Source organism: Micromonospora sp. A200 (assembly GCF_029893845.1).
Lineage (GTDB): Bacteria > Actinomycetota > Actinomycetes > Mycobacteriales > Micromonosporaceae > Micromonospora > Micromonospora purpureochromogenes.
Map to the genome: position 1 here is coordinate 56978 of NZ_JARXXY010000015.1, position 110096 is coordinate 167073.

The 110096-nt window shown below is 71.7% G+C and carries 98 protein-coding genes, 3 tRNA genes and 4 pseudogenes (1 of these 105 cut by a window edge); 46 read left to right on the forward strand and 59 right to left on the reverse strand.

The genetic code is table 11. The features are described from left to right. A protein-coding gene (gene rpsD / locus M2302_RS16400) for a 30S ribosomal protein S4 (protein WP_280838766.1) crosses the window boundary here: on the forward strand, nt 1-608 show its 3' portion. It extends 4 nt beyond the left edge of the window; only the last 608 of its 612 coding nucleotides appear in the window; the start codon falls outside the window, past its left edge; its stop codon occupies nt 606-608. Continuing rightward, the gene (locus tag M2302_RS16405; RefSeq protein ID WP_280838767.1) at nt 605-766 is read left to right on the forward strand and encodes a hypothetical protein; all 162 of its coding nucleotides are present in this window, start codon (nt 605-607) and stop codon (nt 764-766) included. Before rpsD ends, M2302_RS16405 begins: the two co-directional genes overlap by 4 nt. A gap of 216 nt (nt 767-982) precedes the next feature. Here the strand turns inward: M2302_RS16405 and M2302_RS16410 are convergent. Beyond that, a pseudogene (locus tag M2302_RS16410) lies at nt 983-1428 on the reverse strand (amidohydrolase); the annotation flags it as partial. A gap of 247 nt (nt 1429-1675) precedes the next feature. Here M2302_RS16410 and M2302_RS16415 point away from each other — a divergent pair. Beyond that, a complete protein-coding gene (locus M2302_RS16415; RefSeq protein WP_280838768.1) occupies nt 1676-5251 on the forward strand; it encodes a S8 family serine peptidase in 3576 nt (1191 codons plus the stop codon). A gap of 60 nt (nt 5252-5311) precedes the next feature. Here the strand turns inward: M2302_RS16415 and ffh are convergent, their stop codons facing one another. Further along, nucleotides 5312-6868: a signal recognition particle protein gene (ffh, locus tag M2302_RS16420; protein WP_280838769.1), complete on the reverse strand. Its 1557-nt coding sequence runs from the start codon at nt 6866-6868 to the stop codon at nt 5312-5314. A gap of 142 nt (nt 6869-7010) precedes the next feature. Next, complete coding sequence (locus tag M2302_RS16425) at nt 7011-8468, reverse strand: sugar transferase (RefSeq protein WP_280838770.1); 1458 nt, start codon at nt 8466-8468, stop codon at nt 7011-7013. Nucleotides 8469-8886: 418 nt separating this feature from the next. Here M2302_RS16425 and M2302_RS16430 point away from each other — a divergent pair, with 418 nt between their 5' ends. Continuing rightward, a complete protein-coding gene (locus M2302_RS16430) occupies nt 8887-9453 on the forward strand; it encodes a hypothetical protein (RefSeq protein ID WP_280838771.1) in 567 nt (188 codons plus the stop codon). Nucleotides 9454-9677: 224 nt separating this feature from the next. Here M2302_RS16430 and M2302_RS16435 read toward each other — a convergent pair whose 3' ends face one another. After that, nucleotides 9678-11177, reverse strand: a complete 1500-nt coding sequence (locus M2302_RS16435; protein WP_280838772.1) for a polysaccharide biosynthesis tyrosine autokinase — start codon at nt 11175-11177, stop codon at nt 9678-9680. Nucleotides 11178-11504: 327 nt separating this feature from the next. Between M2302_RS16435 and M2302_RS16440 the strand changes: the two genes are divergently transcribed. From M2302_RS16440 to M2302_RS16470, 7 genes and pseudogenes are all read left to right on the forward strand, one after another. Continuing rightward, nucleotides 11505-12776: a glycosyltransferase family 4 protein gene (locus M2302_RS16440; RefSeq protein WP_280838773.1), complete on the forward strand. Its 1272-nt coding sequence runs from the start codon at nt 11505-11507 to the stop codon at nt 12774-12776. Next, nucleotides 12773-13801, forward strand: a complete 1029-nt coding sequence (gene gmd / locus M2302_RS16445) for a GDP-mannose 4,6-dehydratase (RefSeq protein WP_280838774.1) — start codon at nt 12773-12775, stop codon at nt 13799-13801. Before M2302_RS16440 ends, gmd begins: the two co-directional genes overlap by 4 nt. Further along, nucleotides 13798-14781 carry a GDP-L-fucose synthase gene (locus tag M2302_RS16450; protein ID WP_280838775.1) on the forward strand — a complete coding sequence of 328 codons (984 nt, stop codon included), beginning with the start codon at nt 13798-13800 and terminating at the stop codon, nt 14779-14781. Before gmd ends, M2302_RS16450 begins: the two co-directional genes overlap by 4 nt. Next, nucleotides 14771-15370 (forward strand): hypothetical protein, encoded by a 600-nt coding sequence (locus tag M2302_RS16455; protein WP_280838776.1) that lies wholly within the window; start codon nt 14771-14773, stop codon nt 15368-15370. The genes M2302_RS16450 and M2302_RS16455 overlap by 11 nt, the downstream gene beginning before the upstream one ends. Nucleotides 15371-15758: 388 nt before the next feature. Next, complete coding sequence (locus M2302_RS16460; protein ID WP_280838777.1) at nt 15759-16463, forward strand: glycosyltransferase; 705 nt, start codon at nt 15759-15761, stop codon at nt 16461-16463. 380 nt (nt 16464-16843) lie between these two features. Next, entirely contained in the window at nt 16844-17617 is a 774-nt protein-coding gene (locus M2302_RS16465; protein ID WP_280838778.1) for a glycosyltransferase, read from the forward strand. 376 nt (nt 17618-17993) lie between these two features. Further along, a pseudogene (locus M2302_RS16470) lies at nt 17994-18233 on the forward strand (IS1380 family transposase); the annotation flags it as partial. Nucleotides 18234-18419: 186 nt separating this feature from the next. Here M2302_RS16470 and M2302_RS16475 read toward each other — a convergent pair. The 5 genes from M2302_RS16475 to M2302_RS16495 all read right to left on the reverse strand — a co-directional run bounded on the left by M2302_RS16475 (nt 18420) and on the right by M2302_RS16495 (nt 23667). Beyond that, nucleotides 18420-19643 (reverse strand): hypothetical protein, encoded by a 1224-nt coding sequence (locus M2302_RS16475; RefSeq protein WP_280838779.1) that lies wholly within the window; start codon nt 19641-19643, stop codon nt 18420-18422. 331 nt (nt 19644-19974) lie between these two features. Next, a complete protein-coding gene (locus M2302_RS16480) occupies nt 19975-21117 on the reverse strand; it encodes a lipopolysaccharide biosynthesis protein (protein ID WP_280838780.1) in 1143 nt (380 codons plus the stop codon). Between the two features lie 216 nt (nt 21118-21333). Then, the gene (locus M2302_RS16485; protein ID WP_280838781.1) at nt 21334-22314 is read right to left on the reverse strand and encodes a hypothetical protein; all 981 of its coding nucleotides are present in this window, start codon (nt 22312-22314) and stop codon (nt 21334-21336) included. 913 nt (nt 22315-23227) lie between these two features. Then, on the reverse strand, nt 23228-23446 hold the full coding sequence (locus M2302_RS16490; protein ID WP_280838782.1) for a hypothetical protein: 219 nt from the start codon (nt 23444-23446) through the stop codon (nt 23228-23230). Nucleotides 23447-23481: 35 nt separating this feature from the next. Next, nucleotides 23482-23667 carry a hypothetical protein gene (locus M2302_RS16495; protein ID WP_280838783.1) on the reverse strand — a complete coding sequence of 62 codons (186 nt, stop codon included), beginning with the start codon at nt 23665-23667 and terminating at the stop codon, nt 23482-23484. Between the two features lie 47 nt (nt 23668-23714). Here M2302_RS16495 and M2302_RS16500 point away from each other — a divergent pair, with 47 nt between their 5' ends. From M2302_RS16500 to M2302_RS16525, 6 genes are all read left to right on the forward strand, one after another. Continuing rightward, nucleotides 23715-24197 carry a transposase gene (locus M2302_RS16500; RefSeq protein WP_280838784.1) on the forward strand — a complete coding sequence of 161 codons (483 nt, stop codon included), beginning with the start codon at nt 23715-23717 and terminating at the stop codon, nt 24195-24197. After that, nucleotides 24094-25350, forward strand: a complete 1257-nt coding sequence (locus M2302_RS16505) for a nucleotide sugar dehydrogenase (RefSeq protein ID WP_280838785.1) — start codon at nt 24094-24096, stop codon at nt 25348-25350. Before M2302_RS16500 ends, M2302_RS16505 begins: the two co-directional genes overlap by 104 nt. A gap of 507 nt (nt 25351-25857) precedes the next feature. Then, nucleotides 25858-26637 carry a transposase family protein gene (locus tag M2302_RS16510; protein WP_280838786.1) on the forward strand — a complete coding sequence of 260 codons (780 nt, stop codon included), beginning with the start codon at nt 25858-25860 and terminating at the stop codon, nt 26635-26637. Between the two features lie 373 nt (nt 26638-27010). After that, complete coding sequence (locus M2302_RS16515; protein ID WP_280838787.1) at nt 27011-28003, forward strand: LCP family protein; 993 nt, start codon at nt 27011-27013, stop codon at nt 28001-28003. An 835-nt stretch (nt 28004-28838) separates the two neighbouring features. Then, nucleotides 28839-29060, forward strand: a complete 222-nt coding sequence (locus tag M2302_RS16520) for a winged helix-turn-helix domain-containing protein (protein ID WP_280838788.1) — start codon at nt 28839-28841, stop codon at nt 29058-29060. Between the two features lie 895 nt (nt 29061-29955). Continuing rightward, nucleotides 29956-30192: a winged helix-turn-helix domain-containing protein gene (locus M2302_RS16525; protein WP_154943422.1), complete on the forward strand. Its 237-nt coding sequence runs from the start codon at nt 29956-29958 to the stop codon at nt 30190-30192. 261 nt (nt 30193-30453) lie between these two features. Here the strand turns inward: M2302_RS16525 and M2302_RS16530 are convergent, their stop codons facing one another. The 7 genes from M2302_RS16530 to ftsY all read right to left on the reverse strand — a co-directional run bounded on the left by M2302_RS16530 (nt 30454) and on the right by ftsY (nt 38698). Further along, nucleotides 30454-31110, reverse strand: a complete 657-nt coding sequence (locus tag M2302_RS16530; RefSeq protein WP_280838789.1) for a response regulator transcription factor — start codon at nt 31108-31110, stop codon at nt 30454-30456. Next, nucleotides 31107-32231 (reverse strand): histidine kinase, encoded by a 1125-nt coding sequence (locus tag M2302_RS16535; RefSeq protein WP_280838790.1) that lies wholly within the window; start codon nt 32229-32231, stop codon nt 31107-31109. Before M2302_RS16535 ends, M2302_RS16530 begins: the two co-directional genes overlap by 4 nt. 95 nt (nt 32232-32326) lie before the next feature. Next, nucleotides 32327-34645: a [protein-PII] uridylyltransferase gene (locus tag M2302_RS16540; protein ID WP_280838791.1), complete on the reverse strand. Its 2319-nt coding sequence runs from the start codon at nt 34643-34645 to the stop codon at nt 32327-32329. Between the two features lie 8 nt (nt 34646-34653). After that, a complete protein-coding gene (locus M2302_RS16545; RefSeq protein ID WP_170285500.1) occupies nt 34654-34992 on the reverse strand; it encodes a P-II family nitrogen regulator in 339 nt (112 codons plus the stop codon). A 25-nt stretch (nt 34993-35017) separates the two neighbouring features. Further along, complete coding sequence (locus M2302_RS16550; RefSeq protein WP_280838792.1) at nt 35018-36415, reverse strand: ammonium transporter; 1398 nt, start codon at nt 36413-36415, stop codon at nt 35018-35020. A gap of 230 nt (nt 36416-36645) precedes the next feature. Further along, nucleotides 36646-37509, reverse strand: a complete 864-nt coding sequence (locus M2302_RS16555; protein ID WP_179803565.1) for an aminoglycoside phosphotransferase family protein — start codon at nt 37507-37509, stop codon at nt 36646-36648. A gap of 7 nt (nt 37510-37516) precedes the next feature. After that, complete coding sequence (gene ftsY, locus M2302_RS16560) at nt 37517-38698, reverse strand: signal recognition particle-docking protein FtsY (protein WP_280838793.1); 1182 nt, start codon at nt 38696-38698, stop codon at nt 37517-37519. A 152-nt stretch (nt 38699-38850) separates the two neighbouring features. Here ftsY and M2302_RS16565 point away from each other — a divergent pair, with 152 nt between their 5' ends. From M2302_RS16565 to M2302_RS16585, 5 genes are all read left to right on the forward strand, one after another. Beyond that, nucleotides 38851-40563, forward strand: coding sequence for an alkaline phosphatase D family protein (locus tag M2302_RS16565; RefSeq protein WP_280838794.1), 1713 nt, complete (start codon nt 38851-38853; stop codon nt 40561-40563). 23 nt (nt 40564-40586) lie between these two features. Continuing rightward, complete coding sequence (locus M2302_RS16570; protein ID WP_246158765.1) at nt 40587-41024, forward strand: MarR family transcriptional regulator; 438 nt, start codon at nt 40587-40589, stop codon at nt 41022-41024. A 115-nt stretch (nt 41025-41139) separates the two neighbouring features. Continuing rightward, nucleotides 41140-42759, forward strand: coding sequence for an MDR family MFS transporter (locus tag M2302_RS16575; RefSeq protein ID WP_280838795.1), 1620 nt, complete (start codon nt 41140-41142; stop codon nt 42757-42759). 4 nt (nt 42760-42763) lie between these two features. Further along, entirely contained in the window at nt 42764-43255 is a 492-nt protein-coding gene (locus M2302_RS16580) for a universal stress protein (RefSeq protein ID WP_280838796.1), read from the forward strand. A 54-nt stretch (nt 43256-43309) separates the two neighbouring features. Continuing rightward, nucleotides 43310-43840 (forward strand): DinB family protein, encoded by a 531-nt coding sequence (locus tag M2302_RS16585; protein ID WP_280838797.1) that lies wholly within the window; start codon nt 43310-43312, stop codon nt 43838-43840. 23 nt (nt 43841-43863) lie between these two features. On the opposite strand, the gene M2302_RS16590 is transcribed toward M2302_RS16585, so the two are convergent. Next, complete coding sequence (locus M2302_RS16590; protein WP_280838798.1) at nt 43864-44847, reverse strand: helix-turn-helix domain-containing protein; 984 nt, start codon at nt 44845-44847, stop codon at nt 43864-43866. Between the two features lie 68 nt (nt 44848-44915). Between M2302_RS16590 and M2302_RS16595 the strand changes: the two genes are divergently transcribed. Beyond that, a complete protein-coding gene (locus M2302_RS16595; protein WP_280838799.1) occupies nt 44916-45866 on the forward strand; it encodes a superoxide dismutase in 951 nt (316 codons plus the stop codon). An 85-nt stretch (nt 45867-45951) separates the two neighbouring features. Here the strand turns inward: M2302_RS16595 and M2302_RS16600 are convergent, their stop codons facing one another. From M2302_RS16600 to M2302_RS16610, 3 genes are all read right to left on the reverse strand, one after another. Further along, on the reverse strand, nt 45952-46572 hold the full coding sequence (locus M2302_RS16600; RefSeq protein ID WP_280838800.1) for an HAD-IA family hydrolase: 621 nt from the start codon (nt 46570-46572) through the stop codon (nt 45952-45954). Then, nucleotides 46572-50183, reverse strand: a complete 3612-nt coding sequence (gene smc / locus M2302_RS16605) for a chromosome segregation protein SMC (RefSeq protein WP_280838801.1) — start codon at nt 50181-50183, stop codon at nt 46572-46574. The genes M2302_RS16600 and smc overlap by 1 nt, the downstream gene beginning before the upstream one ends. A 274-nt stretch (nt 50184-50457) precedes the next feature. Continuing rightward, complete coding sequence (locus tag M2302_RS16610; protein ID WP_007456482.1) at nt 50458-50652, reverse strand: hypothetical protein; 195 nt, start codon at nt 50650-50652, stop codon at nt 50458-50460. Nucleotides 50653-51010: 358 nt separating this feature from the next. On the opposite strand from M2302_RS16610, the gene M2302_RS16615 reads away from it, so the two are divergent. Both M2302_RS16615 and M2302_RS16620 read left to right on the forward strand, forming a co-directional pair. After that, nucleotides 51011-52186: a CAP domain-containing protein gene (locus tag M2302_RS16615; RefSeq protein WP_280838802.1), complete on the forward strand. Its 1176-nt coding sequence runs from the start codon at nt 51011-51013 to the stop codon at nt 52184-52186. Nucleotides 52187-52316: 130 nt separating this feature from the next. Beyond that, nucleotides 52317-53198 (forward strand): endo alpha-1,4 polygalactosaminidase, encoded by an 882-nt coding sequence (locus tag M2302_RS16620; protein WP_280838803.1) that lies wholly within the window; start codon nt 52317-52319, stop codon nt 53196-53198. A gap of 45 nt (nt 53199-53243) precedes the next feature. Here the strand turns inward: M2302_RS16620 and M2302_RS16625 are convergent, their stop codons facing one another. From M2302_RS16625 to rsmD, 9 genes are all read right to left on the reverse strand, one after another. Beyond that, nucleotides 53244-55448, reverse strand: coding sequence for an MMPL family transporter (locus M2302_RS16625; RefSeq protein WP_280838804.1), 2205 nt, complete (start codon nt 55446-55448; stop codon nt 53244-53246). Between the two features lie 227 nt (nt 55449-55675). After that, nucleotides 55676-56533 carry a bifunctional DNA-formamidopyrimidine glycosylase/DNA-(apurinic or apyrimidinic site) lyase gene (gene mutM, locus M2302_RS16630; RefSeq protein WP_280838805.1) on the reverse strand — a complete coding sequence of 286 codons (858 nt, stop codon included), beginning with the start codon at nt 56531-56533 and terminating at the stop codon, nt 55676-55678. Continuing rightward, nucleotides 56526-57341 (reverse strand): ribonuclease III, encoded by an 816-nt coding sequence (rnc, locus tag M2302_RS16635; RefSeq protein ID WP_280838806.1) that lies wholly within the window; start codon nt 57339-57341, stop codon nt 56526-56528. Before rnc ends, mutM begins: the two co-directional genes overlap by 8 nt. A 52-nt stretch (nt 57342-57393) precedes the next feature. Continuing rightward, on the reverse strand, nt 57394-58368 hold the full coding sequence (locus tag M2302_RS16640) for a phosphate acyltransferase PlsX (protein ID WP_280838807.1): 975 nt from the start codon (nt 58366-58368) through the stop codon (nt 57394-57396). Nucleotides 58369-58484: 116 nt separating this feature from the next. Beyond that, entirely contained in the window at nt 58485-58658 is a 174-nt protein-coding gene (rpmF, locus tag M2302_RS16645) for a 50S ribosomal protein L32 (RefSeq protein WP_088646032.1), read from the reverse strand. Between the two features lie 5 nt (nt 58659-58663). Beyond that, the gene (locus M2302_RS16650) at nt 58664-59227 is read right to left on the reverse strand and encodes a YceD family protein (protein WP_210777899.1); all 564 of its coding nucleotides are present in this window, start codon (nt 59225-59227) and stop codon (nt 58664-58666) included. Nucleotides 59228-59336: 109 nt separating this feature from the next. Next, nucleotides 59337-59834: a hypothetical protein gene (locus M2302_RS16655; RefSeq protein WP_154943401.1), complete on the reverse strand. Its 498-nt coding sequence runs from the start codon at nt 59832-59834 to the stop codon at nt 59337-59339. Between the two features lie 171 nt (nt 59835-60005). After that, complete coding sequence (gene coaD, locus M2302_RS16660) at nt 60006-60494, reverse strand: pantetheine-phosphate adenylyltransferase (protein ID WP_210777900.1); 489 nt, start codon at nt 60492-60494, stop codon at nt 60006-60008. Next, nucleotides 60491-61054 (reverse strand): 16S rRNA (guanine(966)-N(2))-methyltransferase RsmD, encoded by a 564-nt coding sequence (gene rsmD, locus M2302_RS16665; RefSeq protein ID WP_280838808.1) that lies wholly within the window; start codon nt 61052-61054, stop codon nt 60491-60493. Before rsmD ends, coaD begins: the two co-directional genes overlap by 4 nt. Before the next feature lie 316 nt (nt 61055-61370). Here rsmD and M2302_RS16670 point away from each other — a divergent pair, with 316 nt between their 5' ends. Both M2302_RS16670 and M2302_RS16675 read left to right on the forward strand, forming a co-directional pair. Continuing rightward, on the forward strand, nt 61371-62624 hold the full coding sequence (locus tag M2302_RS16670) for a cell wall anchor protein (protein WP_280838809.1): 1254 nt from the start codon (nt 61371-61373) through the stop codon (nt 62622-62624). Nucleotides 62625-62944: 320 nt separating this feature from the next. Then, nucleotides 62945-63889: a cell wall anchor protein gene (locus M2302_RS16675; protein WP_280838810.1), complete on the forward strand. Its 945-nt coding sequence runs from the start codon at nt 62945-62947 to the stop codon at nt 63887-63889. An 873-nt stretch (nt 63890-64762) separates the two neighbouring features. Here the strand turns inward: M2302_RS16675 and recG are convergent. Both recG and M2302_RS16685 read right to left on the reverse strand, forming a co-directional pair. Continuing rightward, complete coding sequence (gene recG, locus M2302_RS16680; RefSeq protein ID WP_280838811.1) at nt 64763-66964, reverse strand: ATP-dependent DNA helicase RecG; 2202 nt, start codon at nt 66962-66964, stop codon at nt 64763-64765. Next, nucleotides 66961-68586 (reverse strand): DAK2 domain-containing protein, encoded by a 1626-nt coding sequence (locus M2302_RS16685; protein WP_280838812.1) that lies wholly within the window; start codon nt 68584-68586, stop codon nt 66961-66963. The genes recG and M2302_RS16685 overlap by 4 nt, the downstream gene beginning before the upstream one ends. 215 nt (nt 68587-68801) lie before the next feature. On the opposite strand from M2302_RS16685, the gene rpmB reads away from it, so the two are divergent. Further along, on the forward strand, nt 68802-68993 hold the full coding sequence (gene rpmB / locus M2302_RS16690) for a 50S ribosomal protein L28 (RefSeq protein ID WP_088963534.1): 192 nt from the start codon (nt 68802-68804) through the stop codon (nt 68991-68993). Nucleotides 68994-69205: 212 nt separating this feature from the next. After that, on the forward strand, nt 69206-70462 hold the full coding sequence (locus tag M2302_RS16695; protein ID WP_280838813.1) for an ATP-grasp domain-containing protein: 1257 nt from the start codon (nt 69206-69208) through the stop codon (nt 70460-70462). 21 nt (nt 70463-70483) lie between these two features. Here the strand turns inward: M2302_RS16695 and M2302_RS16700 are convergent, their stop codons facing one another. Both M2302_RS16700 and M2302_RS16705 read right to left on the reverse strand, forming a co-directional pair. Then, nucleotides 70484-70945, reverse strand: a complete 462-nt coding sequence (locus M2302_RS16700; protein WP_280838814.1) for a GNAT family N-acetyltransferase — start codon at nt 70943-70945, stop codon at nt 70484-70486. A gap of 22 nt (nt 70946-70967) precedes the next feature. Beyond that, nucleotides 70968-71906: a thiamine-phosphate kinase gene (locus tag M2302_RS16705; RefSeq protein WP_280838815.1), complete on the reverse strand. Its 939-nt coding sequence runs from the start codon at nt 71904-71906 to the stop codon at nt 70968-70970. Between the two features lie 122 nt (nt 71907-72028). Between M2302_RS16705 and M2302_RS16710 the strand changes: the two genes are divergently transcribed. Further along, nucleotides 72029-72262, forward strand: coding sequence for an Lrp/AsnC ligand binding domain-containing protein (locus M2302_RS16710; RefSeq protein WP_013284547.1), 234 nt, complete (start codon nt 72029-72031; stop codon nt 72260-72262). Between the two features lie 9 nt (nt 72263-72271). Further along, entirely contained in the window at nt 72272-72925 is a 654-nt protein-coding gene (locus M2302_RS16715) for a DUF3515 family protein (protein WP_280838816.1), read from the forward strand. Between the two features lie 113 nt (nt 72926-73038). Here M2302_RS16715 and M2302_RS16720 read toward each other — a convergent pair whose 3' ends face one another. Together M2302_RS16720 and M2302_RS16725 are read right to left on the reverse strand one after the other, a co-directional pair. Beyond that, nucleotides 73039-74139: a D-alanine--D-alanine ligase family protein gene (locus M2302_RS16720; protein WP_280838817.1), complete on the reverse strand. Its 1101-nt coding sequence runs from the start codon at nt 74137-74139 to the stop codon at nt 73039-73041. Between the two features lie 151 nt (nt 74140-74290). Further along, nucleotides 74291-74524 carry a hypothetical protein gene (locus M2302_RS16725; RefSeq protein WP_088963539.1) on the reverse strand — a complete coding sequence of 78 codons (234 nt, stop codon included), beginning with the start codon at nt 74522-74524 and terminating at the stop codon, nt 74291-74293. A gap of 262 nt (nt 74525-74786) precedes the next feature. Between M2302_RS16725 and M2302_RS16730 the strand changes: the two genes are divergently transcribed. Together M2302_RS16730 and M2302_RS16735 are read left to right on the forward strand one after the other, a co-directional pair. Continuing rightward, nucleotides 74787-75632 carry a helix-turn-helix transcriptional regulator gene (locus tag M2302_RS16730; RefSeq protein ID WP_154943380.1) on the forward strand — a complete coding sequence of 282 codons (846 nt, stop codon included), beginning with the start codon at nt 74787-74789 and terminating at the stop codon, nt 75630-75632. A 4-nt stretch (nt 75633-75636) separates the two neighbouring features. Then, nucleotides 75637-75837: a DUF397 domain-containing protein gene (locus M2302_RS16735; protein ID WP_280838818.1), complete on the forward strand. Its 201-nt coding sequence runs from the start codon at nt 75637-75639 to the stop codon at nt 75835-75837. A gap of 101 nt (nt 75838-75938) precedes the next feature. Here M2302_RS16735 and M2302_RS16740 read toward each other — a convergent pair whose 3' ends face one another. From M2302_RS16740 to M2302_RS16760, 5 genes are all read right to left on the reverse strand, one after another. Further along, nucleotides 75939-76982: an ROK family protein gene (locus M2302_RS16740; RefSeq protein WP_280838819.1), complete on the reverse strand. Its 1044-nt coding sequence runs from the start codon at nt 76980-76982 to the stop codon at nt 75939-75941. Between the two features lie 105 nt (nt 76983-77087). After that, complete coding sequence (locus tag M2302_RS16745) at nt 77088-77879, reverse strand: putative protein N(5)-glutamine methyltransferase (RefSeq protein WP_280838820.1); 792 nt, start codon at nt 77877-77879, stop codon at nt 77088-77090. 138 nt (nt 77880-78017) lie between these two features. Then, entirely contained in the window at nt 78018-79160 is a 1143-nt protein-coding gene (locus tag M2302_RS16750) for a cystathionine gamma-lyase (RefSeq protein WP_280838821.1), read from the reverse strand. Then, complete coding sequence (locus M2302_RS16755; RefSeq protein WP_088963545.1) at nt 79157-80164, reverse strand: NAD(P)H-dependent glycerol-3-phosphate dehydrogenase; 1008 nt, start codon at nt 80162-80164, stop codon at nt 79157-79159. The genes M2302_RS16750 and M2302_RS16755 overlap by 4 nt, the downstream gene beginning before the upstream one ends. A gap of 64 nt (nt 80165-80228) precedes the next feature. After that, a complete protein-coding gene (locus tag M2302_RS16760) occupies nt 80229-80954 on the reverse strand; it encodes a lysophospholipid acyltransferase family protein (protein WP_280838822.1) in 726 nt (241 codons plus the stop codon). A 126-nt stretch (nt 80955-81080) separates the two neighbouring features. Between M2302_RS16760 and cofC the strand changes: the two are divergent. The 4 genes and pseudogenes from cofC to M2302_RS16780 form a co-directional block, all read left to right on the forward strand. Continuing rightward, nucleotides 81081-81692 (forward strand): annotated as a pseudogene (gene cofC, locus M2302_RS16765) (2-phospho-L-lactate guanylyltransferase); the annotation flags it as partial. 42 nt (nt 81693-81734) lie between these two features. After that, nucleotides 81735-81932: a cold-shock protein gene (locus M2302_RS16770; protein ID WP_231925491.1), complete on the forward strand. Its 198-nt coding sequence runs from the start codon at nt 81735-81737 to the stop codon at nt 81930-81932. Between the two features lie 54 nt (nt 81933-81986). Then, nucleotides 81987-84287, forward strand: coding sequence for an RNA degradosome polyphosphate kinase (locus M2302_RS16775; RefSeq protein WP_280838823.1), 2301 nt, complete (start codon nt 81987-81989; stop codon nt 84285-84287). A gap of 113 nt (nt 84288-84400) precedes the next feature. Further along, the gene (locus tag M2302_RS16780) at nt 84401-85285 is read left to right on the forward strand and encodes an NUDIX hydrolase (protein ID WP_280838824.1); all 885 of its coding nucleotides are present in this window, start codon (nt 84401-84403) and stop codon (nt 85283-85285) included. Nucleotides 85286-85308: 23 nt separating this feature from the next. Here the strand turns inward: M2302_RS16780 and M2302_RS16785 are convergent, their stop codons facing one another. The 4 genes from M2302_RS16785 to leuC form a co-directional block, all read right to left on the reverse strand. Further along, nucleotides 85309-87372 carry an endonuclease/exonuclease/phosphatase family protein gene (locus tag M2302_RS16785; RefSeq protein WP_280838825.1) on the reverse strand — a complete coding sequence of 688 codons (2064 nt, stop codon included), beginning with the start codon at nt 87370-87372 and terminating at the stop codon, nt 85309-85311. Between the two features lie 131 nt (nt 87373-87503). Next, nucleotides 87504-88139 carry an HU family DNA-binding protein gene (locus M2302_RS16790; protein ID WP_348529426.1) on the reverse strand — a complete coding sequence of 212 codons (636 nt, stop codon included), beginning with the start codon at nt 88137-88139 and terminating at the stop codon, nt 87504-87506. 172 nt (nt 88140-88311) lie between these two features. Then, nucleotides 88312-88899: a 3-isopropylmalate dehydratase small subunit gene (gene leuD, locus M2302_RS16795; protein WP_280838826.1), complete on the reverse strand. Its 588-nt coding sequence runs from the start codon at nt 88897-88899 to the stop codon at nt 88312-88314. Between the two features lie 15 nt (nt 88900-88914). Continuing rightward, entirely contained in the window at nt 88915-90357 is a 1443-nt protein-coding gene (gene leuC / locus M2302_RS16800; protein ID WP_280838827.1) for a 3-isopropylmalate dehydratase large subunit, read from the reverse strand. 49 nt (nt 90358-90406) lie between these two features. Between leuC and M2302_RS16805 the strand changes: the two genes are divergently transcribed. After that, complete coding sequence (locus M2302_RS16805) at nt 90407-91093, forward strand: IclR family transcriptional regulator (protein WP_088963553.1); 687 nt, start codon at nt 90407-90409, stop codon at nt 91091-91093. A 624-nt stretch (nt 91094-91717) separates the two neighbouring features. On the opposite strand, the gene M2302_RS16810 is transcribed toward M2302_RS16805, so the two are convergent. The 4 genes from M2302_RS16810 to M2302_RS16825 form a co-directional block, all read right to left on the reverse strand. Continuing rightward, nucleotides 91718-91790: transfer RNA gene (locus tag M2302_RS16810), tRNA-Glu, on the reverse strand. A gap of 166 nt (nt 91791-91956) precedes the next feature. Then, a tRNA-Glu gene (locus tag M2302_RS16815) sits at nt 91957-92029 on the reverse strand. Between the two features lie 137 nt (nt 92030-92166). Further along, nucleotides 92167-92238, reverse strand: a tRNA-Gln gene (locus M2302_RS16820). Between the two features lie 106 nt (nt 92239-92344). Beyond that, on the reverse strand, nt 92345-93148 hold the full coding sequence (locus tag M2302_RS16825) for a fumarylacetoacetate hydrolase family protein (RefSeq protein ID WP_154943356.1): 804 nt from the start codon (nt 93146-93148) through the stop codon (nt 92345-92347). Between the two features lie 166 nt (nt 93149-93314). Here M2302_RS16825 and M2302_RS16830 point away from each other — a divergent pair, with 166 nt between their 5' ends. Further along, nucleotides 93315-94793 (forward strand): hypothetical protein, encoded by a 1479-nt coding sequence (locus tag M2302_RS16830; protein WP_280838828.1) that lies wholly within the window; start codon nt 93315-93317, stop codon nt 94791-94793. A gap of 192 nt (nt 94794-94985) precedes the next feature. Beyond that, entirely contained in the window at nt 94986-95879 is an 894-nt protein-coding gene (locus M2302_RS16835) for a 3-methyladenine DNA glycosylase (RefSeq protein ID WP_280838829.1), read from the forward strand. 420 nt (nt 95880-96299) lie between these two features. Here M2302_RS16835 and M2302_RS16840 read toward each other — a convergent pair whose 3' ends face one another. Continuing rightward, nucleotides 96300-96491 carry a hypothetical protein gene (locus M2302_RS16840; RefSeq protein WP_280838830.1) on the reverse strand — a complete coding sequence of 64 codons (192 nt, stop codon included), beginning with the start codon at nt 96489-96491 and terminating at the stop codon, nt 96300-96302. 526 nt (nt 96492-97017) lie between these two features. Beyond that, nucleotides 97018-98412: a recombinase family protein gene (locus M2302_RS16845; RefSeq protein WP_280838831.1), complete on the reverse strand. Its 1395-nt coding sequence runs from the start codon at nt 98410-98412 to the stop codon at nt 97018-97020. Between the two features lie 43 nt (nt 98413-98455). Between M2302_RS16845 and M2302_RS16850 the strand changes: the two are divergent. After that, nucleotides 98456-98716, forward strand: a pseudogene (locus M2302_RS16850) (3-methyladenine DNA glycosylase); the annotation flags it as partial. 45 nt (nt 98717-98761) lie between these two features. On the opposite strand, the gene M2302_RS16855 reads toward M2302_RS16850, so the two are convergent. From M2302_RS16855 to M2302_RS16890, 8 genes are all read right to left on the reverse strand, one after another. Continuing rightward, nucleotides 98762-99136: a DUF4180 domain-containing protein gene (locus tag M2302_RS16855; RefSeq protein WP_280838832.1), complete on the reverse strand. Its 375-nt coding sequence runs from the start codon at nt 99134-99136 to the stop codon at nt 98762-98764. Nucleotides 99137-99184: 48 nt separating this feature from the next. Next, the gene (gene arfB / locus M2302_RS16860; RefSeq protein ID WP_280838833.1) at nt 99185-99610 is read right to left on the reverse strand and encodes an alternative ribosome rescue aminoacyl-tRNA hydrolase ArfB; all 426 of its coding nucleotides are present in this window, start codon (nt 99608-99610) and stop codon (nt 99185-99187) included. 9 nt (nt 99611-99619) lie between these two features. Continuing rightward, a complete protein-coding gene (locus M2302_RS16865) occupies nt 99620-99913 on the reverse strand; it encodes a hypothetical protein (RefSeq protein WP_280838834.1) in 294 nt (97 codons plus the stop codon). 122 nt (nt 99914-100035) lie between these two features. Next, nucleotides 100036-100899: a trypsin-like peptidase domain-containing protein gene (locus M2302_RS16870; RefSeq protein WP_280838835.1), complete on the reverse strand. Its 864-nt coding sequence runs from the start codon at nt 100897-100899 to the stop codon at nt 100036-100038. Between the two features lie 31 nt (nt 100900-100930). After that, nucleotides 100931-101890, reverse strand: coding sequence for a VWA domain-containing protein (locus tag M2302_RS16875; protein ID WP_280838836.1), 960 nt, complete (start codon nt 101888-101890; stop codon nt 100931-100933). Next, a complete protein-coding gene (locus M2302_RS16880; protein ID WP_280838837.1) occupies nt 101887-102891 on the reverse strand; it encodes a DUF58 domain-containing protein in 1005 nt (334 codons plus the stop codon). Before M2302_RS16880 ends, M2302_RS16875 begins: the two co-directional genes overlap by 4 nt. Beyond that, nucleotides 102888-103937 carry a MoxR family ATPase gene (locus M2302_RS16885; protein WP_280838838.1) on the reverse strand — a complete coding sequence of 350 codons (1050 nt, stop codon included), beginning with the start codon at nt 103935-103937 and terminating at the stop codon, nt 102888-102890. The genes M2302_RS16880 and M2302_RS16885 overlap by 4 nt, the downstream gene beginning before the upstream one ends. Nucleotides 103938-104116: 179 nt before the next feature. Further along, nucleotides 104117-104290 (reverse strand): hypothetical protein, encoded by a 174-nt coding sequence (locus M2302_RS16890; protein ID WP_280838839.1) that lies wholly within the window; start codon nt 104288-104290, stop codon nt 104117-104119. A 239-nt stretch (nt 104291-104529) separates the two neighbouring features. Between M2302_RS16890 and M2302_RS16895 the strand changes: the two genes are divergently transcribed. After that, on the forward strand, nt 104530-105513 hold the full coding sequence (locus M2302_RS16895; protein ID WP_280838840.1) for an endonuclease/exonuclease/phosphatase family protein: 984 nt from the start codon (nt 104530-104532) through the stop codon (nt 105511-105513). A 43-nt stretch (nt 105514-105556) separates the two neighbouring features. Here the strand turns inward: M2302_RS16895 and cimA are convergent, their stop codons facing one another. Continuing rightward, nucleotides 105557-107140: a citramalate synthase gene (gene cimA / locus M2302_RS16900; protein WP_280838841.1), complete on the reverse strand. Its 1584-nt coding sequence runs from the start codon at nt 107138-107140 to the stop codon at nt 105557-105559. Between the two features lie 366 nt (nt 107141-107506). On the opposite strand from cimA, the gene M2302_RS16905 reads away from it, so the two are divergent. The 4 genes from M2302_RS16905 (at nt 107507) to M2302_RS16920 (ending at nt 109944) form a co-directional block, all read left to right on the forward strand. Continuing rightward, the gene (locus tag M2302_RS16905) at nt 107507-108067 is read left to right on the forward strand and encodes a peroxiredoxin (RefSeq protein ID WP_280838842.1); all 561 of its coding nucleotides are present in this window, start codon (nt 107507-107509) and stop codon (nt 108065-108067) included. Between the two features lies 1 nt (nt 108068). After that, the gene (locus M2302_RS16910; RefSeq protein ID WP_154943340.1) at nt 108069-108599 is read left to right on the forward strand and encodes a carboxymuconolactone decarboxylase family protein; all 531 of its coding nucleotides are present in this window, start codon (nt 108069-108071) and stop codon (nt 108597-108599) included. A gap of 90 nt (nt 108600-108689) precedes the next feature. Continuing rightward, nucleotides 108690-109148, forward strand: coding sequence for a PRC-barrel domain-containing protein (locus tag M2302_RS16915; protein ID WP_280838843.1), 459 nt, complete (start codon nt 108690-108692; stop codon nt 109146-109148). A gap of 67 nt (nt 109149-109215) precedes the next feature. Further along, on the forward strand, nt 109216-109944 hold the full coding sequence (locus M2302_RS16920) for a tyrosine-protein phosphatase (RefSeq protein ID WP_280838844.1): 729 nt from the start codon (nt 109216-109218) through the stop codon (nt 109942-109944). The last annotated feature ends 152 nt before the right edge of the window (nt 109945-110096 follow it).

Here is a 110096-nt window from a genome sequence, read left to right on the forward strand (position 1 = left end):
CTGTCCGGACGACGGTACGTCCCTCGCCCACGGACGAGGTCCCGCTGCACCCGGCGTACGGCTACTTCTTGCGCCGCCAGCGGCACCCGATCGGCGTCCGCGGCGGGCCGCGGCGCGCCCCGCGCGGGTTCCACCTGAGCGACGCCGACCAGCGGCAGGTCCGGGCGGCGTACGAGCTGCGCATGCGGCAGTTGGCCCGCGCGGTGGTGACGGCCGGCCGGCAGCCGGGCGACGCGACGGAGAATCTGGTCGGGCAGTTGGAACAGCGGATCGACGCGCTGGTGCACCGGGCCGGTTTCGCGCCCTCGGTCGACGCGGCGCGGGATCTCGTCGCCCACAACACCTTCACCGTCGACGGTGGCAAGGTCAACCGGTCCTCGTACCTGGTCCAGCCGGGGCAGACCATCCAGGTGCGCCCGGACCGGCAGTGCCGCGCGCCGGTCGCCATCGCCGTGGCGGAGCACGCCGGGGGCGACGCGCCGCCGTACCTGGACGTCAGCTCGGAGCGGCTCACCGCGACCCTGACCCGGGAGCCGCAACGGCAGGAGGTGCCCGCGCTGCGGGACATCCCCCTCGCCGTCCACCCCGACGAGGAGGTCGCGCGATGAGCATGCCGATTCCGAACGACCGACGGGTGCCCAACTACCTGCGGCAGAGTGGCCGGCCGCACCTGACGCCGCGGCAGCGGCGCCGCGTCGAGCACAAGGAGGCGCGGCGGGAGAGCCTGCTGGGTCAGCGTCCACCGAAGCGGTCGCGGGGCCGGTGACCCGGGGCCGGGTGGCGGTAGCGGCCGCCGCCCGGCCGACCCGACGGACCCCGGGTGCCGGCGACGGAGGCCGGCCCCCACCCTTCGTGCCCTCACGCTTGTTCTTCGGCGACGTGCTCGCCTTGCGCCGGCCACCACCCGGGCAGGCTCCAGTAACGCCCCCGTCTGCTTCATCATCTTCTGCGCGTCGGCAGAGCGGTTGAGCAGGCGCAAGCCGCCGACCACCTCCACCCAGCCGTTGCCGGCGGCGGCCTGCGCCATCACCGTCGCGGCCACCTCCGCCGCGCCGACCTCCACGCCGATGTCGCGCAGGTAGACCTGCGGCGGGGCGACCTGCCGCCCGGCACGGGCCAGTCGCGGCAGATCCGGCTCGTCGTCGAGTTCCGGGTACGGGAACAGCCAGCCAGCGTCCCGGATGGCGAGCACCCCCGCGTCCCGATCGGTACGGGCCAGCTCGCGGGCCTCGTCGTGCGAGCTGATCGGGGCGCCGCCGGGAGCGATGCCGCTGTGGCAGCGCGCATCGACCAGGCCGGGCAGCACCAACCCGTCGTCCACGACGGCCTCCGCGTCGGGGCACCGGTTCGAAGGTGACCCGGTCGCCGACCGGCCACAGATCCCGAACCTCGTCGTCCGGCGGCCACGCCGCGGACCCGCCAGGGCATCCGTCCTCCGTCTCGACGTCAGAAGTGGTGCCGCGATCAATCTTCCCGTCTTCCCGAGTCCGGGTCACCCCAACAGCCCCGATTCCGCACGGTAGCCGGAAGAGCACGCTAAGAGACGAACAGTTGATTGACAGATTTATTTATTTAAGCATGCCTTGATGAAAAGATCCTTCGTCGCCAGGATGCTGCGAAAGCGCCCGCACCTCAGGGCTCGCACAGTTTCGCCTCACAAAGGAGCGTCGAGACAGTGGCATCACGACGATGGCGTACGGCAGCGGCCGGCCTGGCGGCCGGCCTCCTCCTCCCGATCGGCGCCGGCGCACCACCCGCCGCCGCCCGCCCCGATCAGACCCCCGAAAAGGCCGAAGCCGAGGCGGTGGCCGCGAAGGTCGACAAGAAGGTCACCAGCCGGCTGGCCAAGGACGGCAAGTCGAGTTTCTGGGTCTTCCTGGAAAGCAAGGCCAACCTCTCCGGCGCGGCCAAACTGCGCCACAAGGCCGACAAGGCCGCGCACGTCTACCGGATCAAGACCGAGCACGCCAACCGCAGTCAGGCCGGCCTGCGCTCGATGCTCGCCTCGCGGGGCGCCGACTTCACCCCCTTCTGGCTGGCCAACACGATCAAGGTGACCGGTGACGCCGACCTGCTCGGCGACATCGCTGTACGCTCCGACGTCGCCGAGATCCTCGCGGACGACCCGGTACACCTCCCCGAACCACTGCCCGGCGAGGTCGTCCCCAGCACCGACGCGGTGGAGTGGAACATCGACCGCATCGGCGCCCCCCGGGTGTGGAACGAGCTGGGCGTACGCGGTGAGGGCATCGTGGTGGCAAACATCGACAGCGGGGTGGACGCCACCCACCCGGCCGTTGCGGCCAGCTACCGGGGCCGCAACGGTGATGGATCGACCAACCACAACTACAACTGGTTCGACCCGGCCGACGTCTGCCCCACCGCGGCACCGTGCGACAACAACGACCACGGCACGCACACGATGGGCACGATGGTCGGCGCGGACGGCGCGAACGTGATCGGCGTGGCCCCCGGGGCGAAGTGGATCGCCGCCAAGGGCTGCGAGACCAACAGCTGCTCGCGGGCGTCGCTGCTCGCCGCCGGCCAGTGGATCGTCGCGCCCACCGACCTCACCGGCGCGAACCCTCGCCCCGACCTCGCCCCCGACGTCGTGAACAACTCCTGGGGCTCCAGCGCCTACGACCCGTGGTACACCGAGACCGTCTCGTCGTGGCTGGCCGCCGGCATCTTCCCGGCCTTCTCCAACGGCAACAGCGGCCCGAGCTGCAACACCTCCGGCAGCCCCGGGTCGTACACCATCAGCTACAGCTCCGGCGCGTTCGACGTGAACAACGCGATCGCGAGCTTCTCCAGCCGGGGCTCCGGCGAGAACGGCGACATCAAGCCGAACATCGCGGCGCCGGGCGCCAACGTCCGCTCGTCCGTGCCAGGCGGCTACGCGTCCTTCAGCGGTACCTCGATGGCCTCGCCGCACACCGCGGCGACTGTGGCGCTGATGTGGTCGGCCTCGCCGGCCATCCAGGGTGACATCACCGAGACCAGGCGCATCCTGGACGACACCGCCATCGACGTCAACGCCCTCACCTGCGGTGGGACGGTGGACGACAACAACGTCTTCGGCGAGGGTCGGCTCGACGCGTACGCGGCGGTCAACGCCACCCCCCGGGGCGCGCTCGGCGCGCTCGCCGGCCAGGTCACCTCGGGCGGGAACGCGCTGGCCGGGGCCAGCGTGACGGTCACCGGCCCGATGGGCCGGACCACCACCACCGCCGCCGACGGGTCGTACGGGTTCGACCGGTTGATGGTCGGCGACTACACCGTCTCGGTCAGCAAGTTCGGCTACCTGACGGCGACGAGGTCGGTGACGGTCACCGAGAACCAGTCCGTCGAGGCGGACATCACCGTCGAGCAGGCCCCGTCGGCCACGCTCAGCGGCACGGTGACCACTTCGGCCGGTCCGGCCGGCGGCGCGAGCGTCACCATCCTCGGCACCCCGCTGTCCGCGACCGCGGACGCGCAGGGTCGCTACCTGGTGAGGGTGCCGCACGGTCAGTACGACGTCCGTTTCGCCCACGCCTACCGCTGCGCCGACGTGGTGACCCGGCCGGCGACGGTCAACGCGGACACCGTCCTGGACGTCGGCATGCCCGACCGGGTGGACGCCTTCGGTTACGCCTGCGGCGGGGCCGGCGGTTCCTTCGTCGGCGGCACGGAGCTGATGCCGTTGACCGGGGACGACCGGGCCAGCGCCGTCACGCTGCCCTTCCGGGTGCCGCTCTACGGCGGGTCGTACCGGGACGCCTGGGTGAGCACCAACGGCGTGCTCGGCTTCGGCACCTCGTCGACCAGCCGCGCCAACACCGCCCTGCCGAACACCACCAACCCGGACCTCGCGCTCTTCCCGTTCTGGGACGACCTCTACGTGGAGGCCGACTCGGGCATCTACACCGCCGTCACCGGGGTCAAGCCGCACCGCTCCTTCGTGGTGGAGTGGCGCAACGTCTCCCTCTTCAGCGACCGCTCGACGCGACTGACCTTCAGCGCGGCCATCGGCGAGGACGGCTCGATCACCTACCGGTACCGGGACATCGCCGGCACCGGCCCGGGAACCGGCACCGGCGCGACGATCGGACTGGAGAACGTCGACGGCACTGTCGGGTTCGAGTACTCGTACAACACCGCGGCGGTCGCCGACGGCACCGTGATCGCGTTCCGCACCACCCGCAACGGCGTGCTGACCGGTGTGGTCACCGACGGCAACGACGGGCAACCGGTGGTCGGTGCGACGGTGACCGCCCGGGTGGGCGGGGCGACCGCGACGGAGACCACGGAGGCAGATGGCTCGTACCTGATCCAGGCCCCGGCCGGCGCAGTCGAGCTCAGCGTCGCGAAGGAGCATTACGAGAGCGCCAATGCCGCGGTCACGGTGGCGGCCGGCGGGGCGGAGGTCCGCTCGGCGGCGCTGCGCACCGCCCGGGTCGGCACCCCGGTCACCGAGCTGGCCGTCGTCGCCCCGGCGGCGCAGACCCGGGCCCGGGAGATCGGCCTGAGCAACACCGGGACGCTCGGTACCGAGTTCACGGTCACCGAGCTCAACGCCGACGGAGTGCCGCAGGACATCGGCTGGCTGAGCCTCTCCGGCGCCAGCGGCACGCTGGCCAGCGGCGGCCGACACACCGTCGGCGTGGCGGTCAGCACCGCCGGCCTGGCACCGGGGACCTACCACCGGGCCAAGGTGCGGGTCGCCTCGGCCAGCGGCCGCCAGCCCGTCCTGGTCATCCCGGTCACCCTGGTGGTGCCGAGCTACGCCCTGGCGATCAACGCGGGAGCGCAGGCGGGACGGACGGACGTGGAGGGCCAGACGTGGTCGCCCGACCAGCCGTGGGCCGCCGGCGGCGCGGGGTATCTGGGCAACTCCAACCGGCAGTCGACCAGCAGCCCGATCACCGGGACCAATGATCCGGCCCGCTTCGCCGATCTGCGGGAGGGGATGTACGAGTACCGCGTCGACGGGCTCGGTGACGGCGTCTACACCGTCGAGCTGGACTTCGCCGAGGTACGCCGACAGGCCCCCGACAAGCGGGTCTTCGACGTGCTGCTCGAAGGCCAGGAGGTGCTGCCGTCGCTCGACGTGGCCGGTGAGGTGGGCAGTCTCGCCGCACTCACCAGGTCGTACACCGTGCGGGTGACCGACGGCCAGCTCAACGTGCGGTTCGTGACGCACAAGGGCTACGGCCAGCCGATCCTGAACGCGCTGCGGGTGACGAACCGCCCGGACCTGGTGTCCTGATCAACCGGTGGCGTGGGGCCCGGCCGTACTCCGGTCGGGCCCCACGACTGCCGCCGCGCGTCAACGGGGGCGGTTGTCGCCCTTGCCGAGCTTGTTGAAGTCGATCTTCGGGAGCTTGAAGCCCGGCGGCAGGCCCTGGCCGCCGGCCAGGTCACCCGGGTCCAGCCCCGGCGGAAGCTGCGGCATGCCGCCCGGGAAGCCGCCCGGCAGCCCGGCGCCCGCCCCGGTACGCGGCCGACCGCCGCCCTTGGTGCCCTTGCGCTTGTTCTTCGGCGACTTGGTCGCCTTGCGCCGGCCCGCGCCGGGCAGGCCCATCATGCCGCCCATCTGCTTCATCATCTTCTGCGCGTCGGCGAAGCGGTTGAGCAGCTGGTTGACGTCCATCACGGTCATGCCCGAGCCGGTCGCGATGCGGGCCCGGCGGGAGCCGTTGATGATCTTCGGGTTGGTGCGCTCGGCCGGGGTCATCGACCGGATGATCGCGGTGACCCGGTCGAAGTGCTTGTCGTCCAGCTCGGCGAGCTGGTCCTTCATCTGCCCCATGCCGGGCATCATGGCCAGCACGTTGGCGATCGGGCCCATCCGGCGGACCGCGATGAGCTGGTCGAGGAAGTCCTCCAGGGTGAACTGCTCGCCGCCCATCAGCTTGGCGGTCATCTTCTCCTTCTGATCGGAGTCGAAGGCCTGCTCGGCCTGCTCGATCAGAGTGAGGACGTCGCCCATGCCGAGGATCCGGCTGGCCATCCGGTCGGGGTGGAAGACGTCGAAGTCCTCCAGCTTCTCGCCGGTGGAGGCGAAGAGGATCGGCTGCCCGGTGACCTCCCGGACGGAGAGCGCGGCGCCACCGCGGGCGTCGCCGTCGAGCTTCGACAGCACCACGCCAGTGATCCCGACGCCGTCGCGGAACGCCTCGGCGGTGCGGACCGCGTCCTGACCGACCATGGCGTCGACGACGAAGATGACCTCGTCCGGGTCGACCGCGTCACGGATGTCGGCGGCCTGCTGCATCATCTCGGCGTCGATGCCGAGGCGGCCGGCGGTGTCGACGATGACGATGTCCCGGGCGGCCCGCCGGGCGTGCTCGATCGAGGCGCGCGCGACCTGCACCGGGTCGCCGGTGCCGTTGCCGGGCTCCGGGGCGTACACCTCGACGCCGGCGCGGCCACCGAGCACCTGGAGCTGCCCGACGGCGTTGGGGCGCTGGAGGTCGGCGGCGACCAGCAGCGGCTGGTGACCCTGGGCCTTGAGCCAGCGGGCCAGCTTGCCGGCGAGGGTCGTCTTACCGGAACCCTGGAGGCCAGCCAGCATGATCACGGTCGGCGGCTGCTTGGCGAACTGGAGCCGCCGCCCCTCGCCGCCGAGGACGTTGACCAGCTCCTCGTTGACGATCTTGACGATCTGCTGCGCCGGGTTGAGCGCCTCGGAGACCTCCGCGCCGCGGGCGCGCTCCTTGAGGTTGGCGATGAAGCCCTTGACCACGGGCAGCGCGACGTCCGCCTCCAGCAACGCCATGCGGATCTCGCGCGCGGTGGCATCGATGTCGGCGTCGGTGAGCCGACCCTTGCCGCGGAGCTTGGTGAAGATCCCGGACAGGCGGTCACTCAAGGTGTCAAACACGCGAACATCCCGTTTGTCAGTGTTACGGCGGGCACAACGCGGCCGGGTGCAGGAACCGGCCACCGCAAGGGTAGCCCGCCGCCCGCACCCGCGCCCGCGCCGTGGCAGCCACCGATCCCCACGGCGACGCCGGGCTGCCCGGCTACCGGCCTCCGGCGACCAGGACCTCACGGATCGTCCGCAGCAGGATCTTGAAATCCAGCCACAGCGACCAGTTCTCGATGTAGTAGTTGTCGAAGCGCGCCCGATCGGAGATCGGGGTGTCGCCGCGCAGACCGCTGACCTGAGCCAGCCCGGTGAGACCGGCGGGGACGCGGTGACGCCACGAGTAGTGGCTGTGGGCGGCGGAGAACACCTCCACGAAGTGCGGCCGCTCCGGACGCGGGCCGACCAACGTCATGTCGCCCCGCAGGATGTTCCACAGCTGGGGCAGCTCGTCGAGCGACGTCCGCCGCAGGAAGCGCCCCACGGGCCCTACCCGGCTGTCGTTCGCCACCGACCAGGTGGTCTGCGACTCGGCCTCGCTGGCCGGACGCATGGAACGGAACTTCAGGACCTCGAAGAGCTTGCCGTGCCGACCCACCCGCTGCTGACGGAAGAGGACCCCGGGCCCGCCTTCGATCCGCACCGCCAAGGCACAGAGGGCAAGGACCGGAGCGAGCGCGAGGAGCGCCAGAGCGCTGAAGACGACATCGACCGATCGCTTGAGGCCCCACCGCCAGCCGCTCAACCGAGGCGGGCGGATCCGCATCACCGGGATCGCCCCGATGTGGTCCGGCCTCGCGGTCTGGGTCTGGAACTGGTGCATCCGCGGCACGACGAGGATGTCGTACGTGGTGACCATCGCCTGGCGGAGGAGCCCCGCAAACCGGCTGTCGGTGATGTTCGGATCGGCGATGAGCAGCACGTCAGCCTTGGCCCGCGCCATCGTCGCGGTGAGGTCGTCCAGGTCACCGAGGTGCGTCAGGTCGTGCACCGCGTGATCGGCGCGGTGCGGGTTGTCGACGTAACCCACGACCCGCAGCCCGTACTGGGGGTAGCGGGCCAGCACCTCGGCCAGGTCCGCCGCGACGGGGCCGCTGCCGACGAGGATGGTCGCGTGACCGACTATCCGTCGCCGGCGGCCCATCATGATCGTCCACATCGCAAGGCCTCGCCCGACGAGCAGCAGCACGACCATGACCGCGGCCGCGCGTAGCAGACTTCCGAAGTTGGCGAAGCTCTCGTGCCGAAGGGCCGCGATGAAGGCGACCAGCGCCGCTGCCACGAGGAAACGGCTGAGGATCACCGGCGCCTCGTCGAGGATCGACAGGTGCAGGCGGGATCGGTAGAGACCGCCGGAGGCCAGCAGGGCGATGGTCAGGAGACCCATGACCGTCAGGCCACGCCAGTGATCGGCGTTGAAGGGCACCGGAGCCAACATGAGGACGAGGTCCACGGGCAGTACGAGCATCCAGGCCCGGAGATAGCCGATCGTCGCCCGCTCGGGAGCTGTGGCCGGTGGCGGTTGGATGCCGTCTCCCCGTAGCCCGCCGGGTGGTATCCGCAGGTCGAGAGTCTCCGCATCGACCGCGCCCCGGCTCATCAGCACGGGAGGCATGAACACAGTCGTCGACAAGCTTGTCTGTCCAGAACCCACCTTGTGCGTCTCCCCCGCGAATGGCACGTCGATCCGCGGGCCTGAGCCACGCGTCATTGTGACGAGCGCCGCCGGGGACGTGCACGTTACTCCATATGCGAATCTCCCCGCATGCAGCGCTCGTGATCCTAACCCGGACAGGAGCCGCCGCCAGCAGCGAAAAGTCGGACCCCCGTGGGCTGTTCGGTGGACCGGTTATCCGCCCCGCAGGCGGATCTGGAACGAGTTTTCGATGCCGCGGTGAAATCCATTACGGACTGTGCTCATTCGACTACCCCGCGCGATAGATGCATGTGCCTGGCTTCACTCCCCGGCGGCTGCGGCCCGCACGGTAGGTATCCTTCTCCCTGCTGGCCGTGGCGATGGGGGAAGGTCTGCAATGGGGGGCATCATTCACGTGTGCACCGGGAACCAGGCCCGGTCACCAATTGCCCTGCGGCTGATGGAGGCCGGCCTCCGGGACCGATACGGCCGGGCAGCCGAATCGATCTTTGTGACGAGCGGCGGCACCCAGGGACCGCCCGACCGGCCGATGCAGCCCTTCGCCATTGCCGAACTCGAACGCCGCGGTTTGCCCGCGGACCATTTCGTCTCACAATTGCTCGACCTGGACGCGGTGGCACGCGCGCACCTCGTCCTCACCGCCACTCGCAAGCATCGTGACGAGGTTGTCGCCCAGGTGCCCAAGGCCCTCCCTTACACGTTCACCTGGCGAGAACTGGCGTGGCTGGTGCGCGGGCTCAAACCCGACGAGGTGCCCGGGCGCTACGCGGTCGAACGGGCGGCCAACCTGGCTCTGGTGGTCAAGCAGCGGCGCGGTTACCTGCAGCCGCTGCCGCCCGAAAGCTTCGACATCGCCGATCCCATGGGTGGCACCCGACAGGACTACCGCGTCGCGGCGGACCAGATCGAAGAGGCAATCGAGACGATCCTGGGTGTGGTGTAGCTCTGGGCCCTTTTCATCGTGACCATGCTGGTAACGATGAAAAGGGCTCATTGGGCGACGATGGCCGCTTCGGTCACGGGAAGCAGCGGCGGCGAGTCGATGACGACGATCATGCCCGACTGCTCGAGCGACTTTCCGATCACCAAGGTCCATCCTCGCGGTTCTCGGACCCGTCAGGGTGCATTTCGCAGCTCCCCGACCGAGATCTGCGGCGTCTCGTCGATCTACCTGCCGGCCGCTGGGCGTTGCTGGTGCCGGGCTGGCGGTGGGGGGGTCGCTCGACCCTGTTGGGGCGCCACCTTGGCCGCCGGCGCACGATCGGTATTGGGCGGCGCCATCACGGCCTGGGCAGCCTTGGCCGCCGCAGCCCCCGTCCAGCCGCTGGACTGGTCGGCGTAGTAGCCGTCCTTGTTCTTCCGCTTGACCCGGTTCGCCACTACGCCGAGGATCCGGGCATCGACGTCCCGAAGGGCCTCGATCGAGGTCGCGAGCTCGTCGGCCTTGGTCGAGCCAACCCGGGTCACCACGAGTGCGCCGTCGGTCGCCCGCGCCAGCACGGCGGCATCGGTCACCGGCAGCAGCGGTGGCGCATCAAAGATCACAGTCATGCCGCTCGCCACCAGGCCCGCGACCAAGTCGGCGAGGCGGCGCGTGCCGAGCAGTTCGCTGGGGTTGGGCGGAGTTGGACCGGAGGTCACCACATAGAGCGGCAGCTCGCGCCGCCAGTGGTGCATCGCGGCCTCGATCGGCACGTCGCCGACGAGCACGCTGGTGAGGCCGACGCCACCCGGCAGCCCGAACAGTGTGGCGACCCTCGACTTGCGGAGATCGCCGTCGATGAGGACGACCCTCTCGCCGGATTGGGCGAGCGCGATAGCCATGTTCGCGGCAACGGTGGACTTGCCCTCGCCGGGGACCGAGCCCGTAACCACAAGGCTGCCGATCCGCCCGTCGATCGAGAGAAAGCGGATGTTGGTCCGCAACCGGCGGAACTCCTCGGCCCGCAGTCCGGTCGGGTCGTCGACGATCAGCCCTCGCACCTTCGTCTTCGGGTCGTCCCCGATCTCGCCCACGACGGCCGCGCCCGCTACCAGGGCGGCCTCTCGCCGGCCGTGAATGGTCTTGTCCAGCGTATGACGCAGGACCGCGAGCCCCGCGCCGCTAGCGAGGCCGACAAGGAGCCCCAGTGCCAGGTTGAGATTGGTCCTCGGCGAGACGGGCGCTGTCGGCAACGATGCGCTCTTGGTGATGGCCGCCTTGACCGGCGATGTTGTGGCACCCGTCGGGGTCTCGAGATCGACGATGAACTTGGACACTTGACTCGCGACGGCATCGGCGATGTCCCGGGCCATCTGGGGTGACGGGTCGGTCACGGAGATGTTCAGCAGAACAGTATTCGGCGGAGATGCCGCGGTGATCTTTTCGGCAAGTTCGTCGGCGGTGTAGGGAAGCTGAAGGGATTGGAGGACTGCGTTTGTCACGGTCGGGCTGTCCACGATGTCGACGTATGACTTCACCCGTTGCTGAGCGAACGTGCCGCCTTGGTTGAGGTCGGCCGCGCCCGCGTCGGTGCTGCTGATCGAAACGAACAGTTGCACATCCGCCTGGTACATGGGGGTTTGAACCCATGAATATACGCCAGCGGCCGCGCCTCCCAATGCCGTCATGAGCACCACAAGAAACCAGTGCGCCCTCAGCGCACGCAGGTACTGCGTGATGTCCATAATGCTCCGAAAGTCTCGATTGGCCGACGCGAACGTCGTCAGCCTAGCAACGTCATCCGGTTCGGCATGCAGACCGATGACTATGACCCAAATCTCCGTCGCCGGGCGTTTCCATTTCATACCAAGGCCTCCCAGACAGGCGAGACTCGGATCAATCGGGCACGACCCGATCTTGACAGATCGCGGCCCGGATGCTTTGGTGGCGTGTCAGCTTGGGTGCGCCACGTGATCAGGACCTGTGTCTGAGATGGCCACCAGGGCAAACGTCAACGCCTGCGGGCCGACGGCAGTAGTTCCGATCGCTGAAAGCCAGGAGTTGGACGCGCGATGAGAGTGACGATCCTGGGCGGTCATTATGCGCCCGAGCCGACCGGGAATGCCCCTTATACGGCGGGTCTGGCGAACGGGCTCGTGGCACGGGGGCACGATGTGCGCGTGATCACCTCCCATCCGCACTATCCCGAGTGGCGAGTGAGGGAGAGTTACGGCGGCTGGTCCGTATCTGATGAGGTCGAAGGAGTCCGGGTCCAGCGGTTGGCGCACTACGTGCCCGCGAGACCAAGCGGTGGGCGGAGATTGCTCTCTGAGCTCAGTCTCGGGATTCGTTTTCTGGCCGCCCGGTGGCATCGTCCCGATGTTGTGTTGCTCGTGTCGCCGAACCTGATAACCAGTGCGCTCGCCGCGCTCCGCGCTCGCCGGTCACGTGGTCTCGCGACCGGTATCTGGATCCAGGATCTGTACAGTCTGGGCATCACCGAGACGGGCCAGGGCGGCAGGTCTGCCGCAACCGCGCTGAAGGCGTTGGAGTCCCGTACGCTCCGCTCCGCGACCGGCGTCGTCGTGATTCACGACAGGTTTCATTCCTTCGTCACAGAGAAACTGGGCGTGCCGGCGGGATGCGTCGAGGTAATTCGCAACTGGTCCCACGTTGATCCGCCGATGGAGGTCGATCGGGCGGCCGTCCGGAACCGACGTGGCTGGGACCCCGACGTTACCGTGATCCTTCACGCCGGCAACATGGGCGCAAAGCAGGGCCTTGAGAACGTCGTTGAGGCGGCTCGGCTCGCTGACCGACAGCGCGCACCTGTACGGTTCGTGCTGCTCGGCGACGGCAACCAACGCGCTCGCCTGCAATCTCTCGCCAGGAATGTGACCTCCATCGAATTCGTGGCACCCCTTCCCGACGATGAGTTCAGGCAGACGCTGGGGAGCGCCGACATTCTTCTCGTCAACGAGCGTACGGGGATGAAGGAGATGTCGGTGCCGAGCAAGCTCACGACGTACTATTCCGCATCGCTCCCAGTGCTCGCGGCTACGGATGAGGCGAGCGTAACCGCCAGCGAGATCGATGCTTCCGGAGGAGGAACGAGAGTCGCCGCTGGCGATCCTCAGGCCCTGCTGGATGCCGCCCTCTCACTCCGGGCAGATCCAGCCCGGGCGCGCGCCCTTGGGGCGGCAGGACGACGCTTTCGCGACACCGCACTTGGACGGGATGCAGCGCTTGACCACTTTGAACAGTGGTTGGTGGCTTTGGCAGCGGACCGTCACAGCAGGGCTCGGGGACGACGTAGCAAGTCGATGGAGGTTGTGGCTCAATGAAGCGAGCGCTTATCACCGGTATCACCGGTCAGGACGGTTCCTATCTGGCGGAGCTGTTGCTCGCCAAGGGGTACGAGGTCCACGGCCTCATCCGGCGTGCCTCCACGTTCAACACGAGTCGGATCGACCACCTCTACGTCGACCCGCACGAGCCGGACGCGCGACTGTTCCTGCACTACGGCGACCTGAGCGACGGGGCACGGCTCGTTACTTTGCTGCAACGGATCGGCCCCGATGAGGTATACAACCTCGCCGCCCAATCGCATGTGCGGGTGTCGTTCGACGAGCCGGAACACACGGCCGACACGACCGGAACGGGGTCGGTCCGGCTGCTGGAAGCAGTGCGCCTGGCGGGCATCAACACCCGCTACTACCAGGCGTCCTCGTCCGAGCTTTACGGCGCGACGCCGCCGCCGCAGAGCGAAACCACCCCGTTCTATCCGCGGTCGCCCTACGCGGCTGCGAAGCTCTACAGCTACTGGATTACTAAGAACTACCGTGAGGCCTACGGGCTGTTCGCGGTCAACGGCATCCTCTTCAACCACGAGTCCCCGCGTCGCGGCGAGACGTTCGTCACGCGCAAGATCACTAGAGCCGTCGCAGCGATCAAGGCCGGCAAGCAGCGCCACCTGTATCTGGGAAATCTCGAGGCGATTCGCGACTGGGGTTATGCACCCGAATATGTCGAGGGTATGTGGCGCATGCTGCAGGCCGATCAGCCCGATGACTACGTGCTCGCCACCGGCGTCGGCGTCACCGTTCAGGAGTTCGTGGAGATCGCCTTCAGCCGCGTCGGGCTGGACTGGCGCGAGCATGTCCGGTTCGACGAGCGCTACCTACGCCCCACCGAGGTCGATGCGTTGATCGGGGACCCGACCAAGGCGCGGGAGCACCTCGGGTGGAAGGCGACGACCGACGGCCGGGCGCTGGCCAAACTCATGGTCGACGCCGACGTTGAGGCTTTGACGCATGCCGGCGATCCGTGGATCGACAAGGTTGATCTCGCATCCTGGAGGAGCGCGTGAGCGACGACGGCGTCAGCTACACACCCGGCGAGCTGGACCGTGACGCAACCTTCTACGTCGCGGGCCACCGTGGGCTCGTGGGCAGCGCCATTTGGCGCAAACTCAAGGCCAGCGGGTTCACCCGGCTGGTGGGCAAGACCTCGGCCGAGTTGGACCTGCGCGACCGGGATGCCACATCCGCGTTCATGGCCGAGACCAAGCCGCGGTACCTAGTTTTGGCTGCAGCCAAGGTCGGCGGCATCCTGGCCAACAGCACCTACCCGGTGGACTTCCTCAGCGAGAACCTGCGCATTCAGACCAACGTGCTCGACGCGGCGCTTGCCAACGATGTAGAACGTGTGCTGTTCCTCGGCTCGTCGTGCATCTATCCGAAGTACGCCGAACAGCCCATCCGCGAGGACTCGCTGCTGACCGGCCACCTCGAGCCGACCAACGACGCCTACGCCCTTGCCAAGATCGCTGGGATCCTCCACGTGCAAGCCGTCCGCCGCCAGTATGGTCTGCCATGGATCTCCGCGATGCCGACGAACCTCTATGGGCCCAACGACAACTTCTCGCCTACCGGGTCGCATGTGCTGCCGGCACTAATTCGGCGCTACGACGAGGCCGTCCGCACCGGCGCGACCACAGTGACGAACTGGGGCTCCGGCGCACCTCGGCGGGAGTTCCTGCATTCGGACGACATGGCCGACGCCTGCCTCTTCCTGTTGGAGCACTACGACGGATCAAGCCAGGTCAATGTCGGCACCGGCAAAGACGCCACCATCCGCGAGATCGCCGACCTGGTGGCCGAGGCAGTCGGCTACACCGGTCGTACCGAGTGGGACACGTCTAAGCCAGACGGAACGCCGCAGAAACTCCTCGATGTCTCCAAGCTTCGTGATGCCGGCTGGACGGCCAGGACCCGGCTCCGCGAAGGCATCGCCTCGGTGGTCGAGGCCTACCGCATGACGGCGTGGGAGAAGGCAGATGTCCAGTGAGCAGGATGCGTCCACGATCCCGGTCATCGACCTGTCGAGGGCACCGGGTGAACGACAGGCGTGGGACCGACCCGCATTTGTCGTTTACCTGTGGAGTGTGTTCGAGTTGCTGTTCATCACCAATCCCTGGCAGATCAGCTCGCGCCTGCGGACGCTCGTGCTGCGCCTCTTCGGTGCCGAGATCGGACGAGGTGTTATCTTCCGTCCTCGAACCCGCGTCAAGTTTCCATGGAAGCTACACATCGACGACCGTTCGTGGATTGGTGAGGGTGTGTGGTTCCACAACCAGGACCACATCTACGTTGGGCACGACGTTGTCATCTCGCAAGAAACCTTCCTTACCACCGGCAGCCACGCGCACCGACGCGACATGGCGCTGATCACTCGCCCTATCCGAATTGATCCTGGAGCATGGGTGACCTCTCGGTGCATCGTGTTGGGCGGAACACACATCGGTCGCTCCGCACTGATCGCTCCAGGGACATGTGTGGCTGGGAAGGTTCCGGCTGGGCGAATCGTCGGATCCTCCGGCGTGACGGATCTTGGTTTGAGATTTCGAACATCGCGAGGTGCTGATGACGCAAAATAGTAGCCCCACGGTCGTGATGGCTTTCGCCTCAATTGCCGAATACCGGACTCGCTGTCTTCAACTGGTGGCAGAGCACTTCGACGGGAACGTCCAAATACTCGGCGGGAACATCCCATGGGGAACGGGCATTCGACTGGCGGAGCCGGCGGAGGTTCCATACACGCTTGTCACCAACCGGTTCATGCTGGGCTCAAGGTTACTTATTCAGAAGCTCCCGCTCATGGGCCTGCTCCGCACTAGAACGCTCCTGCTAGATCTCAACCCACGCATGCCGGCGAATTGGCTGCTTCTGACGGCACGTCGGGTTGCACGTCGCAGGACCCTTCTTTGGGGACATGCATGGCCGAGAGGGGGGCGAAACAGCAGATCAGACGGACTACGAGGTCTCATGCGCAGGCTTGCGTCCGAGCTTGTCACGTACACCGAGCAACAAGCCGATGACCTTCGCGAGATGTACCCTCGCAAGCAAGTGACTGCGGCCCCCAACTCTCTGTACAGCGCGGACGAGATGGGCTTTGACGCGAATTCGATGCGGAATAGCATCCTCTACGTTGGCCGTCTGGTCGACGCGAAGAAGCCCGACCTCTTGGTTTCCGCGTTCGAGCTGGTCGCTTCGGATCTGCCGCAGCTTCGGTTGACCATCGTCGGAGACGGGCCGGCGAGGAGCATTCTGGAGCGGCGCATCGCAGAAACCGGCTTCGGTGAACGCATTCGGCTAATCGGCCATGAGTCTCGCCCTTCGGTACTCCGAGGCTACTACTCAGCGGCGATCGCGAGCGTCTCGCCTGGCTGTGCGGGCCTTTCCATCACTCAAAGCTTTGGGTTCGGGGTTCCCGCCCTGATCGCCAGAGACGAGCCGCACGGACCCGAAATCGAGGCAGCCTCGGAGGGATTCAACGCTCTGTTCTTTCAGAGCAACGATCCCGGCGATTTGGCCTCCGGAATTCGGCGAGCTGCGAGGCAGCGGTCTGAAGTCTTCGCTGATGGCGCCGCGATCGCGGAGAGCAGCATCCGCCGCTACTCCATTGAGGCCATGGCAGCCGGGCTAATTCAAGCCATTGAGGGTGATGAGCGTTGCTTGTCGACTACGTAGTCTCGGATCTGACGTACCCACCCCGCGAAGGCCTGCACCAGCAGTCGGTAATCCTCGCGTCCACGCTGCAGTCCCACGGAGTCAAGGTCCGGTTCCGCGGTATTGTCAAGAACCCAGAACTCGTGGACATTGGGGCTCTTGCCCGCGACCATGGCCTGACCTTTCAAACTCTCGGCGCCCGCCCGGGCTCGACTCTGGTGACAGGGCTCAGGCTATTGTCGCGCCCGTCCTTCTCCCGCAGAGTCCTGCGCCATGGCGACCAGCCACCTCCAGATGTTATCCATATAGAGGGTGCGGCCGCGGCGGGCTTGGTCCGGCGGAGAATGCCTGCGCCGACCATAGTTAGCTTCATCGATCCTGGCTCGCGTAGGAACCTACGAATGGCCCGGCTGCCGCTTCCTGGCCGAATGGGAAAATATGTGGCTGCGGCTCTTTTCCGAGCCATAGAGCTTCGGCTCGCCCGCCTGGGCGTTCCGCTGCACGTCGTTTCTGAGGATGATGCCGGTTATCTTCGACGTGCGCTTCGCACCGCAGGTGTATTCGCCATACCGGTCATCGTCCCGACTGACGAGATTGCAGCGGTGGACGATCATCCGATTCCTCGAGATGCCACTCGTCGGATTCTTGTCTTCGCCGATTTGCGCCACGACCACGTACGACTCGGTTACGAGGAGTTCATGAGAGCGCTCGCCGTATCTGACCTGCCCAAGGGCATCCAGATTGACATACTAGGGCGTGTCCCCGAGATCGAGGGCTTAGGCGGCACCGATCTCGGTCTACCTATCAACTACATTGAGTGGGTGGATGACTATAGGGTCGCTCTCAGGCAGGCAGATCTCGTGGTATTGCCAGACCGCACGGGTACAGGCCTGAAGAACCGAACTGTTCAGGCGCTCGCCATGGGCCGGGCCGTCGCTGGGACGCGGGCCGCATTCGAAGGAATTTCAGCACGGGACAGTGTTCACGGCTTGATCTGCCAGGACCCTGTCGAGCTGGCGAGCAAAGTGGCCAAGCTTATTTGCGACTCGGCTCTACTTGGAACGCTCGCGCGGCAAGCATCGGAGGCCACACAGGAATTCCAAGCGCACAATGTTGCCAGGCGCTGGATTCAGGCGTATACGTCACTTAGCCATGGTCCCCAATCGGAAGGGTAATTCGGCGATGTTCGCATCGATGATCTTAGTGAGAGACCGCGTTGTTATGTAGTTTGCCTGCCGGCCTTACCGGCCCGCTCGGATCGTCGTCGTGGTCACTGTGGGGACTATGTCCGCGGCCAACCGAGTGCCGTTTGTAATAAATCAGGAGAACGAGGAAATTGAGCCTCAACAACTTCGATCTTGCACAGTTCAAACTCCACGTCCGCGGATAGTGATGCAACACCACGTGGCATAGAGGGTTTACTGAAGTTGGCCTCGGCCCTTCAATAGGGGCCGACCGAATGCTTGATCGAAAATGAGGAAGTGCCTTCTAATCTGGGATGGTCTGGCTTGCCGAAGGCCCTGATCGCCCGTCACCGAAGGCACTTGCCAGCTGAAGGCTACCGGAACCCGCCCGAAGATCAGTGTCAGCGCGGAAGAACGCCGCGTGGCCGGACACATGGGCACCCGTCTACTGACCGAGGTCGCTGACGTGACGGGGTTGACCGCCGCGTTCGGCGAGGCCCTCGCGAGGTTGCGGCAGCGGCGCGGCGGCCACGAACCGGGCCGGGTCGCGGTGGACCTGGCGGTGATGATCGCTGATGGTGGCGAGGCGATCGCGGACCTCGCGGTCCGCCGCCGGGTCACCGTGACTCACTGCGGCCGGCACGGCCGCAAGGGCAACCGCGAACGGGACCTGCGTAACCGGCTCTGACCCGCACCGCCGCCCGCCGGCAGGGTGAGGGCGTTGACGCCCTTTTTCAACAAGCTGTCCACCCATGCAGGCGTCCCGCAAAACCCGAGTACACCTCAACCCTCGCTAACTTCGAAGAGCTGGCATGGCTGGTGGCTCGCCGTCACGTACCCGCCGCGGCTCCGGATGGTTGACCCCTTCTTTCCAGGCCTTGCTGGTCCTGGTCTGGCCAGATGGCGGCGCAGAGCCTGCTGGAGAACTTGCGACGACCGCCATGGCCAGCAGCATCCATCCACCGATTTGCCATTGGCTGGGCTGAGCGAACACGGCCGTGATGGCGAACATGACGAATGCAAGGAGCCCGCCGAGGTGACGGACAGCGGCGAATCCGATCGCGATAAGCGCGCACGTCAGTGCTGTCGCGAGACGAACGTCGTTCGAATATGCAACTATCAGGTTGATGTTTCCCAATGATGCCGAGGATCTACTGCCCGCATCCATGATACCGCGATCGGTGGTTGATTCAGCCGCGATACCGGCCTTATACGTGAGCACATAAACGACCAGGGGGACCGCAATCAATGCGACCACCGACGCAAGTATGGTCGCAGCGACCGGGCGTCGCTTCCTGACCGCAAGGTGCGCCAGACTGAAGCCGAGTAGTCCTGCTCCAATCGCAATTAGTGTCCCCAGCGACTGTGTGAAAGTGGCCGCGACAATGACGGCGCCGACGGCGAGCGCCCTTAGGCGATTGTCGAAGCGCGCCACGGCGATCAGAGTGATAATCGGAATAAAATAGTACACTGCAAGGCCAGGCTCACCAACGAGCGGAGCGAATCGCCGCGACCCTTCAATGAATGGCGGCCCCGCGGTCGCCAATGTGAACGGCATGTAGAATTCGGTCTGCCTACTGCCCAGAGTTAATGAACCTATTTCGTTCCCAGCAAATCCAAACACTAGGGTAAGACCGTATGAACACGCAAGTGGAGCAATAACGCAACCGATTCCGCGGAATGTGGCTGTAACAAACTCGGCTCGCGAGATGGCTAGCAGGGCAACGACCCCGGCAATCACATAGACTAGAGCAAAGTACATTCCGCCGACAATGCTGATGCCGACGGCTAGCGCGATGAAACACACGCCATACAGGATCGCAGCGGTCGCTTGGGTCTTGGAGGAGGGCCGATATGTGAGTGCGATTACGGCGAGGCCGGCCAGCGCGACGAGTGTTCCCAATAAAGAACTCTCACCGAGCACTCCAGGAGGGATTAGAAAGAACAACAATCCTGCTAGAACTCCCCGCGCACCGACCATTCCCTGTACAAGCATAATGCCAACAACAAGGAGCATAGTCACTAACCCCCATAGCGGGTCGCCGGTAAGCACAGCCAATAGGGCGCCGAGGATCCCGGAGGCTATGGAATATACGCCGACAACAGCTATGCGTTGCGAGTTCCGATGGCGAAAGTCAGTAGGTCGCGACAACCGATCATATGGCCGTGGCTCCGCGCGCTCAGATCTCAACGTTCTGCACCAACCTTGCAACTCATTTACTGGCCAGCCGGAGCGCGGAAGTCGCTTACCACACTGCTTGAGGTCGGGAAAGCCATCGAGGGGATGCGCCAACGTCTCTGCCCACCAATGCGAGCAGAGCGCAGGATCTGAGCGGTCCTCTCCGGCTTCATTCTCTGGCTCGACCATTCTCTCTTCGATATGCCGCCCTCATACAGATGGCGAGCGACGCAAACACGGCGAGTTGTAGTACGCAATACGCGATCGCCGCACCCTCGGCGCCCATGGTCGAGCCAAGTGCGACCACCAGGCAGAGCTGCACGGCTACCGACCCTACTAATACATACGCAACCATCTCTTCATGTGCCCTGGACTGAAGAAAAGACGCAAGTGGTTGGTTCAATGTTGTGAGTACTGTGCCTGCGGCAAGCCACCGCAGAACGGGGGCGGACCCAGCATATTCTTGACCAAGCAACATTTCAACGACCTTTGGCGCAACTAATATGACGGCGCAGCATGCCGCAATTCCGAGGGCCGGTACCCAAGCGGCTTTCATCACATGTTGCCGGGCGGATTTCCAATCCGTTGCCCCCGCGATAAAAGGCGCGGCGGCAGACGAGAAGGCTGAAGCGAGTAAACCCATGGGCTGCGTCCACCTATTGACGCCGCCATAGATGCCCGCTGCGGTGGCTCCCGCGACGCCCCCCAGTATGGGCAGATCAAACTGCTGAGCGCTTAGGGCAAGGGAGCTGAGGCCATAGTGGCGTGTTCCTCGCCATGGATTTGCAAAGCCGCGACCCGTTAGACGAAGTCTCGAATGGCGGGGCTGGATTGAGTATGCCACCACGGCCATGCTAATGCTTCCTAATGCCAAAGAAATCCACAGCGACAGCTGCGTCGACGCGCCCGAAAGCGTTAGCAAGGCAAATACCGCGACCGCTACCAGTTTCTCTAAGACCAGCAGGAGAGCCACTGTACCGCCTCGCTTCTTGGCCCGCAGGGGCACAAGCATTGTCTGGCTTGCAGCCACCGCGAACAGGATCGCTCCAGCGATACTCAACGTGGGCTGGAACCAAGCGACGGTTATGCCCCAAGAAGCAGCTGCGAGAGCGCCAACCGCGAGCTTCGTACGGACTCGCGCATCCAGATCGGAAGGGGCTATCGCGTTTCGTGATAGTTCCCTCATCCAAAACGCGTTGGTGCCGAGGTCCAGTAGACCAGCGCCGGCAGTTCCAATGGCCACCGACGTAACAACGACGCCGAAGTCAGCCGGTGCGGTCTCCCGCGCCGCGAGGATGTAAACGCCCGCCACCAAGAGCTGCGCCAACCCCGACGCGAATGCCAGCATCACAGCTTGGGCGCCAACTGAGCGCACACGCTGGTGCCGGGGAGGATTTTGCGCCGTGGCGACACGACCCGAACTACGTTCGTGAACGGGCGCGTTGCCGCCATTACCCAATTTGTGTCTCCCATTTACCGCCGAGGCTGGCATCACAGCGAGCGAGGTCCGCGCAGACGAACGCGCTGTTCACAGGAGCGCCTCCGCGAATTGTCGAGGATCCGGAAGATCAGCTGGCTTTGGTCTTTCGCTCGATAGCACTTGAGCCATGCCCTGTGCCAGCGACTTGACGGAGAGTGGCACCCAGCTCGCGTGACTGGGCATCGTCCTTGCGTCGGTGCGTAGAGACCGAGCACCGGCCGCCAGGACACGAGTTCCGGCGACCAGTGCCTTGCCGAAGAGCCCGCTCGGTCCTTCGTTTGAATGAGCGAGCACCAAGCAGTCGCTCGCCGCCACGTACTCGTCGAGCTCACCATCGGTCAGTAAGCGATTGTCTATCACCAGTCCGACGCCCATTTGCGAGAACTGGGGAATAAGGTCTTGGAGCCTCGCGAGCATGGAGGGCTGGATCTTCCCAGCCACCACTAGTCCTACTTCCCGGGATGGCAGCGCCAGCAACGCTTGGGCCACTAAATCGGCGTTCTTGCGTTCAGTCACGGCTCCAAGAACCGCGAACCAGAACCTATCTGGGTCGAGCCCTCGCTTCGACCGAATTGCAGGGCGATCGAGCGGCAACACGGTGATAGAGATCGGGTCGCCGACGGTCCTGCCCAACCGGCTTGGGGCGATCCAACTGCTTCTCAAGATCGTAACGCTTACTCTGGGCCGCGCCGATGCAGCCGCGACCAGCGCTCGACGAACTATCCTGCGAGCGGGGTTCAACAACCTGCGCCGATGTCCCTGAGCGGTGGCACGCATTACTAGGAGGGACAATCGTGCATCGCTTGGCCATCGGGCGCCGGCCCCAAGCCTGATTGCAAGCTGGTCGCCGTCTGGAACAACTATGAGTTCGGCGGAGGACTGACGTGCTAGTGATAGCAACTCACTAGTGGTGTTGGAGGAAGTCCTCAGGATGGTTCCGAGATCGACACCGGAGAGATGTGTCTTGTACTCATCCGTGTCCTCGACACCAGGTCGGAGCGCGACGCTGAATTCACGCTCGAGTTCCACCGCACGCTCGACTATTAGTCGCACATAGAGCAGTCGATGGCCGCTGGGATTTGGCTCAACGATCAAAATTTTGCCGGTGCCACGCATGCCGGTCGGCCTCATCGTTGTCCCGATCGGCCTAGCTGACTGATTGGGCACGGACAGCTCTCGATCGCAGGGGCATGTCTCTGCAGCGGCATCTCTACTCCCGTGAAATCCTGGACACGCTGGGACGTCACGGCACTGTAGCAGCGCTCCGCTGGCCCCAGCTCGCGCTGTCCCCGAGCCCCAGGCAGGGCCCCGGCGAAGTCGTTAGGTGATGCCGAGTAGGGCGAGTGGGCGGATGGTGTCGCGGGCGTGGTGGCGGTTGGCGGCGGCGATGTTGGTGATGCCGGCAGCGCGTAGTACGCCGATGGCGGCGTTGCGGAGGGCAACACTCCGTGTCCGTCATCTCGCAGAACGCGGTTCGGACGCTGGCGGCAACTTCCCATCACAAACTCCTCAGCGCCCTGACAGGTCTGTCAAGACCCGTGACACATCCGTCAGAATTTTCATTCGGGCCTAGCCTCGATCATTCAATGCTGATGTCGGCCGCTTCAGTGCCGCGCTTGTGATCGCTGGTGTTCGATGCGATCCGATCGAGGTCATGGTGACGGGCCGTCTGTCGCGGCGGTGGGCGTGGTCTCCTTGGGTCCTCCGGTTGTCGGGGCAGGGCTGAGTTGGTCAGCCGGGGGGGTGGGATCGCCGCGATCCGGTGGAAAGCGGCCGTGATTTGGTGATTTGGTCGGCCCAGGGCCAGGGGGCAGGGATGCGGAGCCGGCGGCGGCGTTGACCGCGGATCAGGCGGGCGGCGGTGTGCAGCAGGCGGTAGCGCAGCCGTTTCGGCTCGGCTTTGGCCAACTCGCCGTCGAGGGTGAGTGGTTGCACCAGGCGATCAGGTCGCAGGCCATGGCCGCGATCTGCACCAGGCGGCGTTGATGGCGAACTCGCTTGACGGTAGGCGGCGCAGTCCGGTGTCCTTGGCGCAGCGGATCCGGTCTCCGACGCGGGCGTGGGCGCGGTGGCGGGCTTCCGGCCACTGCAAGGCGCCGACGGTGGTGTTGGTGACGAACGCGGTGTAGCGCCAGCCGTCACGTTCCTCGAACAGCGACAACTGGGGGCCGGGGTGCGGTCGTTCCCGGCGCACGATCACCGCATGCCGGGCGGCCAGCCGGCCAGGGTGAGCAGCCCGGTCAACTCCGCGACCTGCGCGCCGTCGCGGATGCCGCCGTCGGCGGCCAGGGCCGCGGACCAGGCCGTGGCCGGCAGGCAGTACACCGGCACCGCCGGTCGTGTCGAGAACAGCCAGGTCGGGGTGCCTGGCCTACGTCTCACCCGCCGGGCGGGCGCTGATCGCGGCTCTACCTGCCGGAGACGACCTGGTGCGACCAGCCCGACCGCCTCGCCGCCGCCGGCGTCCCGGACGACGTCGGGTTGCCACGAAACCGGCCCTGGCCCGGCAGATGATCGCCGCCGCGTTGGATACCAATGTGCCGGCCGCATGGGTGATCGGCGACGAGGTCTACGGCGCCGACCCCGGCCTGCGCGCCGACCTGGAACACCGCGGGATCGACTACGCCCTGGCCGTCGGCTGCAACCGACACGTGCACGTCAACGACGGCCGCACCCTCATCCGCGTCGACGACCTCGCCGACCGGATACCCACCCGCGAACTATGGGGGGCCCGTCGTCTAGTGCGGTCGTCTGCCGATACCATCAGTCGCTCCGCTGTGGTTCACAGGGGGGAACGGAAGGCAGGGCGTGGTGGATCTTGTTGTGCTCGGGCTCGGTTACGTCGGGCTCCCACTGGCTCAGCAGGCGTTGCGAGCAGGCTTATCGGTAGTTGGCTACGATGTCAACGTTGATGTCGTCCGTGCGCTCAATGATGGCAGCTCTCATGTGGACGACCTCTCGGACGCAGACATCGCCGAGATGCTCCGCCATGGTTTCCGCGCCACCACGGATCAGTCCGAGATCGGCACGGCCGAGACCGCGGTTATTTGCGTTCCGACGCCGCTGTCAGAGGACGGTGGGCCCGACCTAAAAGCGGTCAAGGCTGCGGCCCACTCCGTGGCCCGCAGCCTACGCGCCGGAATGCTGGTGGTATTGGAATCCACGACCTACCCGGGAACCACGGACGACGTCGTCCGCCCCATCCTTGAGAAGTCCGGCCTCACCGCAGGTGTTGACTTCTTCCTCGCGTTTTCTCCGGAACGCATCGACCCAGGAAACGAGCACTACGGCACGCACAACACGCCGAAAGTTGTCGGTGGCGATACCCCAGAGAGCACGGGTCGAGCAGCCACGTTCTACAGCCGCTTCATAGAAAAAGTTGTGCGGGCCAATGGTACGCGGGAAGCAGAAACCGCCAAGCTGCTAGAAAACACGTACCGCCACATCAACATTGCCCTCGTCAACGAGATGGCCAGGTTCTGCCACGAGCTAGGCATCGACCTGTGGGACGTCATTAACGCCGCATCCACTAAGCCATTCGGCTTCCAGGCGTTCTACCCGGGCCCTGGCGTGGGCGGCCACTGCATCCCAATCGACCCGAACTACCTAAGCCACAACGTGCGAGCAAAGCTGGGGTACCCGTTCCGGTTCGTAGAGTTGGCGCAGGAGATTAACGCCACGATGCCCTCGTACGTTGCGAGCCGTGCGCAGAACATCTTGAACGACGCCGGCCTCGCGATGAACGGTGCGTCTGTCCTGCTGCTCGGCGTAACATATAAGGCCAATATCGCCGACCAGCGCGAATCACCCGCGACGCCCCTGGCCCGTCGACTTGCAGCCTTAGGCGCGAAGGTTACCTACCATGATCCGCGAGTCGAGCGGTGGAGCGTTTCAGGGTTCGAGGTCCCCAAGGTGAATGATCTCGAAGGTGCAGTCGCCTCAGCAGACCTCGTCATCCTTGTTCAGAATCACCGCGAGTACGAGGCGAATCGACTAGCTGAAGTTGCCAAGCGGTTTTTCGATACACGGGGCGTCACCTCGGGGGAGAAGTCGCACCGACTGTAGCTGATCCAAGGGACGTGTCGAAAATTTTTAGGGCCTGTGTCGAAGTCGGCGGTGACGCCTAAGCTGGTGTGACCGCTCGGCGTGTCGGAATTGAGATATGGCGAGTCTTCGGTAGATGGTTCAGCGACCAAGCAGAACCTGAAACTGGAGACGTCGTGGACATCTGGGCCGGCTGACACCGATTCAAAACCCTGGCCACGCTCGCCCTAGCCGTCCTGACCATCCTCGCCACCACCACCGCGCAGCAGCCCGACCCGGAGACCATCGCGTTGACCGTCCCCGAGATCCGCCGACTCCTCAACGCCCTCGTCCTCGCCCTACCGCTACCACCCGCCCACAGCCTCCACTGGTCGATCTAGAGACGAACATCCCAAGCCCGAGCCCGACGATCCCACTACCAGCGCAGACTCGGTCGGTACTCTGCCGGCGAATTGACGACTCAGGACACTAAGGGACGTCTCGTAACCCGGCGTCTGTCCGTTGAGGACGATCCTCGAGGATGTCTGGGTGCAGGTGATCTCCTCGACCCGCCCGGAGTGGATCTTTCCGTTCACCGGTTTGCAGCCCGCCCAGTTCCGTCGGCTGGTCCGCGTGGTCGCCGAGCGTGGCGGGGACGCGATCGCTGACGGCCGGCCGGGCCGGCAGTGGGCTCTTGACCTGCCCGATCGGGTGCTGCTCGTGGCGGCGTACTGGCGCACCAACCTGACGATGCGGCAGATCGGCCCGCTGTTCGGGGTGTCGCACTCCGCCGCGCACCGGGTCATCGACACTCTCGGACCCCTGCTGGCCCTGGCGCCGGTCCGCCGGCGCCCTGTCGACCAGATCGCCATCGTCGACGGCACGCTGATCCCGACCCGGGACCACCGGCTGGCCGCGCCGAGCAAGAACTACCGCTACTCGACGAACCTGCAGGTCGCCATCGACGCCAGCACCCGTCTGGTCATCGCCGTCGGTGACCCGCAGCCGGGCAACCGCAACGACACGATCGCCTACCGCACCTCGGGTATCGACCAGAAGTTGGCCGGACGCCCGGTCATGGCCGACGGCGGCTACCGCGGCAACCCAGAGGTGATCATTCCCTACCGCAAGCCCTCTGACGGCGGGGCGCTGCCGACCTGGAAGGAAGACCTGAATGCCCAGCACCGCACCGTCCGAGCGCAGGTCGAACACGCCTTGGCCAGGATGAAGTGCTGGAAGATCCTGCGCGACTACCGCCGCGCCGCCCGCACATTGACCGACACCGCTTCCGGCATCGCCCACCTGCACAACATCGCCCTGGCTCAGTGAGCACCAAGCCGGTCACCGGCAACGCCTTCACCGAGTTACGAGACGTCCCTTAGGCGGACATTACCCCGGACGGACATGCCGCGTTTGGCCACGCTCGTGGAACTTGTCTACGGAGGCTGGCCGGATCGGTGACTGCACTCTGACCGGTCGGGTACGCTCGCCGCTCATTCGGCTGACGCTGGCGCTGCCATCGGCCGAGCATTGCCCTAACCTGTTCATGCCTGCCCTGCTCGGACTTGAGAAGAACTCTCACTGCGGCTTAGATCGGGAAAGGTGACCGCCGACAAGCGAGCAACTAAGGGATTGTATGTCAGACGTGTTAACTTCGCCCGCCCCAGATTCAACCGAGCGTAAGACTCGCCACCGGCGCTCCTTGAAACGCTGGCAGAAGGCGCTCGTTGTCCTTCTCACGCTCGTGCTGGTCGGAGGGATTTGCGGCGGGGCCGGCACCCTTCTCCTCGTCGGACGCTATGAAGGAAAGACCCACCACGAGGACATCCTTGGGCCGATCGCCGCGCCCAAGGACGAGCAGCGCTGGAAGTCCGGGCCACTCGATCTGCTGCTGCTCGGCAGCGACAGCCGAGAGGGCGGGCTCGACGAGGGGAGCGTCAGCGGTCAGCGGTCAGACACCATCATGCTGGTGCACCTGAGCAAGAACCTCGACCGAGCCACAATCGTGTCGATCCCGCGGGACAGCTACGTCTACGTCCCTCCGGCCAAGGGCTGGAAGGGTGGCATGAACAAGCTGAACGCTGCGTTCGCCTTCGGTGGCGCACCCCATGCCGCCAAGACCATCACGCAGCTCACCGGGGTGAAGTTCGACGGGGCGATGATCGCCAACTTCGCCAGCATCCACAAGATGGTCGAAGCGGTCGACGGCGTGCGGGTCTGCGTCCCGTACAACGTCGGGTCGAGGTCCTCAGGCAAGGTGTGGGAGAAGGGCTGCCACCAGCTTGACGGGGCGGCGGCCGAGGAGTTCATGCGGCAGCGCAAGACCGTGCCGGGCGGGGACTTCGGGCGCATCCACGACCAGCAGCTGGTCGTCAAGGCCATCGCGGAGAAGGTCGCCGCGGAGGGCATGCTGCAGAATCCGTTCCGCCTGGACGGGTTGGTGGTGACGGCGGCCGAGGCGTTGACCATCGACAAGTCCCTCGACCTGCAGGAGTTGGCGTTGGTCGCCCGGAACATCAAGCCCGCGAACATCAAGTTCGCGACGGTGCCGTACACGAGCGCCAGCCTGAAGACCCACGCCGGCTCTGCGGTGAAGCTGGACGACGCGAAGGCGAAGGAGATGTTCGCCGCGATCCGCGACGACACCATCCAGGAGTGGCTCGCCGCCCACCCGCAGAAGGTCCCCGGTAGCTGACCGGAGCCCGGTCCCGATTGCTGACCAGCTCCGCGGAGCCGGCAGCCCCACAACCACCAGCGCCGCCTGCCCGCCGTCATCGCCACCCAGTTCCAACAGTGGGGCGGCGATCGAGGCGGGCAGGTTCTGCATCGTGAGCATCCACACCAGGCCCCAGCCCCAAGGGCAGGGCCACTGCTCGCAACGCGTCGGGTCGGCCGAGCAGCCGCACGGTGCCCACGGTGGGGCGTACCAGGCCAAGCAGCATCCGGAGCGTGGTGGTCTTGCTCGCGCCTTCGGACCAAGGAAGCCGTACACCTCCGCCGGCCCGCACGGTCAGGTCGAGTTCATGGACGGCGGTCAGGCCTCTCTACCGCCTGCTGAACCCGTCGGTTTGACTGGCACGTTCATGCCCTGACGGTGCCGGATGGCGGAGCCTCCAACGTCGTCCCGACAGCGGCTCCCTCAATGGGGCCAGGGGCATTGCCCCCGCGCCGGTGCGCCCGGACCACGCCCCGGGCCCACGTCAGCATGTCGCACCCGTCGTCCCGGCACTGCCCGCAGCGCCCAGTGGCCCGGTGCTCGCTCGGCTGCTCCCGATGCGCCGTGATCACCCGCTTGGCCGTCCAGAGCACCAGGGCCGGCGTGATCGGTCCGTCATCCATGGGCACTGCTTTACCTCCAAAAAGGAGCAGGTCCGGGCACCGATCCCCGATCAGGTGCCCGGACCGCTATCCGAGGTCCCGTTGGTTGCCGACCGGAGGGACCCGCCTTCGAACCTGCCATGGCTATCCATTGCTAGTCAAGCTCTCACCATGGGTGATTGAGTAGGAGATGCCGACCGGAGGGAACCACCGTGCCACCGCAGTACGCCTACCAACGCGTAGCCGAGGACATGACGAACCGGATCAAGTCCGGGGAGTTTCAGCCCGGCTCACGCCTGCCCAGCCGGGCCGAGCTGTGCGAGCACTACAAGGTGTCCAGCTTCGTTGCCGACCGAGTGTTTCTGATCTTAAAAATGCAGGGACTCACGGAGTCGCTGCCCGGTGCCGGGGTGTACGTCAAAGAGAACGGCTAGCGGTGACAGGGAACGGCCGGACGTCCAGGTCCGGGCCGTTCGTCCGTGCCGGGTCAGGCTGCCGCAGACGCCTTGCTCTTGTCTACCTAGGCACGTGTGTCGCTCCAGCCCGGCCAGGGCCGCAACGGCGCGCTCGCGGCTCTGCCTGGCCGCCTCCACCGCTTTGCCCGCGACGCGGGAGGAACAGCTGCCCGGACGTGCGCTGCTCCACGTCTGCCGTACCCGATCGATGTCGGCCAGGTTCCCCACCGCCGACTCCAGCGCAGCCACCACGCGGTCCAGGCGCGCGAGTCCGGCGTCGGCCTGGCAGTGGAGGTAGGTCAACCAGGCCTCTCGGCGCTCGGCGATCCCCTCGTCGGCCTGGAAGCGGCGCAGCTGCGGCGTCGGCGCCAACGGGCGGTGGTCTTGCCGGCGGCTTCGGACCGAGGAATCCGTACACCTCGCCGGCCCGCACGGTCAGGTCGAGTTCATGGACCTCAACGTCGTCCCGACAGCGGCTCCCTCAATGGGGCCAAGGGGGTTGCCCGCGCGCCGGTGCGCCCGGACCACGCCCCGGGCCCACGTCAGCATGTCGCACCCGTCGTCCCGGCACTGCCCACAGCGCCCAGTGGCCCGGTGCTCGCTCGGCTGCTCCCGATGCGCCGTGATCACCCGCTTGGCCGTCCAGAGCACCAGGGCCGGCGTGATCGGTCCGTCATCCATGGGCACCACTCCACCTCCGAAACGGGCAGGTCCGGGCACCGATCCCCGATCAAGTACCCGGACCGCTCACCGTGCCCGCAAGATCGCCGGGCGCCACGGGCTCTCTCTCACCGATCGTAGGCTTATACGAGCATGGACGTCTAGGAACGTAGCTAAAGAATCCGAATCGTCCCTGGTTGGCTAGCGTCGCCTCATGATCGATCCCGACGGCCCCGTGCCCGTTTATCGGCAGGTAGCGGACCTCCTGGCCGCTCGGATCTCCAGTGGCGAACTTGCGCCCCACCGGCCCATCCCGAGCGAGTCCACGATCGTCCAGGAGTACGGCATCGCACGGGGCACGGCACGGCGAGCGGTCGCCTTGCTGCGCGAGCGCGGGTTGGTCTACACCGTGCCGCAGCGCGGAACGTACGTCGGGCAGCCGGAGAGCTGAAACGACCCGGACCCTCACGGGGTCCGAGCCGTTCGCCCGAGGTGGCTCAGCCGGCCGCAGAGGCCCTGCTCCTGCCCACCTTGGCCGTGTTCCGCTCCAGCCCGGCCAGGACCCAAGCGGCGCGCTCGCGGCTCTGCCTGGCCGCCTCCTGGACGAGCTGCTGGTAACGGCCACCGAGGCCTTGACCATCGAGAAGTCCCTCGACCTGCAGGAGTTGGCGATACCCGCCGTCGGCGCCGAACGGCCTGACGGGCAGTGCAGCTAGCCGGAGACCAACCCCGACTGGTACGCGAAGACCACCAGCTGGGCCCGGTCCCGGGCGGCCAGCTTCACCATCGCCCGGCTCACATGGGTACGCGCCGTCGCCGGACTCACCACCAGCCGCTCGGCGATCTCGGCGTTGCTCAAGCCCTCCCCGACCAGCCCCACCACCTCCCGCTCTCGCTCGGTCAGCGTGTCCAGCCGGGGGTGCGGCCGGGGCACCCGGGCCGGCCGGGTGGCGAACTCCCGCACCACCCGCCGGGTCACCGACGGCGAGAGCAGCGCCTCCCCCTCGGCGACGAGGCGCACCGCCCGCAGCAGCTCGGCCGGCGGGGTGTCCTTGGTCAGGAAGCCGCTCGCCCCGTGTCGCAGCGCGTCGAAGACGTACTCGTCCAGCTCGAAGGTGGTCAGCACGATCACCCGGGTGCCGGCCAGCTCCGGGTCGGCGACGATCCGGCGGGTGGCCTCGATGCCGTCCACGCCGGGCATCCGGACGTCCATCAGCACCACGTCGGGGCGTACCTGGCGGGCCAGCTCCACCGCCCGCAGCCCGTCGGCGGCCTCGCCGGCCAGGGTGAGGTCGTCCTCGCTCTCGATCAGCGCGCGCAGGCCGAGCCGGACGAGGTCCTGGTCGTCGGCGACCACCACCCGGATCACCGCCGCACCTCCACCGGCAGCCGGGCGGACACCCGGAAGCCGCCGTCGGGGTCGGGGCTGGCGGTCAGCGAGCCGCCCAGCGCGGTGACCCGTTCACGCATCCCGGCCAGCCCGTGCCCCGCCGCGCCGGGCGCGCCCACGCCCCGGTCGGTCACCTCCACCACCAGCTCCTCCCGGCCGTAGTCGACCCGTACCCGCGCGGCGCCGACCCGGGCGTGCCGCAGCACGTTGGTGAGCGCCTCCTGCACCACCCGGTACGCGGCCAGGTCCACCGCGCCGGGCAGCGGCCGTGGCTCGCCGGTCACCCGCAGGTCGACGGCGAGGCCCGCTGCGGCCAACCGCTCCCGCAGGGCGTCGAGCCGGGCCAGCCCCGGCACCGGTCCTCGCTCGGTGCCCCGCCGGACCGCCCCGAGGGTGACCCGCAGCTCGTCCAGGGCCTCCCGGCTGGTCCGGCTGATCGCGGTCAGCGCCGCCTCGGCCTGCTCGGGCCGCTTGGGCATCAGGTGCAGCGCGATGTCGGCCTGCATGCTGATCGCCGCGAGCCCGTGCCCCACCACGTCGTGCACCTCCTGGGCGATGCGCAGCCGCTCCTCGTCGGCCTGCCGGCGGGCCTGCTCGGCCCGGGCCCGAGTGACGGTCTCGCGGTTGGTCCGCACCGCCACTCCCAGCGCGAACGGTACGACGACCCAGGCCGATCCGGGCAGCACCCCGGGCAGGCCGGGCGAGGCGCCCCGGGACCAGAAGACGTGCGCCAGGATCACCGCGAGCGCCGCCGCCCCGGCGACGGCGGCCGGCCGGATCGGCAGCCGGACCGCCACCGTGTAGACGGCGACCAGGAAGGTCAGCAGCACCGGCCCGTACGGGTAGCCGAGCACCAGGTAGGCGGAGACGGCGACGGTGACCACGGCGAGGGTGGCGCGGGGGGCGAGGCGGCGCCCGGTCAGCGCGAGGGTGGCGACCGTGACCAGGGCCAGGCAGCCGGCGTCGACCGGCGTGGCGCCGGGCTGGTTGCGGCCGGCCGGGCCGGTGGCGAGCAGGCCGAGCAGCAGCAGGACCACGGCCAGCGCCAGGTCGGCCGCCGCCCCCTGGCGACGGCTGCCGGAGTGTTCCCGCAGGCGCATGCCGATCATTCTGCCCCCGGTCCGGGCAGGCGTCGTCCGCCCGCGCGCGGCACCGCGGCTACGCCGCCGGACGTACCCGGCGGTCGGCGGTCGGGTCAGACGGCGGCCAGCACGGCGGCTTCGAGCCGGGCCCGTTCGGCGTCGGAGGGCCAGCCGCCGACCAGGTAGAACGCGTCCACCACGTCGCCGCCGAGGGTGGAGATCCGGGCCGCGCGGACCTGGGCGCCGGCCTCGTCGAGGGCGCAGGTCACCCGGTAGAGCAGCCCGGCGGCGTCGGCGGCGCGCAGCTCCAGCAGCACCGCGTCGGTGGCCGCCTCCCGGTGCCAGACCACTCGCGGCGCGGCCCCCTCCCCCCGCGCCGCGAGAGCCCGGCCGCGCAGCCGCTGGGTGACGGAGACGTCCCCGTTGACGGCGCGACGCAGGTCGGCGCTGAGCGCGATCGGGTCCGGCGCGAGCCCGTAGCGGGGCTGCACCCGGCACTCGACCAGGGCCCGGCCGTCGACCGTGGTGGCGTCCGCGGCCAGCACCTCCAGCCGGTGCAGGGCCAGGCAGCCGGCCACCGTCGCGAGCAGGCCGCGCCGGTCCGCCGCGGCCACCGACACCCGGTCCTCCGCCAGGTGTACGACCGGCAGCGGCCCCGCCACCAGCGCCGGGTCCGGGGCCGGGGGCGCGGGCAGGGCGCCGGTGTCCAGCGCGGTACGCACCCGGGCCACCAGCTCGGCGACCAGCCGCCCCTTCCAGTCCGACCAGGCCGCCGGCCCGGTGGCCGCCGCGTCGGCGCGGACCAGGGCGTGCAGCAGGTCCAGCGTGGTGGTGTCGCCGACCCGCTCGGCGACTCCGGCGATGGTCACCGGGTCGTCGAGGTCCCGCCGGGTGGCCACGTCGGGCAGCAGCAGGTGCAGCCGGACCAGCGTGCCGATCAGCGCCGCCTCGGGCGCGGGCAGGCCGATCCGGGCGGCCACCGCCTCGGCGAGGGGGGCGCCGACGGTGCTGTGGTCGCCGGGCAGCCCCTTGCCGATGTCGTGCAGGAACGCACCGAGCAGCAGCAGGTCGGGGCGGTCCACCTCGCGGGTGTGCCGGCTCGCCTCGTACGCGGTCTGCACCAGGTGCCGGTCGAGGGTGAACCGGTGCACCGGGTTGTGCTGGGGCAGGCTGCGCAGCCGGTTCCACTCCGGCAGCCAGCCGTCGATCAGGCCGTACCGGTCGCAGGTCTCCCAGGCGGGCACCAGACCGGGACCGGCCCCGAGCAGGGTGATCAGCGCGGCGCGGGCGGCCGGCGGCCAGGGCGCGGGCAGCGGCGGGCAGTACGCGGCCAGCCACTCGCAGGTGGCCCGGGCGATCGGCAGCCGGGTGGTGGCCGCGGCGGCGGCGATCCGCAGCGACAGGCTCGGGTCGGGGCGGGCGCCGATGGCGGTGCGGGCCAGCACCAGTTCCCCGTCGTGCTCGACGACGTCCCGGGCGACGGGCCGGCGCACCGGGCGGCCGTCGCCGCCCCGGCGGCGGCCGGAGCGCAACCGGTCGGCGGCCCGCCAGGCGTCGTCGAGGGCGTGGCTGACCGTGCGGGCGTCCCCGGCGACCCGGCGCAGCAGGACGTCACCGTCGCTGGCGGTGGCGACGGACTGCTGCGTGTCGTCGGAGCCGCCGGGCGGGGACTGTCGCAGGCCGAGCAGCCCGGCCACGCCGTCGCGTTCCTGCGCGATGAGCCGGTCGACCCGGCGGCCGACCTGCTGGTGCAGGGCGTCGCGGGTGTCCAGCAGGCGCAGGTGCGCGGCCCGGACGGCGGGGCGCAGCGCGTCGGTGATGCCGGCGGTGGCGATGGCCCGCAGCAGGCCCACGTCGCGCAGCCCGCCGGCGGCCTCCTTGAGGTCGCCCTCGAGCAGGAAGGCCAGCTCGCCGTGGGTACGCCAGCGGCTCTCGGTGATCTCCCGCAGGGCGGGGAGCCGGCGGACGGCGGTACGCCGCCACTGGTCGGCGGCGGTGCGGATGAGGGTGTCGGCGAGGGCCCGGTCGCCGGCGACGAAGCGCGCGTCGAGCAGCGCGAGGGCGACCTTGACGTCGTCCTGGGCCACCGAGAGCGCCTCGGCGAGGGTGCGCACCGAGTGGTCGAGCCGCACGCCGGCGTCCCAGACGGGGTACCACAGCGACGCGGCGAGCTCGTCGATGCCGGGCACCCCGGCGTGCAGCAGCACCAGGTCGAGGTCGCCGTGCGGCGCGCACTGCCGCCGCCCCAGCCCGCCGACCGCGACCAGCGCGATCCCGTCCCGCCCCGGCACCAACGCCCCCAGCCACCGGTCAAACCCGGCAGCCCGCTCCCGCCGCGCCGCCTCCCCGATGCCACCGACCTCGTTGATCAAGAGGTTTGCGTCACCGTTGTCGGTGTTTCCTGACGCATTCCTCTTGATCAACGAGGTCATGGTGGCTCCTAGAGGGCGTCGAGGCCGCGTTCGCCGGTGCGGACCCGGACGACCTCCTCGACCCCGGTGACCCAGACCTTGCCGTCGCCGATCTTGCCGGTCCGGGCGGCGGCGACGATCGCGTCCACGATCTTGTCGACGTCCATCTCGTCGGTGAGCACCTCGACCCGGATCTTGGGCAGGAACTCGACCGTGTACTCGGCACCCCGGTAGACCTCGGTGTGCCCCTTCTGCCGCCCGTACCCCTGGACCTCGCTGACGGTCAGGCCGGCCACGCCGAGGGCGTGCAGGGCCTCCTTCACCGCGTCCAGCTGGTACGGCTTGATGACCGCGGTCACCAGCTTCATGTCCAACCCCTCCATCCCAGGAACGTTAACCGGCGACCTTCTCGTTGACCGGCTCGGTGGCCGGTTCGCCGGCCTCGCCCGAAGCCGGCTTCCCGGCGCCCGGGGTGAGCCCGGCCAGCGCGAAGGCCCCACCGCCGGCGCTGCCGGTGGTCGGCGACATGTCGTACGCGCTCTCCGCGTGCTCGGCCACGTCGATGCCGGCGACCTCGTCCTCGGCGTCGGAGCGGAGCCCGATCAGCGCCTTGACGGCCAGCGCGATCACCACGGCCACCGCGAAGGAGTAGACCGAGACGATGCCGCTGCCCAGCGCCTGGCGGCCGAGCTGGGTCAGCCCGCCGCCGTAGAAGAGGCCCTCGCTGCCGCCCAGGCCCTCGATGGCCGAGTTGACCTGGAGGGTGGCGAAGAAGCCGATGGAGAGCGAGCCGATCCAGCCGGCGACGAAGTGCACGCCGACCACGTCGAGCGAGTCGTCGAAGCCGAGCTTGTACTTCAGGCCGACCGCCACCGCGCAGACCGCGCCAGCGACGAGGCCGAGCAGCACCGCCGGCAGCGGGGCGATGAAGCCACAGGCCGGGGTGATGGCGACCAGGCCGGCGACGGCGCCGGAGGAGGCGCCGACCAGGGTCGGCTTGCCGTTGCGCAGCCACTCGACGATGACCCAGCCGACCAGGCCGGCGGCCGTGGCGACCTGGGTGTTGACGAAGGCCACCGCGGTGGTGCCGTCGACGGTCAGCTCGGAGCCGGCGTTGAAGCCGAACCAGCCGAACCAGAGCAGACCGGCGCCGAGCGCGACCAGCGGGACGTTGTGCGGCTTGAAGCTCTCCCGGGGCCAGCCGAGCCGCTTGCCGAGCACCAGCACCAGGCCGAGCGCGGCCGCGCCGGCGTTGATGTGGACCGCGGTGCCACCGGCGAAGTCCAGCGCCTTGATCTTGGCGCCGATGAAGCCGCCACCCCAGACCCAGTGCGCGACCGGGATGTAGACCAGCGTGAACCAGGCGAAGGCGAAGAGCAGCCACCCGGAGAACTTCAGCCGGTCGGAGACCGCGCCGCTGATCAGGGCCACCGTGATGACCGCGAACATCATCTGGAAGACCAGGAAGACGTACGTGGGGATGCCGGTCCCCGCGCCGAGGAACAACCACTCCTCGCCGATGAAGCTGGTCTCGGTGCCCAGGTACTGGGTGAAGCTGCCGATCACGTTGTTGACGCCCGCGTTGTCGTTGGTGCCGAACGCGAGGGTGAAGCCGTAGATGACCCAGAGAACGGAGATGAGCCCGATCGCGGAGAAGCTCATCATCATCATGTTGAGTACGCCCTTGGACCGGTTGAGCCCCCCGTAGAACAGGGCCAGCCCCGGCGTCATGAGCAGCACGAGCGCAGACGACAGGAGCAACCAGGCGGTGTTGCCGGTGTTGATCTCCACGCTGCCTCCTCTCGGTGTGGAAGTCCTCCCATCCGACTGGAACCTGGCAGCATCGCCCGTCAGCCGGTTGGCGGGAAGCTTCGCCGCCGCCTGTTTCCTTCACCGACACCGCTCGATTTCCGACGCGTGACGGCTTGTTTCGGGCGTGTGAAGAACGTCGATCATGTTCGGCGGAAACGACGTGAGTGGCCGTCGCGCGCGCGACGGCCACTCATGTCGGGTCGACCGGGTCAGCGCAGGGCGTACTCCAGGGCGTGCCGCTCGTAGTCGAGCAGCCGCAGGTCGCGCATCGGGCGGCGCAGGTGGCCCTTGTGCACGATCCGCACGAACGCCGGCTCGCCGGCCGCCGCCATCCGGCGGATGCCCTCGACGTGGTCGACGATCCGCTTGCGGATGGTCCGGATCAGCCGGTGCCGGTCGCGCGGGATCAGCCCGTACGCGTCGGCGAAGAGCCGCAGCCGACGCGGCCGGTCCGGGTGCTTCCAGCCGAGGGTGATCGAGTCCCGGTCAGAGAAGATCGGCACCCAGGTCCAGGCCGCGTACGCCACGTCGTAGATCCGGGCGCCGGGCGAGGCGAGATCGAAGTCGATCAGCCCGAGGGTGCCGTCCGGCCGCCAGATGACGTTGTGCGGGGCGGCGTCGTGGTGGCAGATGACCTCGGTGTCCGGCGGGGGCGGGCCGAACGAGCGCCAGACCGCGCCGGGCGGCGGGGCGAAGCCGTACTGCGCGTCGTGGAACATCCGCAGCATGGTTGCCACCGTCACCAGCGCCTCGTCGGTGACCCAGTGCGGGGCCAGCGGGTACTCCCCGCACTCCCCCTCCAGGTACGACAGGACCTCCCGGTTGCGCTCGTCCATGCCGAGCGCGCGGGGCGCGCCGGTGAACCCGACGTACTCCAGGTGGCGCAGCAGGGCGTGCACCGAGGGCGTCCACGGGCCGGCGTTGCGCCGGACGGTGTCGCCGACCCGGACCACGGTGCTCACGTTCCCGCCGTGCAGCGGGATCTCCTGCGAGGTCACGTACGGTCTCCCCAGGGCCGGCGGCGCGTGGCGAGGGTCACGCCACCCGGCGAACGCGCGATCGTCAGTCGTCACTGCGAGGTTACGCGTCCCGGGCGAGCGGCTCGGTGCCGAGCAGCGCGTCGACGAACTGCGCCGGGTCGAACGGGGCCAGATCGTCCGCGCCCTCGCCCAGCCCGACCAGCTTGACCGGGATGCCGAGCTTGCGCTGCACGGCGATCACGATGCCGCCCTTGGCGGTGCCGTCGAGCTTGCTCAGCACCACCCCGGTCACGTTGACCACCTCGGTGAAGACCCGGGCCTGCTCCAGGCCGTTCTGGCCGGTGGTGGCGTCCAGGACGAGCAGTGTCTCGTCGATCGGGCCGTGCTTCTCCACCACCCGCTTGACCTTGCCCAGCTCGTCCATCAGGCCGATCTTGTTCTGCAGGCGACCGGCGGTGTCGATCACGACGGTGTCGGTGCCGGCCTCGATGCCCTCGCGGACGGCGTCGAAGGCGACACTGGCCGGGTCGGCGCGCTCCGCGCCACGCACGGTGATGGCGCCCACCCGGCTGCCCCAGGTCTCCAGCTGGTCGGCGGCGGCGGCCCGGAAGGTGTCGGCCGCGCCGAGGGTGACCGTCCGGCCGTCGGCGATCAGCACCCGGGCGATCTTGCCGCAGGTGGTGGTCTTGCCCGCGCCGTTGACGCCGACCACCATCAGCACCGCCGGCCGGCCGTCCTTGGGGGCGGTCCGCAGGGCGCGGTCCAGGCTCGGATCGAGGGCGTTGACCAGCTCGGCGGCGAGCAGCGCGCGCAGCTCGGTGGCCGAGCGGGTGCCGAGCACCCGGGTCCGCTCGCGGAGCCGGTCGACGATCTCCCGGGTGGCGTCGATGCCGACGTCGGCGGTGATCAGGCTGTCCTCGATCTCCTCCCAGGTGTCCTCGTCGAGGTGGTCGCGGCTGAGCAGAGCGAGCATGCCCTTGCCGAAGGCGTTCTGCGAGCGGGACAGCCGGGAGCGCAGCCGGACCAGCCGGCCGGCGGTCGGCTCGGGCACCTCCAGCGCGGGCGCCTCGATCACCGGCGGCTCGACCAGGATGCCGGTGGAGAGTTCGGCCTCGGGCGCCTGGACGGGCGGACCCGCCAGGTCCTCCTCGGCCCGGGTGTCGACCTCGGTCTTCGGCAGCGGCGGCTCGGGACGCCGGCGCAGCCGGGGCACCACCAGGCTGAGGCCGCCGAGGATAAGCACCGCGAGCAGGGCGAGCGCGACGAGGAGGTATTCCGTCATGCCGAAATCCTGTCAGATGCCGGCGGCGGCGTCTCATCGACCGCACCCCGTGGCGTCGGCCGGCTCCGGCGGTAGGCTCGGCCACAGCCAGCAGTGGTGCGACCGCCGGCGGGGTAGTACAGATGAAGTCCGCTCACCTCGGAGGTCTCGCCATGCCCGCCCCACGCCTGCTCATCGGCCCCCTGCTGCGGCGGGTGGTCGGCACGCGGGCCACCGTCTGGGTCGAGACCAACGCGCCGGCCGTGGTCACCGTCCGCACGGCCGGCGGGGCCGCCGGCTCCGCGCCGACCTTCTCCGCGTACGACCACCACTACGCGCTCGTGGTGGTCGAGGGGCTCACTCCGGACAGCGCCACCAGCTACGAGGTGCTGGTCGACGGCGAGGTCGCCTGGCCGGTGCCGCGCGACGGCTTCCCGCCCAGCGTGATCCGTACCCGGGCCGCCGACGACCTCGACCAGCCGGTACGGCTGATCTTCGGCTCGTGCCGGGAGACCACCCAGCACGCCACCACCCGGCGGCTGCCCCCGGACGCGCTCGACGCGTACGCCCGGCGGTTGATGGCCGACCCGGACCCGGCCGGCCTGCCCGACCTGCTGGTGCTGCTCGGCGACCAGGTCTACGCCGACGTGACCTCGCCCACGGTGAAGCGGCTGCTCAAGCGGCGCCGCCGGCGCCCGAGGAACGCCCCCACCGACCAGGTGGTGAGCTTCGACGAGTACACCAAGCTCTACCTGGAGTCGTGGCGCGATCCGGAGATCCGCTGGCTGCTCTCCACCGTGCCGAGCGTGATGATCTTCGACGACCACGAGATCATCGACGACTGGAACACCTCCGCGTCGTGGCGGGCGGAGCTGCGCACGCAGCCCTGGTGGGCCGAGCGGATCCGCAGCGGCCTCGCCTCCTACTGGGTCTACCAGCACCTGGGCAACCTCTCCCCTGACGAGATCGCCGACGACCCGCTCTACGCCAAGGTGGTCGCCGCCGAGGACGCCACCACCGTGCTGCGCGAATTCGGCGAGCGGGTCGACGCCGAGGCCGACGAGGCGCACGACACCGAGCGCTGGCGGGCCGTGCAGTACCAGTGGAGCTACGCCCTCGACCTGGGGCGGACCCGCCTGGTCATGCTGGACAACCGGTGCAGCCGGGTGCTGCAGCCGGGCAACCGGGCCATGCTGCCGCCCGGCGAGTGGTCCTGGTTCCTGGACCGGGCGCATGGGGTCTACGACCACCTGGTGGTCGGCTCCTCGCTGCCCTGGCTGCTGCCGCCGGGAATCCACCACGTCGAGGCGTGGAACGAGCGCCTCGCCGACTCGCGCCAGCCGTGGGTGGCGGCCCTCTCCGAGCGGATCCGCCGCGCCTTCGACCTGGAGCACTGGGCCGCGTTCAGCCGCTCCTTCGACGCGCTCGGCGCGCTCTTCGCCCGGCTCGGCAGCGGCACCCCGGGTGGCCCGGGCGAGCGGATCGGCGCCGGCCCCGCGTACGCGCCGCCGGCCTCGATCAGCATGCTCGGCGGCGACGTACACCACTCGTACGTGGCCCGGGCCCGGTTCGCCGACCCGGCGGTGCGTACCCCGGTGCACCAGTTGACCTGTTCCCCGATCCACAACCAGGTGCCGGCCGGGATGCGCCCGCTGATGAAGCTCGGCTGGTCGTCGGGGCCGGCCGGGGCCACCCGGGCGCTGGCCCGCTCCGCCGGGGTACGCCGGCCGAGCGTCCGCTGGCGGAAGCTGGCCGGGCCGTACTTCGGCAACGCGGTGGCCACGCTGGCGCACACCGGCCGGCAGGCCGAGGTGCTGATCGAGGGCACCACCAGCGACGGCCACCTGCGCGAGGTCGCCCGGCAGCGGCTCACCCCGGCGGCCTGAGCCGGACCCGTACGCTCTGTGCCGTGGAAGAGCATCTGCCGGAGACCCTGCGCGCGGTGGAGGACGAACTGACCGCGTTGCTGCGCCGGGGTCGCGCGTTGTCCTGGGAGATCGCCCGGGAGGTGCATCCGAACCTGGAGCCGAACGCGTACGGGCTGCTGCTCTGGCTCCGGCGCTCCGGTTCGATCCGGCTGACCGACCTGGCCGTCCGGCTCGGCATCGGCAAGGGCACGCTCAGCCGGCAGATCCACGGCCTGGAGGGGCTCGGCCTGGTGCGCCGGGACCCGGACCCGGACGATCGGCGGGCGGCGCTGATCAGTCTCACCGAGGAGGGCACCCGGCGCTTCGACGCGGCCCGGGCGGCCCGGCTGGGACAGATCCGCCGGACGATGGAGAGCTGGCCGAGGAAAGACGTGGCGGAGTTCGCCCGGCTGCTGCACCGGTTCAACGAGACCTTCTGACCCCGGCCGTCCGGCGGAATACCGCGCCGACCCACCAAGTTGTTGCTTGAGGCAACCAAATCTTACGGTTGCCCGAGGCAACTCCTTCTCTCCACTCCCACCGGAGGCGGTCACGATGACCCAGGCGCCAGCGCCCACCCGGGCGACCGCCGTCGACATGACCCACCGGCAGATCCTGGAGGCCCTCTCCGGCCTGCTGCTGGGCATGTTCGTCGCCATCCTCTCCTCGACGGTCGTCTCGAACGCGCTGCCGCGGATCATCACCGAGCTGAAGGGTGGTCAGTCCGCGTACACGTGGGTGGTCACCTCGACGCTGCTGGCGACCACCGCGACCACCCCGATCTGGGGCAAGCTCGCCGACCTGACCAGCAAGAAGCTCCTGGTCCAGCTCTCCCTGACCATCTTCGTGCTGGGCTCCGTGCTGGCCGGGCTCTCGCAGTCCACCGGGCAGCTGATCGCCTGCCGGGTGCTCCAGGGCGTGGGCGCCGGCGGCCTCACCGCGCTGGCGCAGGTGATCATGGCGACGATGATCTCGCCGCGCGAGCGGGGCCGCTACAGCGGCTACCTCGGCGCGGTGATGGCCGTCGGCACCATCGGCGGCCCGCTGATCGGCGGCGTGATCGTCGACACCTCCTGGCTCGGCTGGCGCTGGTGCTTCTACGTCGGCGTGCCGTTCGCCATCCTCGCCCTGGTCGTGCTCCAGAAGACGCTGCACCTGCCGGTGGTCAAGCGGGCGGCGAAGATCGACTGGTGGGGCGCCACCCTGATCACCGCCGCCGTCTCGCTGCTGCTGATCTGGGTCACCCTCGCCGGCGACCGGTACGCCTGGCTCTCCTGGCAGACCGCCGCCATGGTGGCCGGCGCGCTGCTGCTGGCGGTGCTCGCCGTCCGGGTCGAGAACCGGGCCAGCGAGCCGATGATCCCGCCGCACCTGTTCCGCAACCGCACCATCACCCTCGCCGTCGTCGCCAGCATCGCGGTCGGCGTCGGCATGTTCGGCGCGTCGGTCTTCCTCGGCCAGTACTTCCAGATCAGCCGCGGCGAGAGCCCGACCATGTCCGGCCTGATGACCCTGCCGATGATCCTCGGCCTGCTGGTGTCCTCCACGGTCACCGGCCGGATCATCACCAGCACCGGCCGCTGGAAGCGGTACCTGGTGGCCGGCTCGGCGCTGCTCACCCTCGGCTTCGCGCTGATGGGCACGCTGCGCTACGACACCCCGTACTGGCTGCTCGGCGGCTACCTGGCGGTGATCGGCATCGGGCTCGGCATGACCATGCAGAACCTCGTGCTGGCCGTGCAGAACACCGTCGGCGCGCACGAGCTCGGCGCCGCCAGCTCGGCCGTCGCCTTCTTCCGCAGCCTCGGCGGCGCGATCGGCGTCTCGGCGCTCGGCGCGGTGCTCGGGCACCGGGTCAAGGACTACATCGCCGACGGGCTGGCCGGCCTGGGCATCCCGGCCGCCGGCTCCGCCAGCGGCGGCACCCTGCCCGACGTGCACACGCTGCCCGCCCCGATCCGCCTGGTCGTGGAGTCCGCGTACGGCCACGGTGCCGGGGACATCTTCCTGGTCGCCGCGCCGTTCGGACTGATCGCCCTGATCGCGGTCTGCTTCATCCGGGAGGTGCCGCTGCGTCGGCACACCGGCGACCCGCTCGCCGACGAGGTCGAGCGGGAGTCGACCGTCGCCGCCGGCGGCGGGGCCGCCGTGGTTCGTACCGGCATCAGGCAGTGACGCCGTGAGCGCACCGGTGGACCGCGAACAGTACGGCCCGCAGACCCGTCCGCTGCCGTTCGAGCGCGGCACGGACGGGCCCCGGGTGGTGCTCGTCGGGGTGGACGGGACCCGCACCGCCGAGCGGGCCGCCTGGTACGCCGCCGGCCTGGCCCGCCGGCAGGGCTCCGCCCTGGTCGTCGTCTTCGTCAGCGCACCGCCCGGCTTCACCACGCTGATCCCCGGCGTGGACGCCGGCGCGCTGCAGCGCACCCACGACGAGCTGGTCGCCGAGCTGCGCCAGGAGTGCCGGCGCAGCGCGGACGAATTCGGCGTACCGGTCACCCTGCTCTGCCGGCGCGGGGACGCGTACACCGAGCTGTGCGCGGCGGCCGACGAGACCCGGGCTGACCTGGTCGTGGTCGGGGCGTCGGAGCAGGCGGGGCACCGCCTCGTCGGCTCCGTCGCCACCCGGCTGGTCCGCACCGGCCGCTGGCCGGTCGTCGTGGTGCCCTGACCCCGACGGCGATAACCGGTCGCCGGTGTCGTACCCGAGGACGAGGATGTCCGGATGACCTGGAGAGCACCGGAGATCAACCGGACCAACGAACCGTACGTCGGCGACGAGCGCACCATGCTGGAGGGCTGGCTCGACTACCACCGGCAGACGCTGCTGCTCAAGTGCGCGGGGCTGACCGCCGAGCAGCTCAGGACGCCGAGCGTGGAGCCGTCCGGGCTGACTCTGCTCGGGCTGGTGCGGCACATGGCGGACGTGGAGCGCTGGTGGTTCCGGATCCGGGCCGCCGGGCAGGACATCGCCGGCATCTACGGCACGGACGAGGACCCGGACGCCGACTTCAACGCCGTCGCCGTCGCCGACGCCGAGGCCGACTTCGCCACCTTCGCCGCCGAGGTCGAGGCCGCCCGCAAGGCCGCCGCCGACCTGTCGCTGGACCAGACCTTCGCGCGCAAGCGCCGCGACGGCAGCGCCGACAAGATGAACGTCCGCTGGGTGTACGTCCACATGATCGAGGAGTACGCCCGGCACAACGGCCACGCCGACCTGATCCGCGAGCGCCTCGACGGGGTGACCGGCGACTGACCCCTCCCGCCGCCGGGCGTCGGTCAGCTGCCGCGCCCGGCCCGCAGGAGATGCTCCCCGAGCGGGGTCAGCGTGTGCAGCACGGCCGGGCCGGCCTGCTGCGTGGCAATCAGCCCGGCCTGGCGCAGGGTCGACGTGTGCTGGCTGGCGGAGGCGACGGAGATGCCCACCGTCCGGGCGACCTGCGAGGTGCTCGGCCCGCCGGCGATCGCGCCCAGCACCGCGGCCCGGGTGCGGCCCAGCAGGTCCGCCAGGGGTTGCCCGCTGGTCAGCTCCCGCCGAGAGGGCCGGATGGGATAGGCCAGGACCAGCGGACCGGTCGGGTCGTCGAGCACGCACGGGCGCGGCACGAGATAGGACGGCACCAGGGTGACGCCCCGACCGGCGGGCGCCAACCCGATCTCGTTCGCGAAGCCGCACTCGTACGACAGCTCGTACCGCTCCCCGCACGGCTTCCAGTACAGGTAGGGGCTGAGGTTGCGCAGCACCCGCTCGATGCCGGCGTCCACCATGGCGCTGCCCCGCACGGCCCGGTCGGCGTGCACCGCCGCCGTGATCGTCTCCCAGTACGGCGCCACCGCGACCTCGTGGAACGCCACCATCGCCGCCCGGAGCCGCTGCCGGGCGACCGGCTCCCCCGCGGCGAGGGCGGCGACGCGCGCCGGCAGGTCGCCGGCCTCGATCCGGGGCCGCAGCTCCGCCTCGAGCGTCGCCGTCGGGGTGGCCGCGACCTCGTCCAGGGCGGCCGTCAGGTCGCTGCCGAGGCTCGGCGGGGTGAGGAAGTCCGGAAACCACCACGGCAGCCGGCACAGGTCCAGGTAGGGGCGCATCTGCGGGCGCACCGCCGCGCGGGTGCCCGCCCGCCAGGCGGTGAGGTGCTCCGGGACGGCGGCCTCGAAGAGCCGCTGGCCGGCGGCCCCCAGCTCCAACAGCACCGACGGCGCGGAGCGCAGCACGGTGCGGCTGAGGTCCGTCGCGTTCAGGTGCAGGGTCATCACGTCGAGCACGCTAACCACCTTTCGGCCCCGGCTGAAAGGGGGTGGAGCGCGGTGCGGGCCGGCCCGATCCTCGGCCCATGAAGAACCTGCTCGCCGCGACCGCCGCCGGCCTCGCCGTCCTGACCACCGCCGTCCCCGCCCGGGCGCACGCCGCCGAACCGCGCCCCGACACGTACGTCGTCTCCCGGGACCCGGGCGTGCGGCCCGAGGGGATCGCCGTGGCCGGCGACGGCACCATGTACGTCACCAGCGTCACCGACGGGACGGTCTACCGCGGCAACGTCCGCGACCCGGAGCTGCGCCCCTTCCTGCCGGCCGGCGCGGACGGGCGTACCCGGGCCGCCGGGGTGCACCTGGACCGGCGCGGCCGGATCTTCGTCGCCGGCTGGGACACCGGCGCCCTCTTCGTGCACGCCCCGGACGGCAGGCTGGTCACCCGCCGGGTGGCCGCCGGCGCGGTCCTCAACGACCTGGCCCTGACCGACGACGCCGTTTACGTCACCGACTCGACGGGCGGCGGGCTCTGGCGTGCGGAACTGACCGACGGGCGGGTCGGGGAACTCGTCCCGTGGGTTCCGGCGTCGGCCTTCCCGGCCGCCCCGGGCTTCCTCAACGGGATCGTCGTCACCGACGGCGGCCGGGTCGCGCTCGTCGCCGACCAGGGCACCGGCGAACCGGGCAGCGAGCGGCTCTGGCGGGTGGACCTGGTCGGCCGGACGGCCACGGTGGTCGAGGTGGCCGGCGGCCAACTGGGCGCCGACGGGCTGCTGCTCGACGGCGACCGCCTCCACGGGGTGGTGAACTTCCCCGACGGCGCGGGCGGCTGGAGCTTCGCGGTGAACGTGGCGCTGCTGGACACCGACCGCCGGACGGCGCGGGTGGTGCGGCAGTCGGGGACGGCCGCCCTCGCGCAGTCGCCGACCACCATCGCCCGGGACGGCGACCGGCTGCTCTGGGTCAACAGTCAGCTCAACGCGGCCGCGCCGACGCCGCCGTTCACGGTGACCCGGGTGCCGGGGCTCTGCTGACCGGCTCTACCGGTCCCCCGGCTCGTCGAGGTGGCGGCATCACCGTGCGGGGGATGCCGTCACCTCGGCCGTACGATCCACCGCCTCAGTACGCCAGCGCCGCCCGCAGGTAGCGCAGGTCGGCCAGGCCGCCCCACCGGTGCGCCGACAGCCCGGCGGCGCGGGCGCCGCGGACCGCCCAGTCCTCGTCGTCGACGAAGAGCACCCGGGCCGGCGGGGTCTGCAGCGCGTCGCAGGCCGCCTGGAAGTACTCCTTGGCCGGCTTGTGCACGCCGATCACCGAGGAGTTGACCACCACGTCCAGCTCGCCGACCAGGCCGAGCGCGGCGAGGTCGGCGTCGAGCAGGTCGGTCGCGTTGGTGCCCAGCCCGACCCGGACGCCCGCCGCGCGGACCTCCCGGACGAACGCCAGCACCTCCGGGTCGACCTCGCCCCGGTAGCGCTGCCACTGGTCGACGGCGGCGCGGGCCCGTTCCGGGCTGCCCACCGAATCGGTCAGCGCGTCCGCCACGCTGCTCACCCACTCGGCGTGGCTGACCCGGCCGGTCAGCACCGGCTGGAGCCGCCCCCACTGCATGGCGATCTCGCCGAGCACCCCCTCGGAGAGGCCGTACTCCCGCTCGACACCGGCGGCCACCGCCGGGTCCCACCGGCGCAGTACGCCGTCGAAGTCCAGCAGGAGCGCCGTCGCGCGTTCCCGAGCCACTACCCGTTCTCCTCGCCGCGGCCAGGCCGCTCGTCCTCGTCGGCCCGGTTGAGCCGTTGGCTGATCACCTGGGTGACCCCGCTGCGCATGGTCACGCCATAGAGCGCGTCGGCGATCTCCATCGTCCGCTTCTGGTGCGTGATGACGATCAGCTGGCTCTTCTCCCGCAACTGTGCCAGCAGCGTGATCAGTCTGCCGAGGTTCACGTCGTCCAGCGCCGCTTCCACCTCGTCCATGATGTAGAACGGGCTGGGCCGGGCGCGGAAGATCGCCACCAGCATGGCCACCGCGGTCAGCGACCGCTCGCCGCCGGAGAGCAGCGACAGCCGCTTGATCTTCTTGCCCGGCGGGCGGGCCTCCACCTCGACGCCGGTGGTGAGCAGGTCCTCCGGGTCGGTGAGGATCAGCCGGCCCTCGCCGCCGGGGAAGAGCACGGTGAAGACCTGCTCGAACTCCCGGGCGGTGTCCTCGAAGGCGCTGGCGAAGACCTCCAGGATCCGTTCGTCGACGTCCTTGACCACGGTGAGCAGGTCCCGCCGGGTGGCCTTCAGGTCCTCCAACTGCTCGGAGAGGAACTTGAAGCGCTCCTCCAGCGCGGCGAACTCCTCCAGCGCCAGCGGGTTGACCTTGCCGAGCAGGGCCAGTTCCCGCTCCGCCTTGGCGGCCCGCTTCTCCTGCACCGGCCGCTCGTAGCGGACCGGCTCGGGCACCGGCAGGCCGTCGCGTTCGGCCGTCGCCACGTCGACCTGGGTGGGTGGGACGAGCTGGTCGGGGCCGTACTCGGCGACCAGGGTCTCCACGTCCAGGCCGAAGTCCTCGGCCGCCTTCGCCTCCAACTGCTCGATGCGCAGCCGCTGCTCGGCGCGGGCCACCTCGTCGCGGTGCACCTGGCTGGTCAGCCGTTCCAGCTCCGCGCCGAGGCGCTTGGCCGCGCCGCGTACCTCCTGGAGTTCGGCCTCGCGGCCGGCGCGTTCGCGCGCCACCGCGTCGCGGTGCTCCTCGGCTGCGGCGATCGAGGCGGTGAGCCGGGTGAGCGCCTCGCGGGCGCCGCCCACCACGGCCCGGGCGATGGCCGCGCCGCGGGTGCGCGCCGCCCGCCGGGCCGCGGCGCGTTCGCGCGCCGCCCGCTCGGCGGTGGCCTGCCGGGCCAGCGAGTCGGCCCGGCCGGCGATCGAGGAGACCCGCTCCTCGGCGGTACGCACCGCCAGCCGGACCTCCATCTCGTTCTGCCGGGCCCGGGGCACCATCGCGGCGAGCTGGTCCCGCTCCTCGGTGGAGGGTTCGGCGTCGAGCGGGGTGTCCTCGGCCAGCCGCAGCCGCTCCTCCAGCTCGGCCAGGGCGAGCAGGTCGCGTTCACGGGCCGCCTCGGCGCGGGAGCGGGACTCGCCGAGCCGATCGGTCTCCGCCTTCGCGGAGCGGGCGGCGGCGCCCAGCTCGGCGAGCCGGCGGGCGGCGGCGTTGCGGTGGCTCTCCGCCTCCCGCTTGGCGGCGGCGGCGTGCTGCACCGCCTCCTTGGCGGCGGCCACCTCGGCCCGCGCGTCGACCAGCTGGTCGCGCAGCTCGCCGCTGGTCCGCTCGGCGGTGAGCCGATTGGTGCGGGCCTCCTCGACGGCGGCCTGCACCTCGATGTAGCTGGGCGCCTTGGCCGACCCGCCGGCCGCCGCGTACGCCCCGACCACGTCGCCGTCCGGGGTGACCGCGCGCAGTTCCGGGTTGCCGGCGACCAGCTCGGCCGCGGCGGCGAGGTCGGCGACGAGCACCACGTCGCGCAGCGCCCGGTGCACGGCCGGGCGGATCTCGGCGGCGCACTCCACCAGGTCGGGCGCCCAGCGGGCGGTGTCCGGCAGCTTCGGGCGCAGGGCGTCGGCCGGGCCGTCCATGCCGGGGCCGGCGGGGCTGCCGACCAGCAGCCCGGCCCGCCCGGCGTCGGAGATCTTCAGCAGTCGCATCGCCTCGACGGCCTCGTCCACCCCGTTGACGGCGACCGCGTCGGCGAGCCCGCCGAGGGCGGCGGCGAGGGCCGCCTCGTGGCCGGGGGCGACGGTGAGCAGGCTGGCGAGGCTGCCCAGCAGGCCGGGCACGTCGCCGGCGCGGGCCAGCAGCGCGCCCGCGCCGTCCTTGCGGCGCAGGCCGAGGGCGAGCGCCTCCTCGCGGGCCTTCCAGGTGGCGGCGTCCTTCTCGGCGGCCCGCTCGGCGTCGGCGAGGGAGCGCACGGCGGCCTGGGCCTTCTCGTGGACGGCGACCGCCTCGGCGTGCCGCTCGTCGAGTTCGGCGTTGTCCCGGTCCGCCTCGGTGGACTGTTCGGCCACCGCGTCCAGGTCGGCCTGGGCCTTCTCGGCGCGGGCCAGCGCGTCGGCGTGGGCGGCGGCGAGCCGCTCGATCTCCTCGCCGGCGCTGGTGGTGCGGGCCCGGGCCGAGTTGACCTGGCCGGTGAGCCGGGCCAGGCCCTCCCGGCGGTCGGCGATCGCCTTGGCGGCGGCGACCAGTTCCCGCTCGGCGGCGGCCAGTTGCCGTTCCAGCTCCTGCCGGTGCTCCACCGCCTCGGCCAGCCGGATCTGGTCGTCGGTGAGCGCCGCGCGCAGCTCCTCCTCCTGCTCGCGGACCCGCTGCGACTCGGCCTCCAGCTGCTCCGGGTCGCGGCCGGGCCGCTCGTCGTCGGTGGTGGCGCTGAGGTGGCGCAGCCGTTCCCGGGCGAGCTGCTCGATGGAGCGGAACCGTTCCTGCAGGGCGGAGAGCTTGTACCAGGTGTCCTGGGCGGCGGCGAGCAGCGGCGCGTCCTCGGCCAGGGCCGCCTCCAGCTCGCCCAGGCGGGCCTGCACCTCGGTGTGTTCGGCCTCGACCTGCTCGCGCCGCTCGCGCAGCGCGGTCTCGTCGGCGATCTCCCGGTCCAGGGTGGTGCGCAGGGTGGCGAGGTCGTCGGCGAGCAGCCGCAGCCGGGCGTCGCGCAGGTTGGCCTGGATGGCGGCGGCCCGCCGGGCCACCTCGGCCTGCCGGCCCAGCGGCTTGAGCTGGCGGCGCAGCTCGGCGGTGAGGTCGGTCAGGCGGTTGAGATTCACCTGCATCGCGTCGAGCTTCCGCAGCGCCTTCTCCTTACGCTTGCGGTGCTTGAGGACGCCGGCCGCCTCCTCGATGAACGCCCGCCGGTCCTCCGGCTTGGCGTGCAGCATCCCGTCGAGCCGGCCCTGGCCGACGATGATGTGCATCTCCCGGCCGATGCCGGAGTCCGACAGCAGTTCCTGGATGTCGAGCAGGCGGCAGGAGTCGCCGTTGATCTCGTACTCGCTCTCGCCGGAGCGGAACATCCGGCGGGTGATGGAGACCTCGGTGTACTCGATCGGCAGGGCGCCGTCGGTGTTGTCGATGGTGAGGGTGACCTCGGCCCGGCCCAGCGGCGCCCGCCCGGCGGTGCCGGCGAAGATGACGTCCTCCATCTTGCCGCCGCGCAGTGCCTTGGCGCCCTGCTCGCCCAGCACCCAGGCGATGGCGTCGACGACGTTGGACTTGCCGGAGCCGTTCGGGCCGACCACGCAGGTGATCCCGGGCTCCAGCTTGAGCGTCGTGGCGGAGGCGAAGGACTTGAAACCCTTCACCGTCAGGCTCTTGAGATGCACCTTCTCGATCCTCGTCCGGTGGCCGCCGTACCGTCGCCGGCTGCGCGAGCCTGGTGAACCCGCAGACTAACCCCTCGGCGGCGACCCGTCGGCACGCGACCCGCCTCCCGGGACGGCCACCGCGCGTGGACCGGACCGCGAATGGCGGAGTCGACGCCTACAAGATCGGGAAATTGCGGGCGGAAAACCACGGGAGACAGAGCTGCGCGCCGGCACATAAGTGTCGGCGCGCGTTTTCGCGGTGGTGCGATTCAGTTTTTCCGGATCCCGTGGATCAGGTCAGGGCCGGCTCGGCCAGCCGGAGGAGGTCGTCGGCCTCCGCGGCGGCCGCGGCGAGCCGATCGTTGTCGGCACGCAGCCGCGTGATCTCGAACTCGAGTGCCTGAACCCTGGCCCGCAGACGGGTGACCTCGTCGAGCAGACGCCGGTCGGGCGCTGCACCTACGTGGCCGTAGAGGGCTTTCGCCATGCTGACTCCTTGATATGCGCTGCCGGAAAGGCCGGCCAACGCGCGCCCAACAACTGTCCGCGACTGCCACGCCGGCATAATCCGGGCATGACTGGGCGCGACTGGCGACACCTACATATTGAGCCGACACCCCCCTCTTCGTCAAGTTCACGCAGGCCGTAGATCATCTCCACGTCTACCCTGTCCACTTGCCGGGGGGCCGCAAGGCTCGGACACGCTCTGTCCGGACTCCTTAACTGTACGCCGGGAAATGTGCGTACGGTCACTACGTGAGTCGACATCGCCTTAACTCTTCCTTAGCCACGTTGCCGCAGTTCAGGGCACACCCGTAGCGTCAGCGCGGCCCACAACCGACCCCGTGGAGGCGACAGGCGTGTACGGCTGGACCGACCCGATCGACCCGGACGGCGCCCCCCGGCGCCCGCAACCGCCCACCGACGAGCCGCCGGCCTGGCTGACCGACCGTCCCGAGCCGCGCTCGGCGTACCTCTTCGGCGACGAGCCGGGACAGCCGGGCGACGACCTGGCGGACGCCCCGACCGCGCAGTGGCGTGACGCCCCGACCGCGCAGTGGCGTACCGAACCGGACGACCGGCCGTACGCGTGGACCGACCGGACCCCGGCCGGCCCGCCGAACGGTCACCTCGACCCGGTGGCGTACCCGGATGCGCCCGGCGCCTCCTTCGCGCCCGCTCCCGAGTTCGCCCCGCCCGCCGACTGGCGGCACGCCACCGGCGGCCTGCGGGCCGTCGACGCCGAGCCGTCGGCCGAGGGGCAGGGCCGGCACCGGCAGCGGAGCCGGTTCCCGCGCCCGCTGGTCATCGGCGGCGCCGCCGCGGCCGCCACGCTGGTGGTGAGCCTCGGCGTGGGCGCTCTGGCGCTGGCCGGTGGCGACGGCGGAGCGGCCGACCCGGCCTCCGTCGACGACACCGTCGCCGCCGCCCCGCTGGCGCCGGACGCCGGTACCCCCGCCGACGCGCTGGCCGGCGCCGCCACCGCCTCCCCCACCGGCACGCCGACCACCGCCCGCCCGACCCCGTCGCCGAGCCGGACGGTCAAGCCGACACCCGCGCCGAAGCGGACCACGGCCGCGTCCCGGCAGAGCACCCGGACCAGCAGCGCGTCGACCCCCAACTCCGTCAGCCCCGGCGTCGGCAGCCAGGCGCAGCAGGTCGTCGACCTGGTCAACGCCGAACGGGCCAAGGCCGGCTGCGGGAAGGTGAGCACCGACGACAAGCTGATGCTGGCCGCCCAGCGGCACAGCCAGGACCAGGCCGACCACCAGAACATGTCGCACACCGGCAGCGACGGCAGCGACGCCGGTGACCGGATCGATCGGGTCGGCTACACCTGGCGCACCTACGGCGAGAACGTCGCCTGGAACCAGAAGACCCCGGCCGCGGTGATGGACGCCTGGATGAACAGCTCCGGGCACCGGGCCAACATCCTCAACTGCGCGTTCACCGAGATCGGCGTCGGCGTGGCGAGCAGCAACGGGCCGTACTGGACCCAGGTCTTCGCCGCCCCGCGCTGAGGCGTACCGGGAGCGCCCCCGTCCACGACGCGACCGCGTCGTCGGCGGGGGCGTCTCGTTTGACCGGGTGAGGTGCGCCGTGCGGGACGGCGCGGGGCGGTGTCGCCGCCCGACGACCCGGGAGCTGCCGATGCGGATCCGGCTGCCAGCGTCCGCGCGGCGGAGCAGGCCGCTGCCGAGCGCCGCGCGCCGGCGACCGCCGACCCGGCGCGGCGTCCACCGGGCCCTGCCGGCCGCCGTCGCGCTCACCCTGCTGACCCCCGCCTGCCACACCCCGCTGGTCCCGCCGGGCGCGCCGACGCCGTGGCCGACCGCGTACGCGCACCGGTGGCAGTGGCAGTGGCAGCTCGAGGGGCCGGTCGACACCGACGTCGCGGCGGACGTCTTCCTGCTCGACCCGGTACGGACCACCGCCGCCGAGACCTCCGCGCTGCGCCAGCGGGACCGCCGGCTGGTCTGCCAGGTGCACGTCGGCTCGTACGCCGACACCGACCCGGACGCCACCCGCTTCCCGACGGCGGTGCGGGGCACCCCCACCGGCCGGGCGCAGCGCCGCTGGCTCGACGTACGCCGGTGGGACGTGCTGGAGCCGGTGCTGGCCGACCGGTTCCGGCTCTGCCGGGGCAAGGGCTTCGGCGCGGTGGCGCTGGCCGACGCCGACGGGTACGCCCACCGCTCCGGCTTCCCGCTCGGCTACGACGAACAACTGACGTTCAACCGGCGGCTGGCGGTGCTGGCCCGCTCCCTCGACCTCTCCCCCGGCCTGATGAACGACGTCGGCCAGCTGGCCGCGCTCGCGCCCGACTTCGACTTCGCGGTCGTCGAGGAGTGCGTCCGGCTGAAGGTCTGCGCCAAGCTGCTGCCGTTCGCCGACGCCGACAAACCGGTCTTCCACGTCGAGTACACCGGGCACACGGCGACGTTCTGCGTGACCACCCTCGGGTACGGCTTCGCCTCCATCCGCAAGAACCGGTCGCTGGACGCCTGGCGCGACCCCTGCCAGCTCCCCTGACGCCGCGCGGGGCCCCTGCTGCGGCAGGGGCCCCTCGGCGGGGATTCAGCGGGCGCCGACCAGCTCCGGGGTCGGGGCGGGCGGGTCGGCCGGCGGGGCCGCCGCCTTCTGCCGCAGGAAGCGCGGGGTCCACCAGTTGGCGTCGCCGAGCAGCGTCATCAGCGACGGCAGCACCACCGCCCGGATGATCGTGGCGTCCAGCAGGATCGCGGCGGCCAGCCCGACGCCGAGCTGCTTCATGTCGATCGTGCTGAGCGAGGCGAAGATCCCGAACACCCCGACCATGACGATCGCCGCGCTGGTCACCACGCCCGCCGACGAGGTGATCCCGTACGCCACCGCGTCGCGGTTCGACATGCCGGCCCGGACCCCCTCGCGGATCCGGCTGACCACGAAGACGTGGTAGTCCATGGAGAGCCCGAAGAGCACCACGAAGAGGAAGAGCGGCAGCCAGGAGACGATCGCCCCCATCGAGGTGAACCCGAGCAGCCCCTCGGCCCAGGTGCCCTGGAAGACCAGCACCAGCAGGCCGTACGCGGCGCCGGCGGAGAGCAGGTTGAGCACGATCGAGGTGAGCGCGACGACCACCGAACGGAACGTCAGCACCATCACCGCGAACGTCAGCGCCAGCACGAAGGCCATCACGATCGGCAGCTTCTCCCCGATGTGCCGGGCGTAGTCCTGGTTGCCGGCGACCTCGCCGCCGACCGCGTACTCGACGCCGGGGATGCCCTTGAGCGCCGCCGGCAGCAGGTCGTCGCGGAGCTCGTCCAGCGAGCGCGCCGCCTGGTCGGACCGGCCGGCGTATGGGGTGGCCAGCTCCAGCACCGACACCCGCCGGTCGGCCGACACCTCGATCTTCGGGCCGTCCGCCTCGACCGGGGCGAACAGCGGGTCGGCGCCGGCCCGGCCGGCCAGCTCGCTCAGCGCGGCGCGCACCCGGTCGGCCTGCTCGGCGGGCGCCCGCACGGCCACCTGGTGGCTGGTGCCGGTGCTCGGGAAGGCGGCGGTGAGCCGGTCGTACGCCTGCATCGCCGGCGTGGTGCGCGGCAGGTCCTCCATGCCGGGGAAGTTCAGCTTCATGCCCAGCGCGGGCGCGGCCAGGGCGAGCAGCAGCCCGACCGAGACGACCAGGGTGGCCAGCGGCGCCCGCAGCGCGGGGCGCAGCACGGCCGGCCAGAAGCGCGGCGTCGCCGGCCGACCGTCCGGCCCGGTACGCGGGGCGGTGAGCCGCCAGAGCAGCGGCACCCGGGGCCGGTCGACCCAGCGGCCGAGCTTGGCCAGCAGCGCCGGCAGCACGGTCAGCGAGCCGGTCACCGCGACCGCCACCACCAGGATCGAGCCGACCGCGAGAGAGGAGAAGACCGCGTCGTTGGCGAGCAGCAGCCCGGCTATCGAGATGACCACGGCGAAGCCGGAGACCACCACCGCGTGCCCGGACGTCTCCGCCGCGACCTCCACCGCGTCGAGCCCGGAGCGCCCCTTGGCCCGTTCCTCCCGTTCCCGGCGGACGTAGAACAGCGAGTAGTCGACGCCGACGGCCATGCCGATCAGCAGGATCACGCTGGCCGTGGTGTCGGTGGCCGGCACCAGGTGCGAGGCCAGGGTGGACAGCCCCATCGCGGCGGCCACCGAGGAGAGCGCCAGCAGCACCGGCACGCCGGCGGCGATCAGCGCGCCGAACGCGACGATCAGGATGGCCAGGGTGACCGGCAGGCTGAGCAGCTCCGCCCGCTTGAAGTCCTTGCCCAGCGTCTCGTCCAGCGCCTGGCTGATCGACGGCCCGCCGACCTCCTCGACGCGCAGCTGCGGGTGCGCCGCCTGGACCTCGGCGGTGGCGTCGCGCAGCGGCTGCACCCGGTCGGACGCGTCCTCGCGCTCGCCGGACATGGTGATCGGCAGCAGCAGGGCGTCGCCGTCGTGGGACGGCACCGGCGTGCCCACCAACGCGACCCCGGTGACCTGCCGGAGCCGGTCGGCGGCGTCGGCCGCCGCGCGCTTCGCCGCGGCCTGGTCCAGCGCCCCGGCCCGGGAGGTGATCAGGATGTTCTCGACCGCCGGGTCGGCGAAGTTCCCCTCGGTGACGATCGCCTCGGCGCGGCCGGACTCCCCCACCGCCTGGTCGGCGCTCGTCGCCTCCTTCATGCCGGCGGCGTTGCCCCCGACGAAGCACACCGCCACGAACACCACCCAGAGCGCGATCGCGCGCCACGGGTGCTCGGCGCTCCACCGCGCCACCCGCACCGTCACCGGTCTCCTGCCCATCTCCCGGGCCCCCCTCCACGCGTCGGCCCGCTGCCGACCGTGTCGACGCTAAGGACAACGGCGGGCGCGGACATCGGGGATCGGCCCCGGCTCGTCCCGGACCCGGCGAAAGCCGGCCGTGCGGGTGATCGGAGGGGACGGCCGGGCAAACCGGGCGGATCTGCGGGACGCCCGGGGATGGCACACCGGCGCAACCCCGAGCCCGCTCGGGGTCACCCCTTCAGGGCGCCCCGGGGCCGCGGCTGACACCGCGGGCAGCTGAACGACGACCGGTTCATGAACGACTCGCGCCGGATCGGCGTACCGCACCGCCGGCAGGGCTCACCCTCCCGGCCGTACGCGTTGAGCGACCGGTCGAAGTAGCCGCTCTCGCCGTTGACGTTGACGTAGAGCTCGTCGAAGCTGGTGCCGCCCTGCCTGATCGCCTCGCCGAGGACGTCGCGGACGTGGCCCAGCAGCCGGGTGGCCGCCGGCGCGGTCAGCGCGTCGGTCGGGCGGGCGCCGTGCAGCTTCGCCCGCCAGAGCGCCTCGTCGGCGTAGATGTTGCCCACCCCGGAGATCAGCGTCTGGTCCAGCAGCGCCCGCTTGACCTCGGTACGCCGTCGCCGCAGCGCCGCGACGAACCCGGCGTCGGAGAACTCCTCGTCCATCGGGTCCCGCGCGATGTGCGCGATCTCCGCGGGCAGCTCGGCGCCGTCCTCGCTGACCGAGAGGCCACCGAAGGTGCGCTGGTCGACGAAGCGGAGCTCCGGACCGTCGTCGGCGAACCGGAACCGGACCCGCAGGTGCAGCTCGTCGGCCGCCGCGATCGGCTGGAGCAGCAGCTGGCCGGACATTCCGAGGTGGCCGATCAGGGCGTCGCCGCTGTCCAGCGGGAGCCAGAGGTACTTGCCGCGCCGGCGCACGTCGGTGACCGTCCGACCGGCCAGCACGTCGGCGAAGTGGCCCGCGCCGGGGACGTGCCGCCGGACGGCGCGCGGGTGGCGTACCTCGACCGAGGTGATCCGGCGGCCGGTGACCCACTGGGCCAGGCCCTGCCGGACCGTCTCGACCTCGGGCAGCTCAGGCACGGCCCAGCCCCGCCTCGGCCGGGTCGGTGGCCGCCTCGGCCTCCGCCGCCGCCCGCTCGGCCTGCTCCTGCTCGGCCCGCTCGGCCTGCTCCTTCTCGGCCTGCTCGGTCAGCTCCCGCCAGGCCGCCTCGGCCGCCCGCTGCTCGGCCTCCTTCTTGCTGCGCCCCTCGGCCCCGCCGTAGCGGTTGCCGGCCACCACCACCCAGGCCGTGAAGGTCTTGAGGTGGTCCGGTCCGGTGCCCTCGATGCGGTACTCCGGGACGCCCAGCCCCAGCGCGGCGGTGAGCTCCTGGAGGCTGGTCTTCCAGTCCAGCGCGGCGCCCCGGCCGGCCGACTCCGCCATCAGCGGGTCGAAGAGCCGGTGGATGACGATCGCGGCGGTCTCCAGGCCGTACTCGAGGTAGATCGCGCCGAGCAGCGCCTCCAGGGTGTCGGCGAGGATGCTCGCCTTGTCCCGGCCGCCGGTGCTCTCCTCGCCCTTGCCCAGCAGCAGGTACGCGCCGAGCCCGTCCGGCCCCAGGCCGCGCGCCACGTCGGCCAGCGCGCGCATGTTCACCACGCTGGCCCGCAGCTTGGCGAGCTGCCCCTCGGGCAGGTCCGGGTGGTTGCGGAAGAGCGCGGTGGTGATCACCACCCCGAGCACCGAGTCGCCGAGGAACTCCAGCCGCTCGTTGGTGGGCAGGCCACCGTTCTCGTACGCGTACGAGCGGTGGGTGAGCGCGCGCTCCAGCAGTTCGGGGTCGAGCGTCACACCGAACGCCGCCTCGAGGTGACCGACGGGAGCACGCCGCCGCTTGTCGTTCGTCATGTGCCTACCTCTTCGTTCGGGACTGCCGGGGGCGCGAACCCCGTTCTCGCGCTCACGGGCGTACCTCGTCGGTGCGGTCCACGGCCGGCGACCCGACGGCGGCGCCGTCGAGCAGCGCGCGGACCCGGTCGCTGGCGCTCCGCCGCCACAGGTGGGCGGCGAGGGCGATGCCGGAGGCCATGTCCTCGGCTCCGGCGGCGCCGTGGCACACCACCACCGTCCCGGCCACCCCGAGCAGGGCTGCCGCGCGGGGGGCACCGCCGCCGGCGGGCGGGCCGCCGGCCATCGCGTACGCGCCCTCGATCGCCTTGAGCAGCACGTTACCGGTGAACCCGTCGGTGACCACCACGTCGGCGCGCGCGCCGAGCGCGACGTCGTACCCCTCGACCAGGCCGACGTAGCGCGCCCCGCAGGGCAGCGACGCGGCGGTGAGCAGGGCGTCGGCGGCCTTGCGGGGACGGTCGCCCTTGCCGGCCTCCGTGCCGACCGAGAGCAGGCCGACCCGGGGCCGGTCGACGGCGTGCGCGACCGCGGCATAGGCGGCACCGAGCACGGCGTGCCGGGCGAGGGTGAGCGGGCGGGGTTCCAGGGAGCCGCCGACGTCGAGCAGGACCACCGGGCCGGCGACGGCCGGCAGGGTGGCCACCAGGGCCGGCCGGCGGACGTCGGCCCAGCGGCCGAAGCCGAGCGCGGCGGCGGAGACGGTGGCGCCGGTCGAACCGGCGGAGACCAGCGCGTCGGCGGCACCGTCGCGGATCGCGGCGACGGCCGCGCGGACGGTGCTGTCGGCGCGCGGCGCGTGGTGCGCCGGGCCGGCGGCGGCCCGCACCGGGCGGACCGTCGTCCGGGCGCGCTGCGCCGGGGTGAGGGCGTCCGTCACCGCGGCCGCGACCTCGGTCGGGCCGACGAGCAGCAGGTGCAGGTTCGGATCGGCGCGTACGGCTCGCAGAGCGCCGTCAACCACGACGGCGGGGGCATCGTCCCCGCCGAGGAGGTCAACGGCGATCCGCGCGGTGCCCGGCTCCATCGGAACGCCGGCCGGAGCAGGCCGGCCGGCGTCGGAAGGAGCCGGGGCACCGGGCGATCGCCAGGGTGCGCGCGCCACCCGACCCGTGGTCGGGGGCGTCACTCGGCGTCCAGGTCTCAGACCTCGAGGACCTGGCGGCCGTTGTACGTGCCGCAGACGGAGCACGCGGCGTGCGGCAGCTTGGGCGACTTGCACTGCGGGCAGGCCACGGTCGCGACCACGGCCGCCTTCCAGTTCGCCCGGCGGGACCGGGTGTTGCTGCGCGACATCTTGCGCTTCGGGACGGCCACGGTTCCTACTCCTCTGTACGGTTCAGTTGCGACAGGCCCGCCCAACGCGGGTCGATCTGCTGGTGGCTGTGGTCGACCGGCAGATCGTCCCAGTGCACCCCGCACTCGGGGCACAGTCCTGGGCAGTCCTCCCGGCAGAGCGGGTTGGTCGGCAGCGTCAGCACCACCGCGTCCCGCAGCGCCGGCTCCAGGTCGATCAGATCGCCCTGCATCCGGCCCACCTCGTCCTCGTCGGTCGTGTCGTCCGTGGTGCTGTTCTCGTACGCGTACAGCTCCTGGATGTTCACGACCACCGAGTCGTTGATCGCGCGCAGGCACCGGCCGCACTCGCCCCGGACGGGACCGCTGATGGTCCCGGAGACGAGCACGCCCTCGGACACCGACTCCAACCTCAGGTCGAGGTCGAGGTCCGCGCCCTCCGGCACGCCGATCAACTCCACGCCGAGGTCCGCCGGTGCCGAGGCGACCCGCTTGACCGTACGCAACGCACCAGGCCGACGCGGCAGGTCCCTCGTGTCGAGGACCAGCGGCGACCTGGGATTGAGTGTCGATGGCGAGTGTTTGGGCATAGTCAGACTCCGGCCGGTGAGAGGCCGACAAAAAAGGTTACCTGGGCGACCGCCCCAGCGTCGAACCGGGGGCGACCCCCGCCCCGAGTGTCGGCTGGTGAGGTGCCGCTCAGAAGGGTAGCGGGCGTTCGGCCTCGTCCCCACCGAAGGTGCCGATCTCGCGCAGCGCGTGCATCTTGTCCCGGCCGCGCTCGATCGAGGCCAGCGCCCGGGTCAGGAACTGCTCGAAGTTGGCCAGCGCCGTGTCGACGTAGTCGTCGACCTCGTCGCGCAGCCGCTGCGCCTCGGCCCGGGCCTCCGCGATGATCCGGGCGCCCTCGTGCTCCGCCGAGACGGTGATCTCGTTCACCGACACCAGGCGGGCGTGTTCCGCCTCACCCTCGCTGATGATCCGGTCGGCCTCCCGCTTGCCGGCCTCCATGATCTTGTCCCGCTCCTCCAGGAGCGCGGCGGCCCGGCGCAGGTCGGCGGGGAGTTCGGCGCGCAGCTCGTCCAGGACCGCGATCATCTCGCCCCGGTCGACCATGCAGTTGTTCCGCGACATCGGGACGGAGCGGGCCTGCTCCACCATGGCGATCAGTTCGTCGATGCGATCGAGCGGGTCCACCGGTCCTCACTCCTGTCGTTCGTCGGCCGACCTACATGATGCGGGTTACGGCCGGGTTCCCGCTCCACACATGATGTCCTGCGCGGGCGAGCCCCGCCCGATCCACCCCGGCGCGGCGCGTCGCGACGCGCCGCCCGTCGGTTCCGGCGGGCGGCGGTGCGTGGCGGGGTGTCAGCCCCGGTGCTCCGGGCCGAGCCGGGCGACCAGCTCGTGGCGCACCACGTCCGGCACGTGCGCGGAGATGTCGCCACCCCACTTCGCCACGTCCTTGACCAGGCTGGAGGAGAGGAAGGAGTAGAGCGGGTTGGTCGGCATGAACAGCGTCTCGACCCCGGCGAGGCCGATGTTCATCTGCGCCATCTGCAACTCGTAGTCGAAGTCGCTGACCGCCCGCAGGCCCTTGATCAGCACGCTGGCCTCCTGCGCCCGACAGAAGTCGACCAGCAGGCCACGGAAGGACTCGACCCGGACGTTCTCGTACGAGGAGGTCACCTCGCGGAGCATGTCGATCCGCTCCTCGACGGTGAACAGGCCACTCTTCGCCTGGTTCACCAGCACGCCGACGATCACCTCGTCGAAGAGCCGGCTGGCCCGTCCGATGATGTCGAGGTGTCCGTTGGTGACCGGGTCGAACGAGCCGGGACACACCGCACGTCTCATGATCGGCGACCGTACCAAAGGGTCGTCTCGCCGTAACGGCGACTGCGCTCCGCGGTGACGCCCTCCACCCACTCGACCGGGCCGGTGCGGCTGGAGCGCTCCACCACCACCAGGGCTCCGGGGGCCAGCCAGTCGTGTTCCACCAGGGCGGCCAGCATGGCGGTGATCTCGGCGTCGGGCACCGCGTAGGGCGGGTCGGCGAAGACCACGTCGTACGGCTCGCCGCCCGGCCCGGCCGCGAGCACGCCGGCCACCTTGCCGGTGACCAGCCGGGCGGCCGGGGCGGCCCGGAGCGCGGCGACGTTCTCCCTGATCACGCGCGCGGCGCGCGGGTCGGACTCGACCAGCAGCACGTGCTCGGCGCCCCGGGAGAGCGCCTCCAGTCCGACCGCGCCGGAGCCGGCGTACAGGTCGGCGAAGCGGGCGCCGGCCAGATCGATCTCGGTCTGCACCGCGCTGAACAACGCCTCGCGGACCCGGTCGGAGGTGGGTCGGGTGCCGGCGCCGGGCGGCGCGGCGATCCGCCGGCCGCCGAGCGTGCCGGCGACGATCCGGGTCACGGTCTACCCCTGCTCATGGCGATGACGCTACGCGACGGCCGGGCCGGCCCGGCCGACACCGTGCGTCCCGGACGGGTGCCTCCATGATCACTGCCGGTATATCAATGATCTCAGATTCATAACATGATCCTTAGCCCCTCCTGAGCGCTGTAACGCCGACGGCGATCCCTTTAGGGTCGGCCGGGTGCCGGCGACGCTCCGCCGGCCGCGCGGCGCCGGGGAGCGCGCCGTCACGGGACGTGCCGCAACGCGACCGGGACCAGAGCCACCGCCACCCCACGCCGCACCCTGACGCATCTTCACCCCGGGAGTACGCGTGATCCGTCCCCAGCCGTCGCTCCGGCGACCGCTCGCCGTGGCCGCCGCCGCGCTGGCCGGCCTCGCCACGGCCTTCGCCTGCACGGCGCCGGCGAGCGCCACCAACACGTCGCCCTCGCCGTCGGCCTCCCCGACCGTGACGGCCTCGCCGAGCACGCCGACGCAGCCGGCGCCGAACTGCGTCAAGGCCGACGACGCGAAGTACACGCACACCTTCGACGGTCCGAAGGGCGAAGCCTCGATCACCCTCACCAACGGCCCGCTCTGCGCGGGCGAACAGCAGGAACTGGCCCTGGTGTCGTACGTGACGCCGTCGGCCACGTTCAAGGTGCCGCAGTACGTGCTCGACAAGTCGATCAAGAAGTTCGTCGGCGTGGCCGACAGCGAGGTGGGTGTGGCCACCCTGGACTTCCGGGTCGAGGTGCCGAACTGCCACACCCAGGTCGACTTCCTCTTCGGCAGCACGATCATCGACCCGCTCACCGACACCAGCGACCGGTACGGCGACCGCAAGGTCGGCAGCTCCGCCGGCATCGGCGCCCGGTCCACCGGCCCGAAGGGCTGGTACAACGGCGGCTCGGGCAGCTGCTCGGCGGCACCCGAGGTGATCGCCGAGTCCGACTGCGAGGGCAGCGTCGAGCTGACCCTGGTCAACCGGACCGGCAACGCCGCGGCGACCTTCACCATCACCGGCAGCGGCGGCTTCACCGAGACCGTCACTGTGCCCATGCGGAAGATCGAGACCCAGAGGCTCAACCCCGGGCAGGCGCAGGAGATCACGGTGACCGCCGCGGGCATGAAGGACTTCACCGGCGGCTGGCAGAAGCCCGAGGACTGCCAGCAGCCCGAGGTCGGCGCGCCGGACGCCGACTACGAGTCGACCTGCGACGAGATGACCTTCCGGATCAGCAACCCGGAGGACGGCGCGACCGTCACCTCGACCTTCACCCCGAGCAAGGGCGAGGCGAAGACGCTGACCGTCGAGCCGGGCCGTACCGGCTCGGTCAGCTTCACTGCCAGCAAGGGCCTCACTGTCACGGTGACCGGCGACCTGGACTCCGGCGGGCCGCTGGCCTGGAAGCAGCCGAAGGACTGCGCCGAGGGCGGCGCGGGCGGCGGTACGTCCGGTGAGGGCCTGCCGGTGACCGGCGCGGCGGCCGGCGGCATCGCCGCGGGCGCGCTCGCCCTGCTGGCGGCCGGCGCGGTGCTCTTCGTCGTGGCCCGACGCCGACGGATCCGCTTCACCGCCTGATCCACTGTGGCCCCGTGGGGCGCGCCGACCGACCGGTCGGCGCGCCCTTCGCGTACCGCCGTCCACCGTGGATGGCGCAGTCGTCCGGTCACGCTCGGTCCATCGATGATCTCGAAACGGCAACAACCGCCCTCGGCGGCGGGAGGGCCCACTACCCGTCGGTACAGTCACCCGGCGCGCTCGCGCTCGCGCGGACGCGCCGCGACCCCGGGGAGGTCGCGCTGAGCCACAACCGCTCGGTCCCGCACGACCGCTCGGTCCCGCCGGCTCCCGCCTCCCCGGCCGCACACCCCGCGAATTTCCCCCCGTCAGGAGTACACGTGAACCGCCTGAAGTTCCGGCGCGTCGCGGCGATCGCCGCTGGCACGCTGATCGGTCTCGCCGGCGTCGCCACGGTCGCCGGACCCGCGATGGCCCACCACCCCGAGCCCTCGGGCACCTACTGCGCCGCGCCCGACGGCAAGATCGTCGTCAGCTGGACCGTCGGCAACAGCGAGACCGACCTCGAGGGCACCATCACCAAGCTCGACTCGACCGTGCCGGGTAGCTTCACCGGCGCGCTGGCGCTGAACGCGGTGCTGCCCAAGAAGGGTGACGGCCCGCTGACCGGCACCCAGGCGCACACCTTCACCGGCGCGCTGCCGGAGCTCAAGCTGACCGTCGAGGCCCGCTGGGAGCGGGGCGACCGGATCATCACCGAGGAGCGCACCGTCTCCGCGCAGCCGGCCGGCGACTGCGCCGCAACCGAGTCGCCGTCGCCGAGCGCGCCGACCACGCCGGAGCCGACCAAGTCCCCGGAGCCGACCAAGTCCCCCGAGGTCACCCCGTCGCCGTCGACCACCAGCCCGACCGCGACGCCGTCGAGCACGCCGAGTGAGCCGGAGGAGCCGGTGTTCCGGCTCGAGGAGACCTGCGACGAGATGACCTTCATCGTGGAGAACCCGGCGAAGGGCATCCCCTTCACCGCCACGTTCACCACCGAGAAGGGCGTCACCAAGAAGCTCGAGTCGACCCCGGGCAAGACCAGCTCGGTCACCTTCGACGCGTACCAGGGCCTGAAGGTCACCGTCTCCTACGACGTGGTCGAGGGCTCCGAGACCATCGAGTACACCCAGCCGAAGAAGTGCGACGAGGGTGAGGGTGGTGGCCTGCCGGTCACCGGCGCCGCCACCGGTGGCATCGCCGCCGGCGCCGTCCTGCTGCTGGCCGCGGGCGCGATCCTGTTCGTGGTGGCCCGCCGCCGCCGGGTGCGCTTCACCGCCTGAGCACCACCTGCCTGAAGCCGAGGGCGCGTCGACCGACCGGTCGGCGCGCCCTCGCGCCGTTCCCGTCCGCCCGCGTTGGATCCGCGACAGCGCCCGGGTCGGCTCAGCTCAACGGATGCCCACGCGGGCCGGCGCGGGCGGCGCGGGCGGGCGCGGGCGGGCGCAGGCGGCGCAGGCGGGCGGGCGGCGCAGGCGGGCGGGCGGCGCAGGCGGGCGGGCGGCGCAGGCGGGCGGGCGGCGCAGGCGGGCGGGCGGCGCAGGCGGGCGGGCGGCGCGCGATGGGCGCCCGGTCCGGCCTGCCTCACCCGTGCGGGGCTGTCATACCCTTCGCGTCCTTTGGAGCTGATGACGTGAACGATTCAGTGCGGCAAGTGCGGGGCGATGCCGGCGGCCCGGCGTGGGAACGAGTGGCCAAGCGGCGCGCGGCATAGCCACGCTTTCCGTGACGATGCACGCCGGGCGGAGCGGCGTGGACTCACGCGGGGTGACGAGGGGCGCGGGCGTCGGCCTCCCCCGCACACCCCCCAAGATCCGCACGCGTCTAGAAGCACGCGTCCAGAGAAGGACGCCCGGGGTGCGGCTCACCCCGGCGGTCCACCAGAAACCCGAGGCGCGGCCGGGGTGGTCGAAGCTGGCCGCCAAGGGGCGCGCGGCGGGGGCGAGGCAGGCCGCCGTGAATCGTCTACGTCATCAGCTCGAAAGGACGCGCAGGGGGCGACGTGGCCTCGCACGGCGGGACGGACCCACAGCCCGATGGTTCGGCAACGCCCAGGCCCACACCCCGCCGGGGCGGCGCGCAGCCGCGCGGGACGCAGCCGCGCGGCACGCAGCCGTGCGGGACGCAGCCGTGCGGGACGCGCTACGCCCCGGGGGTCAGCCCTTTTCCAGGTACTCGGCGCGTTCCTCGTCCACCAGCGCGGCGACCGACGCGGCCAGCGCCGGGTGCCGGTCCAGCTCCGGGTCGTCCTCGACCAGGGCGATCGCCTCGGCGCGGGCGTCGCGGATGAGGTCGGTGTCGCGCAGCAGCGACAGCAGCCGCAGGTGCGAGCGGCGACCCGACTGGGTGGCGCCGAGCACGTCGCCCTCCCGGCGCTGTTCCAGGTCCAGTTCGGCCAGCTTGAAACCGTCCGTGGTGGAGGCCACCGCGTCCAGGCGTTCCCGGGCCGAGGATCCCTCGGCCGCCTCGGTCACCAGCAGGCAGAGCCCGGGGGCGCTGCCCCGACCCACCCGGCCGCGCAGCTGGTGCAGCTGGGAGACACCGAACCGGTCGGCGTCCAGCACGATCATCACGGTGGCGTTCGGCACGTTGACGCCGACCTCCACCACGGTGGTGGCGACGAGCACGTCCAGTTTGCCGTCGGCGAAGGAGCGCATCACCGCGTCCTTCTCGTCGGCGGGCAGCTTGCCGTGCAGGACACCGATCCGCAGCCCGTGCAGCGGCCCCTCGGCGAGCAGCGGGGCGACCTCGGTCACGGCCAGCGGGGGCCGCCGCCCGTTGTCGTCCTCCCGGGGCGGCTCCTCCTCACTCTGCGGCCCCTCGCCAATCCGGGGGCACACCACGTACGCCTGGTGGCCGGCGGCAACCTCCTCGCGCAGCCGGCGCCAGGCCCGGTCCAGGAAGGCCGGCTTCTCCGCCGCCGGCACCACGTGCGAGGCGATCGGCGAGCGGCCCTGCGGCAGCTGGGACAGGGTGGAGGTCTCCAGGTCGCCGTAGACCGTCATCGCCACCGTGCGCGGGATCGGGGTCGCGGTCATCACCAGCACGTGCGGCGGCTGGTCGGCCTTGGACCGCAGCGCGTCGCGCTGCTCGACGCCGAACCGGTGCTGCTCGTCGACGACCACCAGGCCCAGGTCGGCGAAGTCCACCCCCTCGTAGAGCAGGGCGTGGGTGCCGAGCACGATGCCGGCCCGCCCCTCGGCGACCTCGGTCAGCGCCCGCCGCCGGGCCGCCGCCCCGAGCGAACCGGTGACCAGCTCCACCCGGGTGGCGTCGTCGGCCGCGCCCAGCTCACCGGCCGTCGCCAGCGGGCCGAGCAGATCCAGCATGCCCCGGTGATGCTGCGCGGCGAGCACCTCGGTCGGGGCGAGCAGCGCCGCCTGCCCCCCGGCGTCGACCACCTGGAGCATGGCCCGCAGCGCCACCACCGTCTTGCCGGAACCCACCTCGCCCTGCAACAGCCGGTGCATGGGGTGCGGGGTGGCCAGGTCGGCGGCGATCTCGACACCGACGTCGCGCTGCCCGGGGGTCAGCTCGTACGGCAGCCGGGCGTCGAACGCGTCGAGCAGCCCGCCGGGCTTCGGCGGGCGGGGCCGGGCCGGCCAGGACGCCGCCCGGTGCTTGCGCTGCACCAGGGTGAGCTGGACGGCGAACGCCTCGTCCCACTTGAGCCGGCGGCGTGCCCGGTACAGCTCCTCCTTGCTGGAGGGGCGGTGGATCTCCCGCAGGGCGGCGCCGATGCCGACCAGGTTGCGCCCGGCCCGCACGGTCGCCGGCAGCGGGTCCTCCGGCGGGGTGAAGGTGTCCAGCACCACCCGGACGCAGCGGGCGATCACCCAGGTCGGTACGGCCGCGGCGGCCGGGTAGACCGGGATCAGCGCGCCGGCGAACTCCTCGATCTCCTCGCTCGCCGCCGCCTCGCCGTCGGTCGAGTCCCCGAGGAGCTGGTATTCCGGGCCGTTGAGCTGCCGCTTGCCCCGGAACTCGGTGACCTTGCCGGCGAAGAGCCCCCAGCGCCCGGGGCGCAACTCCCGCTCCCGCCACGCCTGGTTGCCGAAGAAGGTCAGGGTGAGCACGCCGCCGGAGTCGTCGCCGACGGTGACCTCCAGCAGGTTGCCCCGGCGCTGGCGCATCGGCCGCACCGCCGTGCGCTGCACCTGGGCCAGCACGGTGACCTGCTCGCCCACGTCGAGGGAGCGGATGTCGGTGTGCTCGCCGCGCTCGTCGTACCGGCGGGGGAAGTGGTAGACCAGGTCGCCGGCGGTGTGCAGGTCGAGGTGGCTGGCCAGGGCCTTGGCCGTCTTCTCCCCGACCAGCTTCTTCAGCGGCGTGTCCACCGTGGACGGCTCGGACGTCATTCGACCCCCACCAGGAGCGGATAGTGCGGCTGGCCGCCCGGGTACGCCTGCACCTCGACGAACGGCCAGCGCCGGCCGACGTGCGCGCGCACCGCGTCGGCGAGACCGTCCGGGGCGTCCGCGCCGGTGAGCAGGGTGACCAGCTCACCACCGCCGCCCAGCATCCGGTCGACCACGGCGGCGCAGGTGTCGACCAGGTCGGCGCCGATCAGGTGCACCTCCCCCTCCACCAGCGCCAGCACGTCACCGGGGCGGCAGGGGCCGGCCACGGTGAGCGCCTCCCGGCTGGCGTGGCACACCTCGGCGTACCGGCAGGCGCCGGCGGCCTCGGCCATCGCGATCACGTCGTCCTCGAAGCGCCGCCGGGGGTCGCGAACCGCGAGCGCGGCCAGCGCCTGCACCGGCGAGCGGGTCGGCACCACGCTGACCTTGATGCCCAGCCGGTGCGCCTCCTTCGCGGCGGCGCTCGCCACGGCCTGGGTGTTCGGGTCGTTGGGGAGCACCACCACGCGGGCCGCGTCGGTGGCGCGGATCGCGTCCAGCAGCTCGCCGGTGGACGGGTTGCCCGGCACGACCGTGGCCCCCTCGCCGGCGAAGAGCTCCGCGATGCCCGCGCCGGCCGCGACCACCACGGCCGCCCGACCGGCGGCGGACGGGCCTGGCCGGGGCGCCGGCGCGGTCTGGTCGGCGAAGCGGGTCACCGAGATCCGGTACGGCCGGCCGGCGACCACGCCCGCCTCGACCGCGGCGCCCACGTCGTTGACGTGCACGTGCACGTTCCAGGTGGTGGAGGCCGCCGGTGAGGCGCCGTCGCCGACCACCACGAGCGAGTCGCCCAGCCCGGCCAGCTCGGCGCGCATCAGGGCCACCGCCTCGTGGTCGGCGTCGAGCAGGAACTGCACCTCGTACGCGTACTCGTCGGAGCCGGCCTCGCGGACGGTGGTGAGCGGCGGGCGGACCGCCCGGGTCACCGGCGCCGGCCGGGGTGGGCTCTCCCCGGTGACCACCTCGACCAGCGCGTCGAGCAGCAGGCAGAGCCCCCGGCCGCCGGCGTCGACGACGCCGGCCCGGGCCAGCTCGGGCAGCTGCTCCGGGGTGCGGGCCAGGGCGCGGGCCGCCTCGCCCGCCGCCGCCCGGGCCACCGTGCGCAGGTCGTCGCTGTCGGCCTGCTCGGCGGCGGTCGCGGCGGCCGCGACCACGGTCAGCAGTGTCCCCTCCACCGGGCGGGCGACGGCCGCGTAGGCCGCGTCGGCGGCGGTGCGCAGCGCGACGGCCAGCTCCCGGCCGGCCACGGCCGGGACGGGGGCGAGGGCGTCGGCCAGGCCGCGCAGGATCTGCGACAGGATCACCCCGGAGTTGCCCCGGGCGCCGAGCAACGCCCCGCGCGCCATCAGCCGCAGCGCGTGCCCGTGCGCGGTGGCCGCGTCCCCCGGGAGGGTGTCGAGGTCCATCGCCAGCGCCTGCTGGGCGGAGGTGAGGGTGAGCACCATGTTGGTGCCGGTGTCGCCGTCGGGGACGGGGTAGACGTTGAGCTCGTCGATCTCGCCCTGGTGGCGCCGCAGCGCGGTGAGCCCACCCGCGCACCAGCGGCGCACCGCGGCGGCGTCGAGGGTGTCCAGCACGGCCAGAAGCCTACTGTCGCGCACCGACACCCGCCCGGGCCGGACGGCCCGCCCCGGCGTGTCTCCCGCGCCCGCCGTGGCGGTGGCCCGGCTCACAGCCGGCCGGTCCCTCCGGGGCGGTTGGTCGGACACCCCGTTCATCGGGTAACCTGGCCAGGTTGCCCGGGCAGCGCCTGCCGGCGACCTCATGAACGTATCAATCCCAGGAGTATCCCGTGGCTAGCGTGTGCGACGTCTGTGGCAAGGGACCGGGCTTCGGCCACAACGTGTCCCACTCGCACCGGCGGACCAACCGCCGCTGGAACCCGAACATCCAGTCGGTGCGTACCCCGGCCGGTGGCGGTAACACCAAGAAGATGCAGGTCTGCACCTCGTGCATCAAGGCCGGCAAGGTCACCCGCGCCTGACGCGGTAACGCCTCCAGCTCGAACATTCGCCAGCACCGGCGGGCCGTGACGGTCCGCCGGTGCTGTCGTGTCCGGGGCCCGTTCGCCGCACCGGTGACCGGTCCCCGACGACTCCCTCGACCCGCCCCGGGCGCCCGGCTACGGTCTGCCTGCGCCGCCCGACCGACCGGTCTCCGGCCTCGGCGCACCGACGCCGTACGGAGGACCTACCGGTGGACCTGGACCTGGGCCGCGACGAGCTGATCTTCATCGGCGCGGCGCTCGGCATGCTGCGCTGGCTCGACGAGCAACTCCCGCCCGGTGCCGTGGTGCTGGTCGAGGAGCCCGACGTCATCCACCGCCGGGACGTCGCGGGGCTCACGGCCGACCTGCCCGTCGTCTCGCGGGTGGTACCCGCCGAGTACCAGACCGGGCTGGACGTCGACGCGCTGCTGGCCCGGGAACCGGGGCTGGCCGCCGCGCGGCTGGTGGTCCCCGGCATCGAGTACGCCGTCCCGGCCGCCGCCCGCCTGGCCGACCGGCTCGGCCTGCCCGGCGCCGGCCCGGCGGCCGCCGAGGTCTTCGCCGACAAGCACCGGATGCGGCAGGTCGCGGCCGGGGCCGGGCTGCCCAACCCGGCGTACGAGCTCGTCGGCACGCCCGAGCGGGCGGCGGCCTTCGCGGAGCGCTTCGGCGGCCGGTGCGTGCTGAAGCCGACCCGGCGCTCCGGCAGCCTGGGCGTGCAGCTGATCATCGAACCGGCGGCGATCGCCTCGGCCTGGGCGACGACCGCCACGCCGGAGGAGCCGCCCGAGGCCACCGACCGGGGCCTGCCCAGCGAGGTGCTGGTCGAGCAGCTGGTCGTCGGCCCGGAACACAGCGTCGAGCTGCTGGTCGCCGACGGCGAGGTGTGCTTCGCCAACGTCACCGACAAGCGGGTGCTGCCGGGCCCCCGACCGGTCGAGACCGGTCACACCGTGCCGTCGGCCCTGCCCCCGGCCGCCCGGGCCGAGCTGGTCGAGGTCGCCACCCGGCTGGCGGCGGCGGCCGGGTTCCGCACCGGGGTGCTGCACAGCGAGTGGATCGTCGCCGACGGGGTGCCGACCCTGGTGGAGTGCGCCGCCCGACTGCCCGGTGACATGATCGCCGCGCTGGTCTCGGTCGCGTACGAGTGCGGGTTCATCCCCGCGTACCTGCGGCTGCTGCGCGGCGAACGGCCCGCGCTGCCGGCCCGCCCGGCGGGCGCGGCGGCGGTGGAGTTCCTGCTCGCCCCGCCCGGCACGGTGACCGCCGTGACGGGCGCGCGCGCCGCGCTGCGGGCGCCCGGGGTGCTCAGCGCGCAGGTGGACGTCGCGGTCGGCGACACCGTCGGCGAGGTGGACTCCTCGGCCCGGCGCAGCGGTCTGGTGCTGGCCTGGGGCGACGACCCGGCCGAGGCGACCCGGGCCGCCCGGCACGCGGCAGGGCTGGTGGAGATCAGCGTCGACTGAGACCGACCCCGCCGGGCCGGGTCAGAGGGTACGGCCGAAGGAGAGGCAGCCCGGCGCGTCGGCGTAGAAGCCGAAGTTGGGGATCCGCTCGTACCCGGCCGAGGTGTACATGCCGATCGCCTCGGGCTGCTTGTCGCCGCACTCCAGGATCATCCGCTTGCACCCGTGGTAGCGGGCGGACTCCTCGACGGCGGCCAGCACGGCGCGGGCCACCCCGCGGCCCCGGGCGGTCGGGGCGGTGTACATCCGCTTCAGCTCGGCGGTGTCGTCGCCGTGGCTGCGCCAGCCGCCGCAGCCGACCGGTTCGCCGTCGAGGTACGCGACCAGGAAGGCGCCCTGCGGTGGGACGAACTCGGCCGCGTCGACCGGCGTCTCGTCGCCGCTGCCGCCGTACCGCTGGCCCAGGTCGGCCAGGGCCGCGCGGATCAGCGACCGCGCCACCGGCGAGTCGAACGCCAGCGCGCGAATCTCGATCTCACTCACGGGTGAAGGGTACGACCACCCCTTACCGGAAGTGGTCCCAGCCGCCCCGACCGTCGTACTTCTCACCGTCGACGGTGACGCCGGCGCCCGCCACCACCCGGCCGACCGGACGCCACTCGTCGGGCAGGGCCACCGAGCGCGGGAAGGTTGCGGCCAGCGCGTGGTCGTCGCCCCCGCCGAGGATCCACGAGTACGGGTCGACGCCGAGCGCCTGCGCGGCGTCGCGCATCTGCCGGGGCACCTCGAAGGCGTCCCGGTGCACGTCGAGGCCGACCCCGCTGGCCTTCGCCACGTGCCCCAGGTCGGCCAGCAGCCCGTCCGAGATGTCGATCATGGAGGTGGCGCCGAGCCGGGCCGCGTGCGGGCCGGCGGCGTACGGCACCTCCGGCCGCCGGTACGCCTCGACCAGCAGCCGGGGCGTGCGGAACCCGCGGGAGAGCACGGTCAGCCCGGCCGCCGCCCAGCCGCTGCGCCCGGCCACCGCCACCACGTCCCCAGGCCGCGCTCCGGAGCGCACCACCGGCGCCCGGCCGCCGAGGTCGCCGAGGGCGGTGACGGCGATGGTCAGGGTCGGGCTGGCGGACATGTCCCCGCCCACCACGCTCGCCCCCACCGTGGCCGCCTCCGCGGCCAGCCCGTCGGCCAGCTCCTCCGCCCAGGCCGTCTCCAGGTCCGCCGGCATGCAGAGCGCGACCAGCAGCGCGGTGGGGGTGGCCCCCATGGCGGCGATGTCGGCCAGGTTGGCCGCCGCCGCCCGGTGGCCGACGTCCCGCGCGCCGGACCAGTCCCGCCGGAAGTGCCGCCCCTCGACCAGCACGTCCGTCGACGCGACCACCCGCGCGTCCGGGGCGGCCACCACCGCGCCGTCGTCGCCCGGACCGAGCAGGCAGCCCGATCCGTACGTCAGCCGCGCGGTCACCCGGTCGATCAGGCCGAACTCTCCGAGACCCCCGACACTCATGCCACTCCCTCGCCGCGCTCGCTCACTGCTTCCCCTCGACCACCGATAGGGATCACGCCTGCTCCGTAAGGTACTTTCACCCTTCGGGCCGCCCACGGGCGGCGACGGACGGAGGTCGAGTCGTGGTACAGGCGTACATCCTCATCCAGACCGAGGTCGGCCGGGCGCGTGACGTGGCCGGGCTGATCGCGGACCTTGCCGGCGTGGTACGGGTCGACGCCGTCACCGGGCCGTACGACGTGGTGGTGCTCACCGAGGCGAACACCGTCGACGAGCTCGGCAAACTCATCGTCAGCAAGGTGCAGATGGTGCCCGGCATCACCCGCACCCTCACGTGTTCGGTGGTGCGCCTGTAAGTGGACGAGATGACTTCCTCCCCGACCGCCGGCGCCGAGCCGGCCGAGCAGACCACCGGCCGCAAGCCGGCCGCGCCGACCGCCGCCCGCAAGCCGGGCTGGGACCGGTCGACCCGCCGGGCCGCGCTGGTCGCCACCCTGGTCGCGGTGCCGGTGACGGTGGCCGTGGCCGGGTTCACCTTCGCCAAGCTGGCGCCGGACACCCCGGCCGCCGCGCCCAGCCCCACCGCCACCACCGCCCGCCCGCAGTCCACCACCCCGGTCGAGATGGCCGCCCCGGCGCTGGCCGCCCGGCCGGCCACCGTCTGCCGGGCGCTGATGTCGCAGCTCCCGGCGTCGGTGCGGGACCTGGCCCAGCGGCCGGTGACCGCCGGCGCCGAGCAGAACGCCGCGTACGGTGACCCGGCGCTCACCGTGGCCTGCGGCGGCGCCGAGCCGGCCGTCCCGGCCACCGGCGACGTCTGGACGATCAACAAGGTCTGCTGGTACGCGGCCGAGGAGGCCGACGCGACCGTGCTCACCACCGTCGACCGGGAGACCGCCGTCCGGGTGACCGTCCCCCGCGCGTACGAGCAGCCGTTGCAGTGGCTCGCCCCGCTCGCCGACGCCGTGGTCGCCTCGGTTCCCTCCGCCGGCGACACCCCCGCCGGCTGCACCCCCTGACCCCTCGCCCCACGCCCCCACTCGGGTGCACTTTCTGAGAAAGAGTGGCCATCCGGGCGTGGATGGCCACTCTTTCCGTGAAAGTGGGCGGATCTGAGCGGGGTGTGCGCGGGTCAGCGGGGGCCGGCGTTGCGGTGCAGGGCGGTGCGGATGAGGCGGTTGACCAGCTTGGGGTACTCCAGGCCGGAGGCCGCCCACATCCGGGGGAACATCGACGTCGGGGTGAAGCCCGGCATCGTGTTGATCTCGTTGAGGTAGACGTCCAGCTCCGGGGTGACGAAGAAGTCGACCCGGGCCAGGCCGGAGCAGTCCAGCGCGGTGAAGGCCCGGGTGGCGTACTCGCGCACCTGCCGGGTCACCTCGTCCGGCAGCCCGGCGGGGATGTCGTACTCGCAGGCGTCGTCGATGTACTTGGCCTCGAAGTCGTACCAGTCGTGGCCGGAGACCACCCGCACCTCGGCCAGCACGGACGCCTCGGGCGCGCCGCCGGCCTCGCCCTCCAGCACGCCGCACTCGATCTCCCGGCCGACGATGGCGCCCTCGACCAGCACCTTGGTGTCGATCTCGCGGGCGGTGGCGACCGCCGCGTCGAGCTGCGCCCAGTCGTCGACCTTGGTGATGCCGAACGACGAGCCGGCCCGGGACGGCTTGACGAAGACCGGCAGGCCGAGGCGCTGCTTGTCCTGCTCGCTGAGCGTCATCCCGTTGCGCAGCACCGCGTATGGGCCGACCGGGATGCCCTCGACGGCGCAGAGCTTCTTGGTGAACTCCTTGTCCATCGCGGCGGCGGAGGCGAAGACGTTCGCCCCGACGTACGGGATGTCGGCCATCTCGAGCATGCCCTGGATGGTGCCGTCCTCGCCGTACGCGCCGTGCAGCACCGGGAAGACCACGTCCACGTCGGCGAGCGCCCGGGGCCCCTCGGTCGGGTCGAGCACCATCAGGCCACCCGCGGTCGGGTCGGCGCGGAGCACGACCTCGGCACCGGAGCCGGCGGTGATCTCCGGCAGCTTGCGGTCGCTGATGGCGAGCCGGGTCGGGTCACCGCTGGCCAGCACCCACTGCCCCTGGCGGGTGATGCCGACCGGCACCACCTCGAACTCGTCGGGGTCCAGCGCGCCGAGCACACTGCCGGCGCTCACGCAGGAGATGCCGTGCTCGGGGCTGCGGCCGCCGAAGACGATCGCCACGCGGGTCTTGCCTGGGGTGGTCACTGGGTCACCTCTCGGTACGCGACTGCGGAGCCGCCAGCGGCGCTCACCCGGTCGACCTTACTGTGGGTGGCGGCGCGCCGATGGTGATACCCAGGAGGACGCGTGCCTCCCTCGCAAACGGTCACCCGTACCGATACGGTGCGTAGTCGACTCAGTCGCCTCCGACGCTGACGGGGCCGTGCCGGCGGCCGACGGCGATGACCTTCACCCGCTGCCGCCCGGCGCGCACCATGCCCAGCGCCATGAACGCTCCGGCGATCCGGTCGGCGGCCTCCCGGCTGCTCGCACCGACCACCTGGCGGCGCCGCTCGGGGGCCCGTCGCTCGTCCCGGATCTCGCCCTCCACCGGGCGGACGTCGGTGAGCACCACGAGGAAGCGGGTCATCGCCGCTCGCCCCGGTGTCCGGTCACGGTCATCGGCGAAGTCCTCCCGGTGGACGGTCGCGGGTGGCACGTGGCGATCGGGTACGGGGGAGTAACCCCGATCGCCACGCGCCCCATCCCCTCCGGTCGCTCACCACCGCCGTCGCCACGACAACCGTTGGTGAGGACGCCATCACAGATTGACAGGTGGACACGCGTGAATGCAACTCTCATCGACGTTCTCTCATGCACACGTTCCCGTGAACATATGTCACCATCGACGTATGGCTCCGAAGACCGCCCGGGCCCGCCGGCTGGGCATCGCCCTGCGCACCCACCGCGAGGCCGCCGGCCTGACCCTCGAGGCCGCCGCCGACGAGATCAACAGCACCCGCAGCACCCTGTCCCGCTACGAGAACGCCCAGACGCTGGTCAGCCCGGCCACCGTGCGCGCGCTGCTCAGCCTCTACGGCGTCGGGTCGGACGACATCGCGGCGGCGGTGCAACTGGCCAAGGACACCCGTAAGCCCGGCTGGTGGGTGCCGTACTCGCACCTGCTGGACAAACGCACCATCGACTTCATCGCCCTGGAGGCGGAGGCGACCGGCATCGCCAACTTCGAACCTTCGGTGGTGCCCGGCCTGTTGCAGACCGCGGACTACATCCGGGGCGTGATGCGCGGCGGGCCGCACACCCTCGGCGACGACCAGGTCGAGCAGCGGGTGCAGCTACGGCTGGACCGGCAGCAGCGGATCACCGCCGACGACCCGCCCATCTTCGACGCGATCATCGACGAGGGCGCGCTGCTGCGCCCGGTCGGTGACCGCTCGGTGATGGAGCGGCAGCTGCACCACCTGCTCAAGATGGCCGAGCTACCCAACGTCACGGTGCAGGTCATCCCGCTGGCGGCGGGCTACCACCGGGGCACCCGCGGCTCGCTGCACATCCTCGAGTTCGCCGACCCCGAGGACCCGATCATCGCCTCGGTGGAGACGGTCGCCGGGCAGATGGTCCTCGACCGGCCGGGCGACCTGCGTACCTGCACCAAGATCATGGAACACCTGCGGACCGTCGCGCTCAGCCCGACGGACAGCCGCGACCAGCTCCTGCAACTGTTGAAGGGACGGTAGGACCATGACACCGACGATCAGCGCGGCGCTGGCGACGGCCAGCTGGCGCAAGAGCACATACAGCGGGGACCAGGGCGCCTGCGTGGAGCTGACGACCGTGCCGGACCTGGTGGCGGTCCGCGACTCGAAGGACCCGGCCGGCCCGGTGCTGCTCTTCCCCCCGGCCGCCTGGGCCGCCTTCGCCACCGCACCACCCCGCCCCTGACCCCCGGCCCCACCCATCGGGTCGGTCACGAAGTTCGCGTCGCGGATGGCCCGATCCGGGACGCGAACTCCCTGGTCAACCCGGTGGGCCGCCGGGGCGGGTCAGGCCGCCAGGGTGGGCTGGGGGGCGGGAGCGGCGCGCAGCGCCTCCAACGCGGCGATGGCCACGCCGCGCGCGCCGGCCATGTCGCGGTCGGGCACCAGGGCGAAGGTGGCTACCGCCGCCTGCTCGGCGCGGAGCACGGTGTTCTCCCGCACGGTGGCGAGGAACCACTCCCGGAACTCCGGCGCCGCCTCCACCACCCCACCCCCGACGAAGTACGCGTGCGGGTCGGTGAAATTGGCCGCGATGGTGAACAGCCGACCGAGCGCCGCCGCCTGCTGGGCGAAGACCTCCCGGGCCAGTTCGTCGCCGCGCTCGGCGTACCCCCGCAGCAGCTTGGCGGCCCGGTCGGCCGGCTCGGCGGCGAGCGGGTGGTCGGCGTGGCGCCCCAACCAGAACGGCAGCAGGCTGCGCCGGATCCCGGTCAGCGAGGCGATGCTCTCGGCGTCCCCGACGAAGCCGCAGGCGCAGGTCGGCTCCGGCTGCCCGGGAGCGAGCAGCCCGGTCAGCGGGATGTGCACGTGCCCGAACTCGCCGGCCATCCCGGCCGCGCCGGTGACCACCCGACCGTTCTCCACCACACCGCCGCCGAGCCCGGTGCCGACGATCGCCGACACCGAGGACCGGACCATCGCCTCCGCTCCGAAGTGGACGTGGTGGGCGTAGAGCGCGGCCGCGTTGCCGTCGTTGTGGTAGACCACCGGCAGGCCGAGCCGCCGCTCCAGCGCGCCGCGCACGTCGTACCCGTGCCAGGCCGGCTGGGCGAAGTTGGTCGACCCCCGCGAGGAGATGACGCCGGTCGCGCTGGCCGGTCCCGGCGTGTCCAGCCCGACCGCCCGCACCAGCTCGCGGGGCACGCCGGTGTGCGCCAGGACGCCGTCCAGCGCGCGGGCCAGCGCCCCGATCGCCGCCTCCGGGCCGGCCTGGACCTCGCTGGGGATCTCCAGCAGCCCGTCGACCAGGAACCGGCCGTCCAGGGTCAGCACGGTGGCGTTGTCGCTCGTGCCACCGTTGTCCAGACCGACCACCACCGGCACGTCCACGCTGCCACCGCCTCCCGCCCGACCTTGGAACGAGGCTAGTTCCCGTCTTTCGCCCCCGCCATGCCGCGAACGGCCAGCGCGCCCGCCCATCCGGCGGCCGGGCGGTCAGTCCGGCCGGCGGGCGGTGACCGCGGTGGCGTCCCACTCCGGCTCCCGCACCACCGTCGGCACCAGCCCCAGCGCGCTCATCGCCGCGCAGAGGGCGTCCGCCTGGGTCTCGCTGACCTCCACCACCAGGTGACCACCGGGCGCCAGCCAGTCCACCACCCCAGCGGCCACCCGGCGCAACACGGCCAGCCCGTCCGCCCCGCCGTCCAGCGCCACCGGCGCCTCGTGCAGCCGCGCCTCGGCCGGCAGCAGCGCCACCGCCTCCGTCGGCACGTACGGGGCGTTGGCCACCACCAGGTCGAGCCGTCCCCGCCAGGCCGGCGGGAGCGGGTCGTACAGGTCGCCGGTCAGCACCGGCACGTCGCGGCCGGCGAGGTTGCGCCGGGCGCAGGCCACCGCGGCCGGGTCCACGTCGACGGCGGCGAGCCAGCGCGGGGCGAGGCGCCCGGCGAGGGCGAGCGTGGTGCCGCCGGAGCCGCAGCAGAGGTCGACCACCGCCGGCGCCGGCCCGGCGACCGCGGCCGCGGCCTGCACCAGCAGGGCGGTACGGCCCCGCGGCACGAAGACGCCGGGGTCGACGGCGACCCGCAGCCCGCAGAACTCGGCCCAGCCGAGCAGGTGTTCGAGGGGAACGCCGGCGACCCGGCGGTCGGCGAGCGCGGTCAGCGTCTCGGCGGAGTCGGCGGCGGTGAGGAGCAGTTCCGCCTCGTCCTCGGCGTAGACGCAGCCGGCGGCGCGCAGCCGCGAGACGAGGGCGGGACGATCGACGTGGAACGCGGTCGGTGCCATGGGATGCCTTTCGGGAACGCTCGTCGGCGCTCCCGGCCGTCGCCTAGCGGTGCGACGGGGACTCGGAGGGGAGCGCCGTTCCTGCTGTCTGGCGGATCAGGCTCACCTCCTCGGGTCGGGGCCCGCACGGGCCGGGGGTCACGATAGCGGACGGACCGGCCCGGCGGCGTCCAGCGCGGCGGCGATGTCGGCGACCAGGTCGGCGGTGTCCTCCACCCCGCAGGAGAGCCGGACGAAGCCCGGCGCGGTGTCGTCGCCCCACTGCGCCCGCCGGTCGGCGGTGGTGTGCAGGCCGCCGAAGGAGGTCGCGGCGACGACCAGCCGGGCGGCCTCGACGAACCGGCTCACCCGGTCGGCGGCGCCGAGGTCGAAGGAGACCACGCCGGGCATCCGCCGCATCTGCGCCGAGGCCACCGGGTACGCCGGGTCCTCCGGCCGCCCGGGCCAGCGCAGGCCGGTCACGTCGGCGCGCCCGGCGAGCAGCTCGGCCACCGCCGCCGCGTTGGCGGACTGGCGGGCCAGCCGCAGGTCGAGGGTGCCCAGCGACCGGTGCGCCAGCCAGGCGTCGAAGGCTCCGGGCACCGCGCCGGTGGTGGTGCGCCAGGCGGTCAGCGTCTCCAGCAGCTCCGCCGAGCGGGTCGCCACGTAGCCCAGCAGCAGGTCGGAGTGCCCGGTCAGCGCCTTCGTGCCGGAGGCGACCACCAGGTCGGCGCCGAGGTCCAGCGGGCGCTGCCCGAGCGGGGTGGCGGTGGTGTTGTCGACCACCAGCAGGGTGCCGGCGGCGTGCGCCTCCCGCGCGAGCGCGGCGACGTCGGCCACGTCCAGGCCGGGGTTCGCCGGGGTCTCCAGCATCAGCAGCCGGACGCCCTCGAACGACGGGTACGGCCCGACGGTCGGCACGAACCCGACCCGCACCCCCATCCCCTCCAGGGTGGCGGTGGCGAAGGCGCGCACCGGGAAGTACCCGTCGGCGGGAAGGAGCACGGTGTCCCCGGGTCGCAGCACGGCCAGCAGCAGCCCGGTGATGGCGGCCTGACCGCTGGCGAAGACCCGGCAGTCGCCCCCCTCCAGCTCGCCGATGGCCGACTCCAGCAGCCTTCGGGTGGGGTTGTCCGGCCGGCCGTAGCCGTTCGCCGCGGCGGCCGGCCCCTCCCACGGGTCGAGGTGGTACGGCGCGGCGAAGACCGGCCCGGGCAGGAACGGGTCGCCGGGCACCGGCTCCGGCAGCCCGGCCCGGACGCAGCGGGTGCCGTCCCGCCACTGCGGCTCGACGGCGCTCACTCGTACGACTCCGGCTTGGCGGTGCGGCTCATCAGGGCGTCCACGGCGAGCCGGGGGTCCATGCCCTCGTGGCAGATCCGCTCGATCTGCTCGGTGATCGGCATCTCCACCCCGTGCGCCCGGGCCAGGTCCCGGATGGCCAGGCAGCTCTTCACGCCCTCGGCGGTCTGCCGGGTCGCCGCCTGCGCCTGCTCCAGCGTCTCCCCCCGGCCGAGGTGCTCGCCGAAGGTGCGGTTGCGGGCCAGCGGCGAGGAGCAGGAGGCGACCAGGTCACCCATGCCGGCGAGGCCGGCGAAGGTGATCGGGTCGGCGCCGAGCGCGACGCCCAGCCGGGCGGTCTCGGCGAGCCCGCGGGTCATCAGCATCGCCCGGGTGTTGTCGCCGAAGCCCATCGCGGTGGCGATCCCGTACGCCAGGGCGATCACGTTCTTGACCGCCCCGCCCAGCTCACAGCCGATCACGTCGTCGTTGGTGTACGGGCGGAAGTACGGCGTCCGGATGGAGGACTGCACCAGCGCGGCGCGGCGCGCGTCGGTGCCGGCGACCACGGTCGCGGCGGGCTGCTCGGCGGCGATCTCGGGGGCCAGGTTGGGGCCGGAGACCACCACCACCCGGTCCGGGCTGACCCCGGCGGTCTCGACGATCACCTCGCTCATCCGCCGGGTGGTGCCCAGCTCGATGCCCTTCATCAGGGAGACCAGGGTCGAGTCCGGGGCGAGGTGGCCGGCCCAGTCGGCGAGGTTGCCGCGCAGCGTCTGCGACGGCACCGAGAGCACCACCAACTCGGCGCCGGAGATCGCCTTGGCCGCCTCGCCGGTCGCGGTGACCCGCTCGGGCAGCCGCAGGTCGGGCAGGTAGTCCGGGTTGCGCCGGTGGACCCGGATGGCGTCGGCGACCGACTCCCGCCGGGCCCAGATCGTCACGTCCCGGCCGGCGTCGGCGAGGATCTTGGCGAAGGCGGTCCCCCAGGACCCGGCCCCCAGCACCGCCACATGGCCGCTCATGCCCTCGCCTCCACACGATCGGCGGCGCGCGGCGCCACCACACTGAGCCGGTCGATCCGCTCGCTCATTCGGTCACCTCGGAAGTACGCGGACGGGCGGGACGTTCCCACAGCGGGGGCGGCGTGCCACCCCGGATGTCGGCGAGCAGGGCGCGCAGGCTCAACATGATCTCGTCGGTCATCTCTTCCAGCACCGCCCGGCTCGGGGCGGCGCCCGTCCACCGGCTCAGGTCGACCGGCTCGCCGGCGACCACGGTCACCGGGGTGCGGGGGCGCAGGCCGAAGCGGGTGGTCCGCGGGTCGAACAGCTGCTCCGGGCCCCACATCGCCAGCGGGATCACCGGCGCGCCGGTGGCCAGCGCCAGCCGGGCCGCCCCGGTCTTGCCCTTCATCGGCCACAGCTCCGGCTCCCGGGTGATGGTGCCCTCCGGGTAGATCACCACCGCGCCGCCGGCGTCGAGCGCGGCGATCAGCTTGTCCAGCGACTTGACCGCGTCGGCGGTGCCGCGTTCCACCGGGATCTGCCGGCAGCGGTGCAGGATCCACCCGATCACCGGCACCCGGAAGACGCTGGCCTTGCCGAGGTACTGCGGCCAGCGGCCGGCCTCGTAGATGAAGTGCGCCGAGACCAGCGGGTCGGCGTGCGAGAGGTGGTTGGGCACGATGATGATGCCGCCGTCGCGGCGCAACTGCTCGGCGCCGCGCCAGGTGCGCCGGGTCCAGACCAGCATCACGGGCTTGACCAGCGCCACGGCGAAACGTTGCCAGAAACCCAGCCTGCGCCGTGTCACCCTGCCTCCTCGTCGCCCCAACCCCGCGCGCCGCACCCACCGGTGCGGCCCGCAGCGGAAATCATGCCTGCTCGCCCCGGGTACGGCCAGTGCGGGTACCACCGTCGACGCTGGCAGGATTGTCGCGTGGGTCAGCCGAGGTGGACCGTGGTGGTGCCGGTGAAGCGCCTGGGCGCGGCGAAGAGCCGGCTGCGGGGCGCGCTGCCGGCCGTACCCCACGAGGAGCTGGCCCTGGCCCTGGCGGCCGACACGGTCCGCGCGGTGCGGGCCTGCCCCGCGGTCACCGAGGTCCTGGTGGTCACCGGCGACGAGCGGGCCGCGGCGCTGCTGGGCGCGGCCGGCGCCCGGATCGTGCCGGACGAGCCGGAGGCCGGGTTGAACGCCGCGTTCCGGCACGGCGCCGCGGCCGCCGCCGCGGGCGCCTGGGTGGCGGGGCTCACCGCCGACCTGCCGGCGCTGCGTCCGGCGGAGCTGGCGGCGGCGCTGCGGGCCGCCGCCGACGACCCGGGGGTACGCCGCTTCGTCGCCGACGCCCCGGGCGGCGGCACCGTGCTGCTCACCACACCGCCCGGCGTGCCGCTGGAGCCCCGGTTCGGGGTCGACTCGGCGGCGGCGCACGCCGCGAGCGGGGCGCTGCCCCTGGCCGGGCCGTGGCCCTCGCTGCGCCGCGACGTGGACACCGCCGCCGACCTGGCGGCGGCGCGGCACCTCGGGCTGGGGCCGCGCACCGCCGCGCTCGCCGCGGCCCGAGGGGAGAGCGGGTCGGGGTACGGTGCTGGCATGCAGGGCACGGTGGCGACCTTCGACGCGCAGACCCGCACCGGCGTGCTCCTCCTGGACGACGGCACCGAGCTGGCCTTCCCGGCGCCCGCCTTCGACGCCTCCGGGCTGCGGCTGCTCCGTCTCGGGCAGCGGCTGCGGGTGGACCTCGGTCCGGACGGCGAGGTCGTCCGGGTGACATTGCCGACGATGGCCTGAGCCGACCCGCCCGAGTTCATTTTGCGTTAACCCGGATCGGGTGATTATGAGCGGGTGAGCACCCCTCGCGAGCACCCCGCCCGCCCGCCCCACGCCGCCGACCCGACCGGCCCCCGCAACGGCGCCCGCCGCCGCGGCGGCACCCGCGCTCCCGAGGAGACCGTCGCCACCACGCCCGACTCCCCCGGCGCCAGCGCCGCCGGGGCGTCCGCCGGGCTGGAGGAGGTGCTCGACCCGGGCGACCGGCCCACCCCGCCGAGCGGTCCGGACGGCGAGCCGCCGGCCGTCGCGCCGCTGCCGGAGGACCGGTTCCTCAACCGGGAGCTCTCCTGGCTGGACTTCAACGCCCGGGTGCTGGCGCTCGCCGAGGACCCGGGCACCCCGCTGCTGGAGCGGGCCAAGTTCCTGGCCATCTTCGCCAGCAACCTCGACGAGTTCTACATGGTGCGGGTGGCCGGGTTGAAGCGTCGCCTCTCCGCCGGCCTGCCGGTACGCGGCGGCGACCGGCTGCCGCTGCGCGCCCAGCTGGAGCTGATCACCGAGAAGACCGCCGAACTGGTCGGCCGGCACGCCGCCTGTTTCGTCGAGGACGTGCTGCCCAAACTGGCCGCCGAGGACGTCCGCATCCTGCGCTGGGCGGAGCTGGACGATGCCGAGCGGGAACGGCTGCGCACCTACTTCCGGGAGCACATCTTCCCGGTGCTCACGCCGCTCGCCGTCGACCCCGCGCACCCGTTCCCGTACATCTCCGGCCGGTCGCTGAACCTGGCGGTGGCGGTCCGCGACCCGGACGGCGGCTCCGAGCTGTTCGCCCGGGTGAAGGTGCCCAACAACGTGCCACGCTTCGTCCGGGTCGCCCGGGAACAGCCCGGGCTGCGGATGCTGCCGGTGGAGGAACTCATCTCGGTGCACCTGGGCCAGCTCTTCTCCGGCATGCAGGTGGTCGAGTGCCACCTGTTCCGGGTCACCCGCAACGCCGAGGTGGAGGTCGACGAGGACCGCGACGAGGACCTGCTCCAGGCGCTGGAGCGGGAGCTGGCCCGGCGCCGCTTCGGCCCGCCGGTACGCCTGGAGGTCGCCGCCAGCATCTCCGACCACATGCTGGAGCTGCTCGTCCGGGAACTCGACATGGACGGGCACGACGTGCTCCGGGTACCCGGGCTGCTGGACCTCTCGGCCCTCTGGCAGCTCTACGGCGAGGCCGACCGCCCCGACCTGAAGGACCCGCCGTTCGTGCCGGCCACCCACCCCCGGCTCGCCGAGGGCGAGGTGCCGCGCAGCGTCTTCGCCACGCTGCGGGACGGGGACGTGCTGGTGCACCACCCGTACCACTCGTTCGCCACCAGCGTGCAGCGCTTCATCGAGCAGGCCGCCGCCGACCCGAACGTGCTCGCCATCAAGCAGACCCTGTACCGCACCAGCGGCGACTCCCCCATCGTCGACGCGCTGGTCGACGCGGCCGCCGCCGGCAAGCAGGTGGTGGTGCTGGTGGAGGTCAAGGCGCGCTTCGACGAGGTGGCCAACATCGGCTGGGCGCGCACCCTGGAACGGGCCGGCTGCCACGTCGTCTACGGCCTGGTCGGGCTCAAGACGCACTGCAAGACCGCCCTGGTGGTACGCCAGGAGGGCAACCAGATCCGCCGCTACTGCCACATCGGCACCGGCAACTACCACCCGAAGACCGCCCGGCTCTACGAGGACTTCGGGGTGCTCACCGCCGACCCGGAGATCGGCGCCGACCTGACCGACCTGTTCAACGTGCTCACCGGCTACAGCCGGCAGACCGCGTACCGGCGGCTGCTGGTGGCGCCGCAGGGCATCCGCAGCGGCCTGATCGAGCGGATCGAGCGGGAGATCCACCACGTCCGCCTCGGGATGCCCGGGCTGGTGCAGTTCAAGGTGAACGCGCTGGTCGACGAGGAGATCACCGACGCGCTCTACCGCGCGTCCCGGGCCGGCGTCCACGTCGACCTGCTGATCCGGGGCATGTGCACGCTGCGGCCGGGGGTGCCGGGGCTGTCGGACAACATCCGGGTCCGCTCGATCCTCGGCCGGTTCCTGGAGCACTCGCGGATCTTCCGGTTCGGCAACAACGGCGACGCCGAGTTCTGGATGGGCTCGGCCGACCTGATGCACCGCAACCTGGACCGGCGGGTGGAGGCCCTGGTGCAGGTCAGCGACCCGGTCGCCCGGGCCGAACTCGACCACGTGCTGACCGCCGCGTTCAGCCCCGAGGTGGACTCGTTCGAGCTGGCCGGCGACGGCACCTGGACCCGCCGCGCCGGCACCCCGGAGGAGCCGCTGACGGACCTGCAGGAGCTGCTGCTGCGCCGGGTGGGCGGCACCGCCGGCTGACCGGGGCGGCCCGCCGCCGCCCGCCCGCCGTCACGGTTCGGGCGCGCGGCGCAGCGCCGTCGGACGAAGCTGAGCGGCCCGTACGGCGGGTCGCCCGGACGTAGGGTGATCAGATGGCGCAGGAGCAACCGGTCGACATCCGGGCGGCCGGTGGAGTCGCCTGGCAGCCGGACGCCGACGGTGGCCTCCGGGTCTGCCTGGTGCACCGGCCCCGCTACGGCGACTGGTCGCTGCCGAAGGGCAAGCTGGAGCCCGGCGAGCACCCGCTGCTGGCCGCCGTCCGCGAGGTGGCCGAGGAGACCGACGTACGGGCCGTGCCGCAGGTCCGGCTCCCCACGGTGCGCTACCGCAGCGAGGGTCGGCCGAAGGCGGTGGACTACTGGTCGATGCGGGCGGTGGGCGAGGGCGGCTTCCAGCCCGGCACCGAGGTCGACGACGTGCGCTGGCTCGCCGTCGACGACGCGATCCGGCTGGTCAGCTACCCGCACGACGCGGAGGTGCTGGCCGCGTTCGCCGCGCTGCCCCCGGTCACCGGGACGATCGCGCTGGTCCGGCACGCCCGCGCCGGCAAGCGCGCCACCTGGTCCGGTCCGGACGACGGGCGTCCGCTGGACGTGACCGGCCGGGCCCAGGCCGAGCGGCTGGCCCCGCTGGTGGCGCTGGTCCGACCCACCCGGCTGCTGTCCGCCTCGGCGCGTCGCTGCGTGCAGACCCTCGACCCGGCGGCCGCCCTGCTCGACCTGCCGATCGAGGTGGACGGCGACCTGGACGAGCCGCGGCCGGGCCAGCTCGGCGACGAGTGCGCGCTGGCGGTCGCCGGCCGGCTGGCGGAGCTGGCCGCCGCCGGCGAACCGGTCGCGGTGTGCAGCCAGGGCAAGGTGATCCCGGGCGCGCTGGAGCGGTTGACCGGGCGGACCGACGACTTCAGCACCCCGAAGGGCGGCGGCTGGCTGCTCGCCTTCGCCGCCGACCGGCTGGTCGCCGCCGACCGGCTCTGAGACCGGCGGGTGCTCTGCCCCGGTCAGGCGGGCGGCAGGGTCAGGGTCACCGCGACCGGCAGGTGGTCGCTGGCGGTGCCGCGCGGCGCGACGGCGTCGGCGCCGGTGAGCCCGGGCGAGACGAGGACGTGGTCGATCTGCTCGCGCGGGTCGTCGGCCGGGCTGGTCGGCAACGGCCGGGCCGCCGCCAGCGCGTCCACCAGGCCGGCGCGGGTGAACTCCGCGAAGCCGGGCGCACCGGGTTCGGTGTTCAGGTCGCCGGCCACCACCAGGGGGCGGCCGGCGGCGTACCCGAGGGCGAACGAGGCCACCGCGCGGGCCTGGACCACCGGCTCCCGCCCGGGCGGCGGTTGCAGGTGGGTGGCCACCACCGCGAGGCGTACGTCGGCACCGAGGTCGACGGTGACGCCGAGGGCCTGCGCCCCGGTCGGCGCGCCCACCGCCGGCAGCCGGTGGGTGCGCGCCGCCGCCAACGGCCACCGGCTCAGCACCGCGTCGCCCCAGAGCGGGTCGGCCGCCGGGGCGAAGACGTACGGCATGTCCAGCCGCTCGGCCAGCAGGTCGAGGGTGTCGTGGCCGCCGTTGAGCAGCCAACCCCGGTCCACCTCGCTCAGCACCACCACGTCGGCCCGGCCGACGGCCCGGGCCAGGGCGTCCGGATCGAACCGGCCCTCGATGCCGAAGCCCATCCGGATGTTGTACGCCGCCACCCGAACCGTCGCCGGCGGTCCCTCGCGGTTGCCGGCCACCAGCGTCTCGTCGGCGGTCAGCGCGGCGACCAGCGCCAGCGCCGTGGCGTACGCGGCGGTCCGCACCGTGGGCAGCGACGACCCGGTACGCGCCGGCACGGGCCCGGCGGACAGCGCGACGGCAGCCGTCAGGACGGCCACGGCCACCGGCACCCATCCGTTGGGGTAGCCGAGGTCGTAGGCGGCGTAGTAGAGCACCGCCGCGACGGCGAAGACCAGCATCCCGCCGACCGCGGCGTACCCGCGGCGGCCCGCCTCCCGGTGGAATCCGCTCGCCTCGCCGTCGCCCCGTCCCCCCGCCCACGGCTCGACGCCGGTGTCCCCCGCGGTCGGCGCGACGCCAGCGGGCGCCGTCGGCGTGACGCCGGTCGCGGCCGTCGCCGACGAGACGCCGGCCGACACGGTCGCCGGCTCGATGCTGGCCGTCGGGATCGCCGGCGCCGGCTCCTCGGCGCTGTCGCAGTGGGCCAGGCAGGCACCGAGGCCGACCGCGGTGAGCAGGACGGCCGGCAGCAGCAGCTCGCCCCGCCCCAGGGCCACCAGCACGGCCCCGGCGAGCAGGGCCACCGGGCCGATCCACCGCCCGGCCGGCCGGCGCGGCGGCGTCAGCGCGGCGAGCAGGAACCCACCCACCGCCACCGCGACCGGCAGCGGCCCGAACAGCGGCGCGACGGCCACTCCCGAGCCCTGCGCGGGCGACGACCCCAGCAGCCCGAACTGGTACGACATCGCCGTGCGGGCCACCGCCGGGGAGAGCGCCACCATGCCGGCGAGCAGCAGCGCCGGCCCGACCAGCAGCCAGGCACGCGCGCCGCTACCGCCGGCGGGCGGCGCGGGCAGGGCCTGTCCGGCCAGGAAGAGCGCGGCCAGCACGACGCCCAGCACCCAGACCTCCGCGCCGCCCAGCCAGGGCGAGGTGTAGGTGTCGGAGACGGTGTGCAGGACCGCGGCGGCGGCCAGCCCGAGCGCCAGCCCGGGTACCGGCCGGTTCGTCCCGGCGGCCACGGCGGTGAGCCAGCAGAGCCCGGCGACCAGGCCGGCGGTGGCGAGCCAGAGCTGTACCCGCCCGCCGGGGAAGCCGGTGACGGCGAGCCGGGCGCCGGCCAGCACCACCGCGGCGGCGAGGGCCACCGGCCGGACGCCGACCCGGCGCAGCAGCGGCGGCGCGGCCAGGGCGAGCACGAACCAGCCGAGCGCGAACGCCCCGAGCAGCTCGGCCGGAGTGGACGCCGCCTGCCCGAAGATGGTGATGACCGACGGCAGGAAGACCCGCAGCACGTCGGTCAGCAGGACCAGGCCGAGGGCGGTGACGACGGTGGTGCGGTGGCGGTAGCGCACGAGGCCTCCTCGCCGGCCGGTGGGGGTGCGCAGATTCTGCGCAGCCGGCGGGCCCGGGGTCAACGGGTGGGAAACGCCGTGAGGGGCGCCCACCGTGCGGTGGGCGCCCCTCACGGGCGTACGTGCGCAGGTCAGCGCCGCGCGGCGGTCTTCTTGGCCGGAGCCTTCTTCGCCGGAGCCTTCTTGGCCGCCGTGCTCTTGGCGGCGGTGGTCTTCTTCGCCGCCGTGGTCTTCTTCGCCGGCGCGGCCTTCTTCGCCGGCGCGGCCTTCTTCGCCGGCGCGGCCTTCTTGGCCGCGGCGGTCTTCTTCGCCGGCGCGGCCTTCTTGGTGGGGGCGGCCTTGGCCGCAGCGGTCTTCTTGGCGGCCGCAGCGGTCGTCTTCTTCGCGGCGGCGGCCTTGGCGCCGGTCGCCTTGGCCCCCGTCGCCTTCGCGCCGGCGGCCTTGGCTGCGGCCGCGGTGGTCTTCTTCGCCGGCGCGGCGGCCTTCGGCACCTTGCCGCTGGCCACCATCTCCTTGAAACCGGCGCCGGCGCGGAAGGTCGGAACGGATGTCTTCTTGACCTTCACCGCCTCACCGGTACGCGGGTTGCGCGCTGTTCGGGCGCCCCGGACGCGCTTTTCGAACGCTCCGAATCCGGTGATCGCCACCTTCTCGCCCTTGGTTACCGCCCCCTGGACCTCGGCGATGACCGCGTCGAGCGCCGCCGTCGCCGTCTTCCGGTCCCCCAGGCGAGCGGCGAGCGCCTCGATGAGCTCGGCCTTGTTCACGACTTCCTCCCGATTGTGCAACTGACTCGACGCGAGCCATTCTGCGCGCACGGTATGCCCTGTGCTGGCGGGACACAAACATTCGGTGGAAAAAAGCCCTTGTGTCGTAACGGATTCGCCCCCACCGGGCGGACCGGTGGGGGCGAAAACCGATGAGCGGTCGGGCGTACGGCTATGCCACGGCGGGCTTGAACGACGGCCGGGACGCCTCGTACGCGCTGATCTCGGCGGCGTGCCGAAGGGTGAGTCCAATGTCATCCAAGCCTTCCAGCAGCCGCCAGCGGCTGTGGTCGTCCAGCGGGAACGACCAGCTCGCCGGGCCGACCCGGACCTCGCGGGTGACCAGGTCGACGGCGACCTCGGTGGTCGGATCGGACTCGACCCGGTCCCAGATCTCCTCGACGGCTTTCAATTCCAGCTCCACCGGCAGGAGGCCTTCCTTGAGGGCGTTGCCCCGGAAGATGTCACCGAATCGCGGCGAGATCACCGCGCGGAAGCCCCAGTCGCGCAGCGCCCAGACGGCGTGCTCGCGCGATGATCCGGTGCCGAACTCCGGACCGGCCACGAGAATCGACGCTCCGGAATGGGCTGGATCGTTGAGCACGAATGCCGGATCTTCCCGCCACGCGCTGAAGAGTCCGTCCGCGAAACCGGTCCGGGTCACCCGCTTGAGGTACACGGCCGGAATGATCTGATCGGTGTCCACGTTGGACCGCCGCAACGGCACGGCGGTGCCGGTGTGGGTGGTGAACTTGTCCATCTCTCGGCTGCCCTTCTACAGGTCGGCGGGGGCGGCGAGCCGGCCGACCACGGCGGTGGCGGCGGCGACCGGCGGGGACACCAGATGGGTGCGCCCTCCCCGGCCCTGGCGGCCCTCGAAGTTGCGGTTGGAGGTCGAGGCCGAGCGCTCGCCGGGCTTCAGGGTGTCGGGGTTCATCCCGAGGCACATGGAACAGCCGGCGAAACGCCACTCGGCGCCCGCGTCGGCGAAGACCTTGTCCAGCCCCTCCGCCTCGGCCGCCTCCCGCACGGCCGCGGAACCGGGCACCACGAGCATGCGTACGCCGTCGGCGACCTTGCGCCCGCGCAGCACGTCCGCGGCGGCGCGGAGGTCCTCCAGCCGCCCGTTCGTGCAGGAGCCGACGAAGACCACGTCGACCGAGAGGTCGCGCAGCGGCGTGCCCGGGGTCAGCGCCATGTACTCCAGCGCCCGACGGGCGGCGGTCCGCTCCGCGTCGGTGCCGAAGTCCTCCGGGGCCGGCACGGCCGAGCCGAGCGGCGCGCCCTGCCCCGGGTTGGTGCCCCAGGTCACGAACGGGGTGATCCGGCTGGCGTCGAGAGTCACCTCGGCGTCGAAGGTCGCGCCCTCGTCGGTGGGCAGGGTCCGCCAGTAGGCCACCGCCGCGTCCCAGTCGGCGCCCCGGGGCGCGTGCGGCCGCCCCTTGAGGTACGCGAACGTGGTCTCGTCCGGCGCGATCAGGCCGGCCTTGGCACCCCACTCGATGGACATGTTGGCGACGGTCATCCGCCCCTCCATGGACAACGCGCGGATGGCCTCGCCCCGGTACTCCACGATGTGGCCGCGCCCGCCGCCGGTGCCCACCTGGGCGATCAGCGCGAGGACCAGGTCCTTGGCGGTGACGCCGGGACCGAGCTGACCGGTCACCGTGACCGCCATGGTGCGCGGGCGGGCCTGCGGCAGCGTCTGGGTGGCCAGGACGTGCTCGACCTCACTGGTGCCGATGCCGAAGGCGAGCGCACCGAACGCGCCGTGGGTGGCGGTGTGCGAGTCGCCACAGACGATCGTCATGCCGGGCTGGGTGACGCCCAGTTGGGGGCCGATCACGTGCACGATGCCCTGGTTCTCGTCGCCGAGCGGGTGCAGCCGCACCCCGAACTCGGCGCAGTTGCGGCGCAACGTCTCGATCTGCGTACGCGAGGTGGGGTCCGCGATGGTGAGCAGGTCACCGCGGCGGGAGCGGAAGCTCGGGTCGTCGTACCCGGTCGGGGTGTTGTGGTCCTCGGTCGCGAGCGTGAGATCGGGACGGCGAACCGGACGACCGGCCAGGCGCAGCCCGTCGAACGCCTGCGGGCTGGTCACCTCGTGCAACAGGTGCAGGTCGATGTAGAGCAGGTCCGGTTCACCCTCGGCGGTCCGTACCACGTGCGCGTCCCAGACCTTCTCGGCCAGGGTCCTCGGTCGAGTGACTCCCACCATCTGGACATCCTAAATTCTGGGAGGTAAGTTTCGGCTTGTGGGACACAGTATGAGCGGTGTCGGCGTCCTCGACAAGGCGGTGGTCATCCTGGCCGCCTGTGTCGACGGCGCCAGCCTGGCCGAACTCGTTGAACGCACCAAGCTGCCCCGGGCCACCGCGCACCGGCTGGCGCAGGCGTTGGAGATCCACCGCATGCTGGTCCGGGACACCCAGGGGCGCTGGCGCCCGGGGCCCCGGCTCGGCGAGCTGGCCAACGCCGCCCCCGACGTGCTGCTGACCGCCGCCGAGCCGTTGCTGGCCGCGCTGCGCGACGCCACCGGGGAGAGCGCCCAGCTCTACCTGCGCCGCGCGGACGAGCGGGTCTGCGTGGCCGCCGCCGAGCGGGCCAGCGGCCTGCGGGACACCGTGCCGGTCGGCTCGGTGCTGCCGATGACGGCCGGTTCCGCGGCGCAGATCCTGCTCGCCTGGGAGCCCCCGGAGGCGGTCATGCCGCTGCTGCCCCGCGCCAAGTTCACCGGCCGCACCCTCGCCGAGGTACGCCGTCGCGGCTGGGCGCAGAGCGTCGCCGAGCGGGAGGCGGGTGTGGCGAGCGTCTCGGCCCCGATCCGCGACCGCACCGGCCGGGTGATCGCCGCGATCAGCATCTCCGGCCCCATCGAGCGCCTGGGGCGCCGACCCGGCGAACGCCACGCCATGGCCGTGGTCAGAGCCGGCCAGCGCCTCTCCGGCCTCTGACCCCGTCCCTCCCCCGACCCCGCACCGCCCTCGCCACCCCCGACCTGGCTCTGCACCCGCTCAACCCGGCGCTGGCCTGCCCCCTGGCCAGCGCCGCCCGACCCGGGCTCGGCCCACCTGGGCCGGAAGTTGACCAAGAGGTTCGCGTCCGCAGCCGCCTCCGGTGACGCAAACCTCTTGATCACCGAGGCCTGCGGCGGGGGGCGACCTCGACCCGATCTCCCGGCCGGTCGGGGTAGGGGTCGCTCGCTGTAGAGCTGATGTCGTGAACGAATCACGGGTGGGACGGACTGCCGCCGGGCCGCCGGCCCCGACCGGTGATTCGTCTACGACATCAGCTCTACAGCGTCTGCGGCACGCCTGTGGCTCCCGCTCGGCGGGCCGACTCCACGGAACCAGTCGCTCGCCGGGCCGCAGCCTGCGCGACACGCACCGGCCGGGCCGGCACTCGCTGAGCCGCAGCCTCCGGCACCTGACTCACCGGACCTCCGCCCGCCAGCACCTGGCGCTTCCTGAAGGGCGGCTCCGAGCGTCGGTCCACCACAGGTACGCACCCGGCCGGGGCCGCGGTCGGGAAAGGCGAACGGCCCGCCGCGCTGTCGCGAGACGGGCCGTTCGGCGATGTAGCCCCGACCGGATTCGAACCGGCGCTACCGCCTTGAGAGGGCGGCGTCCTGGGCCGCTAGACGACGGGGCCAGGCACTTTTCCTGCTTCACCGCCCTGGTGGGCGGCGCGGCTGTAGTCTAGCGGCACCACCAGCGTCCGACGACGAGGGGGTCCGGCGGTCCGGAAGCCGGGCAGACGAGGACACGGGAACACGAAGCAGCCCGCCCCACCGAGGTGGAACGGGCTGTCAGCACTGTAGCCCCGACCGGATTCGAACCGGCGCTACCGCCTTGAGAGGGCGGCGTCCTGGGCCGCTAGACGACGGGGCCAGAACTTCACCTACTTCCCCACCCTGGCGGGTGGGGAAGCTGCACTCTATCAGAGATCATCTGCCGTCCCTCGGGAGGGACGGAGCGGAACTCCGCCAGAATCCAGCGTCCGGGATTCTCGCGAATCCGCGGTTGCGCTGGGGTACCAGGACTCGAACCTAGACTAACTGAACCAGAATCAGTCGGGCTGCCAATTACCCCATACCCCATTGGCCCCTTGCGGCGCCGGGAATGAACTTTACCCTCCCCGCGCCGGCAGGCCAAATCCAACCCCCCGAAACGCCTGTGAGCTGCGAAAACGGGGCGTCGGACGCGTCAGGCGACCGGCACCACCGGATTGGTGAGCTCGCCGATCCCCTCGATCCGCACGGTGACCGTATCCCCCTCCGTGAGCGGGCTAACCCCCGCCGGCGTGCCGGTCAGCACCACGTCGCCGGGCAGCAGCGTCATCACGTGCGAGATGTAGGACACCAGGGCCGGTACGTCGAAGACCATGTCCTTCGTCCGGCCGAGCTGGCGTACCTCCATCTCGTCCGGGTTACGACCCACCTCGCACCGGATCTCCAGGTCGGAGACGTCCAGTCCGGTGGTGATCCAGGGGCCGATGGGGCAGAACGAGTCGAAGCCCTTGGCCCGGGTCCACTGCCCGTCGGAGCGCTGGAGGTCCCGCGCCGTCACGTCGTTGGCGCAGGTGTAGCCGAAGATGGCCTTCGCCGCGGCGGCCCGGTCGGCGCGACGGGCGCCCGGGGCGCCGATCACCACCGCCAGCTCCGCCTCGTGCTCGACCTGCTTGGAGAAGATGGGCAGCCGGATGGCGTCCCGCGGGCCGATCACCGACGTGGACGGCTTCAGGAAGAGCAGCGGCTCCTTCGGCACCTCGCTGCCGTGCTCGGCGGCGTGCTCGGCGTAGTTGCGACCGACACAGACCACCTTGCTGGGCAGGATCGGCGAGAGCAGTCGGACGTCGGAGAGCGCCCAGCGGGCGCCGGAGAAGGTGACCTGACCGAACGGGTGGCCCTCGATCTCGGCGATGGTCAGGCCCTCGGGGCCCACCCCCGGCTCGCCCTCGACGACCCCGAACGACATTCCCTTGGCATGAGCAAAACGAGCGATACGCACCTGGCCAATCTAGCTCCCGCCCAGCTGGTGGCACCCCCTCGACGCCGGAGGCCGCGGCGGGTCGGCGCAGGGTAGGGGATCGGCCGGCGATCGGGGCGGGCTTCGGCACTTCGTACCCGGGCGGAGTGTCCGCGCCCCTACCGTCGGCTCCGGAGGTTCGGTTCGTATGCCTGCATCGAGACGACACCACAGGGCCCTCGCCGTGTTCGTGAACGGCCTGGGCATCCTCGCCGCCGTATCGGCGCTGCCGACGGCGACGCCCACGACCAGGGCCGAAGCGGCACCGGCGGTCACCACGCCGGCCAGTCCGCCGGCCACGGCCACGCCCACCGGCCCGGCCGCCACACCCCTGCCCACGGGTCCGGCCACGCCGATGGCCACCCCTCAGCCGGCGGGGCACGCGCCGCCGGCGGCTCCCGGGGCGGCGGCGACCGGAGCCGTGATCCCGGTGCCCCCGGGGATGCCGGCGCCGGGGATGGCCACCACGGCGAATCCGGGTTCGCCCCGACCGGCCCAGCCGGTCACCGTGACGGTGGCACCGGCCGGGACGCCGGTGCCGGGCTACCGGATCCAGCTGCGCAACGACAGCGGCTTCCCGCTCGACACCACCGTGCGGCAGGAGCTGCCGGCCGGCGCGTCGCCGACCGCGGTCAGTGCGGGCGGTCGGGCCATCCGGTCCGCCGGGAACGGCACGGCCGAGGTGACCTGGCGGCTCCGGCTGCCCGCCCGCAGCACGACGACGTTGGACACCGCCCTGGCGGCGACCCCGCCGGGCACCTCGGTGACCGCCCCGGCCTGCGCGTTCACCAGCGACGGCAACCGGCCGTACGACTGCGCGACCGCCACCTGGCAGGCCGCGGCGGCACCGGCGACCCGGGTGGAGGAGGCGGCCCCGGCCTGGCGGCGGCCGCCGATCCTGGCGGCGGCGCTGGCCGCGCTGCTGGTGATCGCCGGCGGCGGCCTGTGGTGGGGGCAGCGGGCCCGGCGGCGGCGCAGCGGCGTCGAGCCGACCGGCGCGGCCCCGACGGTCGTCGGCAATCCCACGTACGCGGGCGGCACCGCCGCGCCCGGCGGTGGCACCGTCTACCCGCGCCCGGCCGCCCCGGGCGGGTCGGGGCGACGGCGGACGCCACCGGTCTGGATGATCGTCGGCGTGGCCGCGGCGATCCTGGCCGGGGTGGTCTTCGCCGCCGGGTGGACGGCCACCCAGCGGGTCGCCGCGATCGACACCACCAAGCAGCCCACCAGCGGCGCCTGGATGGGTCGCGGCGCCACCGGCAGCGTCGGCGTGCCGCTGCGCGAGAACGCGTTCGAGTTCACCGTCTACCGGGTGGCCTGCGAGACGGCCGGCCGGCCGGGGCGCCGGTGCCACGCGACCGTCGGGGTGCGCAACCTCACGCCCGAGCAGCAGGCGTGGCACGGCGAACTCCAGCGCGCCTACCTGCCCGGGGGCAACTGGGTCAGCACCGACGAGCCGGCCACCCGGCTGGCGAACCTGGGCCGGGACGTCTTCGCCCAGCCCGTCGCGGCCGGCAACCGGGTGGTGCTGCCGCTGGTGTTCACGCTCAACGGGCCGCAGAAGCCGAAGCAGCTGGAGCTGCGCAGCGGGGTCTTCTCCGCCGGGGTCCGGGTGGACGTGCCCTGACCGGCGGCCGGGCGGCGGTCGTACCCTTGGGTCCGTGACCGCCGCCCTCGCACCCGCCGCCCTCGACGCGGCCGACTGGCAGGCCCGCCGGGCCGCGCACGTCGCCCGGGATCTGCGTAAGCGCAACTCAGGCACCTCCCAGAGGTGGGGGGTATGCAAGCGGCACGAAGCGGACAACAAGGGCCCGAACCGTTGACCAGCATCCCCGCCGCAAGCTGGCTTCCTCTCCTGGAAGCTCACGAGAAGCGCGCCGACTCCCTTACCGCAGGCCACCGCGCCCGCAAGGCCAAGAGGGAACGCCACGCGATCGATGACTTCTTGTACGACTACTACGGCACTAGGCCCTCCGTGCTCCGACGGTGGCACCCGGGCGTCGGCGTCTCCTTGGAGCCCGGACCGAACGGCTCTGCCCCCCACCGGCAGTGGCGTTGGTACGCCACGGACGCGGACGGGGTCGTGAGCTTCGACGTCGCAGCGTTCCTCGTCGACCGGGCCGAGTCGGTGCGCTTCATCCATCGACTGTTGTCCGCGATCGCGTCGCGACCAGCCTTCACTGGCTGCTTCGGCCTGCACGAGTGGGCGATGGTGTACCGCCAACGTGAGCATCGGCATCCACTCCCCTTGCGACTTGGGCAAGAGGGCACTGACGCGGTAGTCGAATCTCACCAGATCCGCTGCACACACTTCGATGCGTTCCGGTTCTTCACCCCAGACGCAGTCAACCTCAACCGGCTCCAACCCACGAGGGAGAGCCAGGTAGAGCTTGACCAGCCGGGCTGCTTGCATGCGTCGATGGACTGCCACAAGTGGGCAACCAAGCTAGGCCCTGCGGTTCCAGGGGACTTGGCGCTCGACTGCTTCGAGTTGGCGAGGGACATCCGGCTACTCGACATGCAGGCATCCCCGTACGACTTCTCCTCCTACGGGGAGCCGGCGGTGGCTATCGAGACACCGGAGGGCAAGGCCGAGTACGTGGCTCGTCAACGCGAGTTCTCGCAGCGTGCTGGCCATCTACGTGCCCGGCTGATCGATGTGTGCGCGGCGCTGGTTGAAGGAGCGGAGCTACCGGCAAGGGTGGGGGTATGACCCCCTGAGACGCCCTCTCCGCACCGCTTCGTCATAGCATCCGCCATCTTGCCCCGGTTACAAGGTTGCCCAGAAGCGGCGATCTGGCTCTTGACCTGGGAAGACGACGCTGGCCAGCCAGCCATGACGGGCCTTGAACGGCCAGTTCCTTGCTCAAGGATAGGCGGCAGCGGTACGCTGATAGGTTAGATCATCATGCCCAGGCATGCCCGTAGGCGGGCCTGAGAGCCTTGCTGACAGCCGAACGGGCCCGGAAGGTGCACAGGTATACCCAACGCCGACTCGACGGCTTAGCGGCGCTCTGAGAGGGTTGAAGATCCTGAGGATGCGATGGAGCCGGCCAAGGGCCAAGCTGACGGCATCCGGCAAGCTTGAGCGGTGAACGTTGAGGCGGTACGAGTCGAGGGCCACGACGAGGTCCTAGCGCTTCATCGGATGCTCATGGAGTGCAAGGCCGAGGATCTTGGAAGCGTCTACGCGGGCAGCCCGTTCATCGCCGCCATCCAGCATCGTCTGGTTGACGCCCTTGAGGCCGCCGACCCGGGCCAGGGGTGGCGCACCTGGCGGAACGCGGATGCGCATCCCCACCGCGTAGAGGCGGTCCGCGTCCACCTGGCTCAGGCAGGCGAGTGGTGGCAGGACGCCAGCGACGAGCAGCGCACGGCATACGTGCGAGACCTCCTGGCACCGTTGCGGCCCTCGCAGGAACTGCTGGCCGAGCTGTCAGGAACGCCAGCGTCGGCAGGGCGATGCAGCGGCAGGAAGCCGGGGAGGATGTTCCGCCTACGCGCGTAGGCGCGCGCCCCCGCCTGCGCGTACTAAAGGAACTACTCCGTAGGAGTAGTGCTGTTCTGCTGTAGATCTATAACCTGTAGATCTGTAGATCTCTAGATAGACCCCGAAGGGGTCTCTATCTGCATAGCTGCATACCAGTAGACCCTGGATAGACCCCGAAGGGGTCTCTTCCTGTAGAGCTGATACCAGTAGCGCTGGGATGCAGGGGCACTGCCGCGAAGCGTCCGCGCCACAGGATCGCCTGCGCTCCCTGGTGTTCATGCGTCGGCGGAGAACCTGAAGATCAGGAGTCCGAAGATGGGCCCCTTCGGGGCCCTCTCCCCGGTTCGGTTCCTCCCCTGTGTCAGATGCTCGCAACCTTCGCAGGGTCTCCCGCCCTGAACAACACATCGACATGCCGCTCATCGGTGCGGCGGACGCCACGCCCCTTCTGGCGGAGACGGCAGCTCACGACAACCGCGAGGATCAGGGACCGCCTGCGGTCTACATCCAACCCATCCCAGTGACGGCGTACCTGCTCGTCCGTCATCCCGGTGACGCCCTTGACCGCGCTGTCACTCCCCAGTTGGGATAGCTGATCCTCCAACTCATCCACCCGACTGCGCATGGTCTGGGATGCAGTCAGGAACTGCGATCGCGTAACGAGCCCGGCGGCGTAGTCGGTGGCCAGATCATCGAGCCGTGACCGCAGGCTCCCCAGTTCGTCCCTCATCTGCTGAACAGGCAGGTCATCCTCGCTCTGCTCGAACGCTTCCGCGAACTGGGGAGCGGTCAGGAACCGGATCACACGCTCGCTGACCATGGTGTCAGCCTCGTCCTGACGGTGGGATACGCAGTGCTTGAGCTTGCACTCGTACACGGCGTAGCTACCCTGCTCGCCCTTCCGTCCACGCCGTGCCGTGCGGATGGGGCCACCGCACTTGGCGCAGGTAGCGACACCCGTCAGCAGGCTGCGACGGGGACCGCCACCACCAGTCTTGCGGGCAGGGGAGTTGAGCACACGGACGGCGGAACGGTAGATCTCCTCGGGCACCAAGGCATCCCAGTTCCCAGGGCCGACCTCACCCCCTGCGTACGTACGGATAGCGCAGTTCCTGGCAGACACGAGGAGCTGACGAACAGTCGCGCCCGTCCAGCTCCTCCCCCTGGTGGTGAGCATGCCCTCGCGGTTCCACTCGTCAGCGATCGACAACAGGGAGCGCCCCGCCAGCAGATCCTGGTACGCACGCTGAACGGCGTCGGCTTCGCCAGCACGAGGCGATCCGTCACGCTCGTATCCGAAGGGTCGAGCCGACCACCAGGGCCGGCCCTGGGAAGCGCGCTGCGTGGCTGCCAGGCGCTGACGAGCAGCCTTCTGCTGGCCCTCGAACTGAGAGAACGCGGTGACCACGTTGGCCATCAGGACGCCTGTCGGGTTGCTCAGGTCCAGCATCCCTGCGGTCACGGCGTGGACGGGTACGCCGTAGCTGATCACCCGGTCCAGCTCACGGGTGAGGCGGACGAGCCGGTCGAGATGCCAGACGATGATGGCATCAGGCTTCGGGCTCAGGGTGAGCAGCTTCTCGAACGCCGGCCGGACACGGCCGGTCGTAGCGCTGATGCTGTTGTCGATCAGCTCCCGCGTCACCGTCCAGCCCTGACGCGCTGCCAGCTCCCGGCAGGCTTCGAGCTGCCGATCAACGCCCAGCTCGTTACCCAGCTTGTCCAGGCTGAGCCGTGCGTAGATGACGACGTCCATCCCTGCGTTCCCTCCCTCGAAGTTGCCTGGGATGAGGATACGCATGGACCTCTACAAGTGGTCGTACAAGCTCTCGCCGCTGGTCGCCTCCGAGCTGGTGGCGGACTGCTTCGCGCTGGCCAGGGAGATCCGGGCGCTGGACATGCGGGCCAGCCCGTACGACCTGGCCGCGCTCGGCTACCCGCCGGTGCGGGTGGAGACTCCTGAGGGCCGGGCCGAGTACGCCGCCGCCCAGCGCGGCTTCGCCGAGCGGGCCGCCGTGCTGCGCTCCCGCCTGCTGACCGCCCTCGACGCCGTCGCCTGACCGCGGCTGGGCGCCCTCCCGCCAGTCAGTCGGGCGCCGGCCGGTTCACGCCGCCGGGCGCAGCCGCTCCTCCAGCTCCGCCATCGTCTCGACGAACCAGAGCTGGCGTCCGCGGTTGGACTCGGTGACGAAGTCCCGCAGGGCGGTGCTGCGCGCGACGTGCGCGGAGATGTCCCCGACCACCACCACCGGCAGCCGGTAGTTGACGAACTTCTGCACCAGCTCACCGGCCACCCCGGTGCGCAGCGTGAAGAACTCGTCGGCGAGCCGCCGCACCGGCAGCACCACCAGCTCCGCCTGCTGGCCGAGCGCCTCGCCGATCACGTCCAGCGCGTCGCCGCCCCCGCACAGCCGGGGCCCGTCGGGGGCGCAGGCGAGCAGCGAACGACCGTGCAGCGTGACGAGGGTGTCGGTGGACATGCTGGCAGCCTAGGCACCGCTCCCCCGCGGGCACACCGGATTTGCCGCTCAGTCGCCGTCGACCCGGCGGTCCCGCTTGCGTTGCGACTGGCGCTTCTTCTCCGCCAGCCGGCGTTCCTTGGCGCCGCGCGACGGGCGGGTCGGCCGTCGGGGCGGTGGTGGCGGCGCGACGGCCTCGCGCAGCAGCGCGGTCAGCCGCTCCCGGGCCGCCTCCCGGTTGGCGAGCTGGGCGCGGTGTTCGCTGGCGGCGATGGTCACCACCCCGTCGACCAGGCGGCCGGCCAGCCGTTCCAGCGCCCGCGCCCGCAGCGCCGGCGGCAGGCTGGGCGAGGCGGCCAGGTCGAAGCTCAGCTCCACCCGGGAGTCTGCGGTGTTGACCCCCTGCCCGCCGGGCCCGGACGAGCGGGAGAACCGTTCCCGCAGTTCGGCGGTGGGCACGATCCACCGGTCGGTCACCCGCAGTCCGTCGTCCACGCCCCGAGGCTAGCGCCCCTTGGGGGCATCGTGGGTGGCGGACGAGCTCGGCGACGGGCTGGGGGCCGGTTCCGCCTGCTCATGGTCGGGGCCGACGGCGGCGTACGCGACCGCCCCGACGAGCAGCAGCGCAACCACGCCGACCTTGGTCGCGGCCAGTCTGATCAGCAGCCACGCAGCCCGACGCAGGCCAGGCACACTGTCCTTGGTGACCTGATAATCCCTCCACCCACGCCGCGCGCGGGCGTAGGCCGCGCCCATCACGCCGCCAACCAGAACACCGGTCGCCAGCAGGACCGCCATGAGTGATCGCTCCACCCATGTCAGTATCCATACTCAGCGTGATATTGCTATGGCCCGATGGTTCCTCGCCAGGAATCCGACAGTTTTACCGTTACGACCGCCGCGTCCCGGGCGCGCCCGACTCAGCCGCCTTTGCCGATGATGGTGTCGGCGGTCTGCTGCACCTGCTCGATCGGGATGGCGAACCCGATGCCGATCGAGCCGTTGCCGTCGATCGTGGCGATCGCGGTGTTCACCCCGACCACCTCCCCCCGGGCGTTGACCAGCGGCCCTCCCGAGTTGCCCGGGTTGATCGAGGCGTCGGTCTGCACCGCGCTGCGCCGGGTGGTGCCGAGGCGTACTTGACGGTCCAGGGCGCTGACGATGCCGGCGGTGACCGTCCCGGCCAGGCCGAGCGGCGAACCGACCGCCAGCACCGGCTCACCGACCTTGGTGGAGCGTGGCTTGGCCAGCGGCAGCGGCGCCAGCCCGGCCACCGCCGGCACCCGGAGCACCGCCAGGTCGCTGCCCGGCTCCCGGCCGACCACCTCGGCGGCGTACCGCCGGCCGTCGGAGAGCTCCACGGTCACCTCGCCGCCACCGCCCTTGGCCAGGATGTGGTCGTTGGTGACGATGTGCTGCTGGTTGTCGATGGCGAACCCGGAGCCGGACGCCGAACTGGCCGCGCCACCGCCGACCATCACCGACACCACGCCCGGCACGGTCTTCTGCGCCGCGGTCACCAGCTCGGCCGGCACCGGCGCGGCGGACGCCGCCGAGGGCCCCGCGCCGCCGTCCCGTCCGGCCACCCAGCCACCGGCCGCCGCGCCGGAGACGGTGGAGAGCGCCACCACCGCCGCCGCCGTCAGCAGCCGGCCGCGCCAGCCCCGCCGCGACGGGCCCTCCCCCGCCCCCGGTACGTCCCACCGGGGCCGCCCATCCGGTCCCAGCTCGGGCGAGACGAACCACGGTCCCCGGGGCTCGCCCAGTCCGGTCTGCACTGCCATGCGTGCGCTCCTCACTGTCGCTTCGGCGGGCTCAGGGCAGGCGGGAGAACCAGCGCATCGACCCGGCCGCGGCGCCCATCGCGAACATCAGCCCGAGGCCGATGAACCGGGCGGAGATGTCCTGGCGTTCGGTGCGGTAGCCGACCGACGAGCCGATGTCCTCGTAGACCTTGCGCAGTTCCGCGCTGTTGCCCGCCTCGTGGAAGCCACCCCCGGTGTCCTCGGCGACCGCCTTGAGGGTCTGCCCGTCGACCGGCACCTGGATTGGCCGGCCGCCCCGGTCGACGAACCCGCCGGGGGTGCCGAAGGAGATGGTGTGCACGGGCACCTTGGCCGTCACGGCCGCGGCGGCGGCCTCCATCGGGTCCATGCCGGAGGTGTTCGCCCCGTCGGAGAGCAGGATGACCCGGGCCGGCGGTGGCTTCTTCGCCGCCGTCGAGTCCAGGCTCTTGACCGCGCCGAGCGAGGCGCTGATCGCCTCGCCGATCGCGGTGCCCTGCACCCCGGTGATGCCCTCGGCGAGCCGGTCGATCCCCTCGTGCAGCGCCTCCCGGTCCGTGCCGGGCGGCACCACCACCGCCGCGCTGCCGGCGAACGCGACCAGGCCGACGTTGAATTCGTCGGGCAGGCCGTCGACGAACCGCCGGGCCGCGTGCTTGGCGGCGGCGAGCCGGTCCGGTTCCACGTCGGTGGCGAGCATCGAGGTGGAGACGTCGACGGCGACCATGACGGTGGCCCGTTCGCGGGGCACCCGCACCTCGGCCGTCGGCCGGGCGAAGCCGACCACCAGCAGCGCCAGCATGGCCAGGAAGAGACCGGCCGGCACGTGCCGCCGCCAGGCCGGCCGGGTCGGCGCGACCCGGTCGAGCAGCCGGAGGTTGGTGAAGCGCACCGCGTACCGGCTGCGCCGGCGCTGGGCGAGCAGGTAGCCGCCGGCCAGCGCGAACACGCCGAGCAGCAGCAGGAGCCGGGCGGGCGACTGCCAGGTCACGCGACACCTCCCCGGGCGGCGGCCGGCGCGGCGGCCAGGCGGCGCTGCGCGTGCACGTGCCGTACCACGTCGGCGGTCCAGTCCCGGTCGGTGCGCAGCGGCAGGTGGGTGGCGCCGGACCGGCGCAGCGCCCGGCGTACCTGCTCGCGCTGGGCGGCCGCCGCGCTGGCGTAGCGCCGGCGCAGCGCCTCGTCGCCGGTCCAGACCTCCCGCCGCCGGCCGGTCTCCGGGCAGACGAGCGTGATCAGGCCGACGTCGGGCAGTTCCAGCTCGCGCGGGTCGGTGATCTCGACCGCGAGCACCTGGTGCCGGGCGGCGAGGCGGCGCAGCGCCGGCTCCCAGGGCGCGGGCTCGTCGTCGTGCTCCGGCAGGCCGTCGAGGAAGTCGGAGACCACCACGACCAGGCCGCGCCGGGTGGCGACCCGCTGCACGGCCGCGAGCGCCTCCACCAGGTCGGGTGGGTCGGGCGGGACCGTCCGCTCGTCGTGGTCACCGGTACGCGGCGCGGCCAGCAGCGTGCGGAGCACGCCCAGCAGATGGGTACGGCCGCTGCGGGCCGGGAAGCGGCGCAGCCCGGTCGGGGTGAGCAGCTGCGCGCCGAGCCGGTTGCCGGTGCCGGCGGTGAGGAAGCCGATCGCCGCGACGGCGGCCACCGACAGCTCCCGCTTGTCCAGTTCGGCGGTGCCGAACTCCATGCTGGGGCTGGCGTCGACCAGCAGCCAGGTGCTCAGTTCCCGGTCGGCGTCGACCTCGCGGACGTGCGGCACGGTGGTGCGGGCGGTCACCGCCCAGTCCATCCGGCGCACCTCGTCCTCGCCGGGGCGGTACTCCCGGCTGCCGGCGATCTCGCTGCCCGGCCCGGGCAGCAGACCCCGGTGCTGGCCCTGGAGCAGCCCGTCCAGCCGACGGGTGACGGTCAGCTCCAGCCGGCGCAGCCGCTGGTTCCCGGCGAGGTCGGCCAGGCCCGGTCCGGCGGGCGCCGGCGCGGTGCGGCGCCTCATGCGGCAGCCAGGTCGGCGGCGTGCTCGGGCTGCCCGGTGGCCAGCACGGGCGGGGGCACCGCCTGCACCAGCCGGTGCACCAGCGCCTCGGGCGAGACCCCGTCGGCGACCGCGTCGAAGGAGAGCACCAGCCGGTGGGCCAGCACGTCGACGGCGAGATCGCGGACGTCCTCCGGCAGCACGTACTCCCGGCCGCGCAGCAGCGCCTGGGCGCGGGCCGCGGCGACCAGGCCGAGGGTGGCCCGGGGGCTCGCCCCGTACGCCAGCATCGGGGCGATCTCCGGCAGCCCGAAGCGGCCCGGGTCGCGGGTGGCGAGGATGAGGCGGACGACGTACTCGGCGAGCGCGTGGTGCACGAAGACGTGCTCGGCGCGCTGTTGCAGCCCGCGCAGCCGGCCCGGGTCGAGCACCTGGTGGGCGCGGGGCCGGTCGGTGCTCATCCGGTAGAGGATGGCCAGCTCGTCGGCATCGCTCGGGTAGTCCACGACGATCTTCATGAGGAACCGGTCGCGCTGCGCCTCGGGGAGCTGGTAGACCCCCTCGGACTCGATCGGGTTCTGGGTGGCGAGCACCAGGAACGGCACCGGCACCGGCCAGCTCCGGCCGCCGATGGAGACCTGGCGCTCGGCCATCGCCTCCAGCAGGGCGGACTGCACCTTGGCCGGGGCCCGGTTGATCTCGTCGGCCAGCACCATGTTGGCCATGATCGGGCCCAGCTCGACGTCGAAGCTCTCCTTCGACGCCCGGTAGATGCGGGTGCCGACGATGTCGGAGGGGACCAGGTCGGGGGTGAACTGGATCCGGGAGAAGGTGCCGCCGACGACGGTGGCGAGGGTGTGCGCGGCGAGGGTCTTCGCCACGCCGGGTACGCCCTCCAGCAGGCAGTGCCCGTCGGCGATCAGTGCGGTGAGCAGGCGCTCGACGAGCCGATCCTGCCCGACGATCACGCGTCTGACCTCGAAGAGGGTCTGTTCCAGCTCGGTGGCCGCCGCGTCGGGATCGGCCGGGCTGGGCAGGCTGGCCAGGGTGTCCGAGATGTCCGTCACGGTGCTTGCTTCCCGGGGTACCGGGCGGACAAACGTCGGAATATCACCCCCTGGCAGGCACTTTCCCACCCGGAGCGGGACGAGGCACCCGTTACCTCGTTAGCGGGCGACGACGGTGCGTTCCACACCAGACGGTGCCGACCCCCACGTGCGGGCCAGCACCGTGGCGGGCGGTGCTCTCAGTTGGCGACGACCAGGTGGAACGGGCGGTCGGCCGCCGAGCCGCCGGAGGTCCGGGTCTGGACGAAGACCGCGTTGGGAGTCAGGTAGCGCGGCGCGACGGCCACCTCACCACCCGGTGGGACGTCACCCGGGTCGTTGGTGCCGATCGTCGCCACGTGCACCGTCAGCAAGACGTGAAACGCTGACTCCTCAACGCTTCTCACCCGGCTTGAGCTGGGGTTACTACGCTCTGTTGTGCCGCCACAGCCAGGAGGAAAGTGGCACTGGAAAAAGCCGAGCGGCAATAGTCGATCAAGGCGTTCGACATTCTTTCCGGGTGACTGTCGTAATTGCGAGAAGCGAGGGCTGCACCATTCATGAAAACGGGTCGGGGGCCTGCGGCGCGGGCGTGAGCGCTAGCCTGACGTCCATGATCACCACAGAGCCGCCGGCCCGGACCCGACCGCCGGTACGCGCCCTGCTCTGCTGGCTGGCGGTCGTGCCCGGTGCCGCCTGGGCGCTGGTCCGCCTCGCCGGGCTGGAGCGCGGGCCGCTGGTACAGGCGGTCGCCTTCACCCCGTACGTGGCGGGCTGGAGCCTGGTCGCGCTGGTGCTGGCGCTCGCCCTGCGGCGCCGCGGGCCGGCGGTGGCCGCGGCGGTGGTGGCGTTGGCGCTGCTCGGCGCGGTGGCCCCCCGGGCGGTCGCCGCCGACCAGCCGGCGGCCGGCGGGCCGGTGCTGCGGGTGCTCACCGCCAACCTGCTCAAGGGCGGTGCCGACGCGCGGACGTTGGTGGAGCTGGTGCGCCGGCACCAGGTGGACCTGCTGGCCGTGCAGGAGTTCACCCCGGAGGCCCGCGACGCGCTCGACCGGCAGGGCCTGGCCCGGCTGCTGCCCCACCGGCAGCTCAACCCGGAGGTCGGCACCACCGGCTCCGCCCTCTACTCGCGGCTCCCGCTCGCCGAGGGTGGCTTCCGGCGCAACGCCGGCTTCCAGTTCACCCAGGCGTACGCCGTCCTCGCGGTGCCGGGGGCGCCCCCGGTGCGGATCGAGTCGGCGCACCCGGCCGCCCCCTACGCCGTCGCGGCGGTCGACGAGTGGTTCACCGACCTGCGGGCGCAGCCCCCGGCCACCCCCGAGGGGCCGCTGCGCATCCTCGCCGGCGACCTCAACGCCACCCTCGACCACGCCCCGCTGCGCGCGCTGCTGGCCACCGGGTACGTCGACGCGGCCGACGCCGCCGGGGCGGGGCTCGCCGGCACCTGGGGCCCGTACGACGGCGACCTCATCCCACCGGTCACCATCGACCACGTGCTGGTCGACCGGCGGATCGCCGTCCGGTCCGTCGCCGTGCACCCGGTGCCCGGCAGCGACCACCGCGCGGTGCTGGCCGAGCTGCGCCTGCCGGCGGCCTGACCCCGGCGGGCCCCGACCCGGCCCGACCGCGCCGACGGGCGGCTCAGACCCGGGCGCGGTCCAGGCCGAAGGTGAGCGCGTCGACCAGGGCGTGCCAGCTCGCCTCGACCACGTTGGGGTGCACGCCGACGGTGGTCCAGTCGCGGCCGGTGCCGTCCGCGGTCTCCAGCAGCACCCGGGTCACCGCGCCGGTGCCGTGGCTGCCCTCCAGGATGCGCACCTTGTAGTCGGCCAGCTCGAAGTCGCGCAGCTCCGGGTAGTGCCGGGACAGGCCGACCCGCAGCGCCTCGTCGAGGGCGTTGATCGGGCCGTTCCCCTCGGCGGTCGCGATCACCCGCTCGCCGCGTACCCGGATCTTCACGGTCGCCTCGGAGACCACCGCGCCGTCCTCCCGGTGCTCGACCAGCACCCGGTAGGACTCCAGCGCGAACGGCCGGGGCGGCGCGGCGTCCGGCAGCTCCGAGCGGACCAGCAGCTCGAACGACGCGTCCGCCGCCTCGAACGACCAGCCACCCGCCTCCAACTCCTTGACCCGGCTGGTGACCTTCGACAGCGCCTCCGGATGGCCGGCCAGGTCCAGGCCCAGCTCGCGGCTCTTGAGCTCGACGCTGGCCCGGCCGGCCATCTCGGTCACCAGGATCCGCATGTCGTTGCCCACCACCGACGGGTCCACGTGGTTGTAGAGCAACGGGTCGACCTTGATCGCGCTCGCGTGCAGCCCGGCCTTGTGGGCGAAGGCGGCGGCCCCGGCGTACGCCTGGTGGGTGTCGGGGGCGATGTTGGCGATCTCGGCGATGGCGTGCGCGACCCGCACCATCTGCTCCAGGCAGCCCTCCGGTAGGACGGGCAGCGCGAGCTTGAGCTGGAGGTTGGCGACGACCGCGAAGATGTCGGCGTTGCCGGGGCGCTCGCCGTACCCGTTGGCGGTGCCCTGGACGTGGCGGACCCCGGCCTCGACGGCGGCGACGGTGTTGGCCACCGCGCAGGCGGTGTCGTTCTGGGCGTGCATGCCGAACAGCTCCGGGGCGATGCCGGTGCGCGCGGTCAGGTCGGCGATCGCGGCCGTCACCATGGACGGCAGCATCCCGCCGTTGGTGTCGCAGAGCACGAACCGCTCGGCGCCGGCGGCGAGCGCGGTCTCCACCACCGCCGCGCCGTACGCCGGGTCGTGCCGGTAGCCGTCGAAGAAGTGCTCGCCGTCGACGAAGACCCGCCGGCCCTCGGCGACCAGGTGGGCGACGGTGTCGCGGATCATCGCCAGGTTCTCCGGGCCGGTGGTGCGCAGCGCCCGCTCGACGTGGCGGAGGTCGGCCTTGGCGACCAGGGCGACCGCCGGGGTCTCGGCGTCGAGCAGCCCGCGCACCTGCGGGTCGTCCGCCACCGGCACCCCGGCCCGGCGGGTGGCGCCGAAGGCGACCAGGACGGCGTGCCGCAGGTCCAGCTCGGTCCGCGCCCGGCGGAAGAACTCGGTGTCCTTCGGCACCGCGCCCGGCCACCCGCCCTCGATGAAGCCCACCCCGAACTCGTCGAGCAGCCGCGCGACGGCCAGCTTGTCGACCACCGAGTAGCTGAGCCCCTCACGCTGGGCACCGTCGCGCAGCGTCGTGTCGTACACCTGGAACGTCATGGGAGTGCCTTCCTCACGGACCTCGGGCGGGGGAGCAACAAAAAGACCCCCCGCGGATGCGGGAGGTCTGCGCGCTCGGCGGAGGGGAAGCCGGCGCGCTAGCTGTCAATAATCAGGACGGTGCTGGTCACGATCGCCACTCTGCCACCCCACCCCTGGTTTTGGGAGGCACAATCCACATACCGGGACGGTTACCGAGTGTGTCCAGTACCCGATCAATCACCGCGACCCGGACGGAACGCGGCGCTGGTGATCGACTTCACAAGTCACCCGGCCGCCACCAGGCGGAAACAACGCTGCGGAAGTATCTGGAACCGATCCAGTTACCGGCCCCGCGCCGTTGACAACCGCTGCCAAGGAGGACCCGTGCTCACTGTCAGTGACCGCTTCCCTGAGTACGAACTCACCGCCTGCGTCTCGCTGGACGCCGACAAGGCGTTCGAGACCATCAACCACAAGTCCTACGAGGGCAAGTGGCGGGTGGTCTTCTTCTGGCCGAAGGACTTCACCTTCATCTGCCCCACGGAGATCGCCGAGTTCGGCCGCCTCAACGGCGAGTTCACCGACCGCGACGCCCAGGTGCTCGGCGTCTCGGTGGACAACGAGTTCGTCCACTACGCCTGGCGCAAGGACCACCCGGACCTGCGCGAGCTGCCCTTCCCGATGCTCAGCGACATCAAGCGCGAGCTGACCGCCGACTGCGGCGTGCTCGGCGAGGACGGCGTGGCGCAGCGGGCCACCTTCATCGTCGACCCGGACAACGAGATCCAGTTCGCCATGGTCACCGCCGGCTCGGTCGGCCGCAACGTCTCCGAGGTGCTGCGGGTGCTCGACGCCCTGCAGACCGACGAGCTGTGCCCGTGCAACTGGAACAAGGGCGGCGAGACCCTGGACGCCAACGCGCTGCTCACCGGCGCCGGTGCCTGAGATGGGTCTGGACGCGGTCAAGGCGGCTCTGCCCGAGTACGCCAAGGACATCAAGCTCAACCTCGGCTCGACCGTCGGCACCTCGACCCTCAAGCCGGAGCAGGCCTGGGGCACCGCCCTGGCCTGCGCGGTCGCGGCGCGTAACCCGGTCGTGCTGAAGGAGATCGCCGACGAGGCGACCGCCCACCTCACGCCGGAGGCGATCGAGGCCGCCAAGGGCGCCGCCACCATCATGGCGATGAACAACGTCTACTACCGCGCCAAGCACCTGATCGGCGACGACCAGTACGCCTCGATGCCGGCCCGGCTGCGGATGCAGATCATTGCCCGACCGGGCGTGGACAAGGGCGACTTCGAGCTGTGGTGCCTCGCCGTCTCGGCGATCACCGGCTGCGGCGTCTGCCTGGAGTCGCACGAGAAGGCGCTGCGTGGTGCCGGGTTCACCCGGGAGCAGGTGCACGAGGGGCTGCGCATCGCCGCCGTCGTGCACGCCGCCGCGGTGGCCCTCGACGCGCAGGCCGCGCTGGCCTGAGCCGGTGGGTGTACCTATCACCGCAACCGGGTAGGTAGGGATCCGACAGGCAAATCCCCCGAGAAAGTCGAGAAAGGGAGTGTTGACGCCATGGAGCGGCTCGACCCTCGAACGACCCACGGGACGCCGGATCCGCTGACCCAGGGTGGTCAGGGCGCCTTCGCGGGCGGCGCGCCCGCCGGGCGTTTCGATCCGTGGAGCTACCGGGACGACGCCAGGGTGACCGGTGTCGACCTGGTCGGCTACAAGGTGGAGGCGAGTGACGGCGGTATCGGCAAGGTGGACCGGGCCAGCCACGAGGTGAACTCCAGTTTCCTCGTGGTGGACACCGGTCCGTGGATCTTCGGCAAGAAGGTCATGCTGCCGGCCGGCACCGTCAACCACGTCGACCACGACGAGCGGAAGGTCTACGTCGACCGGAGCAAGGACCAGATCAAGGCCGCGCCCGAGTACGACGAGACGACCGACACGGACCCGGCGTACCGGGACAAGCTCGGCGGTTACTACGACGACACCTACTCGTCGATTCCGCCGGGCACGGCCCGGTAACGGAGGCACCTGCAACCAGCGGCCGGCGGGGCACATCGTGGCCCCGCCGGCCGTTACCGTGTCAGGGGTGGACGCCCCGGAGACCCCCTTCCCCGCACTGTTCAACTTCCGCGACGTCGGCGGCTACCGCAACCGGGACGGGCGGACCGTCCGGCACCGCCGCCTCTACCGCTCCGACTCGCTGCACCGGATCGACGAAACCGACCGGGCCGCGTTCACCGCGCTCGGCATCCGCACCGTCATCGACCTGCGTCGTCCCACCGAGGTGGCGCGGGACGGCCGGGTGCCGGCCTACGACGGCCTCACCTACCGGCACATCCACCCGGAGCACGCGGACTGGGCGCAGCGCCGGTACGAGCCGGGGGCCAGCCTGGCCCGCTACCTCGCCGACCGGTACGCCGACCTCGCCCAGACCGGCACCGCCGGGCTGGCCGAGGCGATCGGGCTGATTGCCGACAGCGCCACCGCCCCGGTGGTCGTGCACTGCGTCGCCGGCAAGGACCGCACCGGTATCGTCTGCGCGCTCACCCTCTCGGTGCTCGGCGTGAGCGACGCCGACATCGCCGAGGACTACGCGCTGAGCAGCGAGGCGTCGGCCCGGTTCAGCGCCTGGCTGGCGGCCACCGCCCCGCAGACCGAGGAACCGCCCCCGCCGTTCCTGGCCTCGCCGGCCGAGGCGATGGCGCTCTTCCTGACCGAGCTGCGGCAGGGGCACGGCTCGGTGGAGGGCTACCTGCGCCACTCCGGAGTGACGGACGACCAGGTCGCCGCCCTCCGCGACCACCTGCTGGAATAGTGCGGTGTCCACTAACGTTCACTGGGTGTCCGGTGGGTGTTGTGGATCCTCGCCGGGTGGGCGAGCGACTCCCCACCGGGTGGTGGGGCGGGCCTCCGCGGGCCAACTGATCCTCGCGCCACCCATGCTGGGCGCCGCGGGTCACGTCGGGA

Bases quoted from the DNA above. Each gene is read 5' to 3' on its own strand.
- M2302_RS16465 (WP_280838778.1), top strand. From the start codon at position 16,844: ATGGCCCGGCTGCCGCTTCCTGGCCGAATGGGAAAATATGTGGCTGCG.
- M2302_RS16440 (WP_280838773.1), top strand. From the start codon at position 11,505: ATGAGAGTGACGATCCTGGGCGGTCATTATGCGCCCGAGCCGACCGGG.
- M2302_RS16855 (WP_280838832.1), bottom strand. From the start codon at position 99,136: ATGTCCACCGACACCCTCGTCACGCTGCACGGTCGTTCGCTGCTCGCC.
- M2302_RS16460 (WP_280838777.1), top strand. From the start codon at position 15,759: ATGCGCAGGCTTGCGTCCGAGCTTGTCACGTACACCGAGCAACAAGCC.
- M2302_RS16805 (WP_088963553.1), top strand. From the start codon at position 90,407: ATGAGCGGTGTCGGCGTCCTCGACAAGGCGGTGGTCATCCTGGCCGCC.
- M2302_RS16780 (WP_280838824.1), top strand. From the start codon at position 84,401: ATGGCGCAGGAGCAACCGGTCGACATCCGGGCGGCCGGTGGAGTCGCC.
- M2302_RS16865 (WP_280838834.1), bottom strand. From the start codon at position 99,913: ATGGCGGTCCTGCTGGCGACCGGTGTTCTGGTTGGCGGCGTGATGGGC.
- M2302_RS16770 (WP_231925491.1), top strand. From the start codon at position 81,735: ATGCAGGGCACGGTGGCGACCTTCGACGCGCAGACCCGCACCGGCGTG.
- M2302_RS16425 (WP_280838770.1), bottom strand. From the start codon at position 8,468: ATGCCTCCCGTGCTGATGAGCCGGGGCGCGGTCGATGCGGAGACTCTC.
- M2302_RS16730 (WP_154943380.1), top strand. From the start codon at position 74,787: ATGGCTCCGAAGACCGCCCGGGCCCGCCGGCTGGGCATCGCCCTGCGC.
- recG (WP_280838811.1), bottom strand. From the start codon at position 66,964: ATGACGTCCGAGCCGTCCACGGTGGACACGCCGCTGAAGAAGCTGGTC.
- M2302_RS16910 (WP_154943340.1), top strand. From the start codon at position 108,069: ATGGGTCTGGACGCGGTCAAGGCGGCTCTGCCCGAGTACGCCAAGGAC.
- M2302_RS16540 (WP_280838791.1), bottom strand. From the start codon at position 34,645: ATGACCTCGTTGATCAAGAGGAATGCGTCAGGAAACACCGACAACGGT.
- M2302_RS16535 (WP_280838790.1), bottom strand. From the start codon at position 32,231: ATGCGCCTGCGGGAACACTCCGGCAGCCGTCGCCAGGGGGCGGCGGCC.
- M2302_RS16725 (WP_088963539.1), bottom strand. From the start codon at position 74,524: ATGACCCGCTTCCTCGTGGTGCTCACCGACGTCCGCCCGGTGGAGGGC.
- M2302_RS16895 (WP_280838840.1), top strand. From the start codon at position 104,530: ATGATCACCACAGAGCCGCCGGCCCGGACCCGACCGCCGGTACGCGCC.
- M2302_RS16435 (WP_280838772.1), bottom strand. From the start codon at position 11,177: ATGGACATCACGCAGTACCTGCGTGCGCTGAGGGCGCACTGGTTTCTT.
- leuD (WP_280838826.1), bottom strand. From the start codon at position 88,899: ATGGACAAGTTCACCACCCACACCGGCACCGCCGTGCCGTTGCGGCGG.
- M2302_RS16640 (WP_280838807.1), bottom strand. From the start codon at position 58,368: ATGGAGCCGGGCACCGCGCGGATCGCCGTTGACCTCCTCGGCGGGGAC.
- M2302_RS16475 (WP_280838779.1), bottom strand. From the start codon at position 19,643: ATGCTCCTTGTTGTTGGCATTATGCTTGTACAGGGAATGGTCGGTGCG.
- leuC (WP_280838827.1), bottom strand. From the start codon at position 90,357: ATGGTGGGAGTCACTCGACCGAGGACCCTGGCCGAGAAGGTCTGGGAC.
- cimA (WP_280838841.1), bottom strand. From the start codon at position 107,140: ATGACGTTCCAGGTGTACGACACGACGCTGCGCGACGGTGCCCAGCGT.
- M2302_RS16525 (WP_154943422.1), top strand. From the start codon at position 29,956: ATGATCGATCCCGACGGCCCCGTGCCCGTTTATCGGCAGGTAGCGGAC.
- M2302_RS16565 (WP_280838794.1), top strand. From the start codon at position 38,851: ATGCCCGCCCCACGCCTGCTCATCGGCCCCCTGCTGCGGCGGGTGGTC.
- M2302_RS16735 (WP_280838818.1), top strand. From the start codon at position 75,637: ATGACACCGACGATCAGCGCGGCGCTGGCGACGGCCAGCTGGCGCAAG.
- gmd (WP_280838774.1), top strand. From the start codon at position 12,773: ATGAAGCGAGCGCTTATCACCGGTATCACCGGTCAGGACGGTTCCTAT.
- M2302_RS16575 (WP_280838795.1), top strand. From the start codon at position 41,140: ATGACCCAGGCGCCAGCGCCCACCCGGGCGACCGCCGTCGACATGACC.
- ftsY (WP_280838793.1), bottom strand. From the start codon at position 38,698: ATGACGGAATACCTCCTCGTCGCGCTCGCCCTGCTCGCGGTGCTTATC.
- M2302_RS16455 (WP_280838776.1), top strand. From the start codon at position 14,771: ATGTCCAGTGAGCAGGATGCGTCCACGATCCCGGTCATCGACCTGTCG.
- coaD (WP_210777900.1), bottom strand. From the start codon at position 60,494: ATGAGACGTGCGGTGTGTCCCGGCTCGTTCGACCCGGTCACCAACGGA.
- M2302_RS16405 (WP_280838767.1), top strand. From the start codon at position 605: ATGAGCATGCCGATTCCGAACGACCGACGGGTGCCCAACTACCTGCGG.
- M2302_RS16880 (WP_280838837.1), bottom strand. From the start codon at position 102,891: ATGAGGCGCCGCACCGCGCCGGCGCCCGCCGGACCGGGCCTGGCCGAC.
- M2302_RS16585 (WP_280838797.1), top strand. From the start codon at position 43,310: ATGACCTGGAGAGCACCGGAGATCAACCGGACCAACGAACCGTACGTC.
- M2302_RS16595 (WP_280838799.1), top strand. From the start codon at position 44,916: ATGAAGAACCTGCTCGCCGCGACCGCCGCCGGCCTCGCCGTCCTGACC.
- M2302_RS16870 (WP_280838835.1), bottom strand. From the start codon at position 100,899: ATGGCAGTGCAGACCGGACTGGGCGAGCCCCGGGGACCGTGGTTCGTC.
- M2302_RS16620 (WP_280838803.1), top strand. From the start codon at position 52,317: ATGCGGATCCGGCTGCCAGCGTCCGCGCGGCGGAGCAGGCCGCTGCCG.
- M2302_RS16845 (WP_280838831.1), bottom strand. From the start codon at position 98,412: ATGGACGTCGTCATCTACGCACGGCTCAGCCTGGACAAGCTGGGTAAC.
- M2302_RS16755 (WP_088963545.1), bottom strand. From the start codon at position 80,164: ATGAGCGGCCATGTGGCGGTGCTGGGGGCCGGGTCCTGGGGGACCGCC.
- M2302_RS16650 (WP_210777899.1), bottom strand. From the start codon at position 59,227: ATGCCCAAACACTCGCCATCGACACTCAATCCCAGGTCGCCGCTGGTC.
- M2302_RS16830 (WP_280838828.1), top strand. From the start codon at position 93,315: ATGCCTGCATCGAGACGACACCACAGGGCCCTCGCCGTGTTCGTGAAC.
- M2302_RS16430 (WP_280838771.1), top strand. From the start codon at position 8,887: ATGGGGGGCATCATTCACGTGTGCACCGGGAACCAGGCCCGGTCACCA.
- rnc (WP_280838806.1), bottom strand. From the start codon at position 57,341: ATGACGAACGACAAGCGGCGGCGTGCTCCCGTCGGTCACCTCGAGGCG.
- M2302_RS16610 (WP_007456482.1), bottom strand. From the start codon at position 50,652: ATGGCGAAAGCCCTCTACGGCCACGTAGGTGCAGCGCCCGACCGGCGT.
- M2302_RS16705 (WP_280838815.1), bottom strand. From the start codon at position 71,906: ATGAGTGTCGGGGGTCTCGGAGAGTTCGGCCTGATCGACCGGGTGACC.
- M2302_RS16745 (WP_280838820.1), bottom strand. From the start codon at position 77,879: ATGGCACCGACCGCGTTCCACGTCGATCGTCCCGCCCTCGTCTCGCGG.
- M2302_RS16715 (WP_280838816.1), top strand. From the start codon at position 72,272: ATGACTTCCTCCCCGACCGCCGGCGCCGAGCCGGCCGAGCAGACCACC.
- M2302_RS16915 (WP_280838843.1), top strand. From the start codon at position 108,690: ATGGAGCGGCTCGACCCTCGAACGACCCACGGGACGCCGGATCCGCTG.
- M2302_RS16545 (WP_170285500.1), bottom strand. From the start codon at position 34,992: ATGAAGCTGGTGACCGCGGTCATCAAGCCGTACCAGCTGGACGCGGTG.